This window comes from Kitasatospora sp. NPDC036993 (assembly GCF_055607525.1).
In genome coordinates, this window is sequence record NZ_JBVJRP010000008.1 from 204,865 (window position 1) to 317,716 (window position 112,852).

At 74.2% G+C, this 112,852-nt stretch carries 101 protein-coding genes and 2 pseudogenes (1 of these 103 cut by a window edge); 52 read left to right on the top strand and 51 right to left on the bottom strand.

The window, feature by feature from the left end:
- The coding region (locus ACZ7C5_RS19035) for a choice-of-anchor A family protein (RefSeq protein ID WP_470323036.1) at nt 1-2,261 on the bottom strand (2,261 nt) is incomplete at its 3' end.
- Nucleotides 2,262-2,542: 281 nt separating this feature from the next.
- Here ACZ7C5_RS19035 and ACZ7C5_RS19040 point away from each other — a divergent pair.
- On the top strand, nt 2,543-2,812 hold the full coding sequence (locus tag ACZ7C5_RS19040) for a ferredoxin reductase domain-containing protein (protein WP_401086307.1): 270 nt from the start codon (nt 2,543-2,545) through the stop codon (nt 2,810-2,812).
- 26 nt (nt 2,813-2,838) lie between these two features.
- On the opposite strand, the gene ACZ7C5_RS19045 is transcribed toward ACZ7C5_RS19040, so the two are convergent.
- The gene (locus ACZ7C5_RS19045) at nt 2,839-4,386 is read right to left on the bottom strand and encodes a PTS transporter subunit EIIC (protein WP_470323037.1); all 1,548 of its coding nucleotides are present in this window, start codon (nt 4,384-4,386) and stop codon (nt 2,839-2,841) included.
- 31 nt (nt 4,387-4,417) lie between these two features.
- On the bottom strand, nt 4,418-5,017 hold the full coding sequence (locus ACZ7C5_RS19050; protein ID WP_470323038.1) for a MarR family winged helix-turn-helix transcriptional regulator: 600 nt from the start codon (nt 5,015-5,017) through the stop codon (nt 4,418-4,420).
- A gap of 186 nt (nt 5,018-5,203) precedes the next feature.
- Here ACZ7C5_RS19050 and ACZ7C5_RS19055 point away from each other — a divergent pair, with 186 nt between their 5' ends.
- From ACZ7C5_RS19055 to ACZ7C5_RS19075, 5 genes are all read left to right on the top strand, one after another.
- On the top strand, nt 5,204-6,403 hold the full coding sequence (locus ACZ7C5_RS19055; RefSeq protein ID WP_470323039.1) for a cytochrome P450: 1,200 nt from the start codon (nt 5,204-5,206) through the stop codon (nt 6,401-6,403).
- Nucleotides 6,404-6,492: 89 nt separating this feature from the next.
- Nucleotides 6,493-6,690, top strand: coding sequence for a ferredoxin (locus ACZ7C5_RS19060; RefSeq protein WP_401086320.1), 198 nt, complete (start codon nt 6,493-6,495; stop codon nt 6,688-6,690).
- The gene (locus ACZ7C5_RS19065) at nt 6,687-7,886 is read left to right on the top strand and encodes an NAD(P)/FAD-dependent oxidoreductase (RefSeq protein ID WP_470323040.1); all 1,200 of its coding nucleotides are present in this window, start codon (nt 6,687-6,689) and stop codon (nt 7,884-7,886) included. The genes ACZ7C5_RS19060 and ACZ7C5_RS19065 overlap by 4 nt, the downstream gene beginning before the upstream one ends.
- A gap of 246 nt (nt 7,887-8,132) precedes the next feature.
- The gene (locus ACZ7C5_RS19070; protein ID WP_401086326.1) at nt 8,133-10,031 is read left to right on the top strand and encodes an MFS transporter; all 1,899 of its coding nucleotides are present in this window, start codon (nt 8,133-8,135) and stop codon (nt 10,029-10,031) included.
- Entirely contained in the window at nt 10,028-10,477 is a 450-nt protein-coding gene (locus ACZ7C5_RS19075) for a MarR family winged helix-turn-helix transcriptional regulator (protein ID WP_401086329.1), read from the top strand. The genes ACZ7C5_RS19070 and ACZ7C5_RS19075 overlap by 4 nt, the downstream gene beginning before the upstream one ends.
- Nucleotides 10,478-10,514: 37 nt before the next feature.
- Here ACZ7C5_RS19075 and ACZ7C5_RS19080 read toward each other — a convergent pair whose 3' ends face one another.
- A complete protein-coding gene (locus ACZ7C5_RS19080) occupies nt 10,515-11,717 on the bottom strand; it encodes an enoyl-[acyl-carrier-protein] reductase FabV (protein ID WP_401086332.1) in 1,203 nt (400 codons plus the stop codon).
- A gap of 329 nt (nt 11,718-12,046) precedes the next feature.
- Between ACZ7C5_RS19080 and qcrB the strand changes: the two genes are divergently transcribed.
- Nucleotides 12,047-13,756 carry a cytochrome bc1 complex cytochrome b subunit gene (qcrB, locus tag ACZ7C5_RS19085; protein WP_401086335.1) on the top strand — a complete coding sequence of 570 codons (1,710 nt, stop codon included), beginning with the start codon at nt 12,047-12,049 and terminating at the stop codon, nt 13,754-13,756.
- Here qcrB and ctaF read toward each other — a convergent pair.
- The 3 genes from ctaF to ACZ7C5_RS19100 form a co-directional block, all read right to left on the bottom strand.
- A complete protein-coding gene (gene ctaF / locus ACZ7C5_RS19090) occupies nt 13,722-14,117 on the bottom strand; it encodes an aa3-type cytochrome oxidase subunit IV (RefSeq protein ID WP_470323041.1) in 396 nt (131 codons plus the stop codon). The two genes, qcrB and ctaF, sit on opposite strands and share 35 nt — an antisense overlap.
- Nucleotides 14,114-15,829: an aa3-type cytochrome oxidase subunit I gene (gene ctaD, locus ACZ7C5_RS19095; protein WP_401086340.1), complete on the bottom strand. Its 1,716-nt coding sequence runs from the start codon at nt 15,827-15,829 to the stop codon at nt 14,114-14,116. The genes ctaF and ctaD overlap by 4 nt, the downstream gene beginning before the upstream one ends.
- 197 nt (nt 15,830-16,026) lie before the next feature.
- The gene (locus ACZ7C5_RS19100; protein ID WP_470323042.1) at nt 16,027-16,668 is read right to left on the bottom strand and encodes an L-threonylcarbamoyladenylate synthase; all 642 of its coding nucleotides are present in this window, start codon (nt 16,666-16,668) and stop codon (nt 16,027-16,029) included.
- 255 nt (nt 16,669-16,923) lie between these two features.
- Between ACZ7C5_RS19100 and ACZ7C5_RS19105 the strand changes: the two genes are divergently transcribed.
- Nucleotides 16,924-17,265, top strand: a complete 342-nt coding sequence (locus ACZ7C5_RS19105; RefSeq protein ID WP_401086345.1) for a hypothetical protein — start codon at nt 16,924-16,926, stop codon at nt 17,263-17,265.
- Nucleotides 17,266-17,350: 85 nt separating this feature from the next.
- Here the strand turns inward: ACZ7C5_RS19105 and ACZ7C5_RS19110 are convergent, their stop codons facing one another.
- Nucleotides 17,351-17,506 carry a DUF6131 family protein gene (locus tag ACZ7C5_RS19110; protein ID WP_401086348.1) on the bottom strand — a complete coding sequence of 52 codons (156 nt, stop codon included), beginning with the start codon at nt 17,504-17,506 and terminating at the stop codon, nt 17,351-17,353.
- Nucleotides 17,507-17,676: 170 nt separating this feature from the next.
- Nucleotides 17,677-19,200, bottom strand: a complete 1,524-nt coding sequence (locus tag ACZ7C5_RS19115; protein WP_401086351.1) for a threonine/serine exporter family protein — start codon at nt 19,198-19,200, stop codon at nt 17,677-17,679.
- 298 nt (nt 19,201-19,498) lie between these two features.
- Between ACZ7C5_RS19115 and ACZ7C5_RS19120 the strand changes: the two are divergent.
- A pseudogene (locus ACZ7C5_RS19120) lies at nt 19,499-19,801 on the top strand (plasmid stabilization protein); the annotation flags it as partial.
- A gap of 52 nt (nt 19,802-19,853) precedes the next feature.
- Nucleotides 19,854-20,000: a hypothetical protein gene (locus ACZ7C5_RS19125; protein ID WP_470323043.1), complete on the top strand. Its 147-nt coding sequence runs from the start codon at nt 19,854-19,856 to the stop codon at nt 19,998-20,000.
- A gap of 46 nt (nt 20,001-20,046) precedes the next feature.
- On the opposite strand, the gene ACZ7C5_RS19130 is transcribed toward ACZ7C5_RS19125, so the two are convergent.
- Entirely contained in the window at nt 20,047-20,709 is a 663-nt protein-coding gene (locus tag ACZ7C5_RS19130; RefSeq protein ID WP_401086356.1) for a TetR/AcrR family transcriptional regulator, read from the bottom strand.
- Between the two features lie 284 nt (nt 20,710-20,993).
- Here ACZ7C5_RS19130 and ACZ7C5_RS19135 point away from each other — a divergent pair, with 284 nt between their 5' ends.
- From ACZ7C5_RS19135 to ACZ7C5_RS19145, 3 genes are all read left to right on the top strand, one after another.
- Complete coding sequence (locus ACZ7C5_RS19135; protein ID WP_470323117.1) at nt 20,994-21,587, top strand: SRPBCC family protein; 594 nt, start codon at nt 20,994-20,996, stop codon at nt 21,585-21,587.
- Nucleotides 21,588-21,739: 152 nt separating this feature from the next.
- Nucleotides 21,740-21,913: a CsbD family protein gene (locus tag ACZ7C5_RS19140; RefSeq protein WP_188301116.1), complete on the top strand. Its 174-nt coding sequence runs from the start codon at nt 21,740-21,742 to the stop codon at nt 21,911-21,913.
- A gap of 76 nt (nt 21,914-21,989) precedes the next feature.
- Nucleotides 21,990-22,178 (top strand): hypothetical protein, encoded by a 189-nt coding sequence (locus ACZ7C5_RS19145; RefSeq protein ID WP_470323044.1) that lies wholly within the window; start codon nt 21,990-21,992, stop codon nt 22,176-22,178.
- A 90-nt stretch (nt 22,179-22,268) separates the two neighbouring features.
- Here ACZ7C5_RS19145 and ACZ7C5_RS19150 read toward each other — a convergent pair whose 3' ends face one another.
- On the bottom strand, nt 22,269-23,687 hold the full coding sequence (locus ACZ7C5_RS19150; protein WP_470323045.1) for an FAD-dependent monooxygenase: 1,419 nt from the start codon (nt 23,685-23,687) through the stop codon (nt 22,269-22,271).
- A gap of 70 nt (nt 23,688-23,757) precedes the next feature.
- On the opposite strand from ACZ7C5_RS19150, the gene ACZ7C5_RS19155 reads away from it, so the two are divergent.
- The gene (locus ACZ7C5_RS19155; RefSeq protein ID WP_401086369.1) at nt 23,758-24,408 is read left to right on the top strand and encodes a TetR/AcrR family transcriptional regulator C-terminal domain-containing protein; all 651 of its coding nucleotides are present in this window, start codon (nt 23,758-23,760) and stop codon (nt 24,406-24,408) included.
- Between the two features lie 202 nt (nt 24,409-24,610).
- On the opposite strand, the gene ACZ7C5_RS19160 is transcribed toward ACZ7C5_RS19155, so the two are convergent.
- From ACZ7C5_RS19160 to ACZ7C5_RS19175, 4 genes are all read right to left on the bottom strand, one after another.
- Nucleotides 24,611-25,819 carry a cytochrome P450 gene (locus ACZ7C5_RS19160; protein WP_401086372.1) on the bottom strand — a complete coding sequence of 403 codons (1,209 nt, stop codon included), beginning with the start codon at nt 25,817-25,819 and terminating at the stop codon, nt 24,611-24,613.
- 90 nt (nt 25,820-25,909) lie between these two features.
- A complete protein-coding gene (locus tag ACZ7C5_RS19165; RefSeq protein WP_401086374.1) occupies nt 25,910-26,128 on the bottom strand; it encodes a ferredoxin in 219 nt (72 codons plus the stop codon).
- Between the two features lie 219 nt (nt 26,129-26,347).
- Nucleotides 26,348-26,530: a hypothetical protein gene (locus ACZ7C5_RS19170; RefSeq protein WP_401086376.1), complete on the bottom strand. Its 183-nt coding sequence runs from the start codon at nt 26,528-26,530 to the stop codon at nt 26,348-26,350.
- 103 nt (nt 26,531-26,633) lie between these two features.
- The gene (locus ACZ7C5_RS19175; RefSeq protein WP_470323046.1) at nt 26,634-27,470 is read right to left on the bottom strand and encodes a helix-turn-helix domain-containing protein; all 837 of its coding nucleotides are present in this window, start codon (nt 27,468-27,470) and stop codon (nt 26,634-26,636) included.
- A gap of 126 nt (nt 27,471-27,596) precedes the next feature.
- Here ACZ7C5_RS19175 and ACZ7C5_RS19180 point away from each other — a divergent pair, with 126 nt between their 5' ends.
- Nucleotides 27,597-28,661 carry an aldo/keto reductase gene (locus ACZ7C5_RS19180; protein ID WP_470323047.1) on the top strand — a complete coding sequence of 355 codons (1,065 nt, stop codon included), beginning with the start codon at nt 27,597-27,599 and terminating at the stop codon, nt 28,659-28,661.
- 91 nt (nt 28,662-28,752) lie between these two features.
- On the opposite strand, the gene ACZ7C5_RS19185 is transcribed toward ACZ7C5_RS19180, so the two are convergent.
- A complete protein-coding gene (locus ACZ7C5_RS19185; protein WP_401086385.1) occupies nt 28,753-30,744 on the bottom strand; it encodes a LamG-like jellyroll fold domain-containing protein in 1,992 nt (663 codons plus the stop codon).
- Between the two features lie 249 nt (nt 30,745-30,993).
- On the opposite strand from ACZ7C5_RS19185, the gene ACZ7C5_RS19190 reads away from it, so the two are divergent.
- The 3 genes from ACZ7C5_RS19190 to ACZ7C5_RS19200 all read left to right on the top strand — a co-directional run bounded on the left by ACZ7C5_RS19190 (nt 30,994) and on the right by ACZ7C5_RS19200 (nt 32,440).
- Complete coding sequence (locus tag ACZ7C5_RS19190; RefSeq protein WP_470323048.1) at nt 30,994-31,446, top strand: hypothetical protein; 453 nt, start codon at nt 30,994-30,996, stop codon at nt 31,444-31,446.
- 215 nt (nt 31,447-31,661) lie between these two features.
- A complete protein-coding gene (locus ACZ7C5_RS19195) occupies nt 31,662-31,985 on the top strand; it encodes a DUF6343 family protein (protein ID WP_470323049.1) in 324 nt (107 codons plus the stop codon).
- 230 nt (nt 31,986-32,215) lie between these two features.
- Complete coding sequence (locus ACZ7C5_RS19200) at nt 32,216-32,440, top strand: hypothetical protein (protein WP_401050492.1); 225 nt, start codon at nt 32,216-32,218, stop codon at nt 32,438-32,440.
- Nucleotides 32,441-32,514: 74 nt separating this feature from the next.
- Here the strand turns inward: ACZ7C5_RS19200 and ACZ7C5_RS19205 are convergent, their stop codons facing one another.
- On the bottom strand, nt 32,515-32,751 hold the full coding sequence (locus tag ACZ7C5_RS19205) for a DUF6296 family protein (protein WP_401086393.1): 237 nt from the start codon (nt 32,749-32,751) through the stop codon (nt 32,515-32,517).
- Nucleotides 32,752-33,088: 337 nt separating this feature from the next.
- Between ACZ7C5_RS19205 and ACZ7C5_RS19210 the strand changes: the two genes are divergently transcribed.
- From ACZ7C5_RS19210 to ACZ7C5_RS19220, 3 genes are all read left to right on the top strand, one after another.
- A complete protein-coding gene (locus ACZ7C5_RS19210; RefSeq protein ID WP_470323050.1) occupies nt 33,089-34,231 on the top strand; it encodes an AI-2E family transporter in 1,143 nt (380 codons plus the stop codon).
- Between the two features lie 167 nt (nt 34,232-34,398).
- The gene (locus tag ACZ7C5_RS19215; RefSeq protein WP_401086399.1) at nt 34,399-34,734 is read left to right on the top strand and encodes a GNAT family N-acetyltransferase; all 336 of its coding nucleotides are present in this window, start codon (nt 34,399-34,401) and stop codon (nt 34,732-34,734) included.
- A gap of 159 nt (nt 34,735-34,893) precedes the next feature.
- Entirely contained in the window at nt 34,894-35,679 is a 786-nt protein-coding gene (locus ACZ7C5_RS19220; protein WP_401086402.1) for a sigma 54 modulation/S30EA ribosomal C-terminal domain-containing protein, read from the top strand.
- Nucleotides 35,680-35,772: 93 nt separating this feature from the next.
- On the opposite strand, the gene lpdA is transcribed toward ACZ7C5_RS19220, so the two are convergent.
- Nucleotides 35,773-37,179, bottom strand: a complete 1,407-nt coding sequence (lpdA, locus tag ACZ7C5_RS19225; protein ID WP_401086405.1) for a dihydrolipoyl dehydrogenase — start codon at nt 37,177-37,179, stop codon at nt 35,773-35,775.
- A 265-nt stretch (nt 37,180-37,444) separates the two neighbouring features.
- Nucleotides 37,445-39,073 (bottom strand): M20/M25/M40 family metallo-hydrolase, encoded by a 1,629-nt coding sequence (locus tag ACZ7C5_RS19230; protein WP_401086407.1) that lies wholly within the window; start codon nt 39,071-39,073, stop codon nt 37,445-37,447.
- Nucleotides 39,074-39,225: 152 nt separating this feature from the next.
- Here ACZ7C5_RS19230 and ACZ7C5_RS19235 point away from each other — a divergent pair, with 152 nt between their 5' ends.
- Nucleotides 39,226-39,408 (top strand): antitoxin, encoded by a 183-nt coding sequence (locus tag ACZ7C5_RS19235; RefSeq protein WP_188301905.1) that lies wholly within the window; start codon nt 39,226-39,228, stop codon nt 39,406-39,408.
- A 101-nt stretch (nt 39,409-39,509) separates the two neighbouring features.
- On the opposite strand, the gene ACZ7C5_RS19240 is transcribed toward ACZ7C5_RS19235, so the two are convergent.
- Entirely contained in the window at nt 39,510-39,719 is a 210-nt protein-coding gene (locus ACZ7C5_RS19240; RefSeq protein WP_470323051.1) for a hypothetical protein, read from the bottom strand.
- A gap of 73 nt (nt 39,720-39,792) precedes the next feature.
- Between ACZ7C5_RS19240 and ACZ7C5_RS19245 the strand changes: the two genes are divergently transcribed.
- Together ACZ7C5_RS19245 and ACZ7C5_RS19250 are read left to right on the top strand one after the other, a co-directional pair.
- Nucleotides 39,793-40,383, top strand: a complete 591-nt coding sequence (locus tag ACZ7C5_RS19245) for a TetR/AcrR family transcriptional regulator (protein ID WP_470323052.1) — start codon at nt 39,793-39,795, stop codon at nt 40,381-40,383.
- Nucleotides 40,380-41,783, top strand: a complete 1,404-nt coding sequence (locus ACZ7C5_RS19250) for an MFS transporter (protein ID WP_470323053.1) — start codon at nt 40,380-40,382, stop codon at nt 41,781-41,783. The genes ACZ7C5_RS19245 and ACZ7C5_RS19250 overlap by 4 nt, the downstream gene beginning before the upstream one ends.
- A gap of 91 nt (nt 41,784-41,874) precedes the next feature.
- On the opposite strand, the gene ACZ7C5_RS19255 is transcribed toward ACZ7C5_RS19250, so the two are convergent.
- Nucleotides 41,875-42,402: a DinB family protein gene (locus ACZ7C5_RS19255; RefSeq protein ID WP_401086420.1), complete on the bottom strand. Its 528-nt coding sequence runs from the start codon at nt 42,400-42,402 to the stop codon at nt 41,875-41,877.
- A 212-nt stretch (nt 42,403-42,614) separates the two neighbouring features.
- Here ACZ7C5_RS19255 and ACZ7C5_RS19260 point away from each other — a divergent pair, with 212 nt between their 5' ends.
- From ACZ7C5_RS19260 to ACZ7C5_RS19280, 5 genes are all read left to right on the top strand, one after another.
- Nucleotides 42,615-43,217: a PadR family transcriptional regulator gene (locus ACZ7C5_RS19260; RefSeq protein ID WP_470323054.1), complete on the top strand. Its 603-nt coding sequence runs from the start codon at nt 42,615-42,617 to the stop codon at nt 43,215-43,217.
- Nucleotides 43,218-43,398: 181 nt separating this feature from the next.
- Nucleotides 43,399-44,277, top strand: a complete 879-nt coding sequence (locus tag ACZ7C5_RS19265; protein WP_401086426.1) for a class I SAM-dependent methyltransferase — start codon at nt 43,399-43,401, stop codon at nt 44,275-44,277.
- A gap of 437 nt (nt 44,278-44,714) precedes the next feature.
- The gene (locus tag ACZ7C5_RS19270; RefSeq protein ID WP_401086429.1) at nt 44,715-45,602 is read left to right on the top strand and encodes an isocitrate lyase/PEP mutase family protein; all 888 of its coding nucleotides are present in this window, start codon (nt 44,715-44,717) and stop codon (nt 45,600-45,602) included.
- Nucleotides 45,599-45,916 (top strand): hypothetical protein, encoded by a 318-nt coding sequence (locus ACZ7C5_RS19275; RefSeq protein ID WP_401086432.1) that lies wholly within the window; start codon nt 45,599-45,601, stop codon nt 45,914-45,916. Before ACZ7C5_RS19270 ends, ACZ7C5_RS19275 begins: the two co-directional genes overlap by 4 nt.
- 134 nt (nt 45,917-46,050) lie before the next feature.
- Nucleotides 46,051-47,037 carry a bile acid:sodium symporter family protein gene (locus ACZ7C5_RS19280; protein WP_401086767.1) on the top strand — a complete coding sequence of 329 codons (987 nt, stop codon included), beginning with the start codon at nt 46,051-46,053 and terminating at the stop codon, nt 47,035-47,037.
- Nucleotides 47,038-47,478: 441 nt separating this feature from the next.
- Here ACZ7C5_RS19280 and ACZ7C5_RS19285 read toward each other — a convergent pair whose 3' ends face one another.
- The 9 genes from ACZ7C5_RS19285 to ACZ7C5_RS19325 all read right to left on the bottom strand — a co-directional run bounded on the left by ACZ7C5_RS19285 (nt 47,479) and on the right by ACZ7C5_RS19325 (nt 58,366).
- Nucleotides 47,479-48,642 (bottom strand): serine hydrolase domain-containing protein, encoded by a 1,164-nt coding sequence (locus ACZ7C5_RS19285; RefSeq protein ID WP_470323055.1) that lies wholly within the window; start codon nt 48,640-48,642, stop codon nt 47,479-47,481.
- 96 nt (nt 48,643-48,738) lie between these two features.
- A complete protein-coding gene (locus tag ACZ7C5_RS19290; RefSeq protein ID WP_470323056.1) occupies nt 48,739-49,911 on the bottom strand; it encodes a serine hydrolase domain-containing protein in 1,173 nt (390 codons plus the stop codon).
- Nucleotides 49,912-50,358: 447 nt separating this feature from the next.
- A complete protein-coding gene (locus ACZ7C5_RS19295; protein WP_470323118.1) occupies nt 50,359-52,149 on the bottom strand; it encodes a sulfatase in 1,791 nt (596 codons plus the stop codon).
- Nucleotides 52,150-52,443: 294 nt separating this feature from the next.
- Entirely contained in the window at nt 52,444-53,115 is a 672-nt protein-coding gene (locus ACZ7C5_RS19300; protein ID WP_401086441.1) for a ribonuclease FAU-1 family protein, read from the bottom strand.
- Nucleotides 53,112-53,954, bottom strand: coding sequence for a hypothetical protein (locus tag ACZ7C5_RS19305; protein ID WP_470323057.1), 843 nt, complete (start codon nt 53,952-53,954; stop codon nt 53,112-53,114). The genes ACZ7C5_RS19300 and ACZ7C5_RS19305 overlap by 4 nt, the downstream gene beginning before the upstream one ends.
- On the bottom strand, nt 53,951-55,744 hold the full coding sequence (locus ACZ7C5_RS19310) for a GMC family oxidoreductase (RefSeq protein ID WP_401086446.1): 1,794 nt from the start codon (nt 55,742-55,744) through the stop codon (nt 53,951-53,953). Before ACZ7C5_RS19310 ends, ACZ7C5_RS19305 begins: the two co-directional genes overlap by 4 nt.
- Complete coding sequence (locus ACZ7C5_RS19315; RefSeq protein WP_401086449.1) at nt 55,741-56,232, bottom strand: hypothetical protein; 492 nt, start codon at nt 56,230-56,232, stop codon at nt 55,741-55,743. Before ACZ7C5_RS19315 ends, ACZ7C5_RS19310 begins: the two co-directional genes overlap by 4 nt.
- 351 nt (nt 56,233-56,583) lie before the next feature.
- Nucleotides 56,584-57,630, bottom strand: a complete 1,047-nt coding sequence (locus tag ACZ7C5_RS19320; protein ID WP_470323058.1) for a TIGR03617 family F420-dependent LLM class oxidoreductase — start codon at nt 57,628-57,630, stop codon at nt 56,584-56,586.
- Nucleotides 57,631-57,769: 139 nt separating this feature from the next.
- Nucleotides 57,770-58,366: a TetR/AcrR family transcriptional regulator gene (locus ACZ7C5_RS19325; RefSeq protein ID WP_401086455.1), complete on the bottom strand. Its 597-nt coding sequence runs from the start codon at nt 58,364-58,366 to the stop codon at nt 57,770-57,772.
- Between the two features lie 109 nt (nt 58,367-58,475).
- On the opposite strand from ACZ7C5_RS19325, the gene ACZ7C5_RS19330 reads away from it, so the two are divergent.
- On the top strand, nt 58,476-60,053 hold the full coding sequence (locus ACZ7C5_RS19330; RefSeq protein WP_470323059.1) for a carboxylesterase/lipase family protein: 1,578 nt from the start codon (nt 58,476-58,478) through the stop codon (nt 60,051-60,053).
- A gap of 149 nt (nt 60,054-60,202) precedes the next feature.
- On the opposite strand, the gene ACZ7C5_RS19335 is transcribed toward ACZ7C5_RS19330, so the two are convergent.
- Nucleotides 60,203-60,883 carry a type 1 glutamine amidotransferase domain-containing protein gene (locus tag ACZ7C5_RS19335; RefSeq protein ID WP_401086460.1) on the bottom strand — a complete coding sequence of 227 codons (681 nt, stop codon included), beginning with the start codon at nt 60,881-60,883 and terminating at the stop codon, nt 60,203-60,205.
- Between the two features lie 239 nt (nt 60,884-61,122).
- Between ACZ7C5_RS19335 and ACZ7C5_RS19340 the strand changes: the two genes are divergently transcribed.
- A complete protein-coding gene (locus tag ACZ7C5_RS19340) occupies nt 61,123-62,034 on the top strand; it encodes a LysR family transcriptional regulator (RefSeq protein WP_470323060.1) in 912 nt (303 codons plus the stop codon).
- Between the two features lie 21 nt (nt 62,035-62,055).
- On the opposite strand, the gene ACZ7C5_RS19345 is transcribed toward ACZ7C5_RS19340, so the two are convergent.
- From ACZ7C5_RS19345 to ACZ7C5_RS19380, 8 genes are all read right to left on the bottom strand, one after another.
- The gene (locus tag ACZ7C5_RS19345; protein WP_470323061.1) at nt 62,056-62,892 is read right to left on the bottom strand and encodes an ABC transporter permease; all 837 of its coding nucleotides are present in this window, start codon (nt 62,890-62,892) and stop codon (nt 62,056-62,058) included.
- Nucleotides 62,889-63,914: an ABC transporter ATP-binding protein gene (locus ACZ7C5_RS19350; RefSeq protein WP_470323062.1), complete on the bottom strand. Its 1,026-nt coding sequence runs from the start codon at nt 63,912-63,914 to the stop codon at nt 62,889-62,891. The genes ACZ7C5_RS19345 and ACZ7C5_RS19350 overlap by 4 nt, the downstream gene beginning before the upstream one ends.
- A 136-nt stretch (nt 63,915-64,050) precedes the next feature.
- A complete protein-coding gene (locus tag ACZ7C5_RS19355; RefSeq protein ID WP_401086471.1) occupies nt 64,051-65,478 on the bottom strand; it encodes an RtcB family protein in 1,428 nt (475 codons plus the stop codon).
- 54 nt (nt 65,479-65,532) lie between these two features.
- Nucleotides 65,533-65,988 carry an archease gene (locus tag ACZ7C5_RS19360; RefSeq protein ID WP_188298526.1) on the bottom strand — a complete coding sequence of 152 codons (456 nt, stop codon included), beginning with the start codon at nt 65,986-65,988 and terminating at the stop codon, nt 65,533-65,535.
- 160 nt (nt 65,989-66,148) lie between these two features.
- Nucleotides 66,149-67,393 carry a styrene monooxygenase/indole monooxygenase family protein gene (locus ACZ7C5_RS19365; protein ID WP_470323063.1) on the bottom strand — a complete coding sequence of 415 codons (1,245 nt, stop codon included), beginning with the start codon at nt 67,391-67,393 and terminating at the stop codon, nt 66,149-66,151.
- A gap of 192 nt (nt 67,394-67,585) precedes the next feature.
- Nucleotides 67,586-68,041 carry a DUF8189 domain-containing protein gene (locus tag ACZ7C5_RS19370; protein ID WP_470323064.1) on the bottom strand — a complete coding sequence of 152 codons (456 nt, stop codon included), beginning with the start codon at nt 68,039-68,041 and terminating at the stop codon, nt 67,586-67,588.
- 284 nt (nt 68,042-68,325) lie between these two features.
- Complete coding sequence (locus ACZ7C5_RS19375; protein WP_401086482.1) at nt 68,326-69,075, bottom strand: thioesterase II family protein; 750 nt, start codon at nt 69,073-69,075, stop codon at nt 68,326-68,328.
- 83 nt (nt 69,076-69,158) lie between these two features.
- Complete coding sequence (locus ACZ7C5_RS19380) at nt 69,159-69,839, bottom strand: AAA family ATPase (RefSeq protein WP_470323065.1); 681 nt, start codon at nt 69,837-69,839, stop codon at nt 69,159-69,161.
- Nucleotides 69,840-70,018: 179 nt separating this feature from the next.
- Here ACZ7C5_RS19380 and ACZ7C5_RS19385 point away from each other — a divergent pair, with 179 nt between their 5' ends.
- Together ACZ7C5_RS19385 and ACZ7C5_RS19390 are read left to right on the top strand one after the other, a co-directional pair.
- Complete coding sequence (locus ACZ7C5_RS19385; RefSeq protein WP_470323066.1) at nt 70,019-71,566, top strand: AMP-binding protein; 1,548 nt, start codon at nt 70,019-70,021, stop codon at nt 71,564-71,566.
- 166 nt (nt 71,567-71,732) lie between these two features.
- A complete protein-coding gene (locus tag ACZ7C5_RS19390) occupies nt 71,733-71,915 on the top strand; it encodes a hypothetical protein (protein WP_401086491.1) in 183 nt (60 codons plus the stop codon).
- Between the two features lie 85 nt (nt 71,916-72,000).
- Here ACZ7C5_RS19390 and ACZ7C5_RS19395 read toward each other — a convergent pair whose 3' ends face one another.
- The 3 genes from ACZ7C5_RS19395 to ACZ7C5_RS19405 all read right to left on the bottom strand — a co-directional run bounded on the left by ACZ7C5_RS19395 (nt 72,001) and on the right by ACZ7C5_RS19405 (nt 79,335).
- On the bottom strand, nt 72,001-72,987 hold the full coding sequence (locus tag ACZ7C5_RS19395; RefSeq protein WP_401086494.1) for an ABC transporter ATP-binding protein: 987 nt from the start codon (nt 72,985-72,987) through the stop codon (nt 72,001-72,003).
- Nucleotides 72,988-73,129: 142 nt separating this feature from the next.
- Nucleotides 73,130-75,967: an ABC transporter permease family protein gene (locus ACZ7C5_RS19400; RefSeq protein ID WP_470323067.1), complete on the bottom strand. Its 2,838-nt coding sequence runs from the start codon at nt 75,965-75,967 to the stop codon at nt 73,130-73,132.
- Nucleotides 75,964-79,335 carry an ABC transporter permease gene (locus tag ACZ7C5_RS19405; RefSeq protein WP_470323068.1) on the bottom strand — a complete coding sequence of 1,124 codons (3,372 nt, stop codon included), beginning with the start codon at nt 79,333-79,335 and terminating at the stop codon, nt 75,964-75,966. Before ACZ7C5_RS19405 ends, ACZ7C5_RS19400 begins: the two co-directional genes overlap by 4 nt.
- A gap of 419 nt (nt 79,336-79,754) precedes the next feature.
- On the opposite strand from ACZ7C5_RS19405, the gene ACZ7C5_RS19410 reads away from it, so the two are divergent.
- Entirely contained in the window at nt 79,755-80,486 is a 732-nt protein-coding gene (locus ACZ7C5_RS19410) for an ABC transporter ATP-binding protein (RefSeq protein WP_401086502.1), read from the top strand.
- A 147-nt stretch (nt 80,487-80,633) separates the two neighbouring features.
- Here ACZ7C5_RS19410 and ACZ7C5_RS19415 read toward each other — a convergent pair whose 3' ends face one another.
- The 4 genes from ACZ7C5_RS19415 to ACZ7C5_RS19430 form a co-directional block, all read right to left on the bottom strand.
- A complete protein-coding gene (locus ACZ7C5_RS19415) occupies nt 80,634-82,256 on the bottom strand; it encodes an FAD-binding oxidoreductase (RefSeq protein WP_470323069.1) in 1,623 nt (540 codons plus the stop codon).
- 357 nt (nt 82,257-82,613) lie between these two features.
- Nucleotides 82,614-84,233, bottom strand: a complete 1,620-nt coding sequence (locus tag ACZ7C5_RS19420) for an alpha/beta hydrolase (protein WP_470323070.1) — start codon at nt 84,231-84,233, stop codon at nt 82,614-82,616.
- Between the two features lie 258 nt (nt 84,234-84,491).
- Nucleotides 84,492-84,737 (bottom strand): hypothetical protein, encoded by a 246-nt coding sequence (locus tag ACZ7C5_RS19425; protein ID WP_470323071.1) that lies wholly within the window; start codon nt 84,735-84,737, stop codon nt 84,492-84,494.
- A gap of 118 nt (nt 84,738-84,855) precedes the next feature.
- Entirely contained in the window at nt 84,856-85,482 is a 627-nt protein-coding gene (locus ACZ7C5_RS19430) for a TetR/AcrR family transcriptional regulator (protein ID WP_470323072.1), read from the bottom strand.
- A gap of 190 nt (nt 85,483-85,672) precedes the next feature.
- On the opposite strand from ACZ7C5_RS19430, the pseudogene ACZ7C5_RS19435 reads away from it, so the two are divergent.
- The 9 genes and pseudogenes from ACZ7C5_RS19435 to ACZ7C5_RS19475 all read left to right on the top strand — a co-directional run bounded on the left by ACZ7C5_RS19435 (nt 85,673) and on the right by ACZ7C5_RS19475 (nt 98,521).
- Nucleotides 85,673-86,962 (top strand): annotated as a pseudogene (locus ACZ7C5_RS19435) (FAD-dependent monooxygenase).
- Between the two features lie 154 nt (nt 86,963-87,116).
- The gene (locus ACZ7C5_RS19440; RefSeq protein ID WP_470323073.1) at nt 87,117-87,638 is read left to right on the top strand and encodes a MarR family winged helix-turn-helix transcriptional regulator; all 522 of its coding nucleotides are present in this window, start codon (nt 87,117-87,119) and stop codon (nt 87,636-87,638) included.
- A gap of 110 nt (nt 87,639-87,748) precedes the next feature.
- Nucleotides 87,749-88,237, top strand: coding sequence for a hypothetical protein (locus tag ACZ7C5_RS19445; RefSeq protein ID WP_470323074.1), 489 nt, complete (start codon nt 87,749-87,751; stop codon nt 88,235-88,237).
- On the top strand, nt 88,234-89,097 hold the full coding sequence (locus tag ACZ7C5_RS19450; protein WP_470323075.1) for an NmrA family NAD(P)-binding protein: 864 nt from the start codon (nt 88,234-88,236) through the stop codon (nt 89,095-89,097). The genes ACZ7C5_RS19445 and ACZ7C5_RS19450 overlap by 4 nt, the downstream gene beginning before the upstream one ends.
- 400 nt (nt 89,098-89,497) lie before the next feature.
- Nucleotides 89,498-93,511: a Pls/PosA family non-ribosomal peptide synthetase gene (locus ACZ7C5_RS19455; protein WP_470323076.1), complete on the top strand. Its 4,014-nt coding sequence runs from the start codon at nt 89,498-89,500 to the stop codon at nt 93,509-93,511.
- Between the two features lie 47 nt (nt 93,512-93,558).
- Complete coding sequence (locus ACZ7C5_RS19460; RefSeq protein WP_401086530.1) at nt 93,559-94,884, top strand: M1 family metallopeptidase; 1,326 nt, start codon at nt 93,559-93,561, stop codon at nt 94,882-94,884.
- A gap of 166 nt (nt 94,885-95,050) precedes the next feature.
- Entirely contained in the window at nt 95,051-96,430 is a 1,380-nt protein-coding gene (locus tag ACZ7C5_RS19465; protein WP_470323077.1) for a serine hydrolase domain-containing protein, read from the top strand.
- Between the two features lie 382 nt (nt 96,431-96,812).
- Nucleotides 96,813-97,646 carry a GNAT family N-acetyltransferase gene (locus ACZ7C5_RS19470; protein ID WP_401086533.1) on the top strand — a complete coding sequence of 278 codons (834 nt, stop codon included), beginning with the start codon at nt 96,813-96,815 and terminating at the stop codon, nt 97,644-97,646.
- Nucleotides 97,643-98,521 (top strand): lysophospholipid acyltransferase family protein, encoded by an 879-nt coding sequence (locus tag ACZ7C5_RS19475; protein ID WP_470323078.1) that lies wholly within the window; start codon nt 97,643-97,645, stop codon nt 98,519-98,521. Before ACZ7C5_RS19470 ends, ACZ7C5_RS19475 begins: the two co-directional genes overlap by 4 nt.
- A 163-nt stretch (nt 98,522-98,684) precedes the next feature.
- Here the strand turns inward: ACZ7C5_RS19475 and ACZ7C5_RS19480 are convergent, their stop codons facing one another.
- Nucleotides 98,685-100,238 carry an MFS transporter gene (locus ACZ7C5_RS19480; RefSeq protein WP_401086538.1) on the bottom strand — a complete coding sequence of 518 codons (1,554 nt, stop codon included), beginning with the start codon at nt 100,236-100,238 and terminating at the stop codon, nt 98,685-98,687.
- Between the two features lie 133 nt (nt 100,239-100,371).
- Here ACZ7C5_RS19480 and ACZ7C5_RS19485 point away from each other — a divergent pair, with 133 nt between their 5' ends.
- From ACZ7C5_RS19485 to ACZ7C5_RS19500, 4 genes are all read left to right on the top strand, one after another.
- Nucleotides 100,372-101,070: a TetR/AcrR family transcriptional regulator gene (locus ACZ7C5_RS19485; protein WP_401086541.1), complete on the top strand. Its 699-nt coding sequence runs from the start codon at nt 100,372-100,374 to the stop codon at nt 101,068-101,070.
- A 146-nt stretch (nt 101,071-101,216) separates the two neighbouring features.
- Nucleotides 101,217-102,179: a prolyl aminopeptidase gene (gene pip, locus ACZ7C5_RS19490; protein ID WP_470323079.1), complete on the top strand. Its 963-nt coding sequence runs from the start codon at nt 101,217-101,219 to the stop codon at nt 102,177-102,179.
- 97 nt (nt 102,180-102,276) lie between these two features.
- Nucleotides 102,277-103,275: a YdcF family protein gene (locus ACZ7C5_RS19495; RefSeq protein ID WP_401086547.1), complete on the top strand. Its 999-nt coding sequence runs from the start codon at nt 102,277-102,279 to the stop codon at nt 103,273-103,275.
- A gap of 254 nt (nt 103,276-103,529) precedes the next feature.
- Nucleotides 103,530-105,041, top strand: a complete 1,512-nt coding sequence (locus tag ACZ7C5_RS19500; RefSeq protein WP_470323080.1) for an extracellular catalytic domain type 1 short-chain-length polyhydroxyalkanoate depolymerase — start codon at nt 103,530-103,532, stop codon at nt 105,039-105,041.
- Between the two features lie 80 nt (nt 105,042-105,121).
- Here the strand turns inward: ACZ7C5_RS19500 and mca are convergent, their stop codons facing one another.
- Nucleotides 105,122-106,045, bottom strand: coding sequence for a mycothiol conjugate amidase Mca (mca, locus tag ACZ7C5_RS19505; RefSeq protein WP_470323081.1), 924 nt, complete (start codon nt 106,043-106,045; stop codon nt 105,122-105,124).
- A 126-nt stretch (nt 106,046-106,171) separates the two neighbouring features.
- Here mca and ACZ7C5_RS19510 point away from each other — a divergent pair, with 126 nt between their 5' ends.
- Both ACZ7C5_RS19510 and ACZ7C5_RS19515 read left to right on the top strand, forming a co-directional pair.
- Nucleotides 106,172-106,843, top strand: a complete 672-nt coding sequence (locus ACZ7C5_RS19510) for a TetR/AcrR family transcriptional regulator (RefSeq protein ID WP_470323082.1) — start codon at nt 106,172-106,174, stop codon at nt 106,841-106,843.
- 131 nt (nt 106,844-106,974) lie between these two features.
- A complete protein-coding gene (locus ACZ7C5_RS19515; protein ID WP_470323119.1) occupies nt 106,975-107,703 on the top strand; it encodes a hypothetical protein in 729 nt (242 codons plus the stop codon).
- Between the two features lie 513 nt (nt 107,704-108,216).
- Here ACZ7C5_RS19515 and ACZ7C5_RS19520 read toward each other — a convergent pair.
- Nucleotides 108,217-108,798 carry a TetR/AcrR family transcriptional regulator gene (locus ACZ7C5_RS19520; protein ID WP_470323083.1) on the bottom strand — a complete coding sequence of 194 codons (582 nt, stop codon included), beginning with the start codon at nt 108,796-108,798 and terminating at the stop codon, nt 108,217-108,219.
- Between the two features lie 91 nt (nt 108,799-108,889).
- Between ACZ7C5_RS19520 and ACZ7C5_RS19525 the strand changes: the two genes are divergently transcribed.
- Nucleotides 108,890-109,690, top strand: a complete 801-nt coding sequence (locus ACZ7C5_RS19525) for an SDR family NAD(P)-dependent oxidoreductase (protein WP_470323084.1) — start codon at nt 108,890-108,892, stop codon at nt 109,688-109,690.
- A 348-nt stretch (nt 109,691-110,038) separates the two neighbouring features.
- Here the strand turns inward: ACZ7C5_RS19525 and ACZ7C5_RS19530 are convergent, their stop codons facing one another.
- Nucleotides 110,039-110,893 carry a hypothetical protein gene (locus ACZ7C5_RS19530; protein WP_470323085.1) on the bottom strand — a complete coding sequence of 285 codons (855 nt, stop codon included), beginning with the start codon at nt 110,891-110,893 and terminating at the stop codon, nt 110,039-110,041.
- A 101-nt stretch (nt 110,894-110,994) separates the two neighbouring features.
- Here ACZ7C5_RS19530 and ACZ7C5_RS19535 point away from each other — a divergent pair, with 101 nt between their 5' ends.
- Nucleotides 110,995-111,675, top strand: coding sequence for a DUF6445 family protein (locus ACZ7C5_RS19535; RefSeq protein ID WP_470323086.1), 681 nt, complete (start codon nt 110,995-110,997; stop codon nt 111,673-111,675).
- 78 nt (nt 111,676-111,753) lie between these two features.
- Here ACZ7C5_RS19535 and ACZ7C5_RS19540 read toward each other — a convergent pair whose 3' ends face one another.
- Entirely contained in the window at nt 111,754-112,377 is a 624-nt protein-coding gene (locus tag ACZ7C5_RS19540; RefSeq protein WP_470323087.1) for an endonuclease, read from the bottom strand.
- Nucleotides 112,378-112,439: 62 nt separating this feature from the next.
- Here ACZ7C5_RS19540 and murQ point away from each other — a divergent pair, with 62 nt between their 5' ends.
- Nucleotides 112,440-112,852: the start of an N-acetylmuramic acid 6-phosphate etherase gene (gene murQ, locus ACZ7C5_RS19545; protein WP_470323088.1), read on the top strand. It continues 493 nt past the right edge of the window; the window shows 413 of its 906 coding nt (coding positions 1-413); the start codon lies at nt 112,440-112,442; its stop codon lies off the right edge, out of view.

Genomic DNA, 112,852 nt, shown 5'->3' on the forward strand with positions numbered 1-112,852 from the left:
AGGTCCGCCGCCGAACACACACCCGACGCCGGGGTCACACACGGGGCCCCCACGGTGGTGTCCGGGTTGATCCCGATGGTCTGAAGGCCCGTGACCCCGTTGGTCTCGTGCCACAGCTGGAAGGTCCCGCCCGCCAGCGCCAGCCCCGTCGCGGAGTCGACCTTGTGGACGGTGGTGGACGCGGTCGGCGCGACGGTCCTGGTGTCGGCGACGGTGACCGCGACGTTCTGCCCGTCCAGGGCGAGCACGACCTGGGTCACGGTGTTCGCCGGCAGGTCGTACCCGGGCGGAGCCGCCGTCTCCTGCCAGTAGTACGTGCCCAACGGCAGCTCATTCGCCGAACAGACACCCGACACCGGCGTCACACACGGAGACCCGACGGCAGTGTCCGGGTTCGCACCCGAGGTCTGAAGCCCAGCGACCCCGTTGGTCTCGTGCCACAGCTGGAACGTCGCCCCCGCCAACGGCAGCGACGTGACGGAGTCCACCTTCGTCACACTGGTCGAGGCGGTCGGCGCGACGGTCGCGGTGTCGCCGACCGTCACCGGGACGGTCTGCCCGTCCGTGGCCAGCACGACCTGGGTCACGTTGTTCGCGGGCAGGTCGTACCCGGGCGGCGCCACGGTCTCCTGCCAGTAGTACGTCCCCAGCGGCAGGTCGCTCGCCGAGCAGACACCCGACGCCGGGGTCACGCACGGCGCGCCCACCGCGGTGTCCGGGGTCGCACCCGTGGCCTGCAACCCGGGAACGCCGTTGGTCTCCTCCCACAGCTGGAACGTCGCCCCCGCCAACGGCAGCGAGGTCGCGGAGTCAACCTTCGTCACGGAGGTGGACCCGGTCGGAAGGGCCGTCAGCGTGTCCCGGACCGTGACCGGGACGGTCTGCCCCGCGGTGTCGAGGACCACCGTCGTCACCGCGGGCTGCGGCAGGTCGTACCCGGGCGGAGCCGCTGTCTCCTCCCAGTAGTACGTCCCCAGCGGCAGGTCGCTCGCCGAGCAGACACCCGACGCCGGGGTCACACACGGCGCGCCCACCGCGGTGTCCGGGGTCGCACCCGAGGTCTGCAAGCCCGCGACCCCGTTGGTCTCGTGCCACAGCTGGAACGTCGCCCCCGGCAACGGCAGCGAGCTCACGAAGTCGACCTTCGTCACACTGGTCGAGGCGGTGGGGGCCGGAGCGCCGCACTCCGGGAGGTCGCCGTTGAAGGGGTAGGCGTGGAACTCGGTGCCGGTCATGCCGCCGCCGGAGTTCTGGAGCAGCGAGCCGGTGGTGAAGAACCGTCCGTTCAGGCCGGGCAGGCTCATCGTCGCGTTGCTGGCCGGGTTGCCGACCAGCACGCTGCCCTGGAACTGCCCGGATCCCTTCAGGGTGACGGTCGTCGCGGTCGGGAAGTTCCACAGCAGGCGCTCGCGCAGCTGGTTCAGGGGGTCGGTGTCCACCAGGCTGCCGCTGAAGGTGTTGATGGTGCGGGCGCCGCCCGTGAGGTTGACGAGCACCGTCGCGTTCGCGGGGATGCCCGCGAACGTGATGCCCTGGGCGCCGCCGCCGTTCCCCACCAGGTCGAAGTCGACGTCGAAGACCTGGAGGGTGGAGGTGCCGTCGCCGGTGAACAGGGTCTCGAACCCCAGGTTGACGGCGGTTCCGGTGGGAGGACGGGGTGTGCCGACCCCGGCGTAGCACTCGCTCGCCGTCTGCAGCTGCCCGCGCAGCGGCGTGTAGGCGGCCACGGCCTGCGGGTCCTGGACGGTCGTGCCGGTGATGGTGCCGGTGGCCGTGCCCGCGTAGCGGACGACGCCGCCCTCGGCCAGGAGCGTCTGCCCCGGGGCCACGGTGACGTTGCCGCCGGCGGTGAGGAAGTCGGCCCCGTCCGGCGGGGGGACCCGTGAGCCGACCCCGACGATGCCGATGTTGTACACGGAGCTGCCGCCGGCGGCCTTGTTCACGTCGAAGTTGCCGAGGGTCACCACGTGCCCCTCGGCCTCGGCGGCCGACTCCCTGGCGAGGAAGTCGCCGCCGACGAAGATGTTCACGCCCTCGTCGCGGCCGGCGAAGGGGCCGTTGTTGATCGGCGGGAAGGTCGCCGGGCAGTCCGCGCCCAGGCAGGGCCCGAGGCCTCCCGGGAGGCCGGCCGCGGAGGCGGCCGTCGGTGCGATGAGCGACATGCCGAAGGGGACGAGCGCCAGGGCCAGGGCGGAACCCACCGCCCTGCCGAGTCGGCGTCTCCAGGTGACGGCGGTCGCCGGATTCTGACTGGGCTTCACCTCAGTCCTTTCATCATATGAATGCGGCACAGCCCTCGGAGTGTGCGCAGCCTGAGCGCCGGGCAGCGGTGACACGCGGGCGGTTTCGCCTGAACGCCGCGCCAGGTGCACCCGATCGGACGCACCGGCCGACGGCGGACGCGGCCGCCGGCTGGGTCTGCCGGCCCCGGATTGGGGCCCTCCGGCCCTGATGTCCCGTCAGTGGCGTTCCCATCCTGGACTCGTCGGGGCCCGTACCGCCGCCTCGTCCGAACGACACCACGAGTCCCCGGAGGACCCGCATGTTCTGCTTCCAGTGCGAACAGACCGACCGCACCGGCGCCACCCCCGGCTGCGCCGGTCCGATCGGCAACTGCGGCAAGGATTCCCCCACTTCGGACCTCCAGGACCTCCCGGACCTGCTGGCCGCCGCCCTGCCCGGCCTCGGCGGCGGCACACCGGACCTGTACGTCTGCGGACCGCCGCCGCTGGTCGACGCCGTCCTGCGCGCCGCCGCACGGGGCGGGGTGCCGCCGGAGCAGGTGCACCGGGAGCGCTTCCTGGCGACCTGACCCGCCCCGCCCCCGACCGGCCCCGATCAGCCCGGGCCGTCGCCGATCCCCTCGGCGGCGGCCCGCCGCTGTTCCGGGCTCCCCTCCGCGGCCGCGTCGGCGGCGGCTGCCGCGTACTCGGCGAGGGTCTCGCGGGTGAAGCCGAAGAACCAGGTGGCCAGGAAGCCCGCGAGGTAGCCCGTCAGCAGTCCGCCGCCGTAGACCGCGGCGCTCGCGAGGAGTCCGTGCGATCCCGCCAGCAGCGGGAAGAGCGCCCAGCCCGAGGGGCCGATGGCGGTGGAGCCGACGGCGCCGCCGAGCTGCCCGGCCGCCCCGACGAAGGCGCCGCCGGCCGCGCCGCCGACGCAGGCCGTGACGAAGGGGCGCCCCAGCGGCAGGGTGACGCCGTAGACGAGCGGCTCGCCGACGCCGAGCAGTCCCGCCGGGAGGGCGGACCTGATGGTGGCCCGGATGGAGGCGTTGTGGCGCAGCCTCAGGTAGACGGCCACGGCGCAGCCGACCTGCCCGGCGCCGGCCATGGCGAGGATCGGCAGCAGCACGGTGGAGCCCTGCTGCTGGATCAGGGTGGTGTGGATCGGGATCAGGGCCTGGTGCAGGCCGAGCATGACCAGTGGCAGGAAGAGGCCCCCGAGCACGAGTCCGGCGAGCAGGCCGCCGTGGTCGAGCAGCCAGGTGGCGGCGTGGCCGATGCCGGTGGAGATCTCCCCGGCGACGAACATCAGGCCGAACAGCGCGGCGAGCCCGCCGAGCAGCACGGTGACCGTGGGGGTGACCAGAACGTCCAGGGCGGCGGGCACCAGCCGGCGGGTCCAGCGCTCCAGCCGGACGGCCAGCAGCGCGGCGCCGAGCGCGCCGACCACGCCGCCCTGCCCGGGCGTGAGGTGGTGGCCGAAGGCCTCCACCTTGGCGACCCCCGCGTAGACGATCACACTGGCCACGGCCCCGCCCAGGACGGGTGTGCCGCCGAACTCCTTCGCCGTGTTGTAGCCGACGAACACGGCGATCAGGGACATGAATCCGGAGGAGACCGGCCCCAGCGCGGTGACCAGCGCCGGGGCCCAGCCGAGGTTGGCGAGGGCGCCGGAGAGGCCGGCGACGATCCCGCAGCCGATCAGCGCGGGGATCAGCGGGACGAAGATGTCGGCGATCCGGCGCAGCGCCAGTTTCACCGGGGTCGCGTTGCGCGCCCGGGCCCGCGCCCGGATCCGTTCGCCGCGCCCGGCGAGGTCCCCGGCGGTGGGGGCGGCCCCCGGTTCGGCCCGTGCGCCGGCCCCGGGCTCTCCCCCGACCCCGGCCCCTGCCCCTGCCCCTGCCCCGGCAGTGTCCAGGAGCCGGCGCAGCTGCCCGGTGACCCCGGCGACGGCGGCGGGGCCGAGGACGATCTGGTAGGTGTCGTCCTCGACCGTGCCCAGGACGGCCGGCAGCGCGCGGAGCGCCTCGGTGTCGGCCAGGGCGCGGTCCGCCAGGCCCAGCCGCAGCCGGGTCATGCAGTGGGCGACCGAGCGGATGTTGGCGGCGCCACCGACCAGCGGGAGGATCGCCTCGGCCACGGCGCGGTTCTTCTCGTCCGACATGCCGGGTGACGTACCCGGGTGCTCCCCGGGCTCAACCGCCCTCGTGCGCGCCGGCGCCGAGCCCGGCCACCGCCTTCGGGGGGCGGGCGGGCCCGTCCGCCGCGTCCGGCAGCGGGGCGTCCTCGGCGCGCATGGTGGTGCGCACCCGGTGCACGTAACGGTCGATCAGGTGGCGCAGCACGCTGACGGTGGCGGCGACGTCGTGCTCGGGGACGCCGTCCAGCGCACTGGAGAGCCCGGCGATGTTGGCCTGTTTCAGGCGGTCGAGCAGGTCCCGTCCGTCGGGGGTGATGGCCACCCGGCGGGCCCGCCGGTCCAGCGCGTCCTGGGTGCGTTCCACCAGTTGCTGGCCCTGGAGGCGGTCGATCTGCCGGGTGACGTGGGAGGGCTTGACCATCAGCCGGTCGGCCAGGTCGCTCACCCGGCTGGCGCCAGCGCCCTCGGCGAGCGCGCGCAGCAGGTAGACGTCCGAGCGTGCGGCCGTGATGCCGGCTCTGGCGGTGCGGCGCTCGTGCTCCTGCGAACGCGTCAGCAGGTAGGCCAGCGCTGCCAGGACGGCCTCCAGGCCGTCCAGTTCGGGGGCGGCGGTGCGGTCGTCATCGGGTTCTTCGGCTTCTTCGGCGTCCGACATGGAGGAACTGTAGCGATCCGGTTCGGACGGCGGCCCCGACGGGGAGCCGCGACCGGATTTCGGACAGATTCGGCCGACGCCCGGAACGCCCTTCCGTCACCACGGAACGCGAGCTAGCGTGACGGTCAGTTAGTTGCTTTGGGCACGTAAATACGCCCGGTTCAACTCCGAGAAGGGGATTCACCGATGGCCACCGCCGAGAAGACCCCACGCTTCACCCACCCCGCCGCCCGCGACACCTGCCCGTTCGACCCGCCGGCCGCCTACCAGGAGGCCCGGCAGGAGGAGCCGGTCAGCCGCGTCAGCCTGTGGGACGGCTCCACCAGCTGGCTGGTCACCCGCCACGAGGACGTCAAGGCGGTCCTCTCCGACGCCCGGTTCAGCTCCGACTCCACCCGGCCCGGCTTCCCGTTCCCCAGCGCGGGCGCCCGGCAGCTGAACACCGGCCGGCCCACCATCATCCGGATGGACGACCCCGACCACGCCCACTTCCGCCGGATGCTGACCGGCGAGTTCATGATCAAGAAGGTCGAGGCGCTGCGCCCCGAGATCCAGCGGATCGCCGACGACCTGCTGGACAAGATGACCGCCGGACGCTCCGGCGCCGACCTGGTCCGCGAGTTCGCCCTGCCGCTGCCGTCCCTGGTGATCTGCCTGCTGCTCGGCGTCCCCTACGAGGACCACGACTTCTTCCAGGACTGCAGCCGCGTCCTGCTGCGCCGCTCCTCCGCCGTCGAGGACGTCGCCGCGGCCCAGACCAAGCTGGTCGACTACCTGGTCGAGCTCACCGAGTCCAAGCGCACCCGGCCCGACGACGGCATCCTCAGCCGCCTGGTCGAGCGCGGCGAGCTGAGCACCGAGGAGATCGGCGGCATGGGCCGGCTGCTGCTGGTCGCCGGGCACGAGACCACCGCGAACATGACCGCGCTCTCCGTGCTCGCCCTGCTGCGCAACCCCGAGCAGCTCGACCACCTGCGCGCGCACCCCGAGTCCGTTCCCGGAGCGGTCGAGGAGCTGCTGCGCTACCTGAGCATCGTGCACTCCGGCCTGACCAGGGTCGCCACCGAGGACGTCGACCTGGGCGGCGTGCGCGTCTCGGCGGGCGACGGCGTGATCTGCATGGTCAGCGCCGCCAACCGGGACGAGCAGAAGTTCCCCGGGGGCGACGAGCTCGACCTGACCCGCGACGCCCGCCGCCACCTGGCCTTCGGCTTCGGCGTCCACCAGTGCCTCGGACAGCCGCTGGCCCGGCTGGAGTTGCAGATCGCGCTGACCACCATCCTGCGCCGGCTGCCCGGACTGCGCCTGACCGTGCCGTTCGAGGAGGTCCGCTTCCGCGGCGAGATGCTCGTCTACGGCGTCCACGAGCTGCCCGTCGCCTGGTGACCGTGCTCCCCGGAGCCGCGCCGGCCACACCAAACCACCATCCCCGCAACGGAGTTCGATCCGACCGGGGCCGTCCCGAAGGGAAGACCATGCTCGTCCGGATCGACCAGGAGAAGTGCTGCGGCGCCGGGAGCTGCGTGCTCGCCGCCCCCGACGTCTTCGACCAGCGCGACGAGGACGGCATCGTCGTCCTGCTCGACGCCGAACCGCCCGCCGGCCTCCACCAGGCCGTCCGGGACGCCGCCGCGGTCTGCCCGGCCGCCGCCATCCTGCTGGAGCAGGTGTGACCGCTGTGCGGGACGTGGCCGTGGTCGGCGCGGGCGCGGCCGGGCTGCACGCCGCCGAGGCGCTGCGCCGGTCCGGCTACGACGGCCGGCTCACCCTGATCGGGGCCGAGCAGGAGCCGCCGTACGACCGGCCGCCGCTGTCCAAGCACCTGCTCGGCGGGGAGTGGCAGCCCGACCGCCTCGCGCTGCGCGCCCCCCGGGCACTGGACGAACTCCGGCTCGACCTGCGCCTGGGGGTCACGGCCGAGCACCTGGACCGCGGGGAGCGGACCGTGCGGCTGTCCGACGGCCACCGGGTGCGCTGCGACGCCGTCATCGTGGCCACCGGGGTCCGCCCGCGCCGGCTCCCCGGCGCCGACGCACCGCTGGCCGGGGCCCACGTGCTGCGCACCCTCACCGACGCCCTCGCCCTGCGCGAGGAACTGCGGGCGGGCGTACGGCTGTTGGTGGTCGGCGGCGGACTGCTCGGCGCCGAGGCGGCGGCCACCGCCGTCGGACTCGGCGCCGAGGTGACCTGGCTGGCCTCCACCGCCACACCGCTGGCCGCCGTGCTGGGCACCGAGACCGCCGCGCTGCTGGCCGGCCTGCACCGCGAGCACGGGGTGCGGATCCACCGGGGCGTGGCCGCGGCGCTGCTCGAACGGCGCGGCCGGGCCGCCGGCGTCCGGCTGGCCGACGGCGGCGAACTGACGGCCGACGCCGTGCTGATGGCTGTCGGGTCCGAGCCCGCCACCGAGTGGCTGGCCGGCAGCGGCGTCCCGCTGGACGACGGCGTGGTCTGCGACGCCTACTGCGCCGCCGGCCCCGGCGTCTGGGCGGCCGGCGACGCCGCCTCCTGGCCCGACCCGCGCACCGGCCGCCGGCGCCGCCTCGAACAGCGCACCAACGCCACCGAGCAGGCGACGCACGCCGCCCGGAACCTGCTGGCAGGACCGGACGGCGCCCGGCAGGCCTACCAGCCGGTCCCGTACCTGTGGACCGACCAGTACGGGCTGCGGGTCCAGGTGTTCGGCCGGCCCGGCGGCGCCGAGCGGTTCGAGGTCGTCGACGGCAGCCTCGACGAGCACCGCTTCGCCGCCGTCTGCGTCCGGGACGGCCTGGTCACCGGCGCGGTGGGGATCGCCGCCGCCCGGGCCCTGCGCGGGCTGCGCGCCCATGTGGCCGCGCACGGCCCGTGGCCGCCCGAGGCGGCCTGAGGACCGGGCCGGTCCCGCACACCGCTCACCGACCGCCCGCCGCTCCCGCCCGCCAACCGGGCGAGGCGGCGGGCGGACCGGCCCCCCGGCACTGACCGGCCGCGCCCCCGCACTCCCCCGCACCTCCCCCACCCCTTCGGCGCCCTACCGGCCGACCGGCTCCCGCCCTATCGTTAGGTGACGGAAGCTATCGAAATCCCACTCCGACCCGCCGGCCCAGGCCCGGCCGGCCCGCAGGAGGCAGCGGTGGCGACACGACTCTCCGGCGGCGGCAGGACCGGGCGGCCGCGCCCGGCCCGTACCGCTGTGGACGCGGACCACCCCCGGTACAAGTGGGTGGCGCTGTCCAACACCACGCTCGGCACCCTGATCGCCACCATCAACGCCTCGATCGTCCTGATCTCGCTGCCCGCGATCTTCAACGGCATCGGCCTGGACCCGCTCCGGCCCGGCAACGTCAGCTACCTGCTGTGGATGCTGATGGGCTACATGCTGGTCACCGCCGTGCTGGTGGTCACGCTCGGCAGGCTGGGCGACATCCACGGCCGGGTCCGGATCTACAACGCCGGCTTCCTGATCTTCACCCTCACCTCGGTGGCCCTCTCCCTCGACCCGCTGCACGGCGGTCCTGGAGCGCTGTGGCTGATCGGCTGGCGGGTGGTGCAGGCGGTCGGCGGCTCGATGCTGATGGCCAACTCGGCGGCGATCATCACCGACGCCTTCCCGGCCAGCCGGCGCGGCACGGCCCTGGGCGTCAACGTCGTCGCGGGCATCGCCGGATCGTTCATCGGGCTGGTCCTGGGCGGGCTGCTCGCCGAGTGGAACTGGCGGTCGATCTTCTGGGTCAACGTGCCGATCGGGCTGCTCGGCACGGTCTGGGCCTACCGGTCGCTGCGCGACACCGGGGTGCGCAAGCCCGCCCGGATCGACTGGTGGGGCAACCTCACCTTCGGCGTCGGCCTGACCGCCCTGCTGGCCGCGATCACCTACGGCATCCAGCCGTACGGCGGCCACACCATGGGCTGGACCAGCCCGTGGGTGCTGGCCGGGCTGTTCGGCGGAGTGGCGCTGCTGGCTGTCTTCTGCCTGGTCGAGTCCCGCACCGCCGAGCCGATGTTCCCGCTCTCGCTCTTCCGCGACCCGGTCTTCGCGGGGGGCAACGCGGCCACCCTGCTGGGCTCGATCGCCCGCGGCGGACTCCAGTTCATGCTGATCATCTGGCTCCAGGGCATCTGGCTGCCGCTGCACGGCTACGACTACGCCGACACCCCGCTGTGGGCCGGCATCTACCTCGTCCCGCTGACCGTCGGGTTCCTGGCCGCCGGACCGGTCGCCGGCTACCTCTCGGACCGCGCCGGGGCCCGGCTCTTCGCCGCCGGCGGGCTGGTGGTGATGGCGTTCTCCTTCGCCGGGCTGCTCCTGCTGCCCACCGACTTCGGCTACCCGTGGTTCGCCGTCCTGGTCTTCCTCAACGGCCTGGGCGGCGGCCTGTTCGCCGCCCCCAACACCTCGCTGATCATGTCGAGCGTGCCGGCCGCCGCGCGCGGCGCCGCCTCCGGCATGCGGGCGACCTTCCAGAACGCCGGCATGGTGCTGTCGATCGGCGTCTTCTTCTCCCTGATGGTGGCCGGGCTGGCCGGCTCGCTGCCGCACACCCTCACCGCCGGGCTCACCGCCCAGGGCGTGCCCGCCGCCGACGCCCACGCCATCGCCTCGCTGCCGCCGGTCGGCACCCTGTTCGCCGCCTTCCTCGGCTACAACCCGATCCAGCAGCTGCTCGGCCCGCAGGTGCTCGACCGGCTGCCGGCGGACAACGTCCGGGTCCTGACCGGCCGGGAGTTCTTCCCGCAGCTGATCTCCGGGCCCTTCCACGACGGGCTGGTGGTGGTGTTCTGGCTGGCGATCGCGATGTCCCTGGTCGCGGCGGCCGCCTCGCTGGTCAGCGAGCGGCCGGGGCGCGCCGCCCCGCGCGCGGCCGCTGCACGCGCCGGCACCCCGGTGGCCGTACCGCCCGCCGACGAGCCGAGGGCCGGCGAGCGGGAGGCCGCCGGACAGCAACCCACCCGCCCGCCCGCCGAACGACCGGACAAGCGACCGGCCGAGCCCCCGACCATCCGGCCGCGCCCCGAGGAGCCCGGGCCGTGAGCGCCGACGGCGGCGGGCTCTCCGCCGAGGCCGTGGTCAGGCTCCGCCTGGCGATCGGCCGGCTCAACCGCCAGCTGGTCCGCGCCTCCGGGGACCAGGACCTCACCGCCGCCCAGCTCTCCGCCCTGGCCAGGGTGGAGCAGCACGGCCCGCTGCGGCTCGGTGAACTCGCCGCCCGCGAGGGCGTGGCGGTGCCGTCCCTGGTCCGCACGGTCGCCCCGCTGGTCACCGGAGGCCTGGTCGCCAAGACCCCCGACCCGCAGGACGGACGCTCCCAGCTGCTCGCGCCCACCCCGCTCGGTCTGGAGACCCTCGCCCGGATCCGCCGTGAGCGCACCGCCCTGCTGGCCCGCCGCAGCACCCGGCTCAGCCCCGAGCAGTGCCGCGCGCTGGAGAGCGCCCTTCCCCTCCTGGAACTGCTCCTCGACGAACCCGGCGCCCCGTGACCCGGCCCCGGGCCCGGGGGTGCCGCCGGAGCCCGGGCTACCGCTGCCCGCCGGGCCAGGCCACCGCGGTCTCGACCCCGGTGGTGTAGTCGACGCCGGGGACGTCCCAGCCGTACAGCTGCCGGAACTGGTTGTAGAACCAGGCGGCCCCTGCCGGGTCGGCGGCCAGTGCGGCCGCCGGGTCGGCCCACAGCTCCCGTACCCGGTCCTGGACGCCGGGGTCCAGCTCCCAGCCGTCCAGCCGGATGCGGCCCCGCTCGTCCAGGGTGAGCTCCTTCGCCCCGGTCAGCTGCTCCCACAGGTCGACGGCCTGGTCGTCGGTGGTGCGCCAGCCGTCCTCGCCGAGGACGTTGCGCAGCAGCGAGGTGTAGAGGGCGATGGAGGGGATCGCGGTGGACGCCTGGGTGACGGCCGCGCCGGCGACGACGGTGAACGCCCGGCCGCGGCCGGCCAGCAGCCCGGTCTGCAACTCGCCCGCGCTCGCCTCCAGGTGCTCCTTGGCGGAGCCGATGGTGCCCTGCCGGTAGACCGGCGCGGTGATCTCGGAGCCGACGTAGGACAGGGCCACGGTCGTGAAGCCGGGGCCGAGCAGGTCGCTGTCGGCCAGCGCCCGCACCCACAGCTGCCAGTCCTCGCCGCCCATGACCTTCACGGTCGCCGCCTGCTCGGCCTCGTCGGCCGGGGTGAGCTCGACGGTGCCGATCTGCGGGGCCCCGTCGTCGAAGAGCAGGGACGGCGAGGTGTACGGGGAGCCGAGCGGCTTGATCACCGAGTGGTGGACCTCGCCGGTGGCCGGGTCGGTGCGCCGGGGCGAGGCCAGGGAGTAGACGAGGTAGTCGACCGGGCCGTAGCGCTCGGTGAGGAGCCCGATGACCTCGGTGCGGGTGGCGTCCGCGTACGCGTCGGCGTTGACGAAGGTGAAGTCGCCCCCGTCCCGCTCGACCAGGTCGGCGACGGCCGCCGTGCGGTACCAGCCGGCGGTGGCGGTGCGCCGCTCGGTGGCGGGCGTCTCGTAGGCGACGCCGACGCCTCGGATGCCCTGGCGGCGCAGCCCGGCGAGCAGGAGCGCCAGGCCGTATCCGGCGCTGGCTCCGAGGACCAGGGCGACCGGGGCGCGGCCGGCCGGGGCCTCGGGCCCGACGCGCTGCCACAGGCGGTCGGCCGTGGCCCCGCTCCCGGCCGGGTGGGAGTTGACGATCAGGTAGCCCCGCTGCTTGGGGGTGATCTGCTGGATGCTCACTCGGTGGTGCCCTCTTCCGCTCCGGAGACCGTGATCAAGATGCCGGTCGTCCGGAGCCTATCCGCGCCGGTGGCCGCCGCTTTTGCCACCGCGTCACGGAAGATCCGGCGGGCACTTGTCGGAGGTCGCCATTGCGGTGGGTGTCCCGCTTCGGCTACCGGGCAACCCGGCGGGCGCCGGGCCGCACCGGAGAGTCCGGCACCGGACCGGCCGGTACGGGGCCGGACGGCCGCGCCCGTTCCCCCGTTGGAGTGCTCTGCCGCCGCCCGCCGACGCCACCGCAGCGCTCGACCGCCCCGCGCGCGACGAGGGCCACTAGGTTGCCCGCCATGGACGAAACCAGGGCTTCGAACGGGCGCCGGCCGTCCGCCGGCGAGCGCGTCGCGACCCGCCTGGACGGGCGGCTGCCGGTCATGGAGTCCGGCCGGGAACTGCTGCGCAAGGTGTTCCCCGACCACTGGTCGTTCCTGCTCGGCGAACTCGCGCTGTACTCCTTCGTCGTCCTGCTGGTGACCGGTGTCTACCTGACGCTCTTCTTCCGGCCGAGCATGGGCGAGGTCGTCTACCAGGGCTCCTACCTGCCGCTGCGCGGGGTGCCGCTGTCCGAGGCCTACGAGTCCACGCTGCGGATCAGCTTCGACGTACGCGGTGGACTGATGGTTCGTCAGATTCACCACTGGTCGGCGCTGTTGTTCACATCGGCGATCTGCGTGCACCTGCTGCGGGTGTTCTTCACCGGGGCGTTCCGCCGCCCGCGCGAGCTCAACTGGGTGATCGGGGTGACGCTGTTCAACCTCGCGCTGCTGGAGGGCTTCTCCGGCTACTCGCTGCCCGACGACACCCTCTCCGGCACCGGCCTGCGGATCGCCGAGGGCGTGCTGCTCTCGGTGCCGCTGGTCGGCTCGTACCTCACGCTGTTCGCCTTCGGCGGCGAGTTCCCGGGGAACGAGATCGTGCCCCGGCTGTTCACCGTGCACGTCCTGCTGGTCCCCGGCCTGCTGCTCGCCCTGATCGGGGCCCATCTGACCCTGGTGGTGGTGCTGAAGCACACCCACTGGGCCGCTCCCGGGCGCACCAACCGCAACGTGGTGGGGATGCCGTTCTTCCCCCAGTTCCTCACCCGCACGACCGGTCTGCTGTTCACGGTGGGCGGCGTCATGGCGCTGTCGGCCTTCCTCGCCGAGATCAACCCGATCTGGCGGTACGGGTCCTACCGCCCCGACGTCGTCGCGACGGGCGCGCAGCCGGACTGGTACATCGGCTTCATCGAGGGGGCGCTGCGGCTGATGCCCGCCGCGGAGACCAGGGTGTTCGGGCACACCGTGTCGTGGAACGTGCTGCTGCCCGCCCTGGTGGTGCCCGGCCTGCTGTTCGCGGCGCTGTACGCCTACCCCTTCGTCGAACGGTGGCTCGACCCCGGCACCGGCGAGCACCACCTGTGCGACCGGCCGCGCAACAAGCCCACCCGCACCGCGCTCGGCACCGCCGGGATCACGTGCTACGCCGTGCTGCTGATCGCCGGCGGCAACGACGTGATCGCCTACGCCTTCGGGCTCTCCGTCAACGCGCTCACCGTGGCGCTGCGGGTGGCGCTGATCCTGCTGCCGCCGGTGGTCTTCGTGCTCACCCGGCGGCTCTGCCTGGCCCTCCAGGCCCGCGACCGGGACCGGCTGCTGAACGGCGACGAGACCGGCCGGATCGACCAGTCCATCGACGGCGGCTTCACCGGCCACCACCGCCCGGTGCCCGCGGCCGAGCGGTACGTGCTGCTGGCCCGCGCCGTGCCGGAGCCGCTCGCCGCCCCGCGGGGGGCTCCGCGACACGAGCGGGTACGCGCCGCGGCGAGCAGCTGGTTCCACCGCGACCGGGTCGAACTCCCGGCCGGAGAAGGGGAGTCGGAGCTGATCGCGAAGGTCCTCAGCGCCCCGGCCCACCCCGCTCCCCCGGCCTTCCGCCCGCCCGCCCCCGCCACGGGCGGGCCGCTGCGGCGGCTGCTGCGCCGCCTCAGCCCTCGCCGTGGTCGCGGTACTGGAAGATGAAGCCGCCGACGGCGAGCGCGAGCACCAGCGCGCCGAGGACGATCAGCCACCGGGCGAAGACCAGGCCCAGGGCGAAGACCGTCAGGCCGGCCGCCGTCAGCACCGGGTAGCCGCTGCGGGCCGGGAAGAACCCCCTCGGCCCCGCGGCCTCGGCGATCTCGGCCTCCTTGCGGTCCTGCGCCCGGCCGCCGCCGCCGCGCTGGTGCTGGACGAACCAGAACAGCGCGATCAGGCCGGACATCAGGAACGCCACCGTCAGGATCGCCTTGCCGGCCGGCTCCCGGGCCCAGAACCCGTAGACCAGCCCGGTCACCGCGAAGAACGCCGTCATGACGGCGAACAGCCACCCCTCCGCCTTCACCGCCCGCTCCCCCGCTCGCCGCCGCGGCCGCGCGGCACTGCGGCGGTGACGCCCGTCGGCTCCTCCGCGGAGACCTCCGGGTGGTGCAGGTCGAAGGCCGGGGACTCGGAGCGGATCCTCGGCAGCGTACGGAAGTTGTGCGGCGGCGGGGGGCTGGAGGTGGCCCACTCCAGCGACCGGCCCCAGCCCCACGGGTCGTCCTCGGTGACCCGGGCGCCGTGCCGGGTGGTGGTCCAGACGTTGTAGAAGAACGGCAGGTTGGAGACCCCGAGCAGGAACGAACCGACCGAGGCGCACACGTTCAGTGCCGTGAAGCCGTCCACGTCCAGGTAGCTCGCGTAGCGGCGCGGCATGCCCTGGGCGCCCAGCCAGTGCATCACCAGGAAGGTGGTCTGGAAGCCGACGAACAGGATCCAGAAGTGCACCTTCCCCAGCTTCTCGTCGAGCAGCTTGCCGGTCAGCTTCGGCCACCAGAAGTAGAAGCCCCCGAAGGTGGCGAACACCACCGTGCCGAACAGCACGTAGTGCAGGTGGGCCACCACGAAGTAGCTGTCCGTGACGTGGAAGTCGATCGGCGGCGCCGCCAGCAGCACCCCGCTCAGCCCGCCGAACAGGAAGGTCACCAGGAAGCCGATCGACCACAGCATCGGGGTCTCGAAGGACAGCGAGCCGTTCCACATCGTCCCGATCCAGTTGAAGAACTTCACCCCGGTGGGCACCGCGATCAGGAAGGACATCATCGAGAAGAACGGCAGCAGCACCTGGCCGGTGGCGAACATGTGGTGCGCCCACACCGACATGGACAGCGCGGTGATGGAGACGGTCGCACCGATCATCCCGAAGTAGCCGAACAGCGGCTTGCGGCTGAACACCGGGATGATCTCGCTGATGATGCCGAAGAACGGCACCGCGACGATGTACACCTCCGGGTGGCCGAAGAACCAGAACAGGTGCTGCCAGAGCAGCGCCCCGCCGTTCGCCGCGTCGAAGGCGTGCGCGCCGAACTTGCGGTCCGCCTCCAGGCAGAGCAGCGCCGCCGTCAGCACCGGGAAGGCCAGCAGCACCATGACCGAGGTGAACAGCACGTTCCAGGTGAAGATCGGCATCCGGAAGAGCGTCATCCCTGGCGCCCGCAGGCAGGTGATGGTGGTGACGAAGTTGACCGAGCCCAGGATGGTGCCGAGGCCGGCCACCACCAGGCCGAGCGCCCACAGGTCCCCGCCGGCCCCGGGCGAGAACAGCGGCCCGTTCAGCGGCGCGTAGGCGAACCAGCCGAACGAGGGCGCGCCCTGGGTGGTGAGGAAACCGCTCAGCACCATCAGCCCGCCCAGCAGGAAGGCCCAGTAGGTGAAGGCGTTCAGCCGGGGGAACGCCACGTCGGGCGCGCCGATCTGCAAGGGCATGATCGCGTTGGCGAAGCCGGCGAAGGTCGGGGTGGCGAACAGCAGCAGCATGATCGTGCCGTGCATGGTGAACAGCTGGTTGTAGCGCTCGTTGGACATCAGCCCGGTGTCCGGCCCGAGCAGCTGGGCCCGCATCAGCAGCGCGAGCACGCCCCCGACCAGGAAGAAGCCGAAGGCCGTCGCCAGGTACAGGTTCCCGATGACCTTGTGGTCCGTGGTGAACAGCCAGCGCAGCAGTGTGCTGCCCTGCCGGACCCTGGCCCGGGCGCGGTCCCGCTCCCGGGGCGGCGCGGTGGACGAAGCGCTCATGGAACCTCCGCAACGGAGCCGGTGACGCCCCCGGTCGCGGCGCCGACTCCCTCCCGACCAGCGGAGGGCCCGCCCTCGCACGCCATCGCCGACCCTAGCGGCGGCCGCCCCGGCCGCCGGGGCGCCACGCGGTACGGCCCTCCGGCCCGGGGTGGCGCCGTCCCGGACGGCGGGCCGAAGGGCGCTCCTCGGCCGGCTCAGCGCTCCCGCAGGTCCGGGACCACCTCGCGCAGCCGGTCGGCGCCGATCGCGCCGGCCCGCAGCAGGACGGGCACCTCGCCGGTGATGTCCACGATCGAGGACGGCACGGCGGCGGCGGTCGGGCCCCCGTCGAGGTAGACGGCCACCGAGTCGCCGAGCATGCCCTGGGCGGCGTCGCAGTCCTGCGGCGAGTCGTGCCCGGTCAGGTTCGCGCTGGAGACGGCCAACGGCCCGGTGGCGCCGAGCAGTTCGATGGCGACCGGGTGCGCGGGCATCCGCACCGCGACCGTCCCGCCGGTCTCGCCGAGGTCCAGCTCCACCGACTCCAGGTGGCGGGCGACCACGGTCAGGCCGCCCGGCCAGAACGCCTTGACCAGCCCCCTGGCGCGCTCCGTCACCTCGACCAGCCCGTCCAGCGCTTCCGGGGAGCCGACCAGCACCGGCGAGGGCATGTTCCGTCCCCGGCCCTTGGCCTTCAGCAGGCGGTCGACCGCCCGCGGCGCGAAGGCGTCCGCGCCCACGCCGTACACGGTGTCCGTGGGCAGGACGACGAGTTCGCCGCGGCGCACCGCCGCCACGGCCTCGCGCAGCCCGGCTGCGCGCTCGGACGGGTCCGAGCAGTCAAAACGACGAGTCATCAGGGGTCTCCACCGGCGGGCCGCCGGCCCGCCCCGTTCCTCCGGCCCGGCCACCTCTACGACCAGGCACGATCCGGTCAGCCTACCCGTCCGGCTTCCGGCCGCCCGCCGCGCCCCGGTCGGGCTCTCGCCCCTGCTTCGCCCGGTCGGATGCCGTGGCGCCCTCGGCCGCCCGGGTGGCGCGGGGTCGCGGCGGGCCGGAGACGGCCGCCGCCTGCGGGGGCGGGCGGCGGCGGGCGGACGTAGGTTGCGCACATGACCAGTGACGAGACGATCCCGGCCGTGGGGGTGCGCCCGCTGGACGAGGTGTTCGCCGCGATCGACGGGGTCAACCGGCGGCCCCGGCCCTGGACCGGCTTCGAGCACGGCGTGCTCGGCGCCTACCGGTGGGCCGCCGGCGCCCAGGTCGCGGCCCCCGTCACCGCCGCCGCCACGGTCGGCGCCACCGGTCCCCGCCACGCCCAGCTGCTGGCCGAGTGCCAGGCCGCAGCCGTCGATCTCCACCTGGCCAGGAGCCGGGGTTCGGACCACAGCTACCTCCTCGGCGTCCACCGGGCACTGGCCTGGCTCTGCGGACTGCACGAGGACCGCCCCTGAGGCGTCCGGGCGGGCTGACCGGGCTCGGCGTGCTCCTGAAGAGAGGTCAGGCCGCACCGGTTCCCCTTCATCGGAGGGCGGCGTTTCAGTAGTAGTGGCGGCGTCCGCCGACGGCGTGCCCGAGGGCTCCGGCGACCCAGAGGACCAGTCCGATGACGGTCAGCACGAGGCCGATGGTCCAGAGGATCGAGAAGCCGGTGACGAAGCCGATGATGAGCAGGATGACTCCGAGGACGATCACGAGGGTCTCCCTGGTTCGCGGGTGGCTGTCGGCGGGGTGGCACCGGTGGTTCCGACCGGCCGGAGCCTTCCCCGGGGAGCGGGACCGGTCTCGCCCGTCCCGTCTCCACACCCCACGCGTGTACCGCCCCGCCGCCCGGGCAAACCGGCCCGCCGCCTCCGGCTCCGCCTTCACCGACGGTGGCGGCCGCCCCGGTGACGGGGCGGCGGAGCCACCCGGGGCACCGGCAGGAAGAGGCGGGCCAGCTCGCGGCCCAGGTTGACGCCGATGGCGAGGGCCATCGCCATCGCGCAGGCCCGCCCGATGCCGCTCAGCCCGACCTCGGGCTCGCCCCGGACGAAGGCGAGCATCCCGAAGTACAGCACCGAGCCGGGCAGCAGCGGCCCCAGCGCGGCGGTGATGTGCGGCAGCGCCGAGCTGCCCCGGCAGCGCGCCATCAGCTGCCCGGACAGGCCCACCAGCCCGGCGGCCAGCCCGGTCGCCACGATCGGCTCGCCGCCCGCGTTCACCAGCACCCCGTACGTGGTCCAGCCGGCCGCGCTGTTCAGCAGGACGGCCGGCAGCGTGGCCGGCTCGGTGTTCAGCAGCACCGCGAAGGCCAGGGTGAGCAGCACCGCGGCGGCGAGTTGCAGCGGCGGGTTCACCGCCCCTGGCGGGGCCGCCTGGGCGGCGAGGTCGGCGCCGTTGTTGACACCGACGTAGAGCACCGCCATCACCCCGATCACCACACCGGCCATCAGGTACAGCGCTTCGAGCAGCCGGGCGGCGGCGGTCAGGTAGAAGCCCGTCAGGCCGTCCTGGGCGGCCGCCACCATCGGCCAGCCGGGAAGCACCGCGAACAGCCCTCCGGTGATCACCACCGATCCGCGCAGGTGCAGCCCGTTGAACGAGAGCAGGATGCCGATCACGGCGGCCGGCACCGCCGCCACCACGAACTGGTAGAACGCCGGGAGGTCGTGCCGCGCCACCAGGGCCGCCAGCCGCTCGCCCGCGAGCGCGGCGACGACGGCGCTGGCGAAGACCAGCCAGGCCCGGGCGTCGGCCCGGCCGCCGATCAGCAGGGTCGCGGCCCCGGCCATCCCCCCGGAGGAGAGCACGAGCAGCCGGCCCGAGTAGCGGCGGCTGTGCCGGCGCGTGGCCACCAGGCGGGCGTGGGCCTCGGAGACGGCCAGCCCGCCCACGGTGATCGCGGTGACCAGCCGGAACACGGCGGCCAGCCGCGCGTAGTCGACGGCCGGGCGGCGGACGGAGCACTCGGCGACCAGCGAGGGTTCCGAAGGGCCGGGCTGGTAGGAGATCGCCACCCGGGTGAAGGTGACCTGCGGGTCGCAGGGGTGGACCCGGTAGGCGCGTGCGACGGCGAGCATGGCGGCCTCGACGTCCTCCGCCGCCTCCCCGCTGGCCAGCATCAGCTCGCCGACCAGCAGCGCGAGGTCCAGCACCCGGGCCGGTTCGACGCCCGGCAGCGGCTCCGTACCGGTGCCTTCCGGCGCCGGCCGCCGGTCGGCCGTCGGGGTGCGCAGCAGCGGCAGCATCGCGTCGGGCCAGGGGGCCTCGGCTCCGTCGGCTCCGTCGCCCCGGCGGAGCCCCGCCGCCGGAGTGCCGGGCGCCGGGGGCTGGGGTGGCACCCGCTCGGGCCGCGTCGGGCGTCCTTCCCGGCCGGCAGGAGTGCCGAGCTGCTCGTGTTCCGTCATCGCGGCTCCTTGACCCCACCCCCCTCGTCCACTCCGTGCAGCCGGTCAACTACCCGGAGTGCCGCTGCGGCGAACGCGCCACACCCGGCACACCCGTCCGAACCGGAGCACGACCGGCCGTACACGCCCCATCGGCCCGCGCGTGCCGACCCCGGGGGCGGGCCCGGCCGCCGGCGGAGGGGCCCGCGCGGCGTCCCGGACGCCGGGTCCGCGGCGGACGGCGCCGCCGGATTCCCGGCGGCCGTTCCGGGTAGACGCGTCCGCGCAACGACCGTGACCAGGAAGGGAGGCACCGGCCATGCCGCGAGGATCCAGCCCCAAGCGGGAGCGCCAGTACGAGCACATCAAGGAGAGCGCGCTCGACCGGGGCGAGAGCAAGAAACGGGCCGAGGAGATCGCCGCCAGGACGGTGAACAAGGAACGCGCCCGGCACGGCGAGTCGAAGACCGCGAGCCGCACCTCGACCCACGACATCTCCTCCGGCCGCCGCGGCGGACAGCGCTCGCACCGGGGCGCCCAGGGCCCGACCTACGACCAGCTGTACAACGAGGCCAGGCAGCGGGGCGTCAAGGGCCGCTCGAAGATGAACAAGCGTCAGCTGGCCCCACGCACTCGGCCACTGAAACCGGCCGCACCACCCAGGAGGTGTCCCGATGACCGTCCCGTCCCCGCCGGACCCGGACACCCGGCCGGTCCCCCGCCCGGACCCCGCGCCGTGGCCGGGCGAGCCCGAGCCGGCACCGCCGCCGGTCCCGCCGTTCCCGGACCCGGTGCCGCAGCCGCACCCCGGGCAGGCCTGAGGCCGCCCGGGGCGGGTGAGCGGGCCGGCCGGAGCCGTGGCTCCGGTCAGAAGCGCGGTGCCAGCAGGCTGTCCAGCTCGGCGTCGAAGAGCAGCGCGGGCCGGAAGCCCATGCCGGTGAAGTGCCCGGCGAGCTCCAGCGACAGCACGCCGTGCAGGCGGGTCCAGAACGCCAGGAACCGGTGGAGCACCTCGGGCGGGGCCGGCTGCTCGCCCGCCCAGTCCCGGTGGCCCACCAGGTGGGTGGCGAACGGCGCCTGCCCGGCCTCGGGGGTGGCCGGGGAGAGCGTCGCACAGGCGTCGACCAGCGTCCGCATGACCTCGTCGGCGATGGCGGTGGTGTCCTCGGGTGCCTGGTAGCCGGGGACGGGGGTGCCGAAGATCAGGAAGTACCGCTGGGGGTCGGCCAGGGCCCAGCCGCGCAGGGCGTGCGCGAGCCCGGCCAGGTCGGCGCCTTCGGCGGCGGCCGCGCCGAGGGTGTCGGCGAGGCTGCGGTAGGCGTCCCGGACGAGTTCGGTGATCAGCTCGTCGCGGCCGGCGAAGTAGCGGTAGAGCGCGGGGCCGCTCATGCCCATCCGCTTGGCGATCGCGTTGAGGGAGAGCGCCGAGGCGCCGGCCGTGGCGATCTGCTCCCGGGCGTGCTCCTTGACCTCCTCGCGCACCTGGGCGCGGTAGCGCTCGCGCGGGGTGTCCGCGCCCGTCCTCGCCATGGCCTGCCCGCCCTCCGAGTCGTGCGACTACATATCGATGCTTCCGTTAGAAGCTATCACGGAACCTGTTGACCCTCGCCCCTTCGCTGAGTTACAACTTCTAACGAATACGTGGGCCTCTAGCTCACGGACTCCACGGCCGTCCCGACGGCCCACCAGCGAAGGGGAGTTCCATGTCCGCCACCCGCCGCACCGCCACCCGCCGCACCGCCACCCGCCGCACCGCCACCCGCCGCACCGCCACCCGCCGCACCGCCACCCGCCGCACCGGCATCCGCACCGCCCTGCTGACCGTCCCGCTCGCCCTCGGCCTGCTCGGCGCCGCCGTCGCGCCCGCCGGAGCCGCCGGCTCCCCCGGCCCCGGCTCCTCGCTCACCTGCCACGGGGCGGGCGTCGACCCCGCCGCACAGGTCCGCTACCGGACCGGGACCGTGATCCACGCACCGCTGCGGACCGTCTGGCAGCTCCAGACCGACGTGGAGCGCTGGCCGGACTGGCAGTCGCCGGTGCGCAGCGCCGAGCGCCTCGACAGCGGCCCGCTGCACCGGGGCTCGGCGTTCCGCTGGACCACCCCGCTGCCCCCGAACCCCGCCTCGACGGACCCGGTCCTGGAGATCACCTCCACCGTGCGGCAACTGCGGCCCGGCGCCTGCATCCGCTGGACCGGCCCGGCCGTGGCGACGGGGCTGCGGATCGACGGCGTCCACGTGTGGACCTTCACCGAGGTCCCCGGCGGCGTCCTGGTGCGCACCGAGGAGACCCACACCGGCCCGCAGGTCGACGCGAACGTCCCCGCCGCCACCGCGATCCTGCGTCAGGGCCTCGAAGGCTGGCTGCACGACCTGAAGACCACCGCCGAGGCCCGCGCCGCCCGGTAGCCGCCGCTCCGAGCCGTGCGGCGACCGGCGCCACGGGTCGAACCGGGCGCGCGGACCCGGCCGGATCGGCGAGCCGGCGCATGTTTGCGCAAGCCCCGGGCAGACGCGGCCCAGGGCGGACTTCGCCCCGACGACGAGAGGAGCCGAACGTCATGGGTACCGAGGACAAGCTGCACAACCTGGCGGAGAAGGCCGGCGGCAAGGCCAAGGAGGCGGTCGGCAAGGCGACCGACGACCGCTCGACCGAGCTCAAGGGCAAGGCCGAGCAGGCGAAGGCCGATCTGAAGCAGGCCGCGGAGAAGGTCAAGGACGCGGGGAAGCACTGACCGGACACCCGGCGGTCGTCCCCGGACGGCCACCGGGTGTCGTCTCGCCACCGCACCCGAGGGAGGAGTGGAGCCCATGACCGACCCGCACGAGCCCGTGCCCAGGGACCCTGAGGTCCCGGTCGAGACCCCCGAGTCCCGGATGACCGGCGAGGGCTCGCCGCCACCCGGTCAGGAGGAGGAGGAGAGGGGGCCGCAGGACGGCTCCGAGGAGGAGAGCACCGAACCGGCCCACGAGCCGGAACCGCACGAGCCGCCGGACTGACCGGGCTGACCGGGCTGGGCCACCGCGCTGACCGACCGCCGGACGCGGCCGGCCCGACGGCCGGGGGTTGTGCCCCGGCCGGACGCCCGGTCAGGGAGCGAGCAGCCCCTGACCGGCCGCGTAGCCCGCCAGCCCTTCGGCCGTCGCACCCGCCCAGCCGAGGTAGCCGTCCGGCCGCACCAGGAACACGCCGGTCCCGTACGCCTCGTAGGCCGGGATGCGGACCACCGGGGCGGCGAGGGCGGGCAGCGGGGCGTCGGTGCCGACGGTGAGCAGCGTCCAGTGCGGGCCGCGGAAGGCGTCGAACAGCCGGGTGCCGCCCCGGCGCCCGTCCGGGGCGCGGTCGCCGGCCCGCAACGCGTCCGCGGGGAGGCCCTGTCGGGTCTCCACCGAGAGTGCGGACTCCCGGTAGCCGAGGCCGAGTTGCCGGGTCGCCCGGCCGCGCCGCTGCTCGCCGCGGTGGACCCGGGTGGACAGCTCCAGCATCGCCGCCGCGTTGGCCCGGCGCTCCTCCTCGTAGCTGTCGAGGAGCCGCGCGCCGGCCCGCCCGGTCAGCGCGGCGGCGAGCTTCCAGCCCAGGTTGTAGGCGTCCTGGACGCTGGTGTTCAGCCCCTGTCCGCCGGCCGGCGAGTGGACGTGCGCGGCGTCGCCCGCGAGGAACACCCGGCCGGCCCGGAAACGGTCCGCGAGGGCCGCGCGCGGGCGGAACTCGGAGATCCAGCGCAGCTCGGTCAGCTGGTCGGCGCCCAGGTGGGAGCGGGCGGCGACCACCGTGCGGAGGCCTTCGAGGGTGAGGTCCACGGCCGTGCCCTCCGGGAACCCGGCGACCAGCTGGAAGTCCTCGGTGCCGCCGAGCGGGCAGATCGCCAGCACCCCCTCCTCGGCCGGGAAGACGTGCCAGTGCTCGCGGTCCAGCCCGTCGACCCGGACGTCCGCGACCAGCATCGGGGCCGGGTCGACGGTCTCCCCGGTCATCCCGATGCCGAGCAGCCGCCGCACCGTCGAGCGCCCGCCGTCCGCCGCGACGGCGTAGCGCGCCCGGACCGGGCCGCCGGCCGCGAACTCGGCGGTCACGCCCTCCCCGTCCTGCGTCAGGCCGACCAGCTCCCGCCCGAACGCGACCTCGCCGCCCAGTTCGCCCAGCCGCCCGTACAGCACCCGTTGGGTGTGCCACTGGGGCAGCATCAGCACCTCGGTGTACGGCTCGGCCTCGGAGGGCTCGATCGGGTCGTACATCCGGCGCTCGCCCTGCGGTGCGCCGTCCTTCCAGAACAGGTTGGGCGGGTAGTGGCCCGCCACGGCGCGGATCCGGTCGAGCACGCCGAAGTCGTCGAGCACCTCCAGCGTGCGCGGCTGGAGTCCCTTGCCGCGCGAGCCGGGGAAGAGTTCCGCGCCCCGCTCGACCACCAGCGCGGCGACGCCGTGCCGGGCGAGGTCCAGCGCCAGGGCGAGTCCGGTGGGCCCGGCACCGACGATCAGGACGTCCGTGTGCGTGCCGCGAGAAGCCACGACAATCTCCTTAACGTTGTTAAGTAGCCGTTGCCGACAGGATGAACTTAACGGCGTTAAACTGTCAACCGTGACCCCGCAGAGAACCCCCAAGCTCGACCGCGGCCAGGTCGTCGACGCCGCGCTGAACCTGCTGGACGAGGCCGGCCTCGACGGCCTGACGCTGCGCGCCATCGCCGCCCGGCTCGACGTCAAGGCGCCCGCGCTGTACTGGCACTTCAAGGACAAGCAGGCGCTGCTGGACGAGATGGCGACCGAGATGATGCGCCGGATGACCGGCCGGGCGGCGCAGGACGGGCCCGCGGAGGACTGGCGGGAGACCTACCTGCGGACCATGCGCACCCTGCGCGCCGAACTGCTGCGCCACCGCGACGGCGCGAAGGTCTACAGCGGCTCCCGGTTCACCGACACCGGCTACGCGGCCGGCCTGGACGCCTCGCTGCGCCTGCTGACCGAGGCCGGCTTCACCCCGGCCGCCGCGGCCCGGGCCTGGCAGACCGCCTACAGCTACACGATCGGCTACGTGATCGAGGAGCAGGCGATGGGCCCCAACCCCTTCGACGGCGCCGAGGGCTACGACGTCGACGCCCGCGCCGAACGCCTGGCCGCCCACCCGCTGGCGGCCGAGTCGGGCCGGGTGATGTTCCAGGACTTCGACGAGGGCTTCGAGCAGGGCCTGGCGGCGGTGCTCGCCGGCGTCGAGGCCACGCTGCTCGGCTGACGGCTCTCCGGCGCGGACGGCCGGTGCCGCCCGCTGTCCCTGGTCGTCATGCCGGGGCAGCGGGCGGACCGCACGCGGTTCGAGCCGGTACTGGAGAAGATCCGTGTCCCGCGGACCGGGCCGGGCAGGTCCCGGAGGACGCCCGGCAGCGTGGCCGCCGACAAGGCCTACGGCTACGGCCCGTACCGCGCCCGGGCCCCGCTCACCAGGTCACGGGCAGTGACCGCATCCCGTAGATGAACGACTCGGTACGGAACTCGCGCTCGCCGGTCAGCCGCAGCCCCGGCAGCCGGCGGAACAGCGTCTCCAGGGCGATCCGGAGTTCGGCGCGGGCCAGCGGCTGGCCCAGGCACTGGTGCACGCCGAAGCCGAACGCCAGGTGCCGCCGGGCGTCCCGGTCCAGGTCCAGCTCGTCCGTCGCCCGCTGGCCCGCGCCGCCGAACACCGCCTCGTCCCGGTTGGCGGTGGAGAGCATCGCCATCACGCCCTCCCCGGCCCGGACGGTGACGCCGCCCAGCTCCACGTCCTCCAGCGCCACCCGGGGCAGGCCGGTGTGCACGATGGTCAGCAGCCGCAACAGCTCGTCCACCGCGCCCGGCAGGGTGGCCGGGTCGGCCAGGCCGGGGATCTGCTCGGGGTGCTCCAGCAGCAGCGCGGTCGACAGCGCGATCATGTTCGCGGTCGTCTCGTGACCGGCGATCAGCAGCAGCACGCCCATGCCGGCCACGTCGTCCGGGGTCAGGTCGTCCCGCGCCGCGAGCCGGCTGAGGGCGTCGTCCTCCGGCTGGGCGCGCTTGCGGGCCGTCAGGTCGCGCAGGTAGCCCCGGACCTCCTCCTGGGCCCCCCGGAGCTGCTCCACGGTGCTCTCCCGGCTGAGCATCGTGCGGCTCAGGCTCTGGAAGCGGTCGTGGTCCTCGTACGGCACGCCGAGCAGCAGGCAGATCGCCAGCGAGGGCACCGGCAGCGCGAAGTCGGTGACCAGGTCGGCCGTGGTCCGGCCCGCGGTCATCCGGTCCAGTACCTCGTCCACGATCCGCTGGATCTCCGGGCGCAGCGCCTCCACCCGCTTGACCAGGAACTCCCCGGTGATCATGCGGCGCTGGCGGGCGTGCTCGGGGTCGTCGAGCCGCAGGAAGTCCGGATTGTCGGTGATCAGCTCGCGAGCGCCGGCGATCAGCAGCGGGAAGGACGGGTGGCGGATGTCGGCACTGAACCGGCGGTCGGACAGCACGGTGCGGACCTCGGCGAAGCCGGTGACCAGCCAGCAGAGGTCGCCGTCGGGCAGCTCGGCCCTGGTCACCGGCCCGGTGGCGGCGGCCTCGGAGTACGCGGGCGGCGGGCCGAACGGGCAGCCGCCGGAGTGCCGGGCCGGCAGCAGCGGGACGGCGGGGGCGGTGGGTGTGGCGGTCACGGCGGGGGTCTCCTCATGTCGCGGGGTCCTCGTGGGGCTGTCGGGGTGCAGGGAGTCCCCGGCGGCCTGTGGGGCCGGCGGCGGGGCCGGTCAGGCCCCGGTCTGCGCGGGCTGGTCCCCGGTGACGCTGATCGCCCGGCCCGGGCAGAGGTCGGCGGCGAGTCTGACGTCTTCGAACTGCTCGGGCAGCAACACGATCTGACGGAGTCTCACAAGACTGTCCCGGTCGTCCTGGTCGAAGACCGCGGGGGCGTTCGTCACGCACATGCCGGAGCTACAGCAACGGTCCCGGTCGACGCTCACCTGCATGTCGGGCACCTTTCGCCAGGGCGGCGCCGGCTGGCCGGCGGCCACCTCTCGTTGTCACGGTCAACCTAGCCGTCGCCGGTCCGTTCACGGAGGGGTACGGTGGCCGGATCGAGAATGGCTGATTCGGCCCCTGTGCGTGAACCCCCCTTGCGGCGTAATGCGTTTCAACCCGCGGTACTTCGCCGGACGGGTCTGCGGACCCGGCCGCGGCGGACGGCCTCACAGGCCTTCGACGGAGGCCAACTCCCGTACGGAGGCCACCGCGTCGGCCTCGGCGGCGCTCTTGTCCGGCCGGTGGCGCACCACCCGGGCGAACCGCGGGGCCGGCCCGGTGGGGTAGCGGGGGCTGCGCTGGAGGCCGTCGAAGGCGACCTCGGCGACCGGTTCCGGCCGGACCGGCACCGTCGGGGCGTCCCGCCCGGTCTCCCGGGCGAGCGATTCGGCGGTCTGCCAGGCGAGCTTCCGGTCGGTCAGCCCCTTGAAGGTCTTCGTGAGTCGGGGCCGGTCATCGCGCGCACAGCCGGTCCAGGGACGCGCGGCTCTCCTCGTCCGCGGCGCGGTAGACGAGAAGGCGCAGTCCCGGGTCCTGGAGCGGTAGCAGGACTTCGAAGTCGACGGTGATCACACCCTCGACCGGATGCCGCAGCACCTTCCGGCCGCGTCCGTTGACGCTGACCTCCCGCTCCGACCACAAGCGGGCGAAGTCCTCGTCCTGTGTGACGAACTCGTCGATGAGGCCGGACAGTTCCCGGTCCTCCGGGTGAGCGGCCCAGGCCGCGCGCAGGTGGGCGATCCCGTCCCGCAGCGCCTGCTCCCGGTCGGCGTAGAAGCCGCGCATCGCCGGGTACAGCAGGCACAGCCGCATCGCGTTGCGCCGTGACGGCGGCACGGCCTCGAAGCCCGGTAGCAGCCGAGCCATTTCGGGGGTCCAGGCGAGGATGTCGTAACGGTGGTCCAGCAGCATGGCCGGCAGCGGCGAGAGGTCACCGACCAGGCGGGCCAGCGACGGCGCCGCACTGGCGGCCGGCCCGCCGGTGGTGCCGGGACGGCGGCGTCCGGCCAGGTCGAACAGGTAGTCCCGTTCGCTCGCATCCAGGCGCAGTGCCCGGGCCAGCGCCGCCAGCACCCCCGCGGAGGGCCGCAGCCCCCGGCCCTGCTCCAGCCGGACCACGTAGTCGGTGCTCACCCCGGCCAGCTCGGCGACCTCCTCGCGGCGCAGCCCCGGCGTCCGCCGGGCCCGCCGATGCGACGGCAGGCCCAGCCGGCCGGGGTCGAGGCCTTCGCGCCTGCTCCGCAGGAACGCGGCCAACTCCTGGGCGGGGTCCATGGTTCGGGTCGTCATGACCGGTCCAACCGCCAGGGTGGGACCGCTCTTCCCAGGAAGTGCCCTCCCTTATCCGGGGCCGCCGCCGCCACAGACTCGGTCCCGGCAACGGAACACGAGCACACGCGAGCACAGGAGAACCTGATGGCACTGGCCCTGGACGACTACCGGCTGCTGGGCCGCTCGGGACTGCGGGTCTCACCGCTGGCCCTGGGCACCGCGACCTTCGGCACCGAATGGGGGTGGGGCGCCGAACGGGCCGAGGCCCGAAAGCTGTTCGACCGCTACGTCGGGCTCGGCGGCAACCTCCTCGACACCGCCGACACCTACACCGAGGGCAGCTCCGAGCGCCTGCTCGGCGAGTTCGCCCACGAGGAGCGCGAACGCCTGGTGCTGGCGACCAAGTACTCGACACTGCGTCGCCCCGGCGACCCGAACTCCGGGGGCGGGCACCGCAAGGCGCTGTTCGGCTCGGTGGAGGGCAGCCTGCGGCGGTTGGGCACCGACTACCTCGACCTGCTGTACCTGCACGTCTGGGACTTCCGGACGCCGGTGGAGGAGGTGTTGCGCGGCCTGGACGACCTGGTCAGGCAGGGCAAGGTGCTGTACGTGGCGATCTCCAACACCCCGGCCTGGCAGGTGTCCCGGATGCAGGCGATCGCCGACCTGCGCGGCTGGTCACCGCTGGTCGCGTTGCAGGTCGAGTACAGCCTGATCGAACGCACCGCGGAGCGCGACCTGATCCCGATGGCCCGGGAGCTGGGCCTGGGCGTGGTCCCGTACTCGCCGCTCGGCGGCGGGGTGCTCAGCGGCAAGTACGGCCGGCAGGACGTGGGCGCGACGGGCGCCGGTCCCGACGGGAGCACCCGTCGGAGCCACAACCTCGCCCTGGGCACCCTCACCGAACGCAGCCTCGGCGTGGCCGGGGTGGTCCGGGAGCTGGCCGGCGAGCTGGGGCACACCCCGGCCCAGGTGGCGCTGGCCTGGACGCTGCGGAAGCCGGGCGTGACGAGCACGCTGCTCGGCGCCCGCACCCCCGCCCAGTTGGAGGACAACCTGGGCGCCCTGGCGGTCGAGCTGACGGACGCCGAACTGGCCCGGCTCGACGCGGCGGGCGCGATCGCCCTCGGTCAGCCGCACGACCTGCTGGCGAGCGAGCCCATCCGCCAGGTGACCACGGGCGGCCTGCGAATCGAGACCCGCCGCTGACGGCCGGTGCCGTTCCGCTGTGCGTCCCGGAAAGCGGCACCGCCGGGCCCCCACCAGGGCCCGGCGGTGTCCGCGCTTCGAGGGGGTGCGATCAGGCGTTCATGAACTCGCCCACCCGCAGGGCCCGCTTCACGATCCGGACGTCCCCGACGTACCCGTGGAACACCTTGTCCAGCACCCCCGCGTACGAGTAACCGCCCAGCATCCACGGCCGCCCCAGCGTGGTCAGCCCGACGGCGGGCGTCGCCGGGTTGCGCGCCACCTCGCAGCCCTCGACGTACATCCGGCTGAGCTTCCCGTCGTTGACCACCGCGACGTGCCACCACCGGTCCAGCGGCAGCTGGTGGCCCCAACAGGTGGACGCCCCCGTCTGGTTGAGCGGGTAGACGCACCACTGGAGGGCCGGCGCCTCGGAGACGCTGAGCGTGACAAGCGGCTCCTCGGCGTCCGTCCCCGGCCCGTTCTTGCCCGCCTCGCCGCTCATCCCCCACCGACTGAGCAGGGCGGACCAGCGGCTGCGCGCCGAGTCCCAGTCGGCGGGCAGCTTGAAGAAGGCCTCGACGGTGAAGCCGCGCTCGAAGGTCTCCCGGTTCAGCGGCGCGCCGGGCGCGGTCTGGAGGTAGCCGCCGCGGACCGGCGACCGGGTGCCCCGGAACAGCAGACTGCCGTGGCCCGGCTGGTCCGGGTGGTGCTCGGCGGACCAGCTGAGCGCGCCGTCGGGCGTGCCGGGGGCGCACTGCCAGAGCAGGTCGTTGCCCTGCCCGGCCAGGTCCTTGACGACCTGCTGCGGGGAGACGGCCGTCCCGTCGCCGCCGCCGTTGTCGAACCGCCAGTAGGCCACCGTGTCCCGGACCAGCAGCTCGCCGGCCCGGCGCGCCGGGCGCTGCGGGACGGGCGCGAAGCCGGCGAAGCGGCGGTCGAAGTCGATCGCCAACGAGAAGCGGTCCACGTCGGAGGTCAGCTCGGCGTGCTGGGCGGCCAGCGCGTTGCGCTCCTCGGCGGCGATCTGCTGGATCCACGGCGAGAAGGTCGACACGTCGACGGTGTCGCGGTCGAGGTCGAAGCGGTACGCCCGGATCATCGCCGCGCCGCCGTAGTAGCGGTCCTGGTAGTTGGCGATGTGGACGTGCACGTCGTGGCCGGCCCTGTTCTTCAGCACGGTGCGCCCGGGCGGCCAGTAGTGCCCGTTGACGGTCAGGAAGATCTGGTCGTTGCCGCTGATCAGCCGCTCCCAGAGCCGCTTCCCGTAGTCGGACAGCTCGGCGCGGCCGCTGTCGTCGGCGTGCGCCAGGTCGTGGGTGGTGAGGATCACCGGGAGCCCGGGGGCGGCCGCGATCGCCGCGTTCGCCCAGGCGAAGCCCGCGTCGGAGAGCCTCCAGTCGAGCGAGAGCACCATCCAGTCGCGCCCGGCCGCCCGGAACACGTGGCAGGTGTTGTAGCCGTCCGGGCTGGAGCCGCGGTACCCGGCGGTGCGGGCGGCCCTGGCCTTGCCGAAGGTCTCCAGGTACGGGGTGCTGCCGCGCTGGTCGTCGGTCGAGGAGCGGACGTCGTGGTTGCCGGCCAGCACGCCGTAGGCCGCGCCCGCGTCGTCCAGCAGGCCGAACACCTTGGTGACGGCGGCGTACTCGACGGCCAGCCCGTTCTCGGTGACGTCGCCGAGGTGGGCCAGGAAGACGATGTTGTCGTCCGTCCCGTCCTCCCGGTTGACCCCGCCGTCCAGCACGTGGCGGACCGAGGCCTCCAGCGGCGCGGGGTGGATCCGGTCCTGGTCGAACAGGTACTGGGTGTCCGGCATGACGACCACGGTGAACTGCCGGGCGTCCGGGTCGGGCTGCCAACGCCCGTGCCCCTTGCCCTTCTTCGGCTTCTTCTCGGCCGCGCCGGGCCCGCCGGCCGCGTCGGGCCCGGCCGCCTGCGCGGGCACCGCGCCGAGCAGCCCGAGCCCGGCGGTGCCGACCCCCGCGCCCACCAGGCCGGCCCCGCGCAGGAACCGGCGCCTGCCGGCCGCGGCGGGCCCCTCCCCGTCGAGGTCGGCGGTCCGCGGGCAGCCGCACTCGTGCTCGGTCCCCTGGTCGTCGTGCATGTTCGCTCCCGGAAGTGGTTTGGGCCCTGACGGTAGGTACCGGGATTGGTCGGAGACCGTCGGCCGGGCCACGCTCCGCTGAACAGCGGCCGAACCCGACGGGTGCTCATGTCCGTCCGGCCGACCTGCCCGGCCGGTGCGCCCGGGGTGCGCAGCCGCACGGACCGGCCGTAGAACGGAGGGGAAGGCCACGGACGGAGTCGTCACCGGGACGAAGCCGTCCGCCGAGAGACGGAGGAGGTGGCTGCCGTGGGACTGCCCCTGGCCGCCGGGCACGTGCTGGTACGGCTCGGCGACGGCCCCCAGGAGTCGGCGGAGGCGGTGCTCGACGCGCTGGAGGCCGCGTTCCCCACCCACACCGGGCGCGGCCGGACCCGGATCGGCAACGTCTGGGAGGACCCGGCCACCGTGACCTCGGAGGGCACCCGGGTGGTGGCCCGGCCCCGGATCACCCGCACCCCCACCGGCCCCGCGCCGATTCCCTCGACGAGCCTCTCCCAGTCCTTCGACGCCCACCGGGCGGGCTCGCCCGGACCCCCGGCCGCGCTGGCCGGCGAAGTGGCCGCGGACCTGCTCGGCCGCCCCGAGGACGTCGAGCGGGTACTGCGCGTCCTCTCCGGACTCTGCCGGACGCGGGAGCGCGGCCGCGCGGAACAGGGACCGCAGCTGGCGGTCCGGCTGCGGCTCGGGGCTCCCGGGTGAGTGCCCGGCGGGGGTGTGCCGACGCCGGGCCCGGGTAGGCGCGTCGGCGGAAGACCACCGGCCGACTCCGTTCGGGGGCCGTCATGGCCGTACAACGAAGAGCAGGAACGCAACACGGGGGCAGCGCCCACCGCCGGACCGGCGAGCGCCACGACTTCCCGCACGCCCCGCAGGGCCCCGGCCGGACCACACCGCAGCTCAGACCCCAGGAGACGGTGCGCCGGGGCACCGAACCGGTGACCGCCCGTTCGGACCTGGAGCTGCGGCGGCTGCTGTCCCGGGTCTTCCTGGTCCTGTTCGTCGGCGGGACGGCCGCCTTCGCCGTGCTGGCCGCGCTGGCGAACCCCGGCCCGGCCCCGAACCAGGGGAGCTACGCCTTCTTCGCCGCCCTGTGCGCCGGGTTCGCCGGTATCGCCGCGCTCGACCTCCTGGTGATCCGGCGCCGCCTGGCAGCGGGCCAGGGCCGCGACCGGGCCGGCCCCGCGGGCACGCCGCGGACCGGGACCCCGGGGCGGCCCGGCGCCGACCGGCGGCGCTGAACGGGCATCCGCGCCGGGCGGTCGCGCCCGGTGATCCCGCGAGCGGGCCGGACACCGCCTCGCGGACGGACCAGCCGGGCCTGGCGGAATCGGGCCGGGCGGGCCGGACGGCACCCGGCCACGGCCACCGGCGGGCCACAACCATCCCACCGGGTCTGGCCCGGTGGCCGTTCGGCAGGGCCCGGGTTTGCATGGACTGACCCAGCCCCCAGCGATCCGGAGGTAGCGCCGTGTACGAGATGTGGGCCGAGCACGACCCGGCGGTGTCCCCGCCCGCCGTGGTGTGGCACGTGGTGGCGAAGGACGACGCGTCCTCCTCGCTGTGCGGGCGGTTCCTCGAACCCTCCCAGCGCGTCGTCCCGGCGGCGGACGGTGCCGGTGCGGCCGGGCCTGACCGGTACTGCGACCCCTGCCTGGTCACCGTGCGCGAGGCGTTGGCCGCCACCGCCCGGTGACCGTCCGACGCCCTTCCGGCACGCGGCACGGCGGCGTGCTCACGGCTCACGGCTCACGGCTCACGGCTCACGGCTCACGGCAGCGGAACCGCCAGCAGGCACGGGTGTCGACTGCCGGCTCCGGGAGCGGCCAGGACGGTGGCCACCTCACCGGTGATCTCCACCCGGAGGCAGCCGTCGGAACTCTCCCAGACGAAGCTCCCGTCGGGTCCCAGCGTCTGCGTCTCGTGCACGACGACGACGGACGGCGGCGCGTGCCCGCCGACCGGGCCGGGGAGCGTCACCGCGTAACGGCGGATGAGGCTTCTCATCACTGCCTCCTGCTCTCCCCACCCGGTGTCCGCGACCTCCGCCGGCCATCCGCCGGTGCACGGGGGACCCGTGTCGATCCGCGTCTGCCCCGCCCCGGCGCGATGACACACCGCTGAGCGGAAAACCTCGCCGCATCCGGTCGACCGGATGCGGCGGCCCGCAGAGCGGACCGCCCTGACATGGGCCATCGTGGCGTGAGACGACACCCGGCCGAGCCCGAGGAGACCGCCCGTGGGAGTGAACGGCGCCGGACCCGGCCGACGGCCCGTGCCGCTGGGCAGCCGCCGTCCCCGGGTGTCGGCACGCCGGGCCCCGGCCGGAGCCCCGGGCCCGGCTGTGGAGCGCGTCCCGGCCGGGCTGCGGACGGCCGCCGGGTACACCTGGCGGCTGGTGCTGCTGGGGCTGGCCGTCTACCTGCTCGTCGACGTCCTCACCCGGCTCGAACTGCCGGTGGTCGCGCTGTTCATCGCGCTGGTCATCACCTCCGTGCTGCGCCCGCCGGTCGACCTGCTGGCCCGGGTGACGCCCCGCTCGCTCGCCGTCCTGCTCGTCCTGCTCTGCACCATCGCGCTCGTCGGCGGGATCCTGGCGCTGGTCGGCACGACCGTCGCCGGCGAGTGGGGCCGGCTGGGCAACGAACTGCGCGGCGGGCTGGCCCGGATCGACCACTGGCTCACCGGCGCCCCCTTCCACCTGCGGCCCGGCACGGTCACCGATCTGCGGGCCAAGATCGGCGAGTTCATCTCCGCCCACCGCTCCACGCTGCTCAGCACCGCTCTCAGCGGCGCCGGCCGGATCGTCGAGCTGGTGACCGGGCTGGCGCTCGCGGTGTTCTGCTCGGTGTTCTTCCTGCACTCCGGCCACCGGATGTGGTCCTGGGCGCAGCAGCAGCTGCCCGTGCGGAGCGGCTCGGTCTGGGACCGGGCCGGTCGCGTCGCCTGGCGCACCTTCGCGGGCTACACCCGGGGCGTGCTGATCGTGGCGGCCTCCAACGCCGTGCTGGTCGGCATCGCGCTGGCGATCCTGCGCGTGCCCCTGGTCATGCCGCTGATGGTGCTGGAGTTCGCGGCGACCCTGGTCCCGCTGATCGGCTCCCCGATCGCTCTGGCGGTCGCCGCCGTGGTCGCCCTCGCCGCCCGCGGCCCGGTGATCGCGCTCCTGGTTCTCGCGCTGATCGTGGTCATCGGCCAGATCGAGGGCCACCTGCTGCATCCGCTGGTGCTCAGCTGGTCCGTACGGATCCACCCGGTGGCCATCGCCGTGTCGGTGGCCGGCGGGGCGGTGCTGGCGGGGGTGCTGGGTGCGGTGGTGGCGGTGCCGGTGGTGTCGGTCGGCTGGGCGGTGCTCGGCGAGCTTCGCGACGGCGGCTCGGCAGGCCGGTCGAGGGCGCGGGCCCCCGCGTCGGGCGGGCCGCCGGGCGGCGGAGCGGACGAGGGCCGGCGCCCGGGCCGGCGCGAGGAGGGCCGGCCCGGCGGATGAGCGGGCGTCGGCGCCGCCCGGCCCGGCGGGTCCGTGACGCGGGCAGGGCGGCCGGGTCCGGGATGGCCGGGGACCGGTTGACCTGGCAGGATTCCCGCTGACCGGTGTCGCGGGGGGCCGCTCGGCGGCTCTCCGATCGGCACTCCCCGCAACCGAAGGACCACCCCGTGACCACTCCCACCACCGTCGTCGTCGAGCGGGCGGACGACCGGAACCGGTACGAGATCCTCGTCGACGGCAAGCTCGCCGGCTTCACCGAGTACCGGGACCACGACGCCCAGCGCGTCTTCTTCCACACCGAGATCGACGAGGCCTTCGCCGGCCAGGGCCTCGCCTCGCGCCTGGTGCGGGAGGCCCTCACCGACGTGCGCGCGACCGGGAAGCGGATCGTGCCGATCTGCCCGTACGTCGCCAAGTTCCTGCTGAAGCACGAGGAGTTCGGCGACATCACCGACCCGGTGACCCCGGAGGTCAAGGGCTGGCTGCGCACCCGGCTGTACTGACACTCGCCGCGGTACTGACGCACCCGGCTGTACGGACACTCCCGGCTGGGACGGGCCCGGGGCACCGCCCGCCCCTGGCCCGTCCGGCCCGTCCGACTGGCCCGTGCGACTGGTTCACCCGGCCCCGAGGTGGGGTCGTTGGGCCCTTGGCCGGAGGCCGTGGGGCCGAGATCCTGGTCGCCGGATTGCGCCGACTGGGAGTGGAAGGGCCTGGTGATGGGCGAGTTGGTCATGGTGAGGGCGTTCGACGGACTGCCGGGCGAGGTGCTGGCCGAGGCACGGGCCCGGGTGGCCGCCGCGGCGGCCGCTCCGGGGGTCGGGACACTGGTGGAGGCCCTGCGGATCCGGCTCGCGGCCGTGGCCGGGGGTGTGCTGGCGCAGGTGAACGCCGAGGTGGACGGCCGGCGGGTGCGCGTCCAGGCCGCCGCGGCCGGGCCCGGCGACTCCCTCGACCGGGTCAGCGAGGCGCTGCGCGGCAGGATCAGGGCCGTCACCGGGGCCTGGGCCCCGCGCCCCTGGCCCGGCCACCGTGCGGCGGCGCCCGCCGGGCCGGCCGGGGAGACCGAGCTCACCGTGGTCCGGCGCAAGGAGCCCTCGCTGGTGTGGTGTTCGCCGGAGGCAGCCGCCCGGACCATGGACGCGATGGACTACGACATCCACCTGTTCACCGATCCGGCGACCGAGACCGACGCCGTGGTCTACCGGGTCGGGCCGACCGGCTACCGTCTCGCCCGTACCGTCGCCGCCGGTCCGGCCGGCCGCCGGACCTCGCCGATCACCCTCAGCCCGTACGGCGCGCCCCGACTGACGGAGGCGCAGGCCGTGGGCCGGCTGGCGGCCGCGGAGCTGCCGTTCCTGTTCTTCGCGCACCCCGCGAGCGGGCGCGGCCGGGTGCTCTACCGCCGCTTCGACGGCGGGCTCGGCCTGATCTCGGGGCGCGTCTGAGGGCCGACGGGCGCCTCCTCCACTGGGACACCCCCGCGCCCCCGCCGAGCGACGGCTCGACGGGGGTGCGGCGGGCGCCCGGGGCAGCGAACGTCACATGTTGATCATGTGCCCGGCGAGGCCGTGGATGGCCTCCTTGACCGCCTCGCCCAGGGTCGGGTGGGCGTGCACGTTGCGGGCGACCTCGTGGACGGTCAGGTCCCACTGCTGGGCCAGCGTCAGCTCCGGCAGCAGCTCGGTGACCTCGGGCCCGATCAGGTGGGCGCCGAGCAGCTCGCCGTGCTTGCCGTCGCTGATGACCTTGACGAAGCCGATCGGGTGGCCGAGGCCGTGCGCCTTGCCGTTCGCGGTGAACGGGAACTTGGCGACCTTGACGTCGTGGCCCAGCTCGCGGGCCTGCGCCTCGGTGTAGCCGAAGGAGGCGATCTGCGGCTGGCAGTAGGTGGCGCGCGGGATCATCGCGAAGTCGACCTCCATGGTCTCCGCCCCGCCGATGGTCTCGGCGGCGATCACGGCCATCGCCTCAGCGGCGTGCGCGAGCATCAGCTTGGCGGTCACGTCGCCGATCGCGAAGATGTGCTCGACGCTGGTGCGGCCGCGGCCGTCCACCGCGATGGCGTTGCGGTCGGTGAGCTTGACCCCGGTGTTCTCCAGGCCGTAGCCGTTGACCCGCGGCGCGAAGCCGATCGCCTGGAGCACCTTGTCGGCCTCCAGCACCTTCTGCTCGCCGTCCTTGGTGACGGTGACCCTGACCTTGGCGTTCGGGTCGCTGTCGTCGATCGACTCGACCCGGGTGGAGGTCAGCACCTCGATGCCCAGCTTGCGGTACTGCTTGGCGAGTTCGGTGGAGACCTCGACGTCCTCCAGCGGCACCACGCGGTCCAGGAACTCGACGATGGTGACCTTCACGCCGTAGTTGTGCAGGACGTAGGCGAACTCGACGCCGATCGCGCCGGCACCCGCGATGACGATGCTCTCCGGCAGCTGCTCGGTGAGGATCTGCTCCTCGTAGGTGACCACGCGGTCGCTCAGGCTGGTGCCGGGCAGCAGGCGGGTGGTGGCACCGGCGGCGATGACGCAGTGGTCGAAGGTGACGACGTCGAAGCCGCCGCCGCTCAGCGCGACCTGGAGGGTGTGGTCGTCGACGAAGGTGCCCCAGCCGTCGTACTCGGTGATGCCGTTCTTCTTCATCAGGTAGTGGACGCCCTTGACCCGGCCGTCGGCCACCGAGCGGCTGCGCCGGAAGGCCTCGCCGAAGTCGAAGGTCACCTGGCCCTCGACCTTGATGCCGAAGGTCTTGGCCTCCTTGGTGAAGATGTGGGCGAGCTCGGCGTTGCGCAGCAGGGCCTTGGAGGGGATGCAGCCGACGTTGAGGCAGACGCCGCCCCAGTACTTGGCCTCGATGACCGCGACCTTCAGACCCAGCTGGGCCGAACGGACGGCGGCGGTGTAGCCGCCGGGGCCCGCGCCGAGGACGACGACGTCGTAGTGCGTGCTCATGTTGCTGACTCCTCCGAGGGTGTCACGGTGTCGTGATCTCGGTCCCATGGTGTCAGGACCGGGCTCGGCGCACCCATCGGGTCCCGGCGGATGCGCACCGGGCGGCACCGTACCGGCCCCGGGCCGGATTGTCAGTGGTCTCCGCTACGTTGGCCGCACCCGCACCCACCAGGGGCGATGCCGGAGGGAGGTCCCGGATGGAGTCGTCGCGTACGGCGGTCGGGTGGGCCCGCCGGCCGGAAGCGGCAGCGGGCCCACCCGGGCGTCAGGCCGTCACGTTGTGGGAGCTGCCTCCGCTCGGGCCGCTGATACCCGTCGCCTCGCCGGGCGCCGCCTTGGCCGCCGGGGGCTTGGCCGGGACGGGCTTGCGGAGCGAGGACAGGTCCCAGGCGTAGGTGCCGACGGCGTTCGCGATCACGTCGATGTTGACGTCGAAGACGCGCATGTCGATGTTGCCCAGGTTGTCGCAGGCCTTGTGGTAGCACGAGTCGTACGCGAGTCCGGCCGTGCCGCCGTAACGGGCCGCCTGCTCGGGGGACTTGAACTTCTCGGCGCCGGTGTCGGTGCCGCCGGCCGGGATGCCCGCGTCGATGAACGGACCGTAGTCGGAGCGGCCGTCGAAGGCGGTCGGGTCGTGCGGCAGGCGCCGGCCGTCCAGGTAGCCGTTGATGTCCCGCTCCAGCTGCGCCGAGCCCTCGGGCCCGGCGTCGCCACCGGCGCTGCCGGAGCCGTTGTAGACGAACTGCGCGTAGTTGGGGGATGCGATCATGTCGAAGTTGAGGTAGAGGCTGACTTTCTTCTTCTCCGCGTCGGAGAGGGAGTTGACGTACGCCTCGGCACCCTTGAGGCCGAACTCCTCGGCCGACCACCAGGCGAACCTGACCTTGTTCTTCACCGGGTGGGCACCGAGGTTCTTGGCGACCTCCAGGACGCCGGCCGTGCCGGAGCCGTTGTCGTTGATGCCCGGTCCCTCGGGGACGGAGTCGAGGTGCGCGCCGACCATCACGGTGTTGTCCGGGTCTCCGCCGCGGGTCTCGGCGAGGACGTTCCAGGTCCTGCGCTGCTCCATGAAGGTGCGGATGTCCAGGGTCACCCGGACGGGCCCGGCGGCTGCCTGCGCGGCCAGCGCCTCGCCCGCGGCCATGGTGATCCCGCCGGTCGGGATCTTCCCTGCCGTCGGCTCGCCGAGCGTCCCGTTGAGGCTGCCCTCGATGTTGTTGTAGACGATCGCCCCGGACGCGCCCGCGGCGGCCGCGGCGGCCTGCTTCTCGGCGAAGCTGCATCCGCCGCGGCGGATCAGGGCGATCTTCCCGGTGAACGCGCCCGCCGGGTAGTCGGCGGGGGTGCAGCCGGTGGCAGCGCCGACCGGAGCGACCGCCAGGTCCGCGGTCAGGCCCGCGTCCGGACCGCTCACCGAGTACGTCATCGCGACCACCGGCACCGACTCGGCCTTCGGGGACACCACGTCGAGGCGCTCCGAGCGGGCCTCGAAGAAGGTGTACACGAATTCCTGCTTGGACACCTTCAGTCCGGCCCGCCGGGCCTGCTCGTAGACGTAGTCCACGGACTGGTCGTGCCCCTTCGAACCGGCCACCCGGGTACCGCCGTTGCGGTCCGCGATCCGCTGGAGCGCGGCCAGGGTGGCGCGGGCGTCGCGGGCGCTGCTGGCCTCGACCAGCCGGGAGGCCAGCCTGGCACCCTTGCGCGCCGGGTCCGGGTCGGCCGAGGCACTGCCCGCACCGGCCAGCAGCAGCGGGGCGACCAGGGCGGCGACGGTCAACGCGGCGCCCGCGCCTCGCCGGGTGACGGCGGTTCGGGGGCGTCCGGTCGGCGTGACGCGGTCGTACGGGGTGGAACGGTCGAACGGGGAAATGGAGCGACGGGTGCGCAGCATCAAGGCAACTCCTTCCGACGGGCCGTGAGGTCATGATTTGACATGATCGGAATCGTGTTGCCAAGCCTTTACGCACACCTTGCGGGATGCGGACTCCCGCTCGCGCGGCGATATTGGAGGAGTGGGGGCGTCTCATCCAGGAGTGTGACCAGATGTCCATGATGGATAAGCTCAAGAACCTGCTGAAGGGCCACGAGGACCAGGCCGACAAGGCCGTCGACAAGGCGGGCGACGCCGTCGACCAACGCACTCAGGGCAAGTACAGCGGTCAGGTGGACTCCGCCCAGGAGCAGCTGAAGAACCAGTTCCGCGACCAGCCGCCGTCGCAGCAGTAACGGGCCCGACCGGCGCCGCTACCGGAGCGCCCGGCCGCTCCTCCGTCCGGGCGCTCCACCCCGGCCCTCCGTCCCGGCCCGGCCGCCCGGCCGGGCCGGGGTCAGGCTTCGTGGCTCCCGGGGTCCGGCTCCCCGGGGCGGCTCCCGACGCCGTTCCCGGCGGTGTTCCCGCCGTCGGCGCCGTCGCGACCGGAGTTCCCGTCGCCCGTCCCGCAGTTCTCGCAGGAGCCCGGGCCCGGCCGCTCGCGCAGCCGTCCGCACTCCGGGCACACCCGGTCCAGCCAGCAGGCCGGCTCGCCGCCTTCGCCCATGCCGTCGATTCTGCCGGGGCATCCTCACGAGCGCGAGTAGACACTGTCTACGGCAGCTGGTAGACAGTGTCTCATGACCGAACAGGAGCAGGACCTGCGGGCCCGACTGGTGGCCGCCGGCGTGGAGCTGGTGGCCGAGGGCGGCGTCCAGGCGCTCGGCCTGCGCGAGATCGCCCGCCGCGCCGGGGTCTCGCACGGCGCGCCCCGCCGCTACTTCCCCACCCACCGCGAGCTGCTCGCCGCCATCGCCCAGCAGGGCTTCGGCAGGCTCACCGACACCCTCGCGGGCGCCGACGCGCTCGCCGCCGGCACCGGCGGCGACGCGCGCACCCGCCTCGACGGGCTCGCCCGCGCGTACCTCGGCTTCGCCGCCGCCAACGCCGGCATGTTCGAGCTGATGTTCCGTCACGACCTGCTGGAGGGCAGCGGCGCCGAGCTGCGCCGGACCACCCTGCCGCTGTTCCTGACCTTCGTCGGGCTGGTCGCCGAGGCGCACCCGCGGTCGGACGATCCGACCACCGCCACCGCGGCCCTCTGGTCCAACCTGCACGGCCTCGCCCAGTTGCGCACCTGGGGCAGCCTGCGGCTGATCACCGGCAGCGAGTCCGTCGAGCCGCTGCTGAGCGCCGTACTGGACGCGCATCTCGGCCCGGCCGCCCGGTGAGGCCGCGGCACCGCCGGGGGCTCGTCCTCACCGCGAGCATCACCGGCGCCGCCCTGGTCGCCGTCGACGGCACCGCGCTGACCGTCGCCCGGCCCGCCCTCCAGCACGACCTGCACGCCTCCGTCACGGCCGTCCAGTGGGCCGGCACCGGCTACCTGGTCGCCGTCGCCGCCCTGCTGGTCTTCGCCGGCCGGCTGGGCGACCGCTACGGACACCGGCGGGTGTTCATTCTCGGGGTGACGGGCTTCGCCGCCTGCTCGCTCGGGATCGCCCTCGCGCCCGGCATCGGCTGGGTCATCGCGCTGCGCGTGGTCCAGGGCATGACGGGCGCGCTGCTGCAACCCGCCACCCTGGGCATGCTGCGGGCCACCTGGCCCGCCGACCGGCTGTCCGGGCCGATCGCGGTCCGCACCGCCGCCATCGGGCTCGCGGCGGCGGCCGGGCCGCTGGTCGGCGGGGCGCTGACCGCGCACTTCGGCTGGCGGTCGGTCTTCGTGCTGGGCCTGCTGCCCGCCGCGGCCGCCCTGCTCGCCGGCCTCGCGGTACCCGCCGGGGCCGGCACCTCCGAGGCCCGCCCCGCGAGGCGCGCGCCCGGCGCCGGGCTCGACCTGCCCGGCGCCGCCCTGCTCGGGCTCACCCTGGCCTGTCTGGTGCAGAGCCTGGTGGCGATGCCGGACGCCGGCCGGCCGGCGGGCCCGGTGCTCGGCCTCGCCGCGGCGGGCGCCCTCGCCCTGCTCCTGGCACGGCACGAGCGCCGCACCGCCCACCCGCTGCTGCCTCCAGAACTGCTCCGCTCGACGGCGGTCGCACCGCCGCTCGGTGTGCTGCTGGCGGCCTCGGCGGCGCTCCAGGGCACGCTCTTCCCCGCCACCTACTTCCTCCAGGACGTGCTCGGGCTCGACCCCTTGCAGAGCGCCGTGCGGGCGGCGCCGCTCGCGTTGACGATGATCCTCGCGGCCTCCTGCTCCGCCTGGTCGACGAGGCGTCACGGCGAGCGGGCGGTGGTCCTGTCGGGAATGACGCTGGTCACCGCGGGGGCACTGCTGACCGCGTGCCTCGGGCCCGGTTCGGGGACGGTCGCGATCGGTGGCTGCTTCGCGCTGCTCGGCGCCGGCTTCGGCGCCGTGATGGCCACCGCCACCGCTGTCGTGGTCCGTGGCGTGTCCGCCGCCCGGGCCGGGGTCGCGGGCGGGTTGCAGCAGACCGTGCTGAACATCGGACCGGCACTGGGCATCGCCCTGGCCACCACCGTCGCCGGCCACACCGCCCCGGGCGCGGCGCTCGCACCGGCCGCCCTCGCGATGGCGGTGCCGGCCGCCCTGGGGACGCTGCTCGCCGTACGGCTGCCCGGCCGGGCGGCAGTTCCGGCGGCCCGGCCGGAGCCCGTCGCGCATCCGTGACCCGGCGCCCCGCCCGTCACGCGGCCGGGCCGGCGACCGTCACGCGACCGGGCCGGTGCGCGTCACCCGGCCGCGCCCGGCGCCCGTGCCGTCACACGCCGGTGACGCCGTCGATGCACTCCCTGAGCAGGTCGGCGTGGCCGTTGTGGCGGGCGTACTCCTCGATCAGGTGCACCAGGATCCAGCGCAGCGAGACGCTGTCCGCGCCGAGCACCGCCGCGGCCTGCGGGGAGAGCGGGCCGGCCGCCTCCAGCGGCTCCTCCGCGATCAGCTCCCGCCCCCGGTCGACCTCCGCGTTCCAGTCCGCCAGCGCCTCGGCCATTCCGCGCGCCGGGTCCAGTCCGTAGCCGTCCGCGTTGTCCTGGCCGTACACCGGCGGAACCTCCCGGCCGGCGAACACCCGCTGGTGCCAGTTGCGTTCGACCTCGGCGAGGTGCTGGACCAGACCCAGCAGGGTCATCGTCGACGGCGGGACGGCCGCCAGCCGCACCTGCCGGTCGTCGAGCCCGGCGACCTTGCCCGCCAGCGTCGCCCGCTGGAAGTCCAACCAGGTTTCCAGCATGGCGCGTTCGGCGGCGTGCGGGGGCGGGATCGGCCGCCCGTCCGGAGTGATGGCCATGGCCTTCACTCTGGCACACCTCCCACCGCCTCCGACCGGGCCGCACCTCAGAGATCCCGGCGGCCCGAGCAGCCCCGCCGAGGCTGCGAGTTCACGGCCCTCCCGCCGGCCGGCCCGCCCGGCACCGGAGAGAGATGCATCGTTTCGATGCACATCGACAAGAGGTAGCATGAGCGCCCCGCAGTGCGCACTCCGACCGAAGGGCTCCAGCCGTGTTGACGCTCGCGATCCTCGGCTTCCTGTACGACCGGCCGATGCACGGCTACGAACTCAAGTCCCGGATCACCGCGCTGACCGGCCACGTCCGACCGGTGAGCGACGGCGCGCTCTACCCCGCCATCGCCCGGCTGGAGAAGGCCGGGATGCTGCACCGCCACACCGAACCGGGCAGCGGCGCCGCACCGCGGCAGACGTTGGAGCCCACGCCGGCGGGACGGGCCGAACTGCTGCGCCGGCTGGCCGACCCCGAGCAGTCGGAGATCACCGACCAGATCCGCTTCTTCACCGTCACCGCCTTCCTGCACCACCTCGCCGACCCGTCCCGGCAGGCCGCCGTCCTGCGCCGCCGGCTGGCCTTCCTCGACGCACCGAGCAGCTTCTTCCACGACGGAGCCGGCCTGCCGGTGACCGCCGAACGCGAGCCGAACCCCTTCCGGCGCGGAATGCTGCTCGTCGCCAGGGCCTCCACGGCGGCCGAGCGGACCTGGCTGACCGGCACCGTCGCGGAGCTGGAGCGGCCGGGCGGGACGGAGCCCGCGGAATCCCCCGCACACGGAGGGAACCCGGGGCTTCGGAACGCCAGGCGGACCAGGTGAACCGGTAGCGAAAACGAAGGGACGCACCCCTGCCGAACAGCGGAGCGAAGAAGCGGATTCGGGCCGTTCCACATCTGGTTCCACCGGGCCCCCGCATCGCTATGATGATCGGCCTCACGTCCTCGGCGTCCCTCCGCGGCGTGATCCGCCACCGCGCTCCGCCATCCCCCTGGAGGCCGCCGTGCCCACTGCCGAGACCGCGGCCGAGGCCGCCGTCCACCCCGCGCCCCTGAAGCGGGACGACATTCCCGGCTGGTTCTTCAGCCTCGACCGGGCCGCCTTCGTCCACCTGCTGTCCGCCCAGAGCGAGGCCGGCCTCACCGGCGACATCCTGGAACTCGGCAGCTACCTGGGCCGCAGCGCCGTCCTGCTCGGCGACCACCTCCGGCCCGGCGAGCGGCTGACGGTCTGCGACCTGTTCGACTCCGACGCGGGCGACGCGGACAACGCCGCCGAGATGGCCATGTCCTACCGCAAGACCCTGACCCGCAGCGCCTTCGAGGCCAACTACCTCGCCTTCCACGGCGCGCTGCCCGAGATAGTGCAGGCGCCGACCTCCGCGCTGGCCGACGGCCGCATCCCCGCGGGCAGCTGCCGTTTCGTCCACGTGGACGCCTCGCACCTCTACGAACACGTCGCCGGGGACATCGCCGTGGCCCGCGCCGCGCTCGCCGGGAACGGCCTGGTCGCCCTGGACGACTACCGCTCCGAGCACACCCCCGGGGTCTCGGCCGCGGTCTGGGAGGCGGTCTTCACCGGCGGGCTGCGGCCGGTCCTGCTCACCCCGATGAAGTTCTACGGCACCTGGGGCGACGCCGCGGCCGCCCGGGCGGTCCTGCTGGAGCGCGACTGGCAGGCCGAGGGCTACACCGTCGACGACGACAGCATCGCCGGCACCCGGGTGCTGCGCCTCAACTACCGGGTCAAGGCCCCGGTCCAGCGCTCCGCCTCGCGCCGGCTCGCCATGGAACTGCTGCCCCCGGTCGCGACCAAGGCCACCCGCAGAATGCTCCGGACCCTGCGCGAGCGCCGCGCCGTGCCCCCGGTCCCGAGCGCGTGACCCCCACCGGGGCCCACCCCTCACCGGTCGGGCCCCGGCATCACCCTCCTCCCGCACGCACCCACGACCACCGCGGCCGACACCCGGTGCCCCCGCCGCCGCGGCGGCGAGCAGCGCCCGGTCCGGCCCGTCGAAGGCCGCCTCGCCGCGTCGCCATCACCCCGCTTGCCGTCCCCGCCCGCCCCGGCCGGCCGTGCCGCGAACACCGCCGCCCCGCCTCGGGGCCCAGCCCTGCGGCGACGCCGGGCGAGCATCATTCCGTCCAGAACGGTGCCAATTTCTCGGCTAAAAATATTTTCTACATGTCTTCACTCACACGAGGGAACCTCACTTAAAGATTTGCCCACGGAACGTTAAAGGGCGCATAGTGATGACACCTCAGTTTGGTCTGGCGAACACCAAGTTCAGGCAAAGTCATCCCCAGTGAGGAGAAGACCTTGTTCCACGGAATCACGGCATCGAACACCCCCGGCCAGCGGCTGCGCGAGGAGATCGCGGGCCCCGGGACGACGCCGTTGATCGGCGTCTACGACATGTACTCGGCCTCCATCGCGGCCGAGCACTACAACGGCATGTTCGTCTCCGGCTTCGGCTTCGCGGCCTCGTACTACGGGCTGCCCGACATCGGCTTCATCGCCTGGCCCGACATGGTGGCCTTCGTCGAACGGCTGCGCGGCGCCTTCCCCCGGCACCACCTGCTGGTCGACATCGACGACGGCTACGTCGATCCCGAGGTGGCCTGCCACGTGGTGCGCAGGCTCGAACGGATCGGCGCGTCGGGCGTGATCCTGGAGGACCAGAAGCGGCCGCGCCGCTGCGGGCACGCGGACGGCAAGATGGTGCTGCCGCTGGAGGAGTACCTGGAGAAGCTGGAGCTCGTCCTCGCCAACCGGACGGACCTGGTGGTGGTCGCCCGCACCGACGCCACCGAGGAGGACGACATCCTGCGCCGGGCCCGGGCGCTCGCCGCCACCGACGCCGACGTGGTGCTGGTGGACGGCGTGCGCAGCGAGGAGTGGATCCGGCGGATCCGCAAGGTGGTCGGCGACAAGCCGCTGCTGTTCAACCAGATCGCGGGCGGCAAGTCGCCCCGGCTGTCGCTCTCGGAGCTGTCGGGGCTGGGGGTGGACGTGGCCATCTACAGCACGCCGTGCCTGTTCGCGGCGCACCGGGCGATGGACGACGCGCTGGCCGGGCTGAAGAGCGCCGACGGCCGGCTGCCCGCCCCGGCCGGGGAGCGCGAGCAGGTCGGCGTGCGGGAGTCCACCGAGCTGCTGGAGCGCAACATCTCGCGCTCCCGCGGGCTGATGGCGGTGACGGCGTGAGCGCCGGGCTGCGCGGGCCCGCCCCGCCCTCGCCGGCCGCCGCTCTGCGGGCCACGGTCCTGGGGCTGGCCGGGGCGTGCGCCCTGCTCGCGGGGGCCGCGACCCCCGCTGCGGCGGGCGGTGGGCTGATCACGGTCGTGGACAACTCGAACGCCGACTCGTGGCTGGAGATCGACCGGACGGCCAACCTCCAGAACGGCAGCGGCTCGGCGGGCAGCGACCACGACGGCGCGGGCTCGCTGGTGGGCGGACTACTGGGGCCGGGATCCTCGTCCGGACCCTCGCTCCGCCCGGTGGCGGGGGGCGGCCCGTGACGGACCGGCCGGCGTGCCCGGAGCAGCCACCAGGGCTCCGGGCGCGCGGTGAACGGGCGCAGCCGGAGCGCGGCTCCAGGTCCCGCTCCGGCCCCCGCTCCCCCAGGCTGCTGCCGCGCTGGCTGGACCCGTACATGGCGGCACTGGCCGGGACGGTCGGGCTGGCCGCGCTGTTCCCGGCCTCGGGCGCCTCGGCACGGGTCGCCGAGGTGGCCTGCGATCTCGCGGTGGCGCTGCTGTTCTTCCTCTACGGCGCCCGGCTCTCCACCCGCGAGACGCTGGCCGGGCTGCGGCACCTGCGGCTGCACGGGCTGGTGCTGGCCGCCACCTTCGGCCTCTTCCCGCTGCTCGGGCTGGCCACCGCGCTGCTCACGCCCGTCCCGCTCACCGGGCCGTTGCAGACCGGGGTGCTGTTCCTCTGTCTGGTGCCTTCGACGGTGCAGTCCTCGGTGGCCCTCACCGGCGCCGCCGGGGGCAACGTCCCGGCGGCGATCTGCGCGGGCACGTACTCCAGCCTGGCGGGGCTGGTGCTGACGCCCCTGCTGGCGGCGTCGCTGCTGGGCTCACACACCGCCTTGTCCGCCGACGGACTGCTGCGGATCGGGCTCCAACTGCTCGCGCCCTTCCTGCTGGGGCAGTTGCTGCGGCCGTGGATCGGCGGCCTGCTGTCCCGGCACAAGCGGGTGCTCACTCCGGTGGATCGCGGCTCGATCCTGCTGGTCGTCTACACGGCGTTCAGCGCGGCGGTGTCCCAGGGCATCTGGCACCTGGCCACACCCCTCGCCCTGCTCGGACTGCTCGCGGTGCTGCTCGCCCTGCTCGCCGTCGCCCTGGCGGCCACCGGGCTCGGCGCGCGGCTGCTGGGGCTCGACGGGCCGTCCACCGTCGCGGCGGTGCTCTGCGGTTCGCAGAAGAGCCTGGCCAGCGGGCTACCGATGGCCACCGTCCTGTTCGGCACGGGCGCGGGGCTGATGGTGCTGCCGCTGATGCTCTACCACCAGCTCCAGTTGGTGGTCGGCACGGTCCTGGCCGGTCGCTGGTCGCGGGCACCGGAGACCGCCCCGGCCGGCCGGATACCGGCCGCGCTCACGGGACCGGACGCTCCGCCGGCGCCCGGGTGATCCCCCGGCGCAGCCTGGCCGAGGCACCGGGCTGCCGGCCGAGTCGGTGAGCACGTCCGGCCGACAGCTCGGGCCTCCGGGTCGGCTCCAGCACCACCGCGAACGGGTGGTGGCCCTCCGCCAGGCGGTCGCCCACCCGCCCACCCGCCCGTCCAACGCTTCGCGTGTGAGGGCGGGGTGGGCGGCGACCATCCGCAGGAGGCAGTTGTCGTTCCACGTGCTGCTGCGCCGAGCGTCCGGCGAGGCGAGCCGGTCGGTGATCGCGGCGGCATCGCGAGCGATCGTGTGCCGGGCGCACGGACAGCCGCCCGGCAGAGGCCCGGCCTGGTGGTGCGCTGCGACGAGTTCCCACCGCCGGCCAGGCCGCACTCCCTCTCGCCGCCGCTCTCATCCTGACCCGGATCCGTACCGAGGAGACAGGCCCCACGATGCGGGTCAGGGTCAGCGGCAGAGGGCCGTGTCGACCGCGTCGGTCAGGCGCTTGGCCGTGGGCGCGTCCGGGATGGTGGTGACGGTGATGTTGACGGCGCGGCCGTCCTCGGTGACGCCTCCCCGGGTCCGGTGGCCCGGAGAGGTGCCGCCGTGGCCCCAGACGAGGCCGCCGCAGGTCAGCGGCCTGCTCTGGATCCCCAGCCCGTAACGGACGCCGGGGCCCAGGAGCTCGGCCGGGACGGTGGTCCGCATCTGGGCGAGCTGGGCGGCGGGCAGCAGACGGCCCGTCAGGAGCGCGCTGTAGAAGGTGTTGAGGTCGGTGTTGGTGGAGACGACCGCCCCCGCGGACCAGGCCATCGACGAGTCCATCGCGGTGTAGTCGATCAGCGGCACGCCCGGGCCGGTGGTCAGGTAGCCGTGCGGGTGGGGCTCGCGGAGGGCGGTCTCCCCGGTGGCCGGGACGTAGGTGTGGCGCAGGCCGATCCGGTCGATGACGCGCTTGGTGACCTCCTCGCCGAAGGGGCGCCCGGTGACCTTCTGGATCAGCAGGCCGGCCACCAGGTAGTTGGTGTTGCTGTACAACCAGTCGGTCCCGGCGGGGAACAGTGCCTTCTGCGCCAGTGCCCCGTCGAGGAGTTCGCGCGGCTCGAAGTAGCGGTACTGGATGGTGGTGAAGTCGGTCAGCGCGGGGGCGTCCATGTAGTCGGGCAGGCCGCTGGTGTGCTGGAGCAGCTGGCGGACCGTGATGTTCCGGCCGTCGATGCCGTCGCCGCGCAGGAGACCAGGCAGGTAGGTGTCGATGTCCGTGTCGAGCCCGACCTTGCCCTCGGCGACCAGTTGAAGGACGACGACGGCGGTGAACGCCTTGGTGTTGCTGCCGGCCCGGATCTGCCCGTCGACGGGCACCTTGGCCCCGGTGGCCAGGTCCCCGACACCGGCGGTGTAGGTACGGCTGCGGCCGTCGCGCCCCTTGACGGTGGCGAGGGCGGCGGGCATCCCGTCCTCCTTCACCAGCGCGTCGAGGCGCTGCTGCACGACGTCCGGGCGCGGTGCGGCGGAGGCCGCGGTCGGGGCGAAGGCGGTCAGCGCGAGCCCGGCGGCAGCCGTGGCCGTGGTGGCGTACCGCACCATGCGGATGCGGCGCGCCGTGCGCTGCGGGGTGTGTTCGTTCATCGGGACTCCACTGCTGGGAAGGACGAGGGGCGGGTGCGAGGCGGGGCGGCCGGGTGGCCTGGACCGAAGGCCGACGCAGGCCACCCGGGGGGACGGTCAGCGGCAGAGCGCCTCGTCCACCGCCTGGTCCGCGTGCTTGCCGCCGTCGCCGCCGCCGTCGCCCGCGATCGTGGTCACGGCGATGTTCACGGAGCGGCCGTCCTCGGTGGTGCCGCCGAAGGTCTCGTAGCCCGGGATCGCCCCGCCGTGCCCCCAGGAGAGCCCGCCGCAGGAGAGCGGGCGGCTCATCAGGCCGAGGCCGTAGCGGACCCCGGGGGCGATCGCGTCGGCGGGGACGGTGGTACGCATCTGGGCGAGCTGGGCTGCGGGCAGCAGGCGGCCGCCGAGCAGTGCGCTGTAGAACCGGGTGAGATCGGTGTTGGTCGAGACCATCGCACCGGCCGCCCAGCCCCAGGACGGGTCCAGCTCCGTGTAGTCGCGCAGCGACCCGTCCGCGGCAGGCTGGTAGCCCTTGGGGTGGGCCTCGTGGATCGTCATGTCCCCGGGGACGGGGAAGTAGGTGTGGCGCAGGCCGATCCGGTCGATGACGCGCTTGGTGATCTCCTCGCCGAGCGGGCGGCCGGTGACCTTCTGGATGATCATTCCCGCCAGCAGGTAGTTGGTGTTGTTGTACTCCCACTGGGTGCCGGGCGCGAAGTGGGCCTTCTGGGCCAGCGCGGCGTCGAGGAGTTCACGGGGTTCGAGGTACTGCTTGGGGTTGCTGAGCACGCCGTCGCGGTTCACGTACTCGGGCAGGCCGCTGGTGTGCTGGAGCAGCTGACGGACCGTGATGTTCCGGCCGTCGAAGCCGTCGCCGCGCACCAGGCCGGGCAGGTAGGTGTCCACGCTCGCGTCCAGGTCCACCTTGCCCTCGGCGACCAGTTGAAGGACGACGACGGAGGTGAACGCCTTGGTGTTGCTGCCTATCCGCACCTGCCCGTCCACCGGGACCTTGGCCTTGCTGGCCACGTCGCCGACACCGGCGGTGTAGGTGCGGGTGCGGCCGTCGCGGCCCTTGACGGTGGCGAGGGCGGCGGGTACCCCGTCCTTCTGGACCAGGGCGTCGAGGCGCTGCTGCACGACGTCCGGCCGCGGTGCGGCGGAGGCCGCGGCCGGTGCCAGGATGCCGGCCACCACGGCGGCGGCCACGGCGGTCACGGTCGCCGCCGTCCCGCGCCGGCGACCGCCGAGACGGTTCGGACGGTGGTGCTGCGATGCGGTGTCGTTCACGGGAATACCCCCTGGTTAGGGCGCCGGACCTCTTCTCGGCGCCCTCCAAGAAGACCATCCGACGGACCGTCAATCCGTCCGCGCACAGGACGAGACCGCACCCGGGAACCTGCTCCGGGCCGGGGCCGGGCACAGGACCGTACTCCCGGGGGCCTATGGCTCTCCACCCGCGCCCGCTGGGCACCGGTCGACGACACCCGTCAACCATCGAGCGGGTGATCCGCAGGAAACGGCCGAGGCCTCTTGGCGCAGCGCGTCGGGGTCCGAGGCCCGGCCCGCGTGCGGGCGTTCTCGCCGAGGCCCGGCCCTGACCGGCCGGGCCTCCCGCCTGCCCCGGCGCACGGCCGCAGTCCCGCCACAGTCCTGTCCCGGGCGGCGATCAGGCCCCGCCGCTCCACTCCGGCCGCGCCCCGGGGCAGGGTCGTCCCTTCACCCCGCCGGATTCCTTCACCCTGCCGGATCCGTCGCGCCGTCCGGCCCGTTCAGGGCGTCGAGTTCGCCGGACAGGGCGTCCAGCCGCTGCCTGGGCAGTGCGCCGAGCGCGAAGGAGGCGAACTGCACCGGGGTGAGGCCTGCGATGACGGTGGCGGCCGGGCTGTCGATCAGGGGGCCGAGGTAGCGGCGCAGGACTTCCGAGGCTCGGGGGTCGGCCAGGAGCGCGGTCAGCGGGGTGTTGACGCCGAGCGGCCGGTCCGGGTACTCCTCGGCACGGGCGGGTGGTTGGAGGGCGGCGAGGGCTTGGGGGTGCTGGCGGCGGGCGAGCAGGTGCTCGCCGGTCACCGGGCCCTCGTGCGGCAGGCCGAGACGCTGGTACTGCTCCTCGGGAGCGTCGGCCGATCGCAGCTGGTCGACGAGCAGTCGGGCCATGCGCAGTTCGAGGTCGTCGTCGGTCAGGGGGTTCTGCTGGCCGGGGTCGGTGTGCAGGTCGAACAGCAGGGTGCCGAAGGCGTACGGACCGGCGAACGTGAAACCCGGCACCTTGAGCAACGGGACACCCTTGGTGAAGGTGAACGGCGGGACGAGCTCGGCGGTGCGCAGTTCCTCGGGGCGGAAGCGGCCGCGCATGTGGGTGGGCATCAGGGTGTGTTCGAACAGGGGGCGGTTGTCCGGTGTGGTGCAGGAGCGCATGTAGACGTGGCGTCCGTCGGTGACGCTGACGTGGCCGCCGAAGGCGCCGAACAGTGCGGCGTCGCGGACGGGGGTGTCGTGGGCGACGGTGTCGCGCAGGGGCCGGCCCTGCATGTCGGGGGTGCGGTCGACGCCGAAGTACTCCAGCAGGGTCGGGCCGAGGTCGATCGTCTGGACGAGGGCGTCGCGGCGTTCGCCCCGGACGCCGGCGCGCGGGTCCCAGACGAACAGCGGGGTGTGGATCGTCTCGTCGTACCAGGGCTGGACGTTCTTGCCCCACCAGCCGCGCTCGCCCAGCAGCAGCCCGTGGTCGGTGCACACGATCAGCATCGTGTCCTCCCACAGCCCGTGCTCGTCCATCGCGTCCAGCACCCGCCCCAGCGAGGCGTCGCACATCGACAGCAGCGCCGCGTACTCCAGACGCCCGTGCTCGACCTGCTCCGGCGACTCCAGCACCTTGCGGTAGTCGGGCCAGTCGAAATGCGGACCGTCGTACGCGTGCGGATACAACTCCTTGTGCCGCGCGTGACTGTAGAACGGCTCATGCGGATCGAACGTCTCGATCTGCAGGAACCACCCGTCCTCGCCACGGTTGGCGTCGATGAACTCCAGCCCCGCGTCGAACGTCCGCGTCTGCGGATGATCCGCCTCGTCCGCCAGGTGCGCCCGGTTCACCCAGTCCTGCCGGAACGACTCCGCACGCAACAGCTTGAGACTCTCCGGGATCTCCGGATCCGCGACCCGCCCCTTCCACGCGTCGCCCTCCTGCCCGCGGAAGAACTCGAAGGTCCGGAACCGGCCGTGGTACGTGGCACCCCCGTCCTCCCAGTAATGCTGATGGTCGGTCGCCAGATGCGTGTACACCCCCGCCTCCCCCAGCATCTGCGGCACCGAGTCGTCGAACGGCTCCAACGGCCCCCACCCGCGGTGCAGGAAGTTGTACCGCCCCGTGTGCAGCTCCCGCCGCGCCGGCATGCACGGCATGCTCCCCGCATAACAGTTCCCGAACGTCGCACTGCGCTCCGCCAACCGCGAGAAATTCGGCGCATGAACCCAGTCCGCACCATAAGGCGGCAGGAAACGCCGGTTCAGACTGTCGAACATGACCATGATGGCTTTCACGGGGGGTCCTCTCGGCGGTTCGGCCGGCCGACGGCCGGTGGCAGCCGACGGTGCGCCCGGGTCTGCGGACAGTCGTCCGGGGGCGCGACCGCCGACGCCGCACACCATTCCCGAAGTGGCAGTACTGCCACATGGCAGTTGTGCAAAGTCCGGATGACCAGCCACCGAAGACTCGGCACCGCCTTGAGGAGGCCCGGTCGGACGTGACCTCGGCACCGGCCCGGTCGAGGACCTGCGCCCGTCCGCTCTCAGCGCCCGGCCACACTCATTGCCCAGCCGCCCTCAGTGCGCCGCCTCCGCGGTCGGGGTGCTGAGGGCGGTGGCCGGAAGGGTCGGCAGCGGACCTTCGGGCGGCGGCGTCCAGGCATCCGGGTCGGGGGCGAACGGACCGGTGCGCTCCCGGAGCTGGGCGAGGGCGAGCTCGCGGGCCCGGTCCATCTGCCGGTGGGTGGCCTCGTCGACGACGCCCAGACGCCGGGCCTGGGCGTACTCGTCCTCGTCCTTCCAGCTGTAAGCCGACAGGTCCGGGGCGATCACGAGGTCCAGGAAGAGGTCGAAGGTGTCGATGCCGATGGCCGTCCGCCGGTACGGCCGCTCGAAGTTGACGTACCAGCGCAGCGGACGCCCCTCGGGCGTCAGGAAGCGGTGCACGCTGAACGGCGCGCCGGCGGTGAAGCGGCTGAGCACCACGGTGTCGCGCCAGGTCCAGTGGTCGAGTTCCCACCGGCCGGAGGCGAGGTCCTGGATGCAGTCCAGCCGGGCGGCGTCGCCTCCCCCGCGTGCGGCGGCGGTCCAACTGGCCGGAGCCAGCGTCTCCGTCCCCGGCCGGGCGGTGAGGGTCAGCATGGCTCCGTCGTCCGCGAGCACGGTGTACGGCATGGCCGACCAGACCCGGCCGTGCACGACGTCCCGCCGGACGGCGGTGCCGCCCGGCGGGAACACCCGGACCGTCACCGGACGTAGTAGGCCCGGTTGTGGGCGGCGACCGGCGGCGACTGGTACGTCCAGACTCCGGCGGCCGGGGCGTCGGCGACCAGGTGGGCGAGGTCGCGCGCGGACTCCTCGGCGGGGTTGCCGAGGTCGAGCCGGACGCGTTCGGCGGCGCGGTCGTCCAGGGCGTAGTACCGGTACGGCTGGTACACGTTGAGCGGCCCGGCCAGCAGCTTGCCCTCGTCGTCGGTGCCGTAGCCGGTGATCGGGGTGTTGTTGACGGACTCGGGGGTGAGGCCGAGCAGGTTGACGTCCAGGACGAGGAGTTCCTCGTCGTGGCGGCGCAGCCCGTCCGCCCCGAGGGTGGCCCGGCGGCAGGACACGGACCAGCGTTCACGCACGGCGGGCGCGTTGAGGGAGGGCAGCGTGGTCTCGAACCAGCCCGGGTGCTTGGGCTCGGCGTACAGCCGGCGCCCGGCGTCGATGGCGAGCGGGTTGTCGCAGAGCACGTGCAGCCGAGCGATGCCGAGCAGCTTGGTCTGGTCGTAACCCCGGGCGAACTGGCCGTAGTCGACCACCGGCATCCGGTCCTCGGCGAAGAGCGGGTGGGCGATCAGGTTGATCTCCAGCTCCTGGGTGATGCCGCCGCCGTTCGGATACTGGGCGAAGTAGAGCTGGTAGTTGAGCGAGACGCAGGCTCCGCCGTCGAAGGCGGCGACACTCAGCCCGGGGTGGCGCTTGGCGAGCAGTTCGCGCGCCCGCGCGGGGTCGACCAGGTAGTCGACGCCGATGTTGTGCAACGCCCCGTAGTGGAAGGGCAGGTGGTACGGCTCCGGGACGGGCGGCAGCGGCAGGCCGGTCATGAGGACTCCGAGGGCGAGGAAGAGGACGAGAGGGCGACGGGGGCGCGGGAAGCCGCCGGGCTGTGCAGCGCCAGCAGGTCCCGGTGCATCCGCTCGGCGCTGCGCAGCGCGAGGGCCGCCATGGTGAGCGAGGGGTTGGAGGTGCCGAGGGAGGGCATCGAGCCGCAGCCGACCGCGTACAGGTTGGGGTGGTCCCAGCAGCGCTGCCAGTGGTCGACCACCGAGGTGGCCGGCGAGGCGCCCATGACGTGGGTGCCACCGGCGTGGCCGGCACCCCGGTAGCCGTGGACGGTGCCCCGGTGTTCGAGGCGCCCCGGCCACCCGGCCGCCGGGTAGGCGGTGTGGTCCTCGGCGCCCAGCAGCGCGAACAACTGGGCGGAGACGGCCCGGGCCGAGGCCATGCCCTCGCGGACGTACTCCGAGAGGTCGTAGCGGACGGCCGGGCCCGGCAGGCCGAGCGGGTCGCGCCGGTCCCGGTCGAGGGTGACCCGGTTGGCCGGGTCGGCGGGCTGTTCCAGCTCGAACTGGAGCGAGAACTGACGCCCCAGCCGGTCGCCGAGCCGCTCGCGCAGTTCCTTGCCGCGCAGGCCCGCGGCGAGCAGTGCCGCCGTCTCGGCCTCCGGCGCGCCGCCCGCCCAGGACCAGCCCCAGTTGCCGATCTCGATCCGGAACGGCGCCCGGCGGTCCCGGCCCGCCCCGAAGCGGAAGGCCTCCAGGCCGCTGGTGGACCCGGGTCCGCGGTAGGGGCCGACCGGGCCGGGCATCAGTCCCCAGGTGAGCAGGGCCGGGTGGTCCATCAGGTTGCGGCCGACCTGGTCGCTGCGGTTGGCCAGGCCGGAGAGGAGCAGCAGCCGGGCGTTCTCCATCGCATGGGCGGCGAGCACCACGAGGTCCGCCTCCACCCGGTGGGCGGTGCCGCCCGCGAGGTACTCGACCTCCCGGGCCCGCCCGGTCTCCGGATCGGCCAGCACCCGGCTGACGACGGCGTCCGTCCGCAGTTCGACCCCGGGTGCCCAGCGGGCCTGGGTGCGCAGCGGGGTGTACTTGGCGCCGCTCGGGCAGGCCGGGACGCAGCTCGAACTGCCCGCGCAGAGCGGCCCGTCGGCGGAGCCGGGACGGGTCGGCACGCCGTTGCGGGCGTGCGGGGTGGCGGTGACGGCGAGCCGGGCGGGGCCCGGCACGGCGGGGTCGCGGACGGTCCGGCCGTCGAGGGTGCGGGCCACTTCCCGGTCGAGGAAGCTGGCCGGGAGGGCCCGCATGGGGAAGTCGTAGCCGTCCGGGATGGGCAGTCCGACGGCGCTGCGCTGCTCCTCGGCGTCGGCGGCGACCCCGAGTTCGCGTTCGGCCTCGCGGTAGTGGGGTTCCAGGTCGTGGTAGCCGATCGGCCAGTTGCGGCCGTGGCCGAGGTCGCCGGTGCGGAAGTCCTCGGGGTGCATGCGCGGGGCGAGCCCGGTCCAGAGCAGTCCGGTGCCGCCGTTGGCGCGCAGGTAGCCGCTGGCGTAGGGCAGCGGCCCGTACTGGCGCAGGTGGCCGGTGGCGGTGAAGCCGCCCCCGGGGTGGCCGGTGAGGTCGGTGACGTCGGGTGACGGCGCCTCGGGGCTGTGCGGGTAGGGCGAGGTGGGCGGTCCGCCGCCGGCCGCGCGGTGGGTGGCGGCGGCCTCGGCGCCGGTGGGGGCGGCCCGGCCGGCCTCCAGGACGAGGACCCGCCAGCCCTGGGCACCGAGGCGGTGGGCGACCAGCGTCCCGGCGAAGCCCGCGCCGACCACGATCGCGTCCCAGCGCGCGCTCACCGGCCCTCGCCCCGGCGCGGCGCGCCCGTCCCCCGGGGGGCCGGACTTCCCTGGGCCGTCCCGCTCCCCCGGCCCGCCTCTGCTCCGTCCTGCGGACCGGCCTGGCCCGGCACCTCCGCCCCTCGGGGCGGCGCGGCCCAGCTGCCGTGTCCGGGGGCGGCGGCGCCGGGCGGGCGGGCGTGGAAGGTCCGCCAGACGAGTCCCTGGTCGTGGGCACGGGCGGAGGAGGGCGCCTCCCCCGGCCAGGCGCCGACGTACCAGAGGTGGACCAGGGCGTGCTCGTCGCGCACCCGGTGGGCCAGCGTGGTGCGGTGGTGTTCGTCCGCCATGCCGGTGGAGCGCAGCTCGGGTACGTCGAAGCCGGTCAGTTCGGCGCAGACGCGCAGGAACTCGTCCAGGTCGGCCAGGGCGTCGACGTACGCGTTCGCGACGGGGTCCCAGCACTCCGCCAGGTCGTAGTCGGCCGGGCGGTTGTCGGACACGGACACGCGGGCACCCCCACGATCGGCAACGGGTGGCCGAGGCATGACAGGCCGTACGGCACGACGGTCCGTACGACGCGACAGGCCTCGCAACGCGGCAGGCGGGGACCGCCCGGTTCCGCGGACGGACCCCTCTGCCACCGTGATCCTGCCGCCCCGCCTCGCCGCCGAGGGCTCATTGCACGGATCTGCCCGTACTTCGCCATCCGTTGCCCGACCGGCGGCCTGCCGTGATCACCAGACGCCCGATTCCGGTCAGTCCAGTGCACGCATCGGTCCAGTGCACGCATCGGCCCAGTGCACGCATCGGCCCAGTGCACGCATCAGTACGGCGCGCGCATCGGCACGGCGCGCGCCTCAGCCCAGCGCGCGCACCGCCGCCAGGACGTCCAGGCCGAGCGCCGGGTCCGCGTCCTCGGGCAGACTGACGGACAGCCGGGTGACCAGGCCCACGTAGCGCCGGTGGATCTCCCGGGCGACCTCCTCCACCGGGCCGCAGACCGCGAAGGTGTCGAACACCTGGTCGTCGATCAGCGCGGCCATCTCCGCCCAGCGTCCGCGCACCGAGTGGGCGTGCAGCTCCTCCTGGAGCCCCTCCCAGCCGTGCTGCGCCAGCACCGGGCGGTAGGCCGGCGTGGAGGCGTAGAACGCGAGCCGCTCGCGGGTGGCCGCCCGGTTGGCCGCCAGTTCCTCCTCGGTCCGGCCGGTGGCGGTGAGCACGCTGCCGACGATCTCGAACGGACACGCCGTCCACGTGGCGCCCTCCGCCTCGGCCCGGGCGCGTTCCTCGGTCAGACCGGGCAGCACCTGCTCGGCCAGGTAGGCGGTGGAGGAGAACGGGTGGCTCAGGAAGCCGTCCGCCACCGCCCCCGCGGTCCGGGTCATCAGCGGCCCGACGCCCGCCAGCAGGATCCGCGGCACCCCGGCCGGCACCGGGTCCGGCGAGAAGACCGGCGTCATCACCGTGTGGGTGTAGAACTCGCCCCGGAAGCGCAGCCGTTCGCCGGTCTGCCAGCTGTGCCAGATCGCCCGCACCGCGTGCACGTACTCGCGCATCCGGGCCGCCGGACGGTCCCAGGGCATCCCGAAGCGCTTCTCGATGTGCGGCTTGACCTGCGATCCCAGCCCGATGACGGCCCGTCCGCCGGAGGCCGCGTGCAGCCCCCAGGCCTGGTAGGCCAGCGTCATCGGGGTCCGGGCGAAGGCCACCGCGATGCCGGTGGCCAGCTCGATCGACTCGGTCCGGTCGGCCGCGCGGGCGAGCTGGAGGAACGGGTCGTACGCGGTCTCGGCGACCACCAGCCGGTCCATGCCCCGGCGTTCGGCCTGCTCGGCGGCGTCCAGGATGCCCGCCGGGTGTCCGGAGGCGATGGCGTCGAGGCGGAGGGCGGCGGGTCGGTCCATGGCGGTGCTCCTGGTCGCGGGCGGCGGTGCTACCCGGGTAGCCTGCCACCCCTCGACGCTCGCCCCGCCCGCTCCAGTCCGTCCCCAGGCCCGCACCCCGGCCCGCGCTGTGACCGGCGCTCCGGCCCGTGCAACCGCCCTACGCCGCGAACAGCCGGTCCAGGTGCCGGTCGACGGCCGTGAGCACGGCGGCGGGCCCGACCACGTCCAGCTCCAGCAGCGCGGTGAACCCGGTGAGCGCGAGCAGGAGGTCCGTCTCCACCGCCGGGTCGCGGTCGGCCGCGAGGCACCCGTCGGCGATCGCCTGCCGGACCACCTGTTCGACCATCGCCCGCCCCTGGAGCAGTCCGCCGCGCGCCCGCGCGTGGACCTCCTCGTCGTGCAGCGCCTCCAGCACGTAGGCGGCACTCATCCGGCTGGTCGTCCGCGCGTCGGCGTGCAGGGGCAGCAGTTCGACCAGCATCGCCCGCAGCACCTCACGCGGGTGCGGTGCCTCGCCGAGCGCTTCCAGCGCCCGGCCGACCCGCAGCGCGCTCTGCTCCCCGGCGAAGTCCATCGCGAAGGCGAGCAGCTGCGCCCGGGAGCCGAAGTAGTGCTGGAGCTGTCCGAGCGAGATGCCGGCCGCCTGCGCGACCTCGCGCATCGTCAGGTGCGTGGCGCCGCGCTGCTCCACGACCCGCCAGAGCGCTCGGGCGATCCTCTCGCGGCGTTCCCTGTGGTCGACCTGCTTCGGCATGCGCGGCGGCTCCTCGGGTTCTCTCCACACGCTTCGGACTCTTTTCCATACGCTTGACATAATACAGCCGACCTATAACGTGGAAAGCCTTCCGAGGGAGGAGCCCCCCATGCCGGAGCAACCCGTCGTCCGCACCACCGAGGGACTCGTCCGCGGCCGCTGGGAGCCGCGGCACGGGCAGGAACGGTACGGGCAGGAACGGTACGGGCAGGCACAACACGGCCGGGAAGCACACGGCCGGGAGCCGCAGGAGAGTGAGGGGCTCGCGGTCTTCCGCGGCATCCGCTACGCCCGGCCGCCGGTCGGGGAACTCCGCTTCGCCGCCCCCGTCGAGCCCGAACCCTGGGAGGGCGTCCGCGAGGCCACCGCCTTCGGCCCCGTCGTCCCGCAGTCCGGGCCGATGCCCACCGGTCCCGCCGAGCCGTCCGAGGACACCGACTGGCTGACGCTCAACGTCTGCACGCCCGATCCGGGCGCGGCCGGGCTGCCGGTCCTGGTCTGGATCCACGGCGGCGGGTTCATGGCCGGCGCCTCCGGCGACCCGCTCTACGATCCGACCGCCCTGGCCTCCGCCGGGCTGGTCGTGGTGAGCATCAACTACCGCGTGGGCGCCGAGGGCTTCGTCCTGCTGGAGGGCGCGCCCGCCAACCGGGGCTTCCTGGACCAGATCGCCGCCCTGCGGTGGGTGCGGCGCAACATCGCCCGGTTCGGCGGCGACCCCGCGCAGGTGACCGTCGCCGGACAGTCCGCGGGCGCCGGGTCGGTCGCCGCCCTGCTGACCATGGACGCGGCCCGCGGCCTGTTCCGGCGGGCCGTCGCCCACACCGTCCCCGGCACCCACTGCACCCCCGCGCTGGCCGCCGAGGTCACCGCCGGGCTCGCGAGGCTGCTCGGCACGGCCCCCACCGCCACGGCGCTGGCCGAGGTGCACCCCTGGCGCCTGGCCGCGGCGGTCACCGAACTCGGCGCCGCGCTGCCGGAGCACCTGGCGCGCTGGGGCCGGCTGGCGCACAGCGGCATCGCCACCGTCCCGGTGGTCGACGGCGAGGTGCTGCCCGGGTCCCCGTGGTCGGCGCTCGGCGACGGCGTCGAGCTGCTGGCCGGTCACACCCGGGACGAGTTCCGCCTGTTCAGCGTCCTCAGCGGCCGGCACGGCGGCTTCACCGAGGAGGAGGCGCGCCTCGCCCTTGAGCTGTTCGCCCCGGCGCCGGACGGCCCGGACGCCTACCGGGCCGCCCTCCCGGGGGCGACCCCCTCCGAACTCCTCGAAGCGGTCTGCTCCGACGCCCTGTTCCGGGTGCCGTCCCTCCGGCTGGCCGAGGCCAACGCGGCGGCCGGCGGCACCTCGTACCTCTTCGAACTCGCCCTGCCCGCCGCCGCCCTCGACGGCGTCTTCGGCGCCTGCCACAGCCTGGACGTACCGCTCGCCTTCGGCTCCCTGGACAGCCCGACGGCGCGGCGGTTCCTCGGCGACCCGCCCGCGCCGGAGGTGGTCCGGGTCTCGGCGGAACTGCGGCAGGCCTGGGTCCGGTTCGCCACCACCGGCGACCCGGGGTGGCCCGCCTTCGATCCGGACGAGCAGCTCACCCGGGTCCTGGACGCCCGCTCCCGGACCGTCCGCTACCCGGAACAGACCGCCCGCCGGATCTGGGCGGGGCACCCGCTCACCGCCTACGACCTGCACTGACGGCAGCCCCCGGCCCGAACCGGGCGAACGGTTCGTACGGACGACACACCCGTACGCACCGCTCGCCCGCCCGTCCGGCGGAGCCCACCGCCCGGCGGAGCCCACCGCCCGGCGGGTCCACCACCCGCCGGGCCCCACCCGTCCGGCCGCTACGCCGCCGAGGCGTCCAGCAGCTTCAGCAGCTCGGTGGCCGCCAGGGCCGAGGAGGCCGGGTTCTGACCGGTCACCAGGTTGCGGTCGACCTCCACGTGCGGCGCCCAGGGCTCGCCCTCCACGAAGTCCACGCCGAGCCCGACCAGCCGGTCCTGGAGCAGCCAGGGCGCCCGGTCGGCCAGGCCGGCCTGGGTCTCCTCGGCATTGGTGAAGCCGGTCACCCGGTACCCGGTGAAGGGCGAGCCGCCGTCCTCGGTCCGTGCGGCGAGCAGCGCCGCCGGGCCGTGGCAGACCACCCCGAGCGGGCGCCCGGAGGCCAGCGCCCGGGTGAGCAGCCGGCCGGAGTCGGCGTCGACCGCCAGGTCCTCCATCGGGCCGTGGCCACCGGGGTAGTACACGACGTCGTAGTCGGCCGGGTCCACCTCGGCCAGCACCAGCGGCTGCCGGAACTCGGCGATCTTCTCCACCTCGTCGGCCATCGCCGGGTCGGTCAGGCTGGCCCGGTCCGCGACCGGGACGACGCCGCCGGGGGTGGCGGCGGTGACCCGGTGGCCGGCCTCGGTGAAGGCGCGGTACGGGACGACCGCCTCCTCCGCCCAGAAGCCGGTCGGGTGCGCGGTGCCGTCGTTCAGGGTCCAGGACCTCGAACCGGTCAGGACGAACAGGATGTCGGCCATGGGCGATGCCTCCAGGGGTGCCGCGGTCTGTGCCGCGACGGGCCCGCCGCGGCGCTCACGGCGTCGACGCTAGACGCGCCCGGCCCGCGGGGACCAATGGGCCACGCGATGCGGGCCATCGGGATTCCGATACCTCACCCGGACTGGTCGAACCGGGCGACGCACCGACCGTCGAACCGGCCGACGACCTCACCTTCCAGCCCGTCGTCGAGCCATCGGAATCCCGTAGGCTCACCGGCATGAGCGATCGGCCGGCCACCGGCTCGGGCCCCCTGGACCTCAACCAGCTGCGCACCTTCCTCGCCGTGCACCGCGCGGGCTCCTTCACTGCGGCCGCGCACCTGCTGGGCCTGTCCCAGTCCACGGTGACCGCGCAGATCCGGGCCCTGGAGCAGCGGCTCGGCCGGGAGCTGTTCGAACGGCGGGCGCGCGGAGTCAGCCCGCTGCCGTACGCCGACGACCTCGCCGCCCGGCTCGCCGGACCGCTGGACCGGCTCGCCGGGCTCGCCGACGGGCGCGGCGGGGGCGTGCCGGAGCCGGTGCACCTCGCCGGGCCGGCCGAGTTCCTCGGCACCGTGCTGCTGGCGGAGCTGGCCCCGCTGGTCGCCGAGGGGGTCCAGCTGCGGGTGAGCAGCGGGCTGACCGACCCGCTGCTGGCGGAACTGCGCGCCGGACAGCACGACCTGGTGGTCGCCACCCGGCGCCCGCGCGGCCGGACGCTGCTCGCCGAACCGCTGGCCGACGAGGAGTTCGTCCTGGTCGCGGCCCCGGTCTGGGCCGAGCGGCTGGCCGGCCGGGAACTGCCCGACGCGCTGGCCGAGGTCCCGCTGCTCAGCTACGCCGAGGACCTGCCGATCGCCCGCCGCTACTGGCGGCACGTCTTCGGCCGGCGGCTGCACACCCGGGCGGCGGTCACCGTGCCGGACCTGCGGGCGGTGCTCGCGGCGGTGACCGCGGGTGCGGGCTGGAGCGTGCTGCCCGGCTACCTGTGCCGGGCCGAACTCGCCTCCGGGGCGCTGCGGTTGCTGCACGAGCCGGCCGATCCGCCGATCAACACCGCCTACCTGGTCCGCCGCCCGGCCGGCCCGGCCAACCCGCACGTCGCCCTGGTCCGCGAGCGCCTGCTGGCCACCGCCCGTAGCTGGGACTGACCATCACGGCGCGCCCCCGCGTCAGACCGCCAGGTCCCGCCGCTCCAGCAGCCGGAAGGCCGCGGCCAGCCCGAGCAGCCCCACCCCGAGCAGCACCCCGAAGGACGCCCACGGCACCCCGCCGTGGCCGAGCACGTCGCCGGGCGCGTAGTAGTGGAACGGGCTGAGGTAACGCAGCGGCCTGGCCGGGGACCAGGCCAGCGCGACGAAGTTGAGCGCGAAGCCGACCGCGCCGAAGGCGACGGCCGCGCCGATCACATGGGCCCGCCGCCGGCTGAGCGCGGAGACCGCCAGCACCGGTCCGGTCAGGCAGAACGCGAGGGCGCAGCCGAGCAGTCCGGCGGTGAGCACCGCGGTCACCGGGACGGCTTCGCGCAGTTTCGCGGAGAACGCCACCCCGAGCGCGAGGGTGAGCGTGGCGGCGGCGTTGAGCAGCACCGTGGCGGCGACCAGGGCGCCGGCCCGTTCGGCGAGCAGCCTGCGGCGGGAGAGCGGACGGGTCATCAGCAGCTCGATGGTGCCGGACTCGACGTCGGCCGCGACGGCGGCGGCGCCGAGCGAGCCGATCACGGTGAGCTGGAGGGCGATCCAGAACGGGTGGGTGAGTCCCGCGCCGAGCAGGCCCGGGTAACTGGCGATGGAGACGTCGCCGTTGGAACCGCTGAAGGCCCGGAAGGCGCCGGGCGGGTTGCGGCGTTCGGCGCCGAACAGGTCGCCGGGCGGGACGGTCCCGGCGATCACCACGATCAGGGTCTCGAAGACGACCATGCCGAGCAGCAGGGAGAGCAGCATCCGGCGCCGCCGGTGCAGGGCGAGCCAGACCAGCGGGAGGCGGCGGTTGACGGTGCCCGGGTTCACGGCCGCTCCTCCTGGTCAGGGCGGCCGTCTTCGTCCGTGCCGTCCTTCCCCGGGCCGTCTTCGTCCGTACGGCCTTCGGCGCCGACCGAGCGGTAGAGGTCGAGGAAGGCCTCGTCCAGGCCCGCCTCCTCCACCGTCAGGTCGGTCACCGACTGCTCGGCGAGCAGCGTGCGCACCGCCCCGACCACCTCGTCCGGCGGCACCAGCAGTTCGACCCGCGGGCCGTCCCAGCGCGGTGCCCAGCGCTCGGCGGCGCCGAGCGGCCTGGCGCCCCGCCCGTCGGCGAGGAGCAGCCGGACCCTGCGGGCCCGGGCCTGGCGCAGTCCGGCCACCGAGCGGACGGTCACCAGCCGGCCTTGGCGGACGATGGCGACCCGGCCGCAGGTCCGCTGCACCTCGGGCAGCACGTGGCTGGAGAGCAGGACGGTCCGCCCGGCCGCGGTCTCCTCGGCGAGCAGTTCGTAGAAGGTCTCCTGGACCAGCGGGTCGAGCCCCTCGCTCGGCTCGTCCAGCACCACCACGGGGGGCCGGTGTTGGAACGCCTGGACGAGCCCGAGCTTCTGCTTCATGCCCCGCGAGTACTCCCCGACCGGGCGCGCCAGGTCGGCCCGGGAGAGCTTCAGCCGCCCGCACAGCTCGCCCTGGCGCGGCACCGGGGCTCCCTGGAGGGCGGCGAGCAGGTCGAGGGTCTGCTGCCCGGTGAGTTCGGGGTAGAGCCGCAGTTCGCCCGGCAGGTAGCCGATCGAGGGGGCGGGCCGGCCGTGGTCGGCCACCGGGTCGAGGCCGAGCACCCGCACCTGCCCGTCGCTGGGGCCCAGCAGACCGACCAGGCAGCGCAGCGTGGTGGTCTTCCCGGCACCGTTGGGGCCGAGCAGGCCGAAGACCTCGCCGGCCTCGACCGAGACGTCCAGCTCTTCGATGCCGACCGTGCTGCCGTAGCGCTTGGTGAGCGAGCGCAGTTCGATCACCGGGCCGTCGCCGGGGCCCCGGCGGTCCACGGCTGCGTCGGCGTTCCCCGGCATGACCACCTCCTGTGACGGCTGGCGCTCCCGTGCGGGCCGCGCCCCCCTGCGAGCGATGCGTCCGCGACGCGTCCGATGCGCATCCAAGCGTGCCCGGGCGGGCGAGTCGAGGGACGCGCCCGGGCCGCCCCTAGGCTCACCCCTTGCAGACGCCCAACGGCACCAGCCGGGCGACCTGCCGGGCGAGCCCGGCGGCCTCGGTGACGGCGGCCACCGCGTCGACGTCCTTGTACGCCTCGGGCGTCTCCTCCGCCAGTGCCCGCCAGGAGGCCGGGCGCACCGCGATGCCCCTGGCCTCCAGATCGCGCTTCAGTTCCTCCCCTCGCACGGTGCGCAGCGCCTGGTGGCGGCTCAGCAGCCGCCCGGCGCCGTGGCAGGCGGAGCGGAAGGCCTCGTTGCCGGGCAGGCCGACCATGACGTACGAGGCGGTGCCCATCGTGCCCGGCACCAGCACCGGCTGCCCGGCCGCCGTCAGGTCGGCGGGCAGGTCGGGGTCGCCGGGCGGCAGTGCCCGGGTGGCGCCCTTGCGGTGCACGCACAGCGTCCGGGGCACTCCGTCCACCTCGTGGGTCTCCAGCTTGGCGAGGTTGTGCGAGACGTCGTAGACCAGCTCCAGTCCGACGCCGAGCGCGGTGGCGAAGGCGCGGCGGGCCGCTTCGGAGAGCAGTTGCCGGTTGGCCCGGCCGTAGTTGGCGGCGGCGGTCATGGCGCCCAGGTAGGCGCGGCCGCGCGGGGAGTCGACCGGGGTGCAGGCGAGCTGGCGGTCGGGGAGCTCGATCCGGTGGTGGTGCAGTTCGCGGTCCATGGCGCGGACGTGGTCGGTGCAGATCTGGTGGCCGAGGCCGCGCGAGCCGCAGTGGATCATGACGCAGACCTGTCCCGGCCGCAGTCCGAAGGCGGCGGCGGTCGCCGGGTCGTGGATCCGGTCGACGGCCTGCACCTCCAGGAAGTGGTTGGCCGAGCCGAGGCTGCCGACCTGGTGCAGCCCGCGCTCGACGGCCCGGGTGCTCACCTCGCCGGGGGCCGCGCCCGGCAGCACGCCGCGGTCCTCGCAGCGCTCCAGGTCGCGGGGTACGCCGTGGCCGTGCTCGACGGCGTACCGGGCGCCGCCGAGCAGGAGGTCGTCCAGTTCCTCCGATCCGGACAGCTGCCACAGGCCGCCCCGGCCCAGCCCGCGCGGGACGGTGCGGTCCAACAGGTCCATCAGGCGCCCGATCCGCTCCGGGTCGAGTTCGTCCCGGCCGACGCCGGCCGCCAGCAGCCGCACCCCGCAGGAGATGTCGAAGCCCACTCCGCCGGGCGAGACCACCCCGCCCCGCTCGACGTCGGTGGCGGCGACCCCGCCGATCGGGAAGCCGTAGCCCCAGTGCACGTCGGGCATCGCGTAGGAGGCGCGGACGATCCCCGGCAGCGTCGCCACGTTCGCCACCTGCTCCAGCGCCTTGTCCCCGGCGGCCTGCGGCAGCAGCGCGCGGGACGCGAACACCACCCCTGGCACCCGCATCGGCGGGCGCGGCTCGATCCGCCACCGGTACCGGCCCGCCTCGGCCAGTGCGATCTCCACCTCGCTCACCCCGCTCCGCTCTCCCGCTCCCGTCCGCTCGTCCCGGCGGCCGGCTCAGACGTCCACCGTGGCCCGGCAGGTCCAGCCGTCCGGCCCGGCACTCAGGTCCAGGTCGTGCAGGGAGACGGCCTTGGGCACGGCACCGACCAGCGCGGCGGTGGAGGCGTCGGCCATCCGGAAGCGGGCGGTCACCCTGCGGGCGCCGTCCAGGCCCTCGATCGGGCCGATCGCCACCGCGACGGGCAGTTCGCCGTCGGCGTCCATCCGGTAGACGACCTCCTCCAGGACGCCCGCGAGCAGGTCCGGGTCGCTCACCGCGAGGACGGTGCAGGCGCGCTCGCCGACGATCCGTGCGCCGCCGAGGTCGGCGAAGCTGCCGACGACGGCGTGCACCAGTTCGCCGATGCAGCCCTCGGCCGTCGGCGCCCAGGCCTCGACCCGCAGGTCCGCCGTGTGCGGCACGCTCCGGTGGCCGCGCCCGGACCGGCCCGCGGGCTGGTGTCCTGCCACGAGCGACACCTCCCGCACCCGTTGCCGTCCTCCCTCCAGCGTCGTCCCGCGGGCCGCCCGGGGGCAAGTGCGGGGCGGGCCCTCGATCTCACCGTGCGGACGCTAGGGACAACGCGACCGCTGGTCCCGAAGCCTGCCGGAGGATCCGCGGCGCGGGACGCTAGTTCCGGTTCCCGAGGGAGGCCAGGTAGGCGGCGGTCAGCTCCGGGGTGGCCAGCCAGGCCGCGTGGTCGCTCGGCTCGGCGTAGGTGTTGGCGAGCCGGCGGCCGACCTCCGGGTGCTCGGCGGCGGCCGCGAACACGCCTTGGAGGTGGTCCGGCACGGTCAGCATGGCGGCCATGAACTCCACGCTGTGGCGGGCCTGTTGCTGCCAGAACCGTTCGGCGGTGCGGCACATCCAGTCGGCCGTGAAGGGGGCGTCGCCGTGCTCGACGATCGCCCGGCGGTAGGCCTCGGCCGCCCGGGCCGCGTTGTTGGCGCCCTGCCCGGTGATCGGGTCGGTGACCACCACCGCGTCACCGAGGCCCAGCACGTGGACGGCGTCCACGCCGGAGCCCAGCTCCGCCACCGGGTGCCGGACCACCGGGGTGACGGCACCGGACAGCCCGGCCCCGGCGTCCGTCGGCTCGGCCGACGTCCACAGCTCCGCCTCCCAGGGCAGGTACTCGGCCAACAGCTCCCGGATCCTGGCCAGGTGGACGTCCGGCGGCGGGGCGTCGCCGAACGCGTCCAGCGGGCCGCCGGGCAGTGCCTCCCAGAGCAGGATGTCGCAGGGCCCCGAGAGGGTGAGCGCCGGTTGCAGGTACAGCTCACCGAGGCCGGGCAGGGCGTTCATCCGGGCCTGCGGCCCGGTGGCCGGATCGGGCGAGGCGACGCCGTGCGCGTACAGGCAGGACAGCGACCGCTGCGGCCGGTCGAAGGGCGAGCGGGCGGCGTCGCGGGCGAAGACCCCGGACAGTGCGCCACGCCCGGCCGCGACCACGGTCAGCTCGTGCCGGCGGGCCAGCTCGTGCAGCCCTTCGCGGTCCAGGGCGCGGTACTCGATCTCGCCACCGCGCTCGGCCAGCAGCTCCAGCCAGCCGGCCAGCTTGAGCCGCTGGTCCACCGACTGGGCGGGCTCGTCCAGCGTCATGGTGTACTCCAGCGCCCGTACGCCCGGGGGCGCCGCCAGCACCGCCGCCACCGAGGAGACGGCCGGTGCCCGGTCCGCCCAGAGGTCCAGCCCGGCCGCCGCCTCGATCCGCAGCGCCGGGCCGAACATCGCCTGGGTGGAGAGCACCCGGCCGCCGCGCAGCTGCTCCGGGGTGCGCTCGGCGACCAGCGTCACCCGGCACCCGTCCGCCACCAGCCCGAGCGCGAGCTGGAGGCCCGCCTGGCCCGCTCCGACGACGGCGATCCGGCGCACATGTCCTCCTGGGGTTCCGCTGACTGTCCGTCAACCAGGCACAGTAGTCGAGCGGCCACGCTCCGGTCACCGGTGCGGACACATCCGTTCGACGGACGGCCGGGTGGTCGCCGGCCCCATCGGGACCGAAGCGGCACGCCGCCCCGCCGGCGACCTCGAGAACGAGTGACCGCCCGGCCACCCGGCGCCTTCTCAGTCGACGCGACGCCAGTTGATCCATGAGCCGTTGTCGTTGCGGGTGATCTCGTACAGGTGGCCGTCAGCCCAGCGGGCGCGGAAGTCCAGGGTGCCGGAGCCGTCGACGTACAGCCGGATCTCGCTCGTGAGGTTGCCACCGAACGAGACCCAGTCGCTGAGGACGCCCGACGGGCTGATCCACCGCACCCACATGGCGTTGTCGGTCCCGACCGCGAAGACGTGGTCGACGCCGTTGACGGTGTAGTAGAGAGGGTCGCCCAGGGCGCCGCCGCACTTGACCGGGCCGCCGGCCACGTCGAGGGACCTCACCTCGATCTTGGTGGTGCTGCAGTGGACCCGGGGGAACTTCGCGGGGACGGCCTGGGCCTCCGTCGCGGTGGCGACCGCGCCGCCCAGCGTCGCGCTCAGGAGCGCCGTCGCGACGGCGGCGGCCTTCTTGATCCTCATCATCCGTGTCTCCTCCGTGGTGGTGGTCAAGCGCTACTGACCATTCGACGCGCTGTCGTCCCCACCAGGTTCAGTCCCGTCCGCAAGTCCGTCCGCCCCCCCCCCGCCGGGCACGGCGGCCGAGGCTGCGGGTCCCGGCCGTCGGCCACCCGCACCCGCTCGCGCAGGGCATCGTGAACGGCTCGCACGAACACGTGCACAGGGTGGTGGTCTTCGCGGTCGAGGCGCCCGCGAAGACCATCACCCGAAAGTCACCCCACGCGGTTGATCGATTGCCCGACACTCCCTCAGCCGCGCAGGTGCGCGGTGAGCACCCGCACCACGGCCTCGGTCTCGTCGGCCAGGTAGAAGTGCCCGCCGGGGAAGACCCGCAGGTCGAAGGCACCGGTGGTGTGCCCCTCCCACCGGGAGACCTGCTCGATGGTGGCGTTCGGGTCGTCGTCCCCCGCCAGGGCGGTGATCGGCAGCGACACGGTCGCGTCCGGGGCGCAGCGGTAGGTCTCGATGGCCGTGTAGTCGGCCCGCAGGCTCGGCAGGATCATGTCGCGCAGCTCGGGGAAGGCGAGGATCTGCTCGTCGGTGCCGCCGAGTTCGATCACCTTGGCGAGCAGTTCCCCGTCCGGCAGCCGGTGCATCCGGCTCTCCCGGGGCACCGAGGGCGCGCGGACGGCCGAGACGAACAGCCGGTCGGGCCCCCGGACGCCGTCGCGCTCGAAGCACCGGGCCGTCTCGAAGGCGACGGCGGCGCCCATGCTGTGCCCGAAGAAGGCGAGCGGCAGGTCCGTCCAGTCCCGCAGTTCCCGGTAGAGCTGCTCGGCGAGCCCGGTCACCGAGTCGATCGTCGGCTCGCCGATCCGGTTCTGCCGGCCCGGGTACTGGACGGCGAGCACGTCGGCGTGCGGCGCCAGGGCGTTGGAGTACTCCAGGTAGTAGCTGGCCGAGCCGCCGGCGTGCGGGAAGATCACGACCCGGGCGGGCGCGGAGTCGGACGGGTTGAACCGGCGGAACCACGGATTGTCGACGGCGGCGCTGGGCATGCGGGGTGTGACCTCTCTCCGTGGCGGACTCTGCTGGCCCCAGTCTGGCAGTGCCGGGAGTGGCCGCGGGGGCGTTCCGGCGATCATGGCCCTTGGTCGGCCGGTTTCCGCCGGTGCCCGCCCGGCTCGGCCCGGCCCGCCGGCCCGAAGCGCACCGTCGTCGCGCGGGAGCGGGAGACGGCGTCGAGCAGCAGCACCGAGGAGGCCTCCGGCGTCGGCATCGGCCCGCCGGAGCGCACGTGCCGGGTGAAGGCGGCCAACAGGCGCTCCAGGCCGCGGCGGTGGCGGGCGAAGACCCGGGTGGAGGCGTGCCGGCCGCGCGCCCGCTGCCCGTCCAGCGCGGTGGCGGCGCCAACGTCCAGCAGCACCAGGTGCAGTTCCCGGCCCCGGCGTCCCGCCTCCCTGGCGAGCCAGCGCCGCATCCAGGCGCGGCTGCCGCAGTCGTGCACCAGCAGCGGACCGCCGCCGCGCACCGAGGCGCGCAGCAGCCGGAAGTGCTCCAGCCGGGCCCACGGCCGGTACACGGCGTACGGCAGGGCCGCGGGCATCACGGCTTCGCAGGCCTCGTGCGCCGTCCGCGGGTCCACGGCCCTGACGGCCGCCCCGGACCAGCGCCGCAGCAGCGTGCTCTTCCCGGCTCCCGGCAGCCCCGACACGACCACGACGGCGTCGGCCGGGTAGGCGGTGACGAACCCCGCCCCGGCCTCGCCCCGCAGGTCGACCACGCCGCTCGGCACCACGACCGCATCCACCACGCTGCCCACCAGCCCGAGCCTCCGTTCACTTCCGCCCGGGAACCCTAACAACAGCGTCCGACGGTCCGCCCGCCCCGGCCGCGCCCGGGCCCCGGCCCAGCGGTGCCCGGGTGGCCCGGATCGACCGCGGGGCATTGGTGGGGCCGGGGATCCACTACGCTGACGGACCGTCAGACAGGAGGCGGGCCATGGCGGAGACGGGTCCGACGTACACCGGGCTGATCCTGGACGGGCTGGCGCGCGATCCCGGCCGGGTGGCGATCCGGTTCGGGGGCGGCACGTGGACCGGGCAGCGGTGCCTGGACCTGGTCCACCGCACCGCCCGGGCGCTGGAGCGGGCCGGGCTCGGGCGCGGGGACGGGGTGACGGTGCTGGCCGGGAACCGGCCGGAGGCGCTGCTGGTGCGGCTGGCCGCGAACCAGCTGGGCTGCCGGGTGGCGCTGCCGTTCCCGGACGGGCCGGTCGCGGAGCAGGTGGCGCTGGCGGCGTTCGCCGGGACCTCCGCACTGGTCTACGACCCGCTCCGGTGCGCGGCAGCCGCCGACGGGATCGCCCGGGCCGTGCCCTCGGCCGCCCTGTTCTCCCTGGGCCCGTCGCCGCTCGGGCCCGGGGCGGACCTCCTGGACCTCGCCGCCGACTGCTCCCCGGCCCCGCTCGAACCCCGGTACCGGCCGGAGGACGTGATGGCGGTGCGGTTCACCGGCGGGACCACCGGGCGCCCGAAGGGGGTGCTGCGCCGCTTCGCCCGGCCGCCGCGCCCGCCGCTGCTGTCCGGCTCGGTCTTCCTGCTCTGCACCCCGCTCTGCCACGGCGGCGGCACCACGGCCGACCTGGCGCTGGCGGCCGGCGGCACGGTGGTGCTGCACGACGGGTTCGACGCCGGGGCCGTCCTGGCGGCGGTGGAGCGGCACCGGGTGTCCCGGATGTACCTGCCGCCGCACCTGCTCTACCGGCTGCTGGACCACCCGCTGCTGCCCTCGACCGACACCGGCAGCCTGCGCCGGGTCGGCTACACCGGCTGCGCGCCCTCGCCACGGCGGCTGGCCGAGGCGACCCGGCGGCTGGGCCGGGTGCTGCACCAGACCTACAGCCTGACGGAGTGCGGGCCGGTCGCCCGGCTGAGCCCGGACGAGCACCTGGCCCCGAGGCTGCTGACCACCGCCGGCCGCCCGTACCCGGACACCGGTCTGCGGGTCGTGGACGAGGACGGCGCCGAGCTGCCGCCGGGGACGACCGGGGAGATCCGCGTCCGCACGCCGACCGCGATGGCCGGCTACTGGCGCAACCCGGAGCTGACCGAACGGGTGCTCAGGGACGGCTGGCTGCACACCGGCGACCTGGGCAGCGTGGACGCGGCCGGCTATCTGACGGTGGCCGGGCGCCGGGACCCGATGGCCGTCGTCGAGGGGCACAATGTGTTCCCCCGCGAGATCGAAGAGCCGCTGCGCGGCCACCCCGAGGTGCGTGAGGCGGTGATGTTCACGACCGCCGACCCGGACCGGCTGGAACGGGTGCACGCCGCGGTCGCCCTCGTCCCCGGCTCCCGGCTGACGGCCGGACAGCTGCACCGCTGGGGCCGCGAGCACGGCCTCGGGCGCCGCGCCCCGGACACCCTCCTGCTGCTTCCCGCGATCCCGCTGAACGGCCTCGGCAAGCCGGACCTCGACGCCCTGCGGGCCCGGCTGGACGACGGGATCGGACGGGCCGCCACCGCAGGGGCGCGCGAAGAGGTGTGACGCGCCCCACGAGTGCTTCGAGCGCCCACGCGGGCGACCTCTCGTGCGCCACCCGGCGGGAAGAACCGTCCGTGGGCACTCGATCGTGCGGCCCGATCTGCCGATACATCCACGGCGGCGATGTGCACGCCGGTGCGGGCCGCACCGTCCCCCAGGAGGCACTCCCTTGACCTGGCTTCGCGTCCTGACCGCACTGGGCATCCTCGCCGTGGCGGCCAGTGCCCTGATCGTCTTCGCCCTCTGCACCGCCACCTCCCGCGGCGAGCGCGCCGCGGAGGAGGCACCGCCCGACCTCCGCACCGACGCGGAGGGCAGCGGCCTCTTCCAGCGGATGGGCGGCGACAGCTGACCACGCCGGCGGCGGGCGCCGGCTCCCGGTGTCCGGGAGGCGACGGCCGCCTCCCGGACACCGGTCCACCGTCGGAGCGCTCCGGTCAGTGCCCGGCGATGTCGTCCGGCCGGACCTCGATGTGGTCGGCCGCGAGGTCGACCGCCACCCGGTGCTCCATGCCGAGCGACTCCAGGAACTTCACCGGCAGCTGCACCCGGCCGCCGCGGTCCAGCATCACGTACTCGCGCTCGTTCACCGACTCCTCGCCGTGCTCGTCCGTCACCGTGCGGCGCAGCACCTCGCTGGCGGTCCGCCCGTCCCGGATGGCGACCGTGCGGCGGACCTCGCCCGCGACCATCGGGTCGTGGGTGACGATCACGACGGTGGCGCCCAGCTCGCGGTTGACGGTGCGGAAGGACTCGAAGATGATCCCGGCCGTCTCCGAGTCCAGCTCACCGGTGGGCTCGTCGGCGAGCAGCACCGGCGGGTTGTTGGCCATCGCCACCGCGATCGCCACCCGCTGCTGCTGGCCGCCGGAGAGCTCGTTGGGCTTGCGGTGGGCGAGTTCGCCGATCTCCAGGGCCTCCATCAGCTCGGCCACCCTGGCCGCCTGCTGCCTGGCGCCGCCGGCAACCGAGCGGCGGCCGCGCAGCTGCATCGGCAGGGCGATGTTCTCGGCCGCCGTCAGGAAGGGCAGCAGGTTGCGGGCGGTCTGCTGCCAGATGAAGCCGACCACCTCGCGCCGGTAGCGCAGCCGCTCCTTGACGGACATCTCCAGCAGGTCGCAGCCCGCCACCGTTGCGGTGCCCGCGGTCGGCACGTCCAGCCCGGCGAGGATCGTGAGCAGCGTGGACTTGCCACTGCCCGAGGCCCCGACCAGGGCGACCAGGTCGCCCTGACGGATCGTCAGTTCCAGACCCTGGAGCGCCTGGACCTCCACCCCCTCGGCGCTGAAGATCCGCACCAGCCGGTCGCAGACGATGGCCGCTCCCTCGCCGTACGCCTTGGGCGAAGCGGCGGCGAGGGCCCGCTGCCGGAGCTCCTGGAGGCTGGGGGCCTCGACGACCGTCCGCTCCTGGGGAGTGCTCATCACCGCTCGTCTCCTGTCTCGACTGACTGCTTCATCGCACCGCTCTCCACTGTCCCCGCGGCCCGTGCCGCTCTCACTGCCGGCACCCCGCTCCCGGCCGGTCCCGGCGTGCCCGCCGCTGCACCGGCCGCTGTTCCCGGTCTCATTGCCGCTCCCCCGCCCTCAGTTCGGTGGCGATCTGGCGCCGGCCGGCGACCAGCGTCTCCAGCACCACCCCGAGGCAGACCACCAGGGTCAGGCCGACGGTGGGCAGCAGCACCGGCACCACCGCGGGTGCCAGGGTGTCGCCGACCGGGGCGCCGACCAGCGCCGAGAGGTCGAAGGCGCTCCCGATCAGGGCGACCGCGGCGAGGGCGACGAGCCCACCGCCGACGGCCGCCGCCAGCGTCTGCGGCAGCGCCTCGGCGATGATCAGCGCCAGGCCCTGCCGGGGCCGCAGGCCCATGGTGCGCAGCCGGGCGAGCACGGCCGTGCGGTCCGGTGCGGCCCGCATCAGCGTCAGCAGCACGGCGAGCAGGGCGAACCCGGCGGCGGCGAGGCCCGCGTACCAGAACAGCCGCCCCGCGGCGCGCTGCACCGGGTCGTCGGCGAGTGCGGCGACGGTCTCGCGGCTGCTGTGCACCACGTAGCCGGGGGGCAGGCCCGCGGTGCTCTTGCCCGCCGCCCTGGCCTCGTCGGCGATCAGCTTGGCGAGGCCCGTCGCCTGGTTGCCGGTGCCGATGCCGCGCTCCATCAGCAGGGCGCGGACCTGCGCCGGGTCGACGTCACCGACCGCGAACCACTTGTTCACCTGGTTCGCCCGCTTGAGCTCCGGCAGGTGCTCCGCGGCGGGGCCGGCCGGCACCACGACGAAGGGCTTGCCGGGGTCCGGCAACGCGGGTGTGGCCGCGACGACCCCGGCGACGCTGGTGGTCATCTGGCTGCCGCTGGGCGTGCGCACCTGCGGCGCGCCCGCGCCGAGGTGCTCGGCCAGGTCCCGGCTGAACAGCGCCGGCACCGGGTCGTCCTTGCCGCCCTGCCCCGCCAGCTTGGCCGGGTCGTACCCGCCGACCCCGGCGGTGCGGGAGATCTCCGCGTAGGCGTTCGGCTCGACCACCACCAGGATGGCGTCGGTGGTGCCCCGGTCGGCGCCGATGAAGGTGGACCGCTCCTGGATCCAGGCACCGGTCGCGGCCCGGACGCCGGGCAGTTCGCCGGCCGCCTTGGTGAAGGCCTCCGGCAGGGTCGCGTAGACCGGGATGCCGACGGACACGTCACCGCCGGTGGCGATGCGCGCGGCCCGTGTCCTGGAGTGCTCCACGGTGTCGAGCACGGTGGCGCCGAAGCCGGTGGCCGTGACGGCGATCAGCAGGGCGAGCAGCGGCAGCGCGGAGGGGCGGCGCCGGCCCGAGTCGTCGCGGGCGGCGCGCACCAGACCGAGGAAGCCGATCAGCCCGCGGCCGCGGCCGGCGAGTGCGGCCAGCCAGCCGACCACGAGCGGTTCGATCCTGGCCAGCACCAGGCCGCCGGAGACGGCGAGCAGCAGCGGGGCGGCCACCAGCAGCGGGTCGACGCCGTCGCCGGCGTGGCCGACGCCCCGGCGGCGGACCTCGGCCACCGCCGCGGCGGTCACGGCCAGCACGGAGAGCTCGCCGATCACCCGGCGCCACCCGCCGGCCCGCCGCGGGCGGGCCCACAGCAGGGCGGCCCTGGCCGGGAAGGCCAGGATCGCGAGCAGCGTCACGGTGAGCGCCAGCAGCAGCGGGCCGCTCCACCGCGGGGTGGGCAGCAGCACCAGCGCGAGGGCCGTCCCCAGCACGGCGGCGGGCAGCACGGTGACGGTGCCCTCCCCGAGCAGTCGCAGCAGCACTCCGCTGCGCGAGCCGCCGCGGGCCTGGAGCAGCCGGATCTCGGCGGTGCGCCGGTCCGTGCTGAGCGCCGCGGCCAGGCAGAGCACCACGACCGCGACACCGGCCACACCGGCCGGCCCGACGGCGCCCAGCGGGGCCGCGGCCTGGTAGCGGGCGGTTGCCCTGGCGAGGACGTCCGGCATCTGCGAGGTGACGTGCAGGTCGGCCCGGAGGGTCGTGTCGATCAGGGCGGTCATGCCGGGGCCCGAGGTGTACGAGCCGATGGCCTGGCGGGTCTGGTCGAGCCGGTCGGCGCGCAGGGCGCCGGCGTCGACGGGCAGCCGCCAGAAGTCCTGGCCGCTCGAACCCCAGCGGGCCAGCGCGGGCAGGCTGCCGCCGTCGACGAAGCCGCTGGTCCAGTACCACGCGTCGTCGCCCTTGAGGCCGAGGCAGGCCCGGTCCGGGCAGCCGAGTCCTTCCCAGGACGGGTCCTGGGGATCGTTGACCTCGTAGAGGCCGGTCACGGTGGCGCGCAGCGCGACGGGGCCGTCGGTGCCGCTCTCGATGACGTCACCGATCTTGATCTTGATCGCCTCGGCGGCCTGCCGGCTCAGCACGATCGGCAGCGGACCGTCCGCCGGGGCGGGGCCGGGCCAGGTACCGGCGGTCAGTTTCACCCGGTCGGCGAGGCCGTTCAGGTAGAACAGGCCGAGCCCCGGGGTGGCGTTGTCGGAGAGCCGGGTGAACCCCGGGTTGAACATCTGGCGCCCGGTCTTGACCCGGGTGCCGTGGACCTGGCCCGACCGGCTCAGCGGCAGCTGCCGGCCGATCTGCGCGTCGAGCTTGTGCTGCACGGCTTCGAGGTCGGCGGCGTTGTCGTTGCGGCCCGACTCGGAGGTGATCTCCAGGTTCGTCACGTTGGTGCCCAGGCTGCGTGTGAACTCCTGGAGCGCCGTGTCCGCGCCCCGGTCCGCGATCCGGGGGAAGGCGGCCGCCAGGAACACCGTGACGAGCGCGAGGGCCGCCGTGAGCAGCGCGGCCAGCGGCATCGCGCGAAGCCGGGTGCGGACCCAGGGCGCGGGCCGGTGGGCGCGCGCGGGCACGGGCTCCGGCGTGGGGGTGGGCGCGGTGGCGCCCGCCTTGGTGGTCACATCTCCTCCACGTGGCGCAGCCGGGCGGCCACGTCTCGACGCCGGCGTCCGATCAGGAAGGCCGACAGCAGCGGGACGACGGCGATCGCGGCCGCGAACAGCAGCGCCTGACCGAACGGCAGCTCGATCACCGCCTCGGGCACCGGCCGCTTCGCCGCCGGGGTCAGTACCACGAACGGCACGATCAGCCGGACGAGCAGGGCTCCGAGGACGAGGCCGACGATCCCGCCCAGCCCGACCAGCACCGCGTTCTCGGCGGCGACGGTCCTGGTGACCTGCCTGCGCGGGGCACCCAGGGCGAGCAGCAGGGCGGAGTCCCTGGACCGCTCGTTGGCGGAGCCCGCCACGGCGGCGGCGAAACCGATCGCGGCGAGCACGCCGGTGACGATCGCGATGGCCATCAGCGCGCTCTGCGGGGCGGCGCCGACCGGGTCGCTGAGGAGCCCGTCGACGGCCTCGTCGTAGAGCGCGAGGTCCTGGCTTCCCGGGGCGCCGCGCAGGGCGGCGGCGGCCTCGGCCGGGGCGCGGTCGTCCGGCCCGGCGGCGGGCAGCCACCACTCGGTGCGGGTGGGAAGCGGCCGGTCCTCGGCGGACAGCATCCGGGCGACGCTGCCCAGGTCCATCACCAGGGCCCGTCGGCCGGCCACCGGGACGGCCTCGACCACGCCGGTCACCTTGACCGGGATGACGACCCCGCTGAACGGCACCTGGACGGTGTCCCCGACGGAGGCTCCGACGGCCTTCAGGTAGTCACGGGTGGCGACCCCGCTGACGACGGCGGGAGCGGGCGCCCCGGAGGGGAGCACGACGGCGCGCACCGCGTCGCCGATGCCGAAGGCGGACTGGTAGCGGACCGTGAACAGCGCGTCGGCGGTGGCCGTTTCGGAGGCGAGCGAGGCCACCGGCGAGTTGGAGGTGCCGCGGCGGGAGACCGGGGACTTGAGGGTCCAGCCGGTGCCGGCCGGCGCCGGGACGGCGACGGACGGCCCGTCGGCGGTCTCGGAGACGGCCAGGTTCCGCACGGCCACCTCGCCCTCGCTGCGGTCGCCGAAGGCGACGGTCGCCCCGACGACGGTCAGCGGGACGGCGACCGAGCCCACCGGGGCGTCGACCAGCGCGCCGAGCGAGATCGAGGAACGGACCTGGCCGTTCAGCGGGAGCTCGCTGAACGGGACCTTGTGGACCAGGCCGAAGCGGTCGCGCAGCAGCAGCCGGACCTCCGGGTGGACCGGGCTGCTCCACTTGCTCGCCTGGCTGTCGTCCTGCCTCACCGCGATGTCGGCGTCGATCCGCAGCGGGCGGCCGGGCAGGGGGATGCCGGCGTTCGCCCCGGCGGGCGCGGCGAGCGCGCCGAACACCTCCGCGCTGCTGTGGCCGTCGAGCAGGTCGTCGCGGACCGGGACGCGGTCGGCGAAGGCGGCGGCGTCCACGGCCAGCAGCTGACTGCCGGCGCCGCCCTGCATCGGCTGCTCGTCGCGCACCACCGGCACCAGCCGGTCGCCGCCGGGCAGGCTGCCGTAGCGGCCGCCCTGACCCATCAGGGAGTTGTGCGAGCCGGAGATGCGCAGGCCGCCGGCCGTGGTGAAGGTGGCCTGGTCGCGCTGCGAGGCGGTCCAGGTGGCGTGTTGTCCGAGGGCCAGCACGCCGGTGGCCACGGCCATGACCAGCAGCAGCACGGGGCCGGTGGCGCGGCCGGGCCGGCGGGCCAGCTGCCAGCCGACCATGGCGGGGCCGAGGCCCCGGCCCCTGGCGGCGGCGCGGGCGCCGAACCGGGCGACGAACGGGAGCACCCGCAGCACCACCAGGGTGCCGGCGCACAGGGCGAGCGTCGGGGTGGCGACCAGCAGCAGGTCGACGTCGAGCCGGCCGGAGGCGTCGGGGGACAGCCCGCCGCCGTACTGGTCGAGCTGCTGGTAGGCGAGCGCGGCCAGGGCGAGCACGGCGAGGTCGCCGCCGTTGCGGGCGACTCCGGAGACCACGGCCTGGCGGCGGCCGGTCCGGCGGCGCAGGGCGGCGCCGACGCCGCGCACCGCGCTGGGCACGGTGGCCAGGAGGATGCAGGAGAGGGCGCAGACCACGGCCACCGGCCAGAGCGTCCAGCTGATGCCGGTCTCCAGGTCGACCTGGTGGGCGCTGCCGAGGCCGGCCAGCGCGCGGACCAGGAACGGGGTCAGCAGGGGCGCGAACACGGCTGCGGGCAGGGCCAGCAGCAGCGACTCCAGGGCCGTGAAGGAGCCGAGCCTCAGGGCCGAGGCGCCGCGTGCGGCGAGCATCTCGTTCTCGGACTCCTGCCGGGCGGAGATCAGGTGGACGACCAGCAGCAGGGCCGCCGCGGCGAGCACGGCCAGTTGGAGGGCGCCGATCAGCAGGGTGGACCGGGCGACCACCATGCTGTCGGACAACTCGCGCATGATGTCGGGCAGTTCGGTCTTCGCGCCGAGCGAGGCGGTGTTCCTGAGCTCCTCCGCGAGGCGCTGGGAGCGGTCACCGACGGCCTGGGCGGTGGCCTGGTCGGCGCCGGAGAAGTCGGCGTCCAGCGACCAGCCGAGGCTGCCCTGGAGCAGGCCCCCCGTGGTGAAGGCGCTCCGGTCGACCATCATCGGACCGAAGGTGGTGAAGCCGCCGACCTCGATCTCGTGCCCGCCGACCGGGTCGATCCGCCAGTACGGGGCGGTCGGGTCGACGGCCCGGTAGACGCCGGTGATCCGGACGGTCAGGGACTTGCCGTCGAGCCGGTCGGCGAGCCTGACCTCCGCGGGCAGGGACTGCTCGGTCAGGCCGAGCCGCCGCAGCAGGCTCTGCGGGACGGCCGTCTCCGGGGCGGCGGACTGGACCGGTCCGGTGGGGGCGGCCGGCCAGGCGCCGGCGAGCAGTTGGACCCGCTCCCGGTCGAGGTCGGCGAGGACCGTCAGGTCGAACTGGGCACCGGGGGTCTGGCCGGAGGGGGCCGGGGCCGCCGTTCCGGTCGACGCGGCCGCTCCGGTGGAGGCTGCCGTTCCGGCGGCGCCCGGGGCGTTGCCCGTCGCCGCGCTGCCCGCCGCCGTGTCGGCCGACCCCGGCAGGCCGTAGGAACGGCTCCGCGTCAGGCTGTCGGTGTGCACGGGCAGATCGCCGAAGAGCTTCTGCCGGTAGGCGGCGATCGCCTCCTCGTCCTTCGTCCGCTGGTCGCGTCCGTGCTCGCCGGTCACCGCCACCGTGGTCCGGGCGTGACCTGGCCCTTGGAGCGCCTGCCGCAGGCCGGCTTCACCGACGCTGCTGTTGAAGGCCACCAAGGCGGTCAGCACGGACGTGGTGATCAGCACCGCCAACAGGACGGCGGCAGCCAGCGGCACTCGCCCGCGCAGTCGGCGCACGACGAAGCCGAGCATCAAGTTCCTCCCCCGGATTCACATCCCCGGTTGCATCCCGGGGCTTCGCTCATCGATCCGGTCCGAGCACAGATCTGCTACAGACGGACACATCGCGAGCACACCGGTGCATTGATCACCGGCAATCGGTCGCCGGATAGCGGACGATGCTGTCAGATTCGATCGAGGAACGGAAGGGACTTGCGCGAATCAAGTATGCGGTGAGCAAATTCCATCATTGGTAGCATCCACGGCCGGGGATGACCCCACTTGAATGCCATGCACACTTCACAACCCCGGCTTCGGTCCGCTCCTTTGGCGCGGGGCACGACTTCTCGGATTCACCGTCCGGGAACGTGAACCACCGGAGCGGCCATATCCGTAGAACCGAAGGGACCCGGATCCTCACCGGGTCACCACGCCCACAGGGGGGACGCCGCATGACGCAGCATCAGGCCGCCACCGCCGACCCGACCACCAGGCCGATGGTGGCCGTGACCGACCTCCGCCGGAGTTTCGGCACCGGCGAGCGGGCCGTACACGCCCTGCGCGGCGTCTCGTTCACCGTCGGCCGCGGCGAACTCGCCGCGCTCAAGGGCCGGTCCGGCTCCGGCAAGACCACCCTGCTCAACCTGGTCGGCGGCCTGGACACGCCGACCGGCGGCAGCATCGCCCTGGACGGCGTCGACCTCGCCGGGCTGGACGAGGACGGCCGGCTCGCCCTTCGGCGGGAGCGGATCGGCTTCGTCTTCCAGTCCTTCGGGCTGATCCCGATGCTCACCGCCGCCGAGAACGTCGGCGTTCCCATGCGGCTGCGCAAGGCCCCGGCCGCCGAGCGCGAGGAGCGCGCGCACACCCTGCTCGCCCTGGTCGGCCTGGCCGACCACGCCAACCAGCGCCCCGGCGAGCTCTCCGGCGGCCAGCAGCAGCGCGTCGCCATCGCCCGGGCGCTGGCCAACGAGCCCAGCCTGATCATCGCCGACGAGCCGACCGGTCAGCTGGACTCGGAGACCGGCCGCTCGATCATGGAGCTGCTGCGTGCGGTGGTGCGCAGCGAAGGCGTCACCGTGCTGGTCGCCACCCACGACCCGACGCTGATGGGGCTCGCCGACCGGGTGATCGAGGTCCGGGACGGACGGATCCTCGACGAGGTCGCCGAGCAGGCCGCGTAGCGGAGCGGGCCGCCGGACCGGGCCGGGCTGAGCCGGGTCACGGGTGTGGGGATGCGGGGTGCGTCCCCACACCCGCCGACCTGGACGGCCGAGCGGCCCCGGGCCGGGCGCGGGCGCTCAGCCCGGGCAGGGCGTCGGCGCCCGGCCTCAGGCCTTCGCGGGGATGATCGACTGGGCGTGGTGGAACACCTCCTCCCCGTCCCAGTGGGCCTTGGTGCGCTGCAACCGCGGGTAGTTGCCCTTGTAGTAGAGGCGCGGGTAGGCCGGGTCCGGCTGGTTCGCGGTGCCCAGGTCGGTGTCCGGGTAGTTGACGTACGCGCCGTCCGTCGCGGTGTCGACCTCCGGGACTCCGCCCGTGTCCCGGTAGACGTCCCGGTACAGCCCGCCGAGGTAGGCCAGGTGCTCGTCGTCCTCGCCCGGGTCGGTCCAGTACGTCTGGTACTGGAGCTTCATGATCGAGTCGCGCTGGGGGACGGCCGTCTCCTCGGGCCGGCGGGTGTTGATCCGGCAGCCGTAGGAGTCGACCTGGACCAGCGTGTCAGTGAGGTCGACCCCCTCGACGTCCCGCACCAGCCAGTCCCAGAAGGCGGCGATCTGCGCCGGACTGAACGGCTCCCGGTGGTAGGCCGACTTGTACTTGCCGCGCTGGTTGTCCCCCGAGGGGTTGAGCGTCATGGTGGCCTGGAACCACGGCATCTGGCGGCGCTTGTCCGGGTAGGGCAGGAACAGCCCGCCGGCCGCCCGGGTCTGCACCGCCGCGGGCGTCGTCATCCCGCGCTCGACGGCCGCCACGAAGGCGTCGAGCGGGGCCGGGTCCTCGCCGTCCCACTGACTGAACAGGACGACGTTCCCGTTGGAGTGGTGGGTGAGCTTGAGGATGGCGAACAGCCCCTGGTACACCTGCTCCTGCGGGCCGCTGTGCTCGGCCATGAAGGCACCGAAGTTCCGCACCAGCGTCTCGAAGTCGGCGGGGCGCTCCAGCAGTTCGGCCCAGGGCCAGGCCACGCTGCTCAGCCAGACCCGGGGCGGCGGCTGGGGCACGTCCGACGCGAAGTGGTACCGCAGCACCACCCCGAAGTTCCCGCCACCGCCGCCGGTGTGCGCCCAGAAGAGGTCCCGCTCGGGCGAGCCCTCCGCGTCCTCGCGGTGCGCCCTCGTCACCACGGCCGTGCCGCCCCGGACGGTGACCACGTCGACCTGGACGAGGTGGTCCACGGTGAGCCCGTGTCGCCGGGACAACAGGCCATACCCGCCGCCGCAGACGTGGCCGCCGGCCCCGACCGAGTAACAGGACCCGGCGGGCAGGGTGACGGCGTACTCCCGGAACAGCGTGGTGTAGACGTCCCAGTTGGTCGCGCCGCCCTCGACGCCGTACGTGGGCCGGCCGAACTTGTCCGTCGAGGCGGCGACGCCCCGCATCGTGCCGAGGTCGAGGATGACGCCCCGGTCGTTGTCGACGAATCCCTCGTAGCAGTGTCCGCCGCCGCGGACCGTCGGCCGCAGCCCGTGGTCCAGCGCGCGGTTCAGCTCGGCGACCGCGTCCGCCTCGTTGCCCACCAGCCGGATGTACGCGGGGCTGCTGGTCCATCGCTGGTTGAAGCCCTGACTGAGGGTCCGGTATCGGGGATCGTCCGGCAGGACCGAGCGCCCCTCCGGCAGCTCCCGGCGCGCGCCCTCGGCCGCCGCCTCGCCCGTGGACCCGACGGTGATCCCGGCGGCCGCCGCACCGGCACCGCCCAGGAATCCCCTCCGGGAGAATTCGCACTGCATGACCCGTCCCCACTTTCCCGAGTCCGAGAGAAGCCGGCGGGCCGCACGCTAACACGGAAATCAAGCCGCGGGAATCGCTTAATGAATAGTGTGACAGTACGTCATTTCCGGTGATTCATCCCGTCCATGACCTCGGACGCCCCGGCGAAGGCCCATTGTCAGTGGCCTGGGCTATGGTCGCCGACAACGCGCCGACGACGCGCCGGAATCCGTCCCACGGGAGGTTCGATGACGATCTTCTGCCGCATTGTCCCGGCCTTCCGGGAACTGGCCAGAAAAGCACGGTCGTGGTGGCCGGCAGCACCGCCGACCACCACGACCGTCACCTCGTCCCCAGGGCCACCGGGGGCAGTTCCGTCAGACCGCCGGGAAGATCTCCGCGTCCGGCTTCAGCAGCTGGCCGGGCTTCGGCGCGGTGCCGTCCACCAGGTAGCGGGTGACCAGATCGTTCAGCGCCTTGCTGCGGCCGACGGCGCAGTGCTCGATCGAGTCGACGCTGACCAGCACGGCGTTGCTCAGCTGCTCCTGCATCCGCTGGGCGAACTTGTACTGGGTGGCCGGGTCGTAGAGGTTGCCGATCACCATCACGGTGTTGGAGGTCTTCTTGTTCCACGGGCCGGAGAAGCGCTCGGCGTCCCTGGCCGGGGCCGGCCAGCTCGCGCAGGCGGGCGCGTCGAAGGCCTGGTAGCGGCCGAAGGTCGGCGACTCCTTCTCCCAGGTCTTGGCGGCGTTCGCGAACACCCGGTCGTTGGACGGGTACGGCTTGTCCTGGCAGTTGACGGCCATGTACGAGTCGTCCGCGGTGTACTCGGAGTCGACCGGGGCCTCCCGCAGCGCCGCCCGCGGGACGTTCACCGAGAGCAGGTTGGCGTCCTCGTCGGAGACGTTCGCCTGCGGGGCCAGCAGGGCGGCCGCGTTCGGCTTCTGGAGCACCTGGTAGGCCGCCTGGAGCGACTTGGCCAGCGGAGCCAGCTTGGCCTGCGAGTACAGGGCGCTGGCCACCTCGCCGGTGAAGGTGCTCAGGGTCACCTGGGAGCCGTTCGGCAGCGTGATCGGGCTGGTCCGCAGGTGGTCGCGGAGCTGGTCGAACTTGGCCCGGGTGTCACCCTCTCCGAAGGCGCAGCGCGGGGCGCCGGCTGCCTGGCAGCGCTTCAGGAACTCGTCCAGGGCCAGCTCGAAGCCGCCCGCCCGCTGGCGGTCGTACTCCATGCCGTTGTGCAGGCGCAGGTTGGGATCGACGTTGCCGTCGACGATGATCGCGCGGACCTTGTTCGGGTACATGTTGGCGTACGTCGAACCGATCAGGGTGCCGTAGGAGAACCCGGCGAAGGTGAGCTGGGAGTCGCCGACGGCGCGGCGCATCCGGTCGAGGTCGCGCACCACGTTGATGGTCGACATGTGCTCGATCAGCGGGCCGGCGTTCTTGCTGCACGCGTCGGTGTAGTCCTGGTCCGCGTCCAGCGTCTCGTTGATCTCGGCCTTGGTGACCGGCACGCCGACCATGCGGTTGTTGACGGCGTCCGCGTCTTCCTGGGTCTTGAAGCACTTGAGCGGGTTGCTCCGGGCCACGCCGCGCGGGTCGAAGCCGACCAGGTCGAACTTGGACTGCACCTCGGCGCCGAAGCGGGACGTCGTCGCCCACAGGTAGCCGCTGCCGCCAGGCCCGCCGGGGTTGAGGAACAGCGAGCCGATCCGCTTCGACGGGTCGCTCGCGCGCCGCCGCATCATGGCGATGCCGACCGTCTCGCCCGACGGGTTGTCGTAGTCCAGCGGCACGGGGTAGACGGCGCAGTCGTAGATGCCGGGGTCCGGCTTGCTCGGGTCGGGGTTGCACGGCGTCCAGGCGACGGGTGCGACCTTCGCCTCGGCCAGACCGGGGGCCTGGTCGAAGGGCGCCGCCGACGCGGCGACGGCGGTACCGGTGACAAGTGCGAGAGCGCAGGTGACCGCTCCGGCCAACGTGGATATGCGGGACAAGGAACCTCCTCCGTACTGAAATGGCGGCCCCAGCCTGTCAGCCGGAGATCTCCGTGTGAAGACCTGGGAGCAGCGGAAATCCTTCGCCCGATGTTCGGGAACAGCGCGGAACATTCTGTGAATGAACCGACTTGACGGTTCATTGACCTGATGCCCTGTCACTCGAAGCCGTCAATCGGCCGCCGGCCATCCGGTTCGGCCGGGCCGACCGGGCCGACCGGGCCGCTCCGAGGTGGTGGCCGGTCCTTCGGAGAACCGTCACCTGTGATCGCGCGCGAAGGCCGGGATCTCTTCGCGGGTCGGGGAGTTCGGCAGGGGCGCGGGCGCGTCCCGGAGGAATGCGGTGATCACGACTGCGGCCCGGTCGTCGTTGTCGTCGAGGCCGTTCCCCATGTGGTGCCCGACGCCGGGCATGTACTGCGTGCGCTGGATGGCGGGGTCGGCTTCGAGGACGGCGGTCGCCCATTGACGGACCTGGGAGGAGCACTCGGCGATCATCGGCATCGCGGGGGTCCGGAGCGTCCCAGTCGCGGCGCCAGGGAGGACGAGTCCCTGACGGTCTGCCGGAGGTGGAGGCCGGCGGCGCGCCCCTACCGGGAGCGGAACACCCTCGAACGCCCGCTCACCGCGGCCCGTACGGCTCCTGACTCGCCGACGCTCCCCGCAGGGCGGCCGCCACCAGCCCCTCGATCTCGTCCGCCCCCGGCTCGCCGCCACTCACCAGGTGATCAAAGACCAGGCCGTCGACGCAGGCCAGCAGGGTGGCCGTCCGCCGGTCGGGGTCCGGCACGCCCTGCTCGGCGAGGAACGCCCGGACCGCGGCGCGGCCCGCGTTGTCCCGCGGGACGAGGATCTCGCGCAGCTCGGGATCGCGCACGCTCTCCACCGCGCAGGCGTACCGGGCGAGCGAGCGCCGCCGCCCGTCCCCGGCCAGCCGTCGGCGCACCAACTCACCGATGCCGTGCACCAGTTCCGTAGCCGAGCGGACCGGCATCCGCTCCCCCATGGCGTGCAGCTCGCCCTGGTCCAGCTCCACCAGCCGCCGCACCAGCGCGGTGAGCAGCGCCTGCCTGGTCCGCAGGTAGGCCGAGGTGGTTCCGACCGGCAGCCCGGCCGCCGCGTCGACCGCCCGGTGCGTCAGCCCTCGCACGCCCAGGTCCGCCAGCACCCCGATCGCGGCGTCCGCCAGCACCGTCCGCCGGTCCGGACAGCCCGCCTCGTCCCGCTTCTGGTCCTCGTTTCGCCGCATCCCCCCTTTCTACCCGCACCGCCGCTCCCCCTGTGCACCCCCTCGTGGCGGACCGGCCCGGCAGCGACTGCCCTTGCCGTTCAGCCGTCGGCGCGCCCGCTCACCCACCCCCGCCCGTCGCCCGGAGGCCCGTAGTACGCTCCTTCTACAGCTGTAGAAAGCAGTGCCGCGAGACGGAAGGGGGCCGGGCATGAGCAGCAACAGCGCGGTGGTGGTCGGTGGCGGGATCGGCGGGCTGGCGGCCGCGATCGGGCTCCGGCTGGCGGGGTGGAACGTGACCGTGATCGAACGGGCGGCCACCCTGGACGATGCCGGCGCCGCCATCTCGCTGGCCGCCAACGGGATGCGGGCACTCGCCGCCCTGGGGGTCGGCGAGGCGGTCGAGAGGGCCACGCGCCGCCAGTACACCGGCGGGACCAGCACGCCCGACGGCCGCCGGCTCGCCGCGATGGACGGGGCGGCACTGGAGCGCGAGCTGGGCGCCCCGATCGTCGGCATCCCCCGCGCGGCCCTGCACCGTGTCCTGCGCGAGGCACTGCCGGCCGAGTCCCTCGTCATCGGCGCCGAGGCGACGGAGGTGGACACCAGCCGACCCTTCAGGGTCGGCGTCGGCTACGAAGCCGCCGCCCGGGAGACCGGCCATCCGGCGGCCGACCGTCCGGAGGCCGCGCCTTTGAAGGCCGGCCGCCTGGAGCCCGGCCATCCGGAGCCCGGCCGCCTGGAGGCCGATCTCCTGGTGGCCGCCGACGGGATCAACAGCCGCATCCGGCGCCGGCTCTTCCCCGCCCACCCCGGGCCGGCCTACAGCGGCTCGACGGTGCTGCGGGCGATCACCGCGCACCCGGTCGACGGACTGGAGGCCGACTTCGAGCTCACCTGGGGCCACGGCACCGAGTTCGGCCACATCGCCTTCCCGGACGGCACCGCCTAGTGGCACGCGGTCCTGAACGCCCCGGCCGGGGTCCGCTACCGGGACCCGCTGGCCGAGGTCCGCCGCCGCTTCGCGCGCTGGCACGAGCCGATCCCCTCGCTGCTGGCCGCGACCCGGCCGGGGGCGGTGCTGCACCACGACGTCAACGAGCTGGCCACCCCGCTGCCGTCCTACGTCTCCGGCCGGATCGCACTGCTCGGCGACGCGGCGCACGCCATGACGCCCCACCTCGGCCAGGGCGCCTGCCAGGCCCTGGAGGACGCGGTGACACTGGCGGCGACGCTCGCCGAGGCGCGGACGGTCGAGGGTGCGCTCGCCCGCTACGACGCGGTCCGCCGCCCGCGCAGCCAGACCGTGGCCCGCGACGCACGCAGGGCCGGCCGGATGGGCCAGCAGCTCGCCCACCCGCTGGCGGTCGGCCTGCGCAACGCCGCGATCCGGCTCACCCCGCCCGGCGCGATGGTCCGGACCGTCCTGCGGCACGCCGACTGGACACCGCCCCGGATCGCTCCCCGGGCCGCGCGGACAGGTGCCCCCGACCCGGCATGACGAGCGGGCCGGACGCCCCTGCGCGCGACGAACCAGGAACGACGAACCAGGAACGACGAACCAGCCTGACGAACCGGCCTCACGAACCCGCGTGGCGAACCGGCTCGGCGAACCGACTTGACCGGGGATCTGATTAGGCGCCATATTACTTCTCGTGACCCAGCCCCCCGAGACCGGTCCCGTCGCCCCCAGCCTCGACCAGGCCCGCCGCCAGATCGCCCGCTACGGCCTCACGGCCGACCCGCAGGCGATCCTGGTCGCGGCCCGGCTGATGGCGGCGGGCGCCCGGATCGGCCAGGCCGGCGAGGTGCACTTCGGCCGCTTCGGCCTCTCCACCGGCCGGTACCGGCTGCTGGCGGATCTGGAGGACCACGGCGGCGAGAAGTCGCCCTCCCAGCTCGCGGCGAGCCTCGGCGTCTCCCGGGCGACCGTGACCGGCCTGGTCGACGGCCTGGAGCGGGAGGGCCTGGTGGCCCGCCGGCCGTCGACCGAGGACGGCCGCGGCAACGTGGTGCTGCTCACCGCCCGCGGCGCCGACAAGCTGCGCGAACTGGCACCCGAGCACTTCACCCGGATGCAGGCACTGGTCGGAGGGCTCTCCACCGAGGAGCGCGCCACCTTCCTGGACCTGCTGGCCCGGGTGGTCGCGGGCATGGACGCGCTCACCGAGGACTGATCCGCACCCAGGCGGGCTGCCCGAGCAGCCCGCCTCCCTTTCACTCTAATAGTTAGGTACCTAAGCACAAATACTTAGGTACCTAATCAGATACCGCAGGAGAGAACCCCATGAGCAAGAAGGCCCCCGGCGCACCCCCGCCGTTCGTCCTGTGGCGCGAGGTGCTGGTCGCCTACGCCATGCCGGCCGTGACGGCGGGCCTCGGCGGAGCGATCACCCGGCAGCCGCACCTGGTGACCGCGGCACTCACCACCATCGGCGGCACCTCCGCCCTGGTGGCCGCCGCGCTCGGCGCCAGCCTGCGCCGCCGCCCGCCCCGGACCCGACCCGTCCGGACCCCGCGCGCCCTCGCGGCCGCCGTGCTCGGCCTGGCCGCCGCCGCACTGGGCCTGGCCGCCGGACTCGCCGCCGCCCGCTGGCTGCCGCAGATCCCGGCCCTCGCCGACAGCCCGTGGCCTCCCCGGCTGCCGCTCGACCTGGCGCTCTCCTCCGCGATCGCCGCCACTATCACCACCTGGCGCTGGCGCGGCAGCCGCCCGGCCCCCGCGGCTCAGCACCGACTCCCCACCACACCCCAGCCCGAAAGGCAGACCTCATGATCGTCATCATGGGCGCGACCGGCGCCACCGGCGGCGCCACCCTGCGCAGCCTCACCGCCCTCGGCGTGCCCAGCCGCGCCCTCGGCCGCGACCCCGCCCGACTGGCCGCCACCCTCGACGAGCGCACCCTCGCCGGCACCACGCCCCACGCGGCCGACGCCGCCGACCCGGCCTCCCTCCGCGAGGCCTTCCGAGGCGCGCGGCAACTCCTCCTGACCATGGCCAACGGCCCGCACCAGGTCCAGTACGAGCTGAACGCGATCGAGGCGGCCCTCGACTGCGGCGTGGAGCACATCGTCAAGATCTCCGCGCCCGCCGCCGAGCCCGACTCCCACGTCGCCGTCTCCCGCGGCCACCACCTGATCGAGCAGCGCCTGCGGTCCTCCGGCGTCACCACCACCGTCCTGCGACCGTACGCCTTCATGCAGAAGCTGCTGCTCCTGGCGCCCGGCATCGCCGCCGGGGTGATGCACGGCGCGATGGGGCAGGCCCGCTGCAACTACGTGGACGCCCGGGACATCGGGGACGCCGCGGCCGAGGTCCTCACCCGCCCCGGGCCGGCCGGTGGCACCTATCCGCTCACCGGCGGGCGGGCCTACAGCCACCCGGAGCTCACCGCCCTGCTGGGCGAGCTGCTCGGCCGGCCGGTCCGCTACCTCGACCTGAGCCCGTCCGAGCTGCACGCCCACCTGGTCGGCCGGGCCGGGATGCCGCACTGGCTGGCCGCCCACGTGGTGGAGATCCAGCAGCTCGCGGTGGTCCGCGAGGAGGCGCCGGACGACACCTTCCACCGCCTCACCGGGCGCGCTCCACGTACGCTGGAGGCGTTCCTCGGCGAGCACCTGCACCTGTTCGGCTGACCGCCGGACGCCGTGGCGGGCCGGGCCGGGACCGGCCGGACCGGCCCGGGAATCCCCGCGAACACCGGGGAAGGCCCGACTCGCCACCCGGAGGGAGCAGTATTCATGTGGTGTGGATCACGGTCGGAAATTCGACCTGACGGTCCGTCAATTCGACTGATGCCCCGTCACATCCATGGCAACCGGCCCCAGTTATTGCCTGACGTGACGTCAGATTCGGCCGTTCCGGCGCCAGTTGGGCGGTGCTTCCGCTCCTTCCGGGCCGCCACTGCGGGGCTACCATCGGTCGGGTTGTCCGCTCCGGCCCCGGAGTGGGGTCACCCGATCAGGCGGTGTTCCCACCGCCCCAGGGGCCGGGCATCGGTCGGAACGGGGCGAGGACGAGGAGCGCACGGCTGCCATGACAGCTGAACCGAGCCACCCGGAGCAGTACGCCACGCCACATCCGGCCGCCGCACCGCCACCGGCCACGCCCCCGCGGGAGCCCGCGCAGGAGCCCGCGCAGGTCGAGCTGGCGAAGGCCGCCCGGCCCGAGCCCATCCCGGCAGAGCCCGCCCGGCCCGAGCCCGCCCGGCCGGGCCCGGCCCGCGCCGTGTTCCCCGGCCGCCCGGCCGCCGCCCCGCGCACCCTGGTCGACGTGCTGGACGCCACCGTGGCCGCCCACCCCGACGAGCCCGCCCTGGACGACGGCCACACCGTGCTCAGCTACCGCGCGCTGGCCGCCGAGGTCGAGCAGCTGCGCCGCCGCCTGTCCGCCGCGGGCATCGGCCCCGGCGACCGGGTCGGCGTGCGCGTGCCCTCCGGCACCAACGACCTGTACGTCTCGATCCTCGCCGTGCTCGCCGCCGGCGCCGCCTATGTCCCGGTCGACGCCGAGGACCCCGACGAGCGCGCCGAACTGGTCTTCGGCGAGGCCGCCGTCGCCGCCGTGCTCGGCGCCGAGCGCGGCCTGACGGCCGCCGCGGAGCGCGCGCCCGCCCTGGAGCGCCGCCCCACCCCGGCCGACGACGCCTGGATCATCTTCACCTCCGGGTCGACCGGCAAGCCCAAGGGCGTGGCCGTCACCCACCACAACGCCGCCGCCTTCGTGGACGCCGAGGCCGCGCTCTTCCTCCAGGAGGAGCCGATCGGCCCCGGTGACCGGGTGATGGCCGGCCTCTCGGTGGCGTTCGACGCCTCCTGCGAGGAGATGTGGCTGGCCTGGCGGCACGGCGCCTGCCTGGTGCCGGTCCCGCGCTCCCAGGTGCGCAGCGGGGCCGACCTCGGCCCGTGGCTGGCCGAGCAGGAGATCACCGTGGTCTCCACCGTCCCGACCCTGGCCGCGCTGTGGCCGGCCGAGGCGCTCAACGAGGTGCGGCTGCTGATCTTCGGCGGCGAGGCCTGCCCGCCCGAGCTGGTGCAGCGCCTGGTCACCGAGGGCCGCGAGGTGTGGAACACCTACGGCCCCACCGAGGCCACCGTGGTCGCCTGCGCGGCCCTGCTGACCGGCGAGGGCCCGGTGCGGATCGGCCTGCCGCTGGACGGCTGGGACCTCGTCGTGGTGGACGAGGCCGGCGAGCCGGTCGCCCCCGGCGGCACCGGCCAGCTGGTGATCGGCGGAGTGGGCCTGGCCCGCTACCTCGACCCGGAGAAGGACGCCGAGAAGTACGCGCCGCTGCCCTCGATGGGCTGGGAGCGCGCCTACCGCAGCGGCGACCTGGTCCAGGCGGACGCGGCCGGCCTGCTGTTCCTCGGCCGCACCGACGAGCAGATCAAGCTGGGCGGCCGCCGGATCGAACTCGGCGAGGTCGACGCGGCCCTCCAGGCGCTGCCCGGTGTGGCGGGCGCGGCGGCCGCCGTGCGGACCGCCCGCGGCGGCAACCAGCTGCTGGTCGGCTACCTGGTGGTCCAGGACGGCTTCGACCGCGAGCAGGCCGTCGAGCGGCTGCGCGCCGAGCTGCCCGCCGCCCTCGTCCCGCTGCTGGCGACCGTCGAGACCCTGCCCACCAGGACCTCGGGCAAGGTCGACCGCAACGCGCTGCCCTGGCCGCTGCCCGAGCTGGAGACCGCGGGCCCGAGCGAGCAGCTGTACGGCACCGAGGCGTGGCTGGCCGAGCAGTGGGCGGAGATCCTCGGCGTCCGGGTCAGCGGCCCGCGCGACGACTTCTTCGCGGTCGGCGGCGGCAGCCTCGCCGCCGCGCGGCTGACCACCCTGCTGCGCACCCGCTACCCGAGCGCGGCCGTGCTGGACATCTACCAGCACCCGACGCTGCGCAAGCTCGCCCGGCACCTGGAGCGCGGCGCCGGCGAGAGCACCGAGGCCAGGACGATCGCCCTGGTGCCGACCAGGGCCAAGCTGCTCCAGCTGCTCCTGCTGATCCCGCTGTTCACCGTGGTCGGCCTGCGCTGGACGGTCGCCCTGCTGGCCGCCGGGAACCTGCTCACCCACCTCGGCGACTACCCGTGGGCGCCCACCGCGTCCTGGTGGTGGGTCGCCGCGGGCGCGCTCGCCCTGTACACCCCGGCGGGCCGGCTGGCGATCGCGGCCGGCGGCGCCCGGCTGCTGCTGCGCGGCCTGCGCCCGGGCAGCCACCCGCGCGGCGGCTCCGTCCACCTGCGGCTGTGGACCGCCGAGCGGCTCGCCGAGCTGAGCGGCGCGGACTCGCTGTCCGGCGCCTGGCTGGTGCGCTACGCCCGGGCGCTGGGCGCCAAGGTCGCGCCCGACGTGGACCTGCACTCGCTGCCGCCGGTCACCGGGATGCTGAAGCTGGGCCGCGGCTGCGCGGTCGAGGCCGAGGTGGACCTGTGCGGCTACTGGCTGGACGGCGACCGGCTGCTGATCGGCCAGGTCAAGATCGGCTCCGGTGCCGTGGTCGGCACCCGCTCGACGCTGCTGCCCGGCGCCCGGGTCGGCAAGCGCGCCCAGGTGGCGGCCGGCTCCAGCGTCGTCGGCCAGGTGCCGACCGGCCAGCGCTGGGGCGGCGCCCCCGCCGTCAAGCTGGGCCGTGCCGAGCGCGTCTGGCCCAAGGAGCGCCCGGAGCGCCAGGCCCGCTGGGCCGCGCTGTACGGCGCCAGCGGCGGCATCCTCGGCCTGCTCCCGGTGCCGCCCGCGCTCGCCGCGCTCGCCGTGCTGTCCCGGTTCGTCGACCAGGGCGCAGCCCTCGGCCCGGCGCTCGGCGGCGCGCTGCTCGGTCTGCTGCCGGCGACGCTGGCGTTCGGTGCGGTGTACGCGGCGCAGCTGGTGGTGCTGGTGCGGCTGCTGAGCGTCGGCCTGGTGCCCGGCACCCACCCGCTGCACGGCCGGGTGGGCTGGCAGGCGTGGACCGTCACCCAGCTGATGGACCGGGCCCGCGAGGTGCTGTTCCCGCTCTACGCCGGACTGGTCACGCCGCTGTGGCTGCGCGCCCTCGGGATGCGGGTCGGCCGGGGCGCGGAGGTGTCCACGGTGCTGGCGCTGCCCAGCCTGACCACGGTCGGCGACGGCGCGTTCCTGGCCGACGACACCCTGATGGCCCCGTACGAGCTGGGCGGCGGCTGGGTGCGGCTCGGTGAGGCGAAGGTCGGCGAGCGGGCGTTCCTGGGGAACTCGGGGATGACCGCGCCGGGCCGCTCGGTACCCAAGCGCGGCCTGGTGGGTGTGCTGTCGGCGACGCCGGCGAAGGCGAAGAAGGGCGGCTCGTACCTGGGCATGCCGCCGATGCGGCTGCCGCGTTCGGCGGACCAGGCCGACCAGAGCCTGACCTACGAGCCGCCGGCCCGGCTGCTGTGGGCGCGCGGGCTGGTCGAGGTGGGCCGGCTGGTGCCGGTGCTGGCCTCGGCGGCGCTGGGCCTGCTGACCGTGGCGGCGATGTCCTGGCTGGCGGCCGGTTCACCGCTGACCGCCGCCCTGCTGTCCGGCCTGGTGCTGCTGGCGGCCGGCGCCGTGGCCTGCCTGGTCTCGGTGGCGGCGAAGTGGCTGCTGGTCGGCCGGTTCCGGGCGGTGGAGCACCCGCTGTGGAGCGGCTTCGTGTGGCGCAACGAGCTGGCGGACACCTTCGTGGAGATGCTGGCGGTGCCGTGGCTGGTCGGCGCGGTGCCCGGCACCCCGGTGCTGAACCTGTGGCTGCGCTCGCTCGGCGCGCACGTCGGGCACGGGGTCTGGTGCGAGAGCTACTGGCTGCCGGAGGCCGACCTGGTCACCCTCGGCGACGGGGTCACCATCAACCGGGGCTGTGTGGTGCAGACGCACCTCTTCCACGACCGGATCATGCGGATGGATACTGTGGTCCTCCGCGAGGGCGCCACCCTGGGCCCGGGCGGCATCGTGCTGCCCGGCAGCACGGTGGGCGCGCGCAGCACGCTGGGCCCGGCCTCGCTGGTGATGCGCGCCGAGTCCGTCCCCGACGACACGCGGTGGCTGGGCAACCCGATCGAGGCGTGGCAGACCACGTCGTGACCACCTCCCCGACCCCCCGTCCCGGCCCGCAGGAAGTGCACGTCCCCGTGAAGTCCAAGCACGCCCCCGTGACCGCCGGCGCCCCTGACCCGTACTTCCCGGACAGCGGCGACCACCGCTACCGGGTCCACCGCTACGAGCTGGCGCTGGACTACCGGCCCGGGCCCAACCGGCTGGCCGGCTCGGCCCGGCTGAGCGCGGTGGCGGACGCGGCGCTGGCGGAGTTCGCGCTCGACCTGGCCGAGTTCCGGATCGGGCGGGTGCTGGTCGACGGCCGGGCCGCCCGCTACACCCACCGCGGCGGCAAGCTGCGGATCCGCCCGGCCAGGGCGCTGGCGCCGGGCGCGGCGTTCACCGTCGAGGTGCACTACACCGGCAACCCGCGCCCGGTGCGCAGCCCGTGGGGCGGTCTGGGCTGGGAGGAGCTGACCGAGGGCGCGCTGGTGGCGAGCCAGCCGGTCGGCGCGCCGTCCTGGTTCCCGTGCAACGACCGGCCCGCCGACAAGGCGACCTACCAGCTGGCGGTCACCACGCCGTCCCCGTTCACCGTGGTCGCGAGCGGCCGGCTGCTGACCCGCACCACCAGGGCGTCCAGCACCACCTGGGTGTACGAGCAGAGCGCGCCGACCCCGACGTACCTGGTGACGGTGTCGATCGGGCACTACCGGCCGGTGCCGCTGGCGGTGCGCCCGGCCGTGCCGCAGACCGGGTACGTGCCGGAGCCGCTGGCCGCCGCGTTCGCCCGGGACTTCGCCCGGCAGCCGGAGATGGCGGCGTACTTCGGCGAGGTCTTCGGCCCCTACCCGTTCGGCGAGTACGCGGTGGTGGTCGCGGACGAGGAGCTGGACGTCCCGGTGGAGGCGCAGGGCGTCGCCACCTTCGGCACCAACCACCTCGGCGGCGGCTGGGAGCGCGAGCGGCTGATCGCGCACGAGCTGGCCCACCAGTGGTTCGGCAACAGCGTCACGATCGCCGACTGGCGGCACATCTGGCTCAACGAGGGCTTCGCCAAGTACGCGGAGTGGCTCTGGTCCGAGCACTCCGGCGGCCCGGGCGCCGCCGTGCACGCCGCCGCCGCGCACCGGCTGCTGGCCGGGCTGCCGCAGGACCTGCGGCTCGGCGACCCGGGCCGGAAGCTGATGTTCGACGACCGGCTGTACCAGCGTGGCGGGCTCGTGGTGCACGCGCTGCGGCGGGCGCTCGGTGACGACGCGTTCTTCGCGATGCTGCGGGACTGGACGAGCGCCAACCGGCACGGGGTGGTCGCCACCGCCGACCTGCGCGCGCACGCCGCCCGGTACGCCACGACCCCGCTCGGCCCGCTCTTCGAGGCGTGGCTGGAGCGGCCGGAGCTGCCGCCGCTGGCGGGCTGAGCGTTCCGCCCCGCCCGGACCCGGGTGTCCGGTCGGCCCCGGAGCCGGGTGTCGGGTCGGCTCCGGGGCCGGGTGTCGGGTCGATTCCGGGGCCCGGTTATTCACTCGGGCCCGGGGCCGGGCTGGGCTACTGTCCGTAGACATGTCGACGAGTCCGCAAGCCCACATGACCGACCTTCCCAACGAGCTGCTGCCCGCCACCCGCCGAGCCCTGCTGCACCGGCTCGCCGTCGCCCAGGCCGAGGGCCGCACGCCCTCGATGGCCGCCGGGGTGCTGCGCGACGGCCAGCCGGTGTGGAGCGGCGCCCGCAGCATGGTCGACGGGCACGCGCCGACCCCGGACGTCCAGTACCGGATCGGTTCGCTCACCAAGACCTTCGTCGCGGTGCTGGTGCTGCGGCTGCGCGACGAGGGCTTGCTGGACCTCGCCGACCCGCTCTCCCGCCACCTGCCCGGCACCCCGGCCGACGACGCGACCGTCGCCCAACTGCTCTCGCACTCCGCCGGTCTGGCCGCCGAGACCCCGGCGCCTTGGTGGGAGCGGACCGAGGGCACCCTGCGGCCCGCCCTCGACGACCTCCTGGAGGCCGGGCAGCCGCCGGTGCATCCGGCCGGGCGGGTGCACCACTACTCCAACCCCGGCTACGCGCTGCTCGGCGCGCTGGTGGCGAAGCTGCGCGGCGAGCCCTGGGGCGAGGTGCTGCGCCGCGAGGTGCTGGCCCCGCTCGGCATGGACCGCACCACGCTGCTGCCCGAGCACCCGCACGCCGGGGGCTTCGCCGTCCACCCGTGGGCCGACGTGCTGCTGCCCGAGCCGCTCACCGACACCGGTCTGATGGGCCCGGCCGGCCAACTCTGGTCCACCGTCGCCGACCTGGCCAGCTGGGCGGCCTTCCTGGCGGCCGGCGACGACAAGGTGCTGTCCGCCGACACCATCGCCGAGATGCGCCGCCCGGCCGTCGCCCCGGACGACGCCGAGTGGACCACCGGCTACGGACTCGGTCTGCAACTGCGCCGCCACGAGGGCCGGTTGCTGTACGGGCACACCGGCTCGATGCCCGGCTTCACGGCGGGCCTGTGGATCAGCGAGGCCGACGGCCTGGCCGCGTACGCGCTCTCCAACGTCACCAGCGGCGCCAGCGCCGCGACGCTGGCCGCCCAGTTGATCGCGCTCACCGCCGAGCACGAGCCCCGGCTGCCCGAACCGTGGCGCCCGGCGGCCGAGGCGGACCCGGAGCTGCTGGAGCTCACCGGCCCCTGGTACTGGGGCGCCGCGCCGACCGCCCTGCGGCTGCGGCCCGGACGGGTCCTGGAGTTCACCCCGCTCACCGGTGCGGGCCGGGGCTCGCGCTTCCGTCCCGAGCCGGACGGCACCTGGACCGGTACGGAGAACTACTACGAGGGCGAGACCCTGCGAGTGGTCCGCCACCCCGACGGCACGGTCAGCCACCTCGACGTCGGCTCCTTCGTCTACACCCGTGAGCCGTACGGCCCGGCCGGCGCCGTCCCCGGCGGGGTCGACCCGGAGGGCTGGCGGGCCTTCTGAGCCGCGCGTCCCGACGAGTCGGTCATCCCCATGAGTCGGTCATCCCCATGAGTCGGTCATCCCCATGAGTGGGCCGCTCCCATGAGTGGGCCGCCCCGACCGTGACGGCCCGGGGGCGTGCGGCGCAGCCCGTACGCCCCCTCGATGCGTCTTGTCCACCCCCGGCACACGAGCGCCTGATGCCCGGCAGATGACCGACGGACCACGGGTGGTCCCATTCAACAGGTGCACATCTGCGCTCCCCCGGGCCGCAACATGAATGCCAACCGACTCGGAGAGACATACGGGGACCGGTTCGCGTCCATTCCCAACCGCCTGCGAACCGGGACGGTGCCCTGGTGATCCACGGCACCGCCGATCGTGCTGCCCTGGAGGGTCCGCCATGACCACCGTCCCCACGTACGCTCCGTCCGCAGTCGCCCCCACCCACGACATCCCGGCGGTCCCCGCGCCTCGCCCCCGGCCCGTCGCCCCGGCCGCCTACACCGTCTCCCTCGCCCGCGACGAGGACGACGTGCGTGCCGCCCAGCGGCTGCGCCACCAGGTCTTCGGCGCCGAGATGGGCGCCGTACTGCACAGCCCGGTCGCCGGCCTGGACGTCGACCCCTTCGACGAGTACTGCGACCACCTGCTGGTCCGCGAGGGCGAGCACGGCGCCGTGATCGGCACCTACCGGCTGCTGCGGCCCGAGGCCGCCCGCCGGGCCGGCCGGCTGTACTCCGACGGCGAGTTCGACCTCTCCGCGCTGGCCCCGGTCCGCCCCGGCCTGGTCGAGCTCGGACGCTCCTGCATCCACCCGGACCACCGCGGCAACGGCGCCGTCATCAACCTGATGTGGGGCGGCATCGCGCGCTACCTCGCCGACACCGGCAACACCTGGGTCGGCGGCTGCTGCTCGATCGGGCTGGAGGACGGCGGCGCGACCGCGGCGCGGGTCTGGGACTCCGTCAGCGCCAAGCACCTCGCGCCGGCGGAGTTCCGGGTCACCCCGCGCAACCGCTGGGACGCCACCGGGGTGCCGCGCGCCGAGCGGGGCGCGCTGCCGGCCCTGCTCCGCGGCTACCTGCGACTGGGCGCCTGGGTCTGCGGCGAACCCGCCCACGACCCGGACTTCGACTGCGCCGACCTGTACGTGCTGCTGTCGCTGGAGCGCACCGACCCGCGCTACCTGCGGCACTTCCTGTCCGGCGTACCCGCCACGGGCGCCTCGTCATGAGTGTCTGGCTGCCCACGGCGACCTGCCGGCCCGAGGTCTGCCTGGCCGAGGCCGCGCCGGAGGTCTCCCACCCCCGGCGGGCGCTGCGGCTGACGGCCTGCCTGGTGGTGGTGCTGGCCGGCCTGGCGCTCAGCCTTCCGGTCCGGCTGTTCCCGTACCGCTCCAGGAACGGGCTGATCCGGCTCTGGGCGCGGGTACTGCTGCACACCCTCGGGGTGACCGTCCACCTCGCCGGGCCTCCCGGCGACGGCATGGACGGCCGGGCGGGCGACGGCATGGACGGCCGGGCGGGCGACGGTGCGGACGGCCGGGCGGGCGGCCGCGGGGTGCTCGTGGTGGCCAACCACGTGTCCTGGCTGGACATACCGCTGCTCGCCGTCGGCCGTCCCGGCCGGTCGCTGGCCAAGACCGAGGTCCGGCAGTGGCCGGTACTCGGCCCGCTGGTCGCCTGGGGCGGCACCGTCTTCCTGGACCGCGACCGGCTGCGGACGCTGCCGGACACGGTGGCGGCGGTGGCCCGGGTGCTGCGCGCCGGGTACCCGGTGATCGTCTTTCCGGAGGGGTCGACCTGGTGCGGGCGGGAGAGCGGCCGCTTCCGGCCCGCACTGTTCCAGGCCGCGGTGGAGGCGGAAGCCGACGTCCAGCCGGTGACCATCCGCTACCGGCTGGCGGACGGGCGGCCGACCAGCGTCCCCGCCTTCATCGGGGACGACGGGCTGCTCACCTCGCTCGCCAGGGTGGTCGCGGCGCGCGGGCTGGTCGCCGACGTGACCTTCCTGCCGCCGATCCCGCCGCCGGCCCCGCAGCCCACCCGGGCCGGTGCCCGGCGCGAACTGGCCCGTGCGGCGCAGGCGGCGGTCGAGGGCATCCACTGACGAGCCACCGGTGAGCGTGCGGCACGGGCCACCGGTGCGGCGACGGCCCGACGGCCGATCCGACGGCCGGCCCGATGGTCAGTCCGATGACCGGCCTGGCGATCGGTCCGGTGATCGGTCGAACGGTCGGTCAGGCGGAGCGGGCCCCGGCCGGCTCCGCCGGTCACCGACGGACGGCCTGCTGCGGGGCGACCGGGCGTGCGACCTCCGACGGGGCGACCGGACGGGCCCGGCCGAGCAGGACGGCGACCAGGCCGGCGGTGCCCGCGAGCGCGACCGCCCCGCAGCGCACCGCGAGGTGGATGCCGTCGACGAAGGCGCCGTCCACCGCCGCCTGGAGCGGTCCCGGGAGTGCCGTGGCCGCGCCACCGTGCGCCGCCCCGGTGGGCGCGTCCGCGATCGGGCCGACCGCGTCCGGCGGTACGCCGAGCCGGTGCAGGGCGGCTGTCAGGGAGTCGGTCAGCCGGCCGGTCAGGACGGCGCCCAGTACGGCGATCCCGAGCACACCTCCGAGTTCGCGCAGGGTGTTGACGGCCGCCGAGGCCATCCCGGTCCGGGTCGGGGAGACCCGCTGCATCACCCCGATCGACACCGGCGTGAACGTCAGCCCCATGCCGAGGCCCATCGCGAACAGCGTCCAGAGGTACTCGGGGTAGCGGGCGTGGTCGCCGTACAGCGACAGCCCGCCGAGGCCGGCAGCGCAGAGGAGGAGGCCGAGCACCAGCGGCAGCCTGGGACCGTGGCGGGCGGTCAGCCGGCCGGAGAGCGGCGCGGCGACCACCAGCATCGCGGTCATCGGCAGTCCGGCGTAGCCCGCGGCGGCCGGGGACCAGCCGAGGGTGCCCTGCATCATCAGCGGCAGGAAGAACAGCGCGCCGAACATCCCGAAGCTGACCATGAACCCGCTGAGCAGTGCGCCGCCCAGCATCCCGTCGCGAAACAGCCGAAGCTCCAGCATCGGCTCGGCCAGGCGCAGTTCGAGCATCACGAAGGCGAGCAGCAGCACGCCGGCCGCGGCGCCGCAGCCGAGCACCCGGGGGTCGGTCCAGCCCCGGGACGGGCCTTCGACCAGCGCGTAGACCAGCAGGCCCAGTCCGGGGGCGGACAGGGCGAGGCCGCCGAGGTCGATCCGGCGGGCGCGCGGCGGGATGTCCGGGAGCACCCGGAACGCGAGCAGCAGTCCGGCGGCACCGATCGGCACGTTGATCCAGAACACGCTGGCCCAGCCGAGGTGTTCGACCATCGGACCGCCGACCACGGGGCCGATCGAGAGGCCGAGCGCGGAGACCCCGGACCAGGTGGCGATGGCCTTGGCCCGCTCGCCCTCGTCGGTGAAGACGTGCCGCAGCAGGGCGAGGCTGCCCGGAGTGAGCAGCGCCGCACCGACGCCCTGGAGCATCCGGGCACCGACCAGCACGCCGATCGTCCCGGCGAGCGCGGCCACCGTGGAGCCGACCGTGAACAGGGCGAGCCCGAGGCGGAACACCCGGGTGCGGCCGTACCGGTCGCCGAGCGCGCCGCCGGTCAGCACGAAGGCGGCGTAGACCAGGCTGTAGCCCTCGGCGACCCATTGCAGGCCGCTGATTCCGGCGTCCAGCTCCTGGCCGATGCGGGGGAGGGCGTTGTTGACGATGACGTTGTCCAGCATGGACATGAACATGGCGATGCAGAGCGTGAGCAGCGCGAGCCGTCGGCGGCGGGCGTTCGATTCGCCCATGGTTTCCCTCCCGGTCGTGAGCCCCTAACACCGTTAGGGGCCGTGCGGCAGCCAGAGTGCACCTAACGGTGTTAGATTGCAAGCGGAAACCAAGCGGGAATCCCCCCACACCGCCGGAGGCGTCCGCACAGCCATGCCGCAGAACCACACCGGCACGCCCGGGAACGACGACGCGACACCCGCCCTGACCAGGGAGGCCCTCGCCCAGGCCGCACTGCGGGTACTGGAACGGGACGGCCTCGCCGGACTGTCCATGCGCAAGGTCGCCGCCGAGGTCGGCGTCAAGGCGGCCTCGCTGTACTGGCACGTCCGCAACAAGCAGGAGCTGCTCGACCTGCTCACCGACGCGGTGATGGGCTCCGCCGAGCCCCCGCCGCGCGAGGGCGGCTGGCGCGAGCAGTTCCACGCGTACTGCCTGCGCTACCGCCGACTGCTGCTCGACAACCGGGACGCCGCCAAGGTCGTCGCCGGCCGCCTCGCCCCCGGGCCCAACCTGCTCGGGCTGATGGAGGATCAGCTGGACCGGCTCCGCGCGGCCGGCTTCTCCGATGCCGACGCCGCCATGGCCAGCTACCTGCTGGGCGCCTTCGTCCAGGGCTTCGTGCTCCAGGAGCAGTCGCCGATCTCGGCCTCCGAGGTGCTCGGCACCAGCCGCCGGGACATCGCCGACGCCGCCGGAGACCTGTTCCGCGCCCTGCCCGTCGAGACCTTCCCCAACCTCGTCGACCTGGCCGACGACCTCACCGAGCCGGACATGGACGCCCGTTTCGAGTTCGGCGTGCACCGGATCCTCGACGGCCTCGCGGCCCTGCTGCCGCCCGAGCGGCGCTGACCGGACTCCCCGGCGCCGGCCGCCCGACCCCGGCCGCCCGGCCCGCGGGAGGGCTCCGGCCGCTGCCGCCTGCGGGCCGAACCCCCGGCCCCGGCCGCGGGGTAGGCTCACCGGGCCCTGCCCGTACGACCACGGAGGAGTCACCGATGCCCGAGCCGTACCCCCTCTACGAACCCTACGCACAGGGCCTGTTGGACGTCGGCGACGGGCAGCTGATCCACTGGAACGCCTCCGGCAACCCGGCGGGCAAGCCGGCCGTGGTGGTGCACGGCGGGCCCGGCTCCGGCCACAACCCGGCCTCCCGGCGGTACTTCGACCCGGCGCGCTACCACCTCGTCCAGTTCGACCAGCGCGGCTGCGGGCTCAGCCGCCCGCCGGCCGCCGACCCGTCGACCGGCCTGGAGCACAACACGACCGCGCACCTGATCGCGGACATGGAGCGGCTGCGCGAGCACCTCGGCATCGACAAGTGGCTGCTGTACGGCGGCTCGTGGGGATCCACGCTGATCCTCGCGTACGCACAGGCCCACCCGGAACGGGTCTCCGAGATCGTGATCTGCGGGGTCACCATGACCCGGCCCGAGGAGACCGACTGGCTCTACCGGGGCGTGGGCCGCTTCCTGCCCGGGCCCTGGGAGGAGTTCCGGGACTTCCTCCCGGCCGCCGACCGGGACGGGGACACCTTCGAACTGCTCGCCGCCTACAGCCGGCTGCTCAACAGCGCCGACGACTCGGTCAGGTACGCCGCCGCCCAGGCCTGGGCCACCTGGGAGGACGCGGTCATCTCGCACGAGACGCTGGGCAAGCCCAACGCGTACACCGACCGCCCCTCCGAGGCGCTGATGACCTTCACCCGGATCACCGCACACTACTTCTCGCACCGGGCCTTCCTGCCGGACGGTCAGCTGCTGCGCGACGCCGGGCGGCTGGCCGGCATCCCCGGTGAGCTGATCCACGGCCGACTGGACCTCGGCGGACCGGTCCACACCGCCTGGCAGCTGGCCAAGGCCTGGCCGGACGCCCGCCTGACGGTCATCGACGAGTCCGGGCACACCGGGAGCCCGCGGATGGGCGACGCAGTCCTGGCCGCGATCGAACGCTTCGCCTGAGTTCCGTCGGAGTGCCGCCTGAGCGGCGCCGGGCCCCGAGAGCGGCTGCTCCATTCGTACGAATGGTCCAGACCGAGGAAGGCCTACCATACGACCCATGATCGCCTATGCCCCAGCCGCCCTGTTCTTCCTGTTGTTCGGAGTCGGGGTACTGCGCGACCGCCGCCAGTTCAGCAACGCCGTCCTGCTCGGCATCGCCGTCTCCCTCCTCTCCCTCGCCCTGCTCGCCGAACTCCGCAAGGCACCCAGCATGGTGGTCATGATCGTGGCGGCGGTCATCGTCCTCCTCCCCGCCGTCGGCACGGCGGCCCTGGTCTGGTTCCTGCTCGCCAACGGCCTGACCATGATCCGCAAGGAGGGCAGGCGGCCCGCCAACCTGCTGTCGCTGCTCGCCGGGCTGGGCATCCTCGGGGTCATCGCACTGCTGGTCGCCGCCATCGCCTTCCAGTCAAGGCAGTTGGCCGCCCTGGCGGGCACCGCGGTCCTGGTCGTCGGCTACGTCTCCTTCCTGTTCACCTGTTTCGTCGGCTACGCCTTCCTGTACGGCCGCCACCGGCCGCGCCGGGACGTGGACTTCGTGGTCGTGCTCGGCTCCGGACTCATCGGCGGCGAGCGCGTTCCGCCGCTGCTGGCCAGCCGGCTGAACCGGGGCCGCGAGGTGTACGAGCGGCAGGCCGCACGCGGCAACCCGCCGGTACTGATCACCTCGGGCGGCCAGGGGCCGGACGAGAAGCTGCCGGAGTCCCACGCGATGGCCGACTACCTGGTCGAACGCGGCTTCCCGACGGAGCACATCGAGCGGGAGGACCGCTCGCGCACGACCGAGGAGAACCTCCTCTTCAGCAAGGCCATCATGGAACAGACCAAGCCGGGCTACCGATGCGTCGTGGTCACCAACAACTTCCACGCCTTCCGGGCCGCACTGCTCGCCCGGGAGACCGGTGTCAACGGACACGTCTTCGGCTCGCCCACCGCCCGTTACTACTGGCCGAGCGCCATCATCCGCGAGTTCGCCGCGATCTTCCTGTCGCACAAGCTGGTCAACTTCGGGATCTGCGGCTTCATCGCCCTCTGCGGAGTGCTCGCGGCCCTCTGAACCACCCCAGGAGTCCCCGGGCGGGCCCCGGTCGCCACCGCGGCCGGGGCCCGCCCGTATCCGGTGCACGGTGCGACGACCGGTCAGGCCACCGGTCAGGCCACCGGGCGGGGCGGCAGGGCGGCTCAGGACGTATGGCGGCCCGCGCCATGCCGGGACGGCGGACCTCGGATGACCACCACATGGCCGCGCGGCACCGGGCGGGCCACGCTGCACGGGAACGGCCCCCACTCCTCCCCCACCCAGGAGTCCCCATGCCACTGCGCCCCGCCGTCGCGGCGCTGCTCACGGCCGCCGCCCTCGCGGTCGGCACCGCCACCGCCGCACCCGGCTCGGCCGCCGCCTCCCCCACGGCGACCTCGGCGTCCGCGTCCACACCGACGAACGTTGCCGCCGTCGCCGCCGACCCCACGACCGGGAGCTTCCGCCAGGTCACCGGGTTCGGCACCAATCCGGGCAACCTCGCGATGTACACGTACACCCCCGCCGGACTGCCCAGCGGCGCTCCCCTGGTGGTCGCACTGCACGGCTGCGTCCAGAGCGCCACCGACTACTACCGCAACTCCGGCTGGACCAAGTTCGCCGACCAGTACGGCTTCGCGGTGGTGTTCCCGCAGACCAGCAGCGCCAACAACAGCCTCTCCTGCTTCAGTTGGTTCGACACGAACAAGGCCTCCAGGGGCGTCGGCGAGGCCGAGTCGGTGGTCGAGATGGTGACCAAGGCCGAGTCCCTGTACGGCTCGGACGCCCGCCGGGTGTTCGTCACCGGGCTCTCCGCCGGTGGCGGGATGGCCGCCGACCTGCTGGCCGACTACCCCGACGTGTTCGCCGGCGGGGCGATCGACTCCGGCCTGCCCGCCCACTGCGCCACCACCCAGGCCGCCGCCTCCAGCTGCCAGAACTCCGACCAGGGGCTCACCCCGGCGCAGTGGGGCGCCAAGGTCCGGTCCGCGTACCCGGGTTACACCGGGCCGTGGCCCAAGGTCGCGATCTGGCAGGGCAGTGCCGACACCGTGGTCAGGCCGGTGAACGCGACCGAGCTGCGCGACCAGTGGACGAACGTCCAGGGCATCGGGCGTCAGCCGACCGGCACCCGGAGTCTTCCCGGGGGCACCACGCAGGAGTTCTACACCGACGCGGCCGGACAGCCGGTCGTGACCGTGTTCACGATCAGCGGGATGGGCCACGGCCTGGCCGTCCACCCGGGCTCCGGAGCCGACCAGTGCGGGGTGACCGGCGCCTACTTTCTCGACACCGTCTGCTCCAGCTACCACACCGCCCGGTTCTGGGGACTGGACGGCGGCTCCGGCCCCACCGATCCCGGGCTGCCGGCTCCGACCGGACTGACCGCGACCGCGACCACCCCGGGCTCGATCAGCCTCGGTTGGCAGGCCGTCAGCGGCGCGGCCTCGTACCAGGTCCTCCGCGACGGCGCCCAGGTCGGCAGCCCGACCGGCACGGCCTTCACCGACACCGGACTCGCCGCCGGCACCGCCTACGGCTACACCGTGGCGGCGGTCGACGCGTCGGGTGCCGTCGGCTCCCGGTCGGCCGCGGTGACGGCGACCACCCAGGGCGGCGGTACGCCCCAGTGCTTCACCGCCGGCAACTACGACCAGGTCCTGGCCGGCCGCGCCACCCGGAGCGGCGGCCTGACCTACGCGCTCGGGTCCGGCCAGAGCATGGGGCTCTGGAACACCTTCGTCACCCACACCCTGAAGCAGACCGGCCCCGGCTACTACGTACTCGCCGACGGCCAGTGCTGAACGGACGGCAGCCGAGACGGCGCCGAGCAGCACGGCGAGAACCCGTGCCGCCACCCCTGCCGTGATGCCTGCCGTGATGGTCATCCCGCCCCCACCTCCGCCCGGAGCCCGGCGAACAGGTCGGTCTCGGCCCCACCGGCCTCCGTCGGCCCATCGGCGTCGGTCGGCCCACCGGCCCCTGACACCGAGGTCCGGGCCAGGTGGTAGTCCTCGGTCGGCCAGACCTCGCGCTCGATGTCCCGCGGGTGGGCCATGAAGGCCACGCCCGGCTGGACCTGGCTGGCGTGCGCCAGCATCGCCGCGTCCCGTACGGCGAACTGCTCGGCGCAGGCCACCCGGGTGGTGGTGGCCAGGGCGGGCGGGGTGTCGGGCCAGCCGGCGAGCAGCTCCCCCATCCCCGAAGGGACACCCCGTTCCGTCATGGCCTCGTGCAGGGCCAGGAACCAGGCCCGGGACAGCGCCTGGTGGTAGTAGAGCTTGGACACCTGCCAGGGCTCGCCCAGCCCCGGATGGCGCTCCGGGTCCGCGGCGGCCTCGAAGGCCGCCACGGTGACCCGGTGGGTCATCACGTGATCAGGGTGGGGGTAGCCGCCCGTCTCGTCGTAGGTCACCACCACCTGCGGGCGGAACTCCCGGATCAGCGCGACCAGCGGCTCCGCCGCGGCCTCCACCGGCCGGGCGGCGAAACAGCCATCGGGGAGCGGTTCGTTCAGCCCTGGCATCCCGGAGTCGACGAAGCCGAGGAACCGCTGGCGCACACCGAGGATCTCCCGGGCGGCCGCCATCTCCTCGCGCCGGACCCGGGCGATGTCGGCCCGGACCTCGGGCCGGTCCATGGCCGGGTTGAGCACCGAGCCGCGCTCGCCGCCGGTACAGGTGGCGACCAGGACGTCGACGCCCTCGGCCGCGTACCGGGCAAGGGTCGCCGCGCCCTTGCTGGACTCGTCGTCGGGGTGGGCGTGCACGCTGAGCAGGCGCAGGCCACCGGAGTGACTGGTGAACACGGATACCTCCCGCGGTGGGTGATCGGGTGACGGAACTGCGGTCACGGAGAAACTTAGGACGGACCAACAGATTGGGTCAAGCATAATTACTGTGCCCGACCCATCGAACTGCGCTACGCTCCTGCCATGACCGACACCGGGACCACCGCGAACCCGACTCCGCCCCCGACGCCGAACCTGCGCGAGCTCAACAAACGCCGCACCCGTGAGGCGATCTCGCGCACCGCGACCAGGCTCTTCATCGAGCAGGGCTTCGACCGGACCACCATCGCCGAGGTCGCGGCCGCCGCGGGCGTCGCCAAGATGACCGTCACCAACCACTTCCCGCGCAAGGAGGACCTCTTCTTCGACCTCTACGAGGAGCTCGTCGACCGGCTCGCCGGGACGGTCGCCGGGCGCGCGCCGGGCGAGTCCGCACTGGCCGCACTGCGCCGCGACTGCCTCGCCGGGATCGACGGGCACGACGCCAGGCTCGGCTTCGCCGGACCGGCCTTCGCCCGCACCGTCTTCGACAGCCCCGCCCTGGCCGCCCGGCTCCGCGAGCTGCACGAGCAGGGCGAGACGGCACTCGCCGAGGCGCTGGCCGAGGCGGTGCGCGAGATACCCGTCGGCTTCGAGTGCCGGGTCGCCGCCGCACTGCTCGCCGCCGTCGACCGGGCGGTGTTCGCCGAGGTGTTCCGCCGCACCCTGGCCGGCGAGGAGCACGCCGCGATCGCCGCCGCGGTGCGCCCCTCGGCGGTGCAGGCCTACGACCGCCTGGAGGGCGCCCTGGGAAACTTCGCCGTCCGGGCGTCCTAGAACAAGCCCCCCATGCCGTACCCCGCACCGCAACACCAGCACACCGCCGGCCTCGGTACTGGTGGGCTCGCGTATTCAACCGTCGCGAGTTGACCCACCTCACTCCGGCCCTGCTACTGAGCGTGACGGCCATGGGGGGAGAGATCCTGGGTGTCAGAGGCATCCGGTTGTATGAGTACGTGACTGTCTATGACATAGCTCACCGGCTCCCTTCCATCGCTGACCTGCGGAACCTGTGCCGCTCGCTGGCGATGCTCGATGCGATCTTGAGCCCGGACTGGGAAGGCCGGTACCACTCCTTCAAGGCCGCCTGGGCCGACGGCGAGGAGATGGCGTCGATGCGCAATGGGACGGGGGACGAGTACTCCATCGTGTTCTCGGTGGCCGGCGCCTATATCCGTGGCTTCGACCACGAAGCACCGATGAGTCCCTGTGACAACGATGGCGAGCCCTGGCCGGGAGTGATCGACGAGGTTCCGGAGGTCTTCAAGCCCTTCGTCGAGGAGCCGGCGTTCACCGACGAGGACGACGTCCCCGTCGTGACGGCCTGCCTCTGGCGGGAGGCGACGGATGATGGGTGGCGGCACGGCGTGATCGACTTCCCCGCCGGGTGTTCCGACCCCGACGGGACGACGGGCCTGTTCGGGCTCCTGGTAGACCGCTCACCGGAAGCATTCCAGCGCTTCGCCGAGGACTACTACGAGGTTCCTGCGGACCTGGAAGCGGTCCGCGATGTATATGCCTTGCGACCGCTGAGCCAGAAGCTCGTGTCATCGCTGAACCCGGAGGTCACCCTCGCAGACCTGGCCGAGGACATCGCCGAGATCGGTTACCCGCAGCCGGTCCAGGATGTGATCTGAGCTTCAACCGCCGGTGAGTTGGTGGGGAGCCCAGCCGGATGGCGACCGGAGGCGGTCGCCTGGGACGTATCGGCTCCAGGTTCCGCCGGCCCTGGTGACGAGACGGGTGGTGGTCCTGTCGTGGTAGCCGAGGGCCCGGGCGATCACGGGCGCGGGGGCTTGGAGGACCAGTTCGCGGATTGCTGAGGCTCTGCCTCCCTGGACGGGAACTCCGGCGGCTCGGATCTGGTCGAGCAGGCTGGTCTGGTTCATTGGAAGCCCGGGCTGCCGACAGGGGGAAAGCCAGGGCTAACTGCGGTTGCTGGCGCGGGCACAGGACATGGTCGATGGTGCGGCGGGCGAGCGCCCAGTGCCCGGGGTCCGGGTGGTGTCAGGGCCGGACAACGGTACTCCTCAAGTCACATCCTGCTCTGCGGGACGCGGCACGCTGACCACGTTGATCGGGCAGCGGCCGGCGAAGATGCCGGACGCCGCCCTTCTGTGAGCGACGCGATCGCGGCGCCGCGATCACTTTCAGCCGTCGATGAGCCGCTGGACGGAGTCGCCGTAGTGCGCGACCAGCGCCGTCCGGTCGGCGGAGACGAGCACCTCGTCCTCCACCACGTGCAGGGAGGTGAGCAGCCCGCCGATCTGGGCGGCGACCAGGTGGGCGCGCAGTCCGGCGTCCTCGCCGGCGAGGCGGGGGGCGAGCGGATCGGCGAAGGCCCGCTCGATCGTGGTCCGCAGGCTGCGCTGGACCTCGGCACGGTCGGAGGCCCGGAACAGGGCGGCGAGGGAGGCGACGGCCAGCGAGCCCGCGGTCGAGGAGGACAGGTCCACCACGTGGGCGACCAGTGCCCGGCCCATGCCGTCCAGCGGGCCCTGGAGGATCCTGACGGCCGGCAGGTCGACGCTCATCGCCTCGACGAAGAGCCGCTCCTTTGATCCGAAGTACCGGATCACCAGTGCGGCGTCCACTCCGGCCCGCGCGGCGACCGCGCGGATGCCCACGGCGCCGAAGCCGTCCCGGTTGAACAGCTCCCGTGCCGCGTCGTGGATGGCCTGTCTGGTCAGGGCCGAGGACCGGCGCGGTCGAGGGGTTGGTGGCTCGCTCACGCCGGGTTCTCCTTCACTCGTCGAAGAAGTCATCATAGATGACTTACTCTTGTCATCATTGATGACAAACGGCTCGACAAGGAGTGGAACCATGGACCGACTCAAGGACAAGACCGCGCTGATCACCGGCGCCGGCAGTGGGATCGGCCGCGCCGCGGCCGAGCTGATGAGCCGCGAGGGGGCCGCCGTGGTGGTCGCCGACCACCACCCGGCCGCCGCTGAGGAGACCGCGCGTCTGGTGGAGGCGGCCGGCGGCCTTGCCCTGCCGGTGACCGTCGACGTCACCGACGAAGCCTCGACGGCTGCCGCCGTCGCGGCCGCCGTGCGTGAGTTCGGCGGACTGGACGTGCTCTGCAACCACGTGGGCGGCAGCGACCCCCGCAAGGACCTCGACCTGCTCCGGCTCGACCTTGACGAGTTCGACCGCGCCGTCGCCCTCAACATGCGCAGCACCCTGCTCGGCACCCGGCACGCGCTGCCGCACCTCATCGCGGCGGGCGGCGGGTCGATCATCAACACCGCCTCGGTGGCCGGCCTGGTCGGCGACGTCGTCCAGATCTCCTACGGAGCCGTGAAGGCCGCCGTCGTCAACCTCACCAAGTCGATCGCCGTGCAGTACGGCCCGCAGGGCGTGCGCTGCAACGCGGTGGCCCCCGGGGCCGTCATGACGCCCGCCCTGCGGGACAACCTGCCCGCCGAGGTCGTCGAGTCGCTCCTGGCCTGCAACGCCCTGCCGTACCTGGGCTCCCCCGAGGACATCGGCCACGCGATGGTGTTCCTGGCCTCCGACGAGTCGCGTTACCTGACCGGGCAACTCCTGGTGATCGACGGCGGGATGACCGTGCAGTCCCCCGCCGCGCCCGGCCGGCGTGCCATGCTCCCGGCCGCCTGAGCCCCGCCCGGCGCGTCCGTCGGCCGGGGACGGGCTGCGGGCGGCGGGCGGGCGGCGTGAGCCCCGCCCGTGGCGGCGATCCCGCCGATGTTCTCGTCGATGGGCAGGGGGGTGAGCCAGTGGCTCTTCACCCGCCCGGTGGCCGGGTCCAGGAGCCGCACCAGGCCGGCGTGGATGCTGACGGCCACCGCCACCCCGCCACCGGTCTCCACCGCCGTCGCCATGTGCGACGCATCCTTCGGGCCGGCCATGCGCTCGCCGGCCCGGCGGCCCGTGGCCACGTCCCACAGGGTGGTCACGCCGCCGAAGTGGCCGACCCCTATTCATGCCGCAGTCGCCTGCGGCCGTTCAACGAGTTGGCGACGTTCGAAGCGGGCCCCGGCGCGGGACGAGGGAGATGGAGCGGACGTTGCCGAGGAGCTGGTCGCGTTCGGCGGTGACGCGGTCGAGCTCGACGGAGAGCTCGTTAATGACATGCGCGTAGAAGTCCGTCAGCTCCCGCTGCTCGGCTTCCACTGCTCTGAGCTGGGCATTGGCTTCCTCCAGCTCACTGATCTTCTTCTTGAGGGCCGCAACCGGTGGCGGGTCGCCAGCGAGGAGCCGGGCCCGGGCCTGGAAGTGCTCGGCCAGGTCGCGGTGCTTGTGGGTCAGCAGCCGGCGCCTGACCCCGGCCTCGGCGGCCAGCTGGACGACGGTGAGTTCGCCCGTGGAGCGAAGCGGGGTGCCCGGCAGCAGCCGGTCGGCGGCGGCCTGGATTGCGGCCCGGTCGACGTCGGCGGCGGGCGTCACGACGTCACCGGCCGAGTGAGGTCGTGTTCGGGGACGATCGAGGTGAGCCGGGCCAGTTCGCGGCGCTCGCGCTCGTTGCGGGGACCCGGGCTCACGCGGATCGTCCACGAGCTCCTCCAGTTCGGCGATCTGACTGTGGCCGACGGTGAGGTCACGGTCGGTGCGGGCGATGTTCTGACAACCAGGCTGGCAGTCGGTCAGGTCCGGGGTCCGTCGGATGTAATCGCCGCCGCCCAGACGGCACTTGGCTTTCGCCGGGTCGAAGACGCAGGTCATGCCCTTCCCTTCGTGGATCTGCAGGGCCGGGTTGTCGAGGAGGTCACGAGCCTGCCGGGTGCTGGTGAGAACGCGTCCGGCGAACTGGCGGGACGCCTGGTGGACGCGGACGCGAGTTCTCGTCCGCAGCACCGCCACCCACCGGAGCGCCGGCGATCACCCCTGGTCAGGGCGCCTTTGACGAAAGGTTGACCTGCTCACGGCAGAAGGTTGACGATCACCGCGCCTATCGTCGGCCCATGCCCTCACAGCCCATCAGGCCCACCGCCCTGCCGGTCCTGCCGTACCGCAAACCCACCAGGGGCCGGGACTACTGGGTCCTGGACAAGGTACTGCCCGATCCGGACGCCGTCCGGGAGCGTTGTCTGGCCCGTGAGGACTGGACCGAGGGCTACCCGCACCGTCCCGAGACCTGGCCCGGGCTCCGCACCATGCCGGGCCTGGAGCCCGGGGAACTGGCCCGGGTCGAGGCGCTGGTCCGCAAGGCCACCGGCGCCTCCCGGCTCTGGGTGCAGAGCACCCCGGGCGGCGGCACGCTCAACCACAACTGCGTGCAGGTCGTCGGCGCCGGCGAGTCGGAGTCCCGCCCGCACACCGACTCCCGCGCGCTCTGCCGTTACGCCGCCGTCCTCTACCTCAGCCCGGGCGCCCCCAAGGACGCCGGCACCAGCTTCTACCGCCAGCAGTTCCCCGGAGGCCGTCTCGGCGGCAACCTGGTCAACGCCCCGCACAACAACCTGGTCGAAGCGCTCGGCACCCGGCACGTGCCCGCCGACCACTTCGCCGAGGACGTCCGCGTCCCCAACCGCTACAACCAGTTGCTCCTCTACCACGCCAACCTGATCCACAGCGCCACCGGCTACTACGGCACCGAACTGGCCGCGCGCCGGATGACGGCGGTCTTCTTCTGGATGGCCTGACCCCGCGCCCACCCCCCGCGCCCGGTCCCGCACCCGCCCCCGCATCCACCCCCGCACCCGCCTTCTGGACGCCACCCCTCACCCGGCCCCGACATGCGCCAGGCTCGCCCGGGTCAGCGCCGCCGCCAGCCGGGCCTGCTCCCCCGGGCCGACCAGCGCCGCCAGCCCGTCCGGTTCGCCCGGCAGCCCCAGTGCCCGGGCCTCCACCAGCGCCCGCTCGTCGAAGTACGGCCGCAGCGACGGCCAGACCGCCTGCGCCTCGCGCCGGAAGATCCCGGCGCCGACCGGCCCGATCCGGGGGAACTCCCGGAGCAGCTCGCCGATCCGCTCCGGCTCGCCCCCGGCCTCGTCCCGCAGGCGCCGCAGGTCGCCGTGCCAGCGGTCGAGCAGCAGCCCGGCCCCCCGCCCGAGCGCGGTGGCGGTGCTCTCGTCGTAGCGCACGTAGTGGGCCCGGCCCAGGGCGGAGATGAGCGTCCCGCGCCGGGCGTCGGCCATCGCGCGCGGGGTCCGCAGCCCGGCGGCCGACAGCTCGCGGGCCGCCGCCGTGGCGGTGACGGCGCTGATCCGCGCCGAGCACAGCACGGTCAGGACGAGCAGCCGGTAGAGCGGCGAGGGCTTGTCGCGCAGCGTGATCCCGGCTTCCTCCGCATAGGTGCGGCCGAACCGTTCCAGCAGCTCGGCGACGGTCGGTTCCATCTCCATCACCTCCCTCCCCTTCACGCTTGCCCGGATTCGGCCGCCGCGCACCCGGGGAGGCTCGCCGCATGAGTCATGACTCCGTACCCGCGACCGAGACCATCCGCCCCGACTGGGCCGCGATCGACCAGCTGCCCACGCTCGGACTGCTCCGCCTGATGAACGCCGAGGACCACAGCGTGCCCGTCGCCGTCGCCGGGGAACTGGAGCGGATCGCCGCCGTGGTGGACGCCGTGGCCGCCCGGATGGCGCGGGGCGGCCGGCTGGTCTACGCCGGCGCGGGGACGGCCGGTCGGCTCGGCGTGCTGGACGCCGTCGAGTGCCCGCCGACCTTCGGTACCGATCCGACGCTGGTCGTCGGTCTGATCGCGGGCGGGCGCTCGGCCGTCACGGCCGCCGCCGAGGGCGCGGAGGACCGCACCGACCTCGCCGAGGCCGATGTGGCCGCGCTCGCGCTCACCCCCGACGACACCCTGGTGGG

Bases quoted from the DNA above. Each gene is read 5' to 3' on its own strand.
- ACZ7C5_RS19050 (WP_470323038.1), bottom strand. From the start codon at position 5,017: ATGTCGGACGCCGAAGAAGCCGAAGAACCCGATGACGACCGCACCGCC.
- ACZ7C5_RS19040 (WP_401086307.1), top strand. From the start codon at position 2,543: ATGTTCTGCTTCCAGTGCGAACAGACCGACCGCACCGGCGCCACCCCC.
- ACZ7C5_RS19340 (WP_470323060.1), top strand. From the start codon at position 61,123: ATGAGCGATCGGCCGGCCACCGGCTCGGGCCCCCTGGACCTCAACCAG.
- ACZ7C5_RS19180 (WP_470323047.1), top strand. From the start codon at position 27,597: ATGGCACTGGCCCTGGACGACTACCGGCTGCTGGGCCGCTCGGGACTG.
- ACZ7C5_RS19540 (WP_470323087.1), bottom strand. From the start codon at position 112,377: ATGGAGATGGAACCGACCGTCGCCGAGCTGCTGGAACGGTTCGGCCGC.
- ACZ7C5_RS19410 (WP_401086502.1), top strand. From the start codon at position 79,755: ATGACGCAGCATCAGGCCGCCACCGCCGACCCGACCACCAGGCCGATG.
- ACZ7C5_RS19165 (WP_401086374.1), bottom strand. From the start codon at position 26,128: ATGCAGGTGAGCGTCGACCGGGACCGTTGCTGTAGCTCCGGCATGTGC.
- ACZ7C5_RS19510 (WP_470323082.1), top strand. From the start codon at position 106,172: ATGACCGACACCGGGACCACCGCGAACCCGACTCCGCCCCCGACGCCG.
- ACZ7C5_RS19415 (WP_470323069.1), bottom strand. From the start codon at position 82,256: ATGCAGTGCGAATTCTCCCGGAGGGGATTCCTGGGCGGTGCCGGTGCG.
- ACZ7C5_RS19100 (WP_470323042.1), bottom strand. From the start codon at position 16,668: ATGACTCGTCGTTTTGACTGCTCGGACCCGTCCGAGCGCGCAGCCGGG.
- ACZ7C5_RS19305 (WP_470323057.1), bottom strand. From the start codon at position 53,954: ATGACCGGCCTGCCGCTGCCGCCCGTCCCGGAGCCGTACCACCTGCCC.
- ACZ7C5_RS19125 (WP_470323043.1), top strand. From the start codon at position 19,854: ATGACCGTCCCGTCCCCGCCGGACCCGGACACCCGGCCGGTCCCCCGC.
- ACZ7C5_RS19405 (WP_470323068.1), bottom strand. From the start codon at position 79,335: ATGCTCGGCTTCGTCGTGCGCCGACTGCGCGGGCGAGTGCCGCTGGCT.
- ACZ7C5_RS19255 (WP_401086420.1), bottom strand. From the start codon at position 42,402: ATGGCCATCACTCCGGACGGGCGGCCGATCCCGCCCCCGCACGCCGCC.
- ACZ7C5_RS19450 (WP_470323075.1), top strand. From the start codon at position 88,234: ATGATCGTCATCATGGGCGCGACCGGCGCCACCGGCGGCGCCACCCTG.
- ACZ7C5_RS19495 (WP_401086547.1), top strand. From the start codon at position 102,277: ATGATCGCCTATGCCCCAGCCGCCCTGTTCTTCCTGTTGTTCGGAGTC.
- ACZ7C5_RS19105 (WP_401086345.1), top strand. From the start codon at position 16,924: ATGACCAGTGACGAGACGATCCCGGCCGTGGGGGTGCGCCCGCTGGAC.
- ACZ7C5_RS19485 (WP_401086541.1), top strand. From the start codon at position 100,372: ATGCCGCAGAACCACACCGGCACGCCCGGGAACGACGACGCGACACCC.
- ACZ7C5_RS19425 (WP_470323071.1), bottom strand. From the start codon at position 84,737: ATGCCGATGATCGCCGAGTGCTCCTCCCAGGTCCGTCAATGGGCGACC.
- ACZ7C5_RS19240 (WP_470323051.1), bottom strand. From the start codon at position 39,719: ATGGGCGAAGGCGGCGAGCCGGCCTGCTGGCTGGACCGGGTGTGCCCG.
- ACZ7C5_RS19060 (WP_401086320.1), top strand. From the start codon at position 6,493: ATGCTCGTCCGGATCGACCAGGAGAAGTGCTGCGGCGCCGGGAGCTGC.
- ACZ7C5_RS19395 (WP_401086494.1), bottom strand. From the start codon at position 72,987: ATGAGCACTCCCCAGGAGCGGACGGTCGTCGAGGCCCCCAGCCTCCAG.
- ACZ7C5_RS19445 (WP_470323074.1), top strand. From the start codon at position 87,749: ATGAGCAAGAAGGCCCCCGGCGCACCCCCGCCGTTCGTCCTGTGGCGC.
- ACZ7C5_RS19245 (WP_470323052.1), top strand. From the start codon at position 39,793: ATGACCGAACAGGAGCAGGACCTGCGGGCCCGACTGGTGGCCGCCGGC.
- ACZ7C5_RS19230 (WP_401086407.1), bottom strand. From the start codon at position 39,073: ATGCTGCGCACCCGTCGCTCCATTTCCCCGTTCGACCGTTCCACCCCG.
- ACZ7C5_RS19130 (WP_401086356.1), bottom strand. From the start codon at position 20,709: ATGGCGAGGACGGGCGCGGACACCCCGCGCGAGCGCTACCGCGCCCAG.
- ACZ7C5_RS19335 (WP_401086460.1), bottom strand. From the start codon at position 60,883: ATGGCCGACATCCTGTTCGTCCTGACCGGTTCGAGGTCCTGGACCCTG.
- ACZ7C5_RS19140 (WP_188301116.1), top strand. From the start codon at position 21,740: ATGGGTACCGAGGACAAGCTGCACAACCTGGCGGAGAAGGCCGGCGGC.
- qcrB (WP_401086335.1), top strand. From the start codon at position 12,047: ATGGACGAAACCAGGGCTTCGAACGGGCGCCGGCCGTCCGCCGGCGAG.
- ACZ7C5_RS19295 (WP_470323118.1), bottom strand. From the start codon at position 52,149: ATGGTCATGTTCGACAGTCTGAACCGGCGTTTCCTGCCGCCTTATGGT.
- pip (WP_470323079.1), top strand. From the start codon at position 101,217: ATGCCCGAGCCGTACCCCCTCTACGAACCCTACGCACAGGGCCTGTTG.
- ACZ7C5_RS19320 (WP_470323058.1), bottom strand. From the start codon at position 57,630: ATGGACCGACCCGCCGCCCTCCGCCTCGACGCCATCGCCTCCGGACAC.
- ACZ7C5_RS19235 (WP_188301905.1), top strand. From the start codon at position 39,226: ATGTCCATGATGGATAAGCTCAAGAACCTGCTGAAGGGCCACGAGGAC.
- ACZ7C5_RS19430 (WP_470323072.1), bottom strand. From the start codon at position 85,482: ATGCGGCGAAACGAGGACCAGAAGCGGGACGAGGCGGGCTGTCCGGAC.
- ACZ7C5_RS19175 (WP_470323046.1), bottom strand. From the start codon at position 27,470: ATGACGACCCGAACCATGGACCCCGCCCAGGAGTTGGCCGCGTTCCTG.
- ACZ7C5_RS19375 (WP_401086482.1), bottom strand. From the start codon at position 69,075: ATGCCCAGCGCCGCCGTCGACAATCCGTGGTTCCGCCGGTTCAACCCG.
- ACZ7C5_RS19515 (WP_470323119.1), top strand. From the start codon at position 106,975: ATGGGGGGAGAGATCCTGGGTGTCAGAGGCATCCGGTTGTATGAGTAC.
- ACZ7C5_RS19385 (WP_470323066.1), top strand. From the start codon at position 70,019: ATGGCGGAGACGGGTCCGACGTACACCGGGCTGATCCTGGACGGGCTG.
- ACZ7C5_RS19475 (WP_470323078.1), top strand. From the start codon at position 97,643: ATGAGTGTCTGGCTGCCCACGGCGACCTGCCGGCCCGAGGTCTGCCTG.
- ACZ7C5_RS19465 (WP_470323077.1), top strand. From the start codon at position 95,051: ATGACCGACCTTCCCAACGAGCTGCTGCCCGCCACCCGCCGAGCCCTG.
- ACZ7C5_RS19115 (WP_401086351.1), bottom strand. From the start codon at position 19,200: ATGACGGAACACGAGCAGCTCGGCACTCCTGCCGGCCGGGAAGGACGC.
- ACZ7C5_RS19185 (WP_401086385.1), bottom strand. From the start codon at position 30,744: ATGCACGACGACCAGGGGACCGAGCACGAGTGCGGCTGCCCGCGGACC.
- ACZ7C5_RS19205 (WP_401086393.1), bottom strand. From the start codon at position 32,751: ATGAGAAGCCTCATCCGCCGTTACGCGGTGACGCTCCCCGGCCCGGTC.
- ACZ7C5_RS19350 (WP_470323062.1), bottom strand. From the start codon at position 63,914: ATGCCGGGGAACGCCGACGCAGCCGTGGACCGCCGGGGCCCCGGCGAC.
- ACZ7C5_RS19500 (WP_470323080.1), top strand. From the start codon at position 103,530: ATGCCACTGCGCCCCGCCGTCGCGGCGCTGCTCACGGCCGCCGCCCTC.
- ACZ7C5_RS19055 (WP_470323039.1), top strand. From the start codon at position 5,204: ATGGCCACCGCCGAGAAGACCCCACGCTTCACCCACCCCGCCGCCCGC.
- ACZ7C5_RS19470 (WP_401086533.1), top strand. From the start codon at position 96,813: ATGACCACCGTCCCCACGTACGCTCCGTCCGCAGTCGCCCCCACCCAC.
- ctaD (WP_401086340.1), bottom strand. From the start codon at position 15,829: ATGAGCGCTTCGTCCACCGCGCCGCCCCGGGAGCGGGACCGCGCCCGG.
- lpdA (WP_401086405.1), bottom strand. From the start codon at position 37,179: ATGAGCACGCACTACGACGTCGTCGTCCTCGGCGCGGGCCCCGGCGGC.
- ACZ7C5_RS19330 (WP_470323059.1), top strand. From the start codon at position 58,476: ATGCCGGAGCAACCCGTCGTCCGCACCACCGAGGGACTCGTCCGCGGC.
- ACZ7C5_RS19535 (WP_470323086.1), top strand. From the start codon at position 110,995: ATGCCCTCACAGCCCATCAGGCCCACCGCCCTGCCGGTCCTGCCGTAC.
- ACZ7C5_RS19455 (WP_470323076.1), top strand. From the start codon at position 89,498: ATGACAGCTGAACCGAGCCACCCGGAGCAGTACGCCACGCCACATCCG.
- ACZ7C5_RS19285 (WP_470323055.1), bottom strand. From the start codon at position 48,642: ATGAACGAACACACCCCGCAGCGCACGGCGCGCCGCATCCGCATGGTG.
- ACZ7C5_RS19480 (WP_401086538.1), bottom strand. From the start codon at position 100,238: ATGGGCGAATCGAACGCCCGCCGCCGACGGCTCGCGCTGCTCACGCTC.
- ACZ7C5_RS19370 (WP_470323064.1), bottom strand. From the start codon at position 68,041: ATGATGAGGATCAAGAAGGCCGCCGCCGTCGCGACGGCGCTCCTGAGC.
- ACZ7C5_RS19325 (WP_401086455.1), bottom strand. From the start codon at position 58,366: ATGCCGAAGCAGGTCGACCACAGGGAACGCCGCGAGAGGATCGCCCGA.
- ACZ7C5_RS19280 (WP_401086767.1), top strand. From the start codon at position 46,051: ATGGCGGCACTGGCCGGGACGGTCGGGCTGGCCGCGCTGTTCCCGGCC.
- ACZ7C5_RS19525 (WP_470323084.1), top strand. From the start codon at position 108,890: ATGGACCGACTCAAGGACAAGACCGCGCTGATCACCGGCGCCGGCAGT.
- ACZ7C5_RS19045 (WP_470323037.1), bottom strand. From the start codon at position 4,386: ATGTCGGACGAGAAGAACCGCGCCGTGGCCGAGGCGATCCTCCCGCTG.
- ACZ7C5_RS19145 (WP_470323044.1), top strand. From the start codon at position 21,990: ATGACCGACCCGCACGAGCCCGTGCCCAGGGACCCTGAGGTCCCGGTC.